Here is a 115343-nt window from a genome sequence, read left to right on the forward strand (position 1 = left end):
GGGGGGGGTGGGTCATCGCGTCAGTCCGCCGAGTATTCGCGTTCCCGGCCGAGGGAGGGTGGGATTTGCAGGACCTTGCGCGCTTTGCGGGAGATGTCGCAGTTGCCGGAGGCGACGGAGTGGAGGATGCCGTTGTAGACCAGATCCCACATCAGCGGGTTGCTTTGGACGTCTCGAAGCCCGAAGGAGTGGATTTCTCGGCCCTCGGCGTCCTGGAGGCGTAGCACCCGACGGAGTCCGTCGACGCTGAATCTGATCCGGACCAGTTCGTAGGTGTTGACCCACTTCGGGCCTTCCTGGACCCACACGGCCCCGGCCGCCATCCACTCCTGGCTGGCTCTCCAATACATGACCGCACCCATCACTGACAGGAGAACCCAGAAACCCCAGTCGCTGACCCAGTCGAATCCGCCCACCTTGACTGTGGCGAAGGCTGCAACAATCGCGGACAAGGCAAACGCCGCCTGCACTCTGTGCTTCTTTTCGGCCTGTGACCATTCGAGGGTGGGGCCGAGGCCCTCGGGTGGGGGTGGGGGCTCTATCGGCGCTCGGTCGGTCGGGGTCGCCTCGTGTGCGGAGCTTTCCCGGCGGGGCGCCGCGGGTGGGCGTGGTTCGCCGGTGTGTGGGTCGGGGATTTTTGGGAGGCGGGATCGACCGCGGGAGGTGTGGGTCATCGGGTATCAGTCCGCCAGGTATTCGATGAGTTCGCCGACGCCGTAGCTGACGAGTACGCCCGCTCCGACCGCGGCGATGGTGGCCGGTCCTCCGGCGGCGCTGGCGAGGAGCAGGCTCGTTGCGGCGGTTCCCGCCAAGAAGCCGCCGGCATCCTTCGCGACAATCTTTGCGACATCGCCACCGTCCTCAGCGTCCTGTACGTCGAAGTAAATCTGTGCGCTGGTCAACGCCACCCCTGCGATCGGAATCTTGGATCCGACGTTGGACACGCTCTCTGGGACGATTCCGGTGCCAAGGAATTTGACTAAGGGGTTTCCGGTCTGCCCCGCAATCAGTTTGGAGTTCTGAGCGGCGAATCTCGCGGCGTCGTCGGCGGCGGGCACAAGCGTGTTGACCATGTTCGTGTGAGCATGCCGCAACGGGTCGGTCGCGGCCTCGGCCGCCAGCGTTCGGAAGGTCTGAACCTGGGTGGCCCGGGTCTGCGCGATCGCACCCCACTTGTCAGCCTCTTGTGCCGCGGTGCCTACGTAGCCGATCGCGGCGCCGCCCGCCATCCAGGGGGTCGAACCCTTCAAGCGGCCTAGCCAGTCATCGCCGTCCGTGCTGCCACTGAAGGCCTTGCGGAGGTCTTCATGGGCGAGTCGCTCCTTCTCCCTGGCCTCGGTCACCAGCTCGAGGGCCTCGCCATAGGCGGCGACCTGAATCGCCTGCTGGGTAAGCTGGTCGATGGTCCACGCACCAGGAGGCAGCAGTTCGGGGTCGCCGATCCAGTCGGGGAAGCACACGTCAGGGCCGACCCGCAGGCCGGCTTCGAGGGCTCCGGCCGCGGCCTGAGTCATTCGTATCTTGACCGTGTTCATCTCGTCGGCGAACGCTCGGAGAGCCTTGGCCAGGTCCCCCGCCCGGTCGGCGACCTCGCCCGTCGACTTCCCGAGCCTGTCCACCGCGGCACGGAAATTATCTCCCGCCTTGTATTGCCAGTCTTCTTCGGACTGATCCCTGGCATCGAAGAAGCCTTGCGCACCGTCCTCGGCGCCTTCGGCGAGTTGGTCGAGGGCGACGGCGCATTCGATGCAAGACTCGGGATCGGCGTCGACATAGACGTAGATGGGCATCAGCGCGTTCCCCCGACGGATATCTCTGGGATCTGTTCGCCGACACCGGATAACTGCCGGTCATTCGCTTGGTCGGTGGCGGCGTAGTTGGCATCGCAGACCTGCACGGTATCGGCGGCATTCGCCGATGCCTGTGCCACGTACGACATTGCCTGCGCCAACGCGATCAGCGCGTCACCGATCAGAGCGCTCGACGGTCCCGCGTTCGGCAAGTGCGGGGCCTTCGCGCCCAGCGCCTCCACCTCTCGAGCGTTTCGGGCGAGAATCTTCGCAGTGTCGTTCAGGTGTTCGACCTTCAGGCCGTCTGGACTCATCGGCCGTTCCCCCTTGTTCGGCCGGTTCCGTACGGCTCTTGCAGGAACGAGGTCGGAATATGGCTGTCGAGATCTTCCTCGTACGGGTCGTACGGCGCGGACTCCCGTCGTGAGCCGGCTGGCATCTCGGCGTCGAGCAGAACCACGTCACACCCGGTCGAACGTTGGATCTCGTCCAGACCCTCGGAATTGACGGCACCCCACGGCTGGCCGTCGCCGCAGCATTTGGTCAGCTGGATTCGGGAGGTGTAGGCGGGTAGCGCCAACCTGCCGTCAGGAAGGGTCCTCAACTCCAACTGCACTTGGCCGGACCCGGTCCGGGGCAGCGTCGGCACATACAGCAGGCCCTCGGCACGTCGCGACTGGTCAACCATCGTTCCCCCCAAGCTGTCACGTACTCGGCGAGTACCCTAACTGTGGTCATCGTTACAAGTGGCGCTGGGTAGGGATGAATGGTGGCAATGGCCGAGATTGATGTCACGTGCTACCAGAAGCCCGCGCGGGAGGCGCAGTCGCTTACCCTGGTTCACCGTGACCGCTGCAAACCGAGAGACCACAGCACCTAGCCGCTACGACCTCATCGTCGTCGGCTCCGGATTTTTCGGACTGACGATCGCCGAGCGTGCAGCAACACAGCTGGGTAAGCGTGTGCTGGTGCTCGACCGCCGCTATCACCTCGGCGGCAACGCGTACTCGGAGGCCGAGCCGGAGACCGGCATCGAGATCCACAAGTACGGGGCGCACCTGTTCCACACCTCGAACAAGCGGGTGTGGGACTACGTCACCCAGTTCACCGAATTCACCGACTACCAGCACCGGGTGTTCGCGCTGCACAAGGGGCAGGCGTACCAGTTCCCGATGGGGCTGGGTCTGGTGTCGCAGTTCTTCGGTCGCTACTTCACCCCGGATGAGGCCCGCAAGCTCATCGCGGAGCAGGCCAGTGAGATCGATGCCAAGGACGCCTCGAACCTCGAAGAGAAGGCGATCTCCCTCATCGGACGCCCGCTGTACGAGGCGTTTGTGCGTGACTACACCGCCAAGCAGTGGCAGACGGATCCGAAGGAACTGCCCGCGGGCAACATTGCGCGGCTACCCGTGCGGTACACGTTCGACAACCGCTATTTCAACGACACGTACGAGGGCCTTCCCGTCGAGGGTTACACGGCGTGGCTGGAGAACATGGCGAAGGATCCGAAGATCGAGGTCCGCCTCGACACGGACTGGTTCGACGTTCGCGACGACGTGCGAGCGGCCAACCCCGACGCACCGGTCGTCTACACCGGTCCCGTCGACCGTTACTTCGACTACTCGGAGGGCGAGCTGGGCTGGCGCACCCTCGACTTCGAGACGGAGGTCCTCGATACCGGCGACTTCCAGGGCACACCGGTGATGAACTATAACGACGCCGACGTCCCCTTCACCCGCATCCACGAGTTCCGTCACTTCCACCCGGAGCGGGACTACCCGTCGGACAAGACGGTCATCATGCGGGAGTTCTCGCGGTTCGCCGAGAGCAAGGACGAGCCGTACTACCCGATCAACACCCCCGACGACCGCCAGAAACTCGCCTCGTACCGCGACCGCGCCAAGGCGGAGACCGCTGCGAACAAGGTGCTCTTCGGTGGGCGCCTCGGCACCTATCAGTACCTGGACATGCACATGGCGATTGCCAGCGCACTGTCGATGTTCGACAATTCCCTCCGTCCGCACCTCGAAACCGGTGCGCCGCTCGTGGGGGAGAGCGAATGAGCCCCCGCCATGTGCTTGCCGCAGAGAAGACCACCGATGCCGCCGCACTACTCGGCAAGTCACTACTTCAGCGGGTGATCCTGCCGCGTCCCGGTGAACCACTGGACGTGCGCACTCTCTACCTGGAGGAAGCCAAGACCAACAGCCGCCGCGCGCACTCGGTGTCGCGGACGTCGCTGTCGGTGGGCGCCGAGTCGGAGGCCTCGTTCTGTACGTACTTCAATGCGTTCCCGGCCAGTTACTGGCGCCGTTGGAGCACGCTGAAATCGGTGGTTCTGCGGCTGGAATTGTCGGGCCACGGCCGTATCGACGTGTACCGCTCGAAGGCCGATTCCTCACGAATCCACGTGGAGGGCGGGGAGTTCGAAGACGGCGACTGGGTGAGCGAAGCGACGGGAAGAATCCCCGGGGGTCTCGAGTTCGAGATCGACCTCGCCCCGTTCGAGGACGGCGGCTGGATCTGGTTCGACATCACCTCGGACACCGAGGTGATGCTGGAGCGTGCAGGCTGGTTCGCGCCGGTCGAAGCGCCTGGCGAGGCCACCGTGGCGGTGGGCATCCCCACGTTCAACCGGCCCGCCGACTGCGTGAAGGCACTGACGGCGCTGGCGTCGGACGAGTTGGTGATGGACGTGGTCCAGGCTGTCATCGTTCCGGACCAGGGCACCCGCAAGGTCAAGGATGCGGACGGTTTCGCGGAGGCCGCCGCCGCCCTCGGCGACCGGTTGGTGATCCACGACCAAGCCAACCTCGGCGGGTCGGGGGGCTACAGCCGAATCATGTACGAGGCGCTGAAGACCACCGACTGCCAGCACATTCTGTTCATGGACGACGACATTGAGATCGAACCCGACTCGATCCTGCGCGCACTCGCCATGTCCCGGTTCGCCAAGACCCCCATGCTGGTGGGCGGCCAGATGCTCAACCTGCAGGAGCGCAGTCACCTGCACACGATGGGCGAAGTGGTCGACCGCAGCATTTTCATGTGGACCGCCGCTCCCAACGTCGAGTACGACCACGACTTCTCCCGACACCCGCTGAGCGACCGCGAGAACTCGAAGCTGCTGCACCGGCGCATCGACGTCGACTTCAACGGCTGGTGGATGTGCATGATCCCGCGGGAGGCCGCCGAGAAGCTCGGACAGCCGTTGCCGCTGTTCATCAAATGGGACGACGCCGAGTACGGCCTGCGGGCCCGCGCCGCCGGCTACCCGACGATCTCCATGCCCGGTGCCGCGATCTGGCACATGGCATGGAGCGACAAGGACGACGCCATTGACTGGCAGGCGTACTTCCACCTGCGGAACCGTCTCGTCGTCGCTGCCCTGCACATGCCGGGCACCGGGCGCGGGCTCGTCATCAATACGGTGAAGGCCACGATCAAGCACCTGCTGTGCCTCGAATACTCCACCGTGGCCATCCAGAACAAGGCCATCGCCGACTTCCTTCAGGGGCCGGAACACATCTTCGAACTGCTGCCCACGGCGCTCGGAGACGTCCACGCGATGCGCAAGGAGTTCCCCGACGCGGTCGTCGTGCCGTCGTCGACGAGCCTGCCGCTGCCGTCCGGCGCCGGCGTCGGTGCCGTCGGTGAGCCGCGCAACCCGCTCGCGAAGATCGTCCGGCTCGGCAAGGGGCTGCTCCACAACGTGAAGCCCGCCCACACCGAGCATCACGACCGCCCGCAGCTGAACGTGCCCACGCTGGACGCGCGCTGGTTCCTGCTGTCACAGGTGGACGGTGTCACCGTCACCACCGCCGACGGCCGGGGAGTCGTCTACCGTAAGCGCAACCCCAAGCAGGCGCTCGAACTGTTGAAGGAAGCCTTGCGGTTGCGCCGCGAACTGGCGCAGCGGTTCCCCGATCTCAAGCGCGAGTACCAGGACGCTGTTCCTGCCCTGACCAGTAAGGAGAGGTGGGAACGTGTCTTCGGTATCCAGTGAGGTCAAGATCCTGCAGACCGTGCAGGCCACGATCGCGAGCCGACCCGGAGTCGTAGCCACCGCACGTGGGATGTCCCACTTCGGTGAGCACGCCCTCGGCTGGGTGGCGATCGCCGGTGTCGGCGCCGCATTCGACAAGCCGCGGCGACGCCAGTGGGTGTCGGCAGCGGTCGGCGCAGTGGGCGCCCACGCGGCTTCGATCGTGATCAAGCGGATCGTCCGAAGGCCCCGGCCTGATGACCCGTCGATCCAGGTCAACGTGTCGACGCCCAGCAAATTGAGCTTCCCCTCCTCACACGCCACGTCGACGACGGCGGCTGCCGTGCTGCTCGGGCGACTCACCGGGCTACCCTTGCCAGCGTTGTTGGTACCGCCGATGCTGCTCTCCCGTCTCGTGCTGGGAGTGCACTACCCGACCGATGTGCTTGCCGGATCTGCCCTGGGGGCCGCCTCCGCGGTCGCGGTGCGCAAGGTCGAGCAGAAGTTTGGAGAGAAATGAGCGAGGAACCGGCCGTCGCTACTGGACCCCCGCAATCCCTGGCGGCGGGCATCGTCAAGGCTGTACGCCCGCGCCAGTGGGTCAAGAACGTCCTGGTCCTCGCAGCTCCGGTCGCAGCCGGAACGGCGACGGAATCCGGCGTCCTGCTCTCCGTGGCGCTCGCCTTCGTGGTGTTCTGCATGGCGGCATCGGGCATCTACCTCGTCAATGATGCGCTGGATGTCGAGGCAGACCGTGCGCACCCCACCAAGCGGTTCCGTCCCATCGCCGCCGGTGTGCTACCGATCAATCTGGCGTACGGGATGTCGGTCGTGCTGCTCGCCAGCTCAATCGCTTTGTCGTTCGCCGCCAACTGGCAGCTCGCGGTTGTGATGGCCGTCTACATCGGCATTCAGCTGGCGTACTGCTTCGGCCTCAAACACCAGGCTGTACTCGACATCTGCATCGTCTCGTCGGGGTTCCTTCTGCGCGCTATCGCTGGTGGTGTGGCCGCCGAAATCGAACTGTCGCAGTGGTTCCTGTTGGTCATGGCATTCGGCTCGCTGTTCATGGCGGCCGGCAAGCGGTACGCGGAACTGCAGCTTGCCGAACGCACCGGCGCGAAGATCCGTAAGTCGCTGGAGAACTACACCACGACCTACCTGCGTTTCGTCTGGACGCTCAGCGCCACTGCTGTGGTGCTCTGTTACGGACTCTGGGCGTTTCAGCAAGACGACGTCAAGGGCACCAACTGGTACGCCATCTCCATGGTGCCGTTCACCGTCGCGATCCTGCGCTACGCCGTAGATGTCGACGGCGGTGAGGCGGGAGAGCCCGAAGAGATCGCGCTCGGCGACCGCGTGCTGCAGTTTCTTGCGGTTGCCTGGATCGGAGTGGTGGGTGTCGCTGTCTACCTCGTCTGATTTGGTGGGCGACGCCGAGGAGCCGGACGCCGCCGCGGAGCGGGCAACCGCACGCCAGTGGACCATCTTGTCGAGGGTGGTCTTCCTCTCAGGTGTGGCCATCTCGGCTCTCCTGATGTTCTGGGGTGCGTGGGAACGGCGATGGATGGCTGACGATGGTCTCATCGTGCTGCGCACGGTGCGCAACCTGCTCGCGGGCAATGGTCCCGTCTTCAACGCGGGCGAGCGTGTCGAGACGAACACGAGCACCGCGTGGACGTACATCGTCTACGGGTTCAGCTGGCTCTCCCAGGTCCGCCTCGAGTATGTCGTTCTGACTGTCGCGCTGGTCCTGTCCACGTCGGCGATCGTGCTCGCCATGTTCGGAACCGCGCGACTGTACCGCCGTGGATCGTTCGCGTCGGGTGGCACGTTGTTGCTGATGCCCGCCGGTGTGCTCGTCTACATCGCGATTCCCCCGGCCCGCGATTTCGCGACCTCGGGGCTCGAAAGCTGCCTTGTCATCTTCTGGATCGCGCTGCTCTGGCTGTTACTGATCCGATGGAGCCAAGAGACGACCCCGTCCACCCCGTCAGTGCTGATCCTCGCATTCATCGCGGGGATGGGGCCCCTGGTGCGCCCCGAACTTGCAATTCTCGCGGGCCTGTCGCTGGCCATGATCTTTTTCGCGCCCGGTCTCACCCTGATGGTGCGTGTAGTTATGGTGGCCGTGGCGGGGATCGTCCCCGTGGGTTACCAGATCTGGCGCATGGGCTACTACGCCCTCCCGTACCCCAATACCGCGGTATCGAAGGACGCCGGGGGCGCCAAGTGGTCGCAGGGCTTCGCGTACCTGTGGAATTTCGTGGGCCCGTACCTGCTGTGGCTACCACTGCTGTTCCTCTTGGTCGGCGCGGTGATCGCCTACCGGGGCCGGGACAAGTTCCTCGGAAGTGGTGTTCGTCACACAGGCGGAGGTCGTGTTGACCGTCTGCGTGCATCACTGCGGACGCAGAATGCCGTGGTCGCCTTCATTCTCGTCAGCGGCCTGATCCTCGGTCTCTACTCGTTGCGGGTCGGCGGCGACTTCATGCACGGTCGTGTTCTGCTCCCCACACTGTTCTGCTTCATCGTCCCCGTCGCAGTTGTCCCAGTGAGAATTCCGCATCGGTCCTCTTGGGGACGTAGTCGGGAATCATCCATATTTTTCGCGACTGCATTCCTGTGGGTCGGCACCGTGGTGTGGGCCTTTTTTGCAGCGAATACCACGGGAATGCCGGAAGGCGCCGTCGTCGGGCGCTCGGGGATTGTCGACGAACGCGCGTTCTACGTTCTCAATACCGGCCACTCGCACCCGATTCGTGCGGAGGACTACCTCGACTACTCGCGTATGCGCGCCATGGTCCAGACCATCTCGGACACCCCCGATGGAGGCCTGCTCATCCCGGCCTCCGACTTCAACTATTGGTTCGTCGATCCTCCGCCCCTTCCGATTCCGGACGGTGGCGCCGGACACACGGTTTACTTCCTGAACCTCGGCATGACGAGCATGAACGTCGGCCTCGACGTACGGGTCCTCGACCAGATGGGGCTTGCCTATCCACTCGCCGCGCATACCGAACGCTTGGGCGACGGCCGAATCGGCCATGACAAAGACCTGTACCCCGACTGGGTCGTAGTGGATACGGGAATGATCGAAATGCACCCGTGGATGCCCGCATTCCTGGACGAGGATTGGGTCGCGGAAGCAAAGGTCGCGATCACCTGCCCGGAGACGCAGGATTTGCTGACGTCGTATCGGTCGGAACTGACGTGGGCGCGATTCAAGCAAAATTTCAAGGATGCACTGGATTTCGCGAGTTATCGAATCGACCGAGTTCCTGCATACGAAATTCAAAGGTGCAATCTAGAGCCTCCGTTCCCGGAATTCGGACAGTAAAGCGGGCGGTCATCGGCAGCGCCGTCGTGGTCGTGCCGGGTGCACCGATGTTTCGGTGCGGTACCAGGTAGATCTTGAGGCCGGAGCATCGCATCTCGTTTGTGTAACAATGGGGTCGACGGCGATGATCCGCGCCGATGATGAGTGAACGGCGACGGCGTCTGGGACCCTCAGGCGCTCGAGACCCCGAGGCGTTCGGGATTCCGAGGCGTTCGAGATCCTCTGCGAAGGGCTTTGCGAACGATTGTCAGGGACCTTCCGTGGCATACAGTTCGCCGAGCGCAGTGTGACTCGAGAAAACGTCCGCTGCCGACCCGGAGAAGTCCGGGGCCGGAGAGTCGCCTGTTCACCGACGGAATCCGCCGGAGCCGCCCGTGGCGGAGTCCGCAGATGAAGAGAGCGAGCAGTTTTCATGCGTTTTGCCCGACTTAGGTTGTTTCATCGCCTCAAACAGCGTGCGATGGCTGTGGGTGCCCTCGTGCTGGTACTACCACTGGGCGCAGGAATTGTCGGTGGGGCCGTGGCGGTAGCAGCACCGACCAACGCGGGGCCCGCCCGGACCGCACCTGCGGGCGGCTACGACGAACTGTGGGTTCCCTCGTCTATGGGCAACATCAAGGTCCAGGTCCAGTGGGCGGCCGGCGGCGGTAACGCCGCGCTGTACCTGCTAGACGGACTGCGTGCCCAAAACGACCGCAACGCGTGGAGTTTCGAGACCAACGCCCTGGATCAATTCCGTGACGACAACGTGACGCTGGTCATGCCGGTCGGCGGCGAGTCCAGCTTCTATACCGACTGGTATGCACCCTCGAACTTCAACGGACAGACTTTCACCTATAAGTGGGAGACGTTCCTGACGCAGGATCTGCCGGAGTTCCTAGCCAACTACGGTGTCTCACGCAGCAACAACGGCGTCCTAGGCCTGTCGATGGGTGGTAGTGCGGCCCTGACGCTCGCCGCGTACCACCGCGACCAGTTCAAGTTCGCCGGTTCGCTGTCGGGTTATCTGAACATTTCCGCTCCGGGGATGCGTGAGGCGATCCGCGTGGCGATGCTCGATGCCGGCGGATTCAATGTCGATTCGATGTGGGGGCCACCGTGGAACTCGGCATGGCTGCGCAACGACCCGTTCGTGTTCGCCCCGCGGCTGAAGGGCCTGTCGATGTACGTCTCGGCTTCCAGCGGTCTGCCCGGAAAGTTCGACCATCCCACTTCGGCGGTCGACGCCTTCAACACGACCAACGCCATGGGACTGGAAGCTCTTGCTCTGGCCAACACCCGTGCCTTCCAAGCACGTCTGGCTTCGCTCGGCATAGCGGCAACCTACGACTTTCCGGCCAGCGGTACACATTCGTGGCCGTACTGGGGTGACGAGCTTTGGAAGGCTCGTGGTCAGATTCTCGACACGCTGAACGCTCGGTGATTTGAGAACATACCCTGCGTGAATGCCGCCCCGCCGTATCGGCGGGGCGGCATTTGTGCGATCGGGCGGTGTCGGCGGAACCGTTGGTGCACGAATGGGCTCAGAATTCAGTTCAAACCAGAAGTGTGCAACGGCATGGTTTGTCAGTAGGGTAAGCCCGTCGAGACGCCACCCGCGCAGCCGCCGCTGTGCGGGTGGCGTCTCGACGTGAGATTCAACGGGAGTTATCCAATTGTTGCCGCACCCGCGGTACGAAGAGGTATCAAGCGGAGGGAAGAGGAGTTCATGCGAGATCGGGGTTCGAAGAGGACGAGCGGGTGGGTGAGGCGTACAGCCGCCGCAGTTGCTCTGGCGGTCGCAGTGCCACTGGGTGTGACGGTGGTGGGTGGCGGCGCAATAGCCTCGGCGGCCTTCGACCCCGCGGCCGAAGATTTCTGGGTCGACTCCAGCATGGGTCCGATCAAGAGCCGTATCTGGCGCGCCGCTGATGGCAACACCGAGCGCGTGGTGTACCTGCTCGACGGACTGCGTGCGCGGGACGATCTGAGCGGCTGGGAGATCGACACCGACGCGGGTGCGTTCCTCTCTTCGTGGAACATCAACGTCGTGCAGCCGGTGGGTGGCCAGTCGAGTTTCTACTCCGACTGGTTGAACACCTCGAACCTCAACGGCCAGAAGAACAAGTACATGTGGGAGACCTTCCTCACCGAACAACTCCCCACCGCGCTGCGGGACCGTCTCGGGTTCCAATCCACCCGCAACGGCGTCATCGGCCTGTCGATGGGTGGCAGTGCTGCCCTGACTCTCGCTGCGTACCATCCGGAGCAGTTCAACTATGCGGGCTCGCTGTCCGGTTACCTGAACATCTCTGCCCCCGGGATGCGTGAGGCGATCCGTGTCGCGATGCTCGATGCCGGTCGCTACAATGTCGATGCGATGTGGGGCCCGCCTTGGAGTAGGGCGTGGCTGCGTAACGATCCGTTCATCTTTGCCGATAAGCTTCGGGACAACGGCACGCGCCTGTGGGTATCGGCCGCGAATGGAATTCCCGCGAAGGGTGGTGCGGCACCGACCGGCTTCGTAGACGTCTTCAACACGAGCACCGGTGCAGCTCTCGAGGTTCTGTCGAGGGCGAACACGCGTGCGTTCCAGGTCAAGATGGCCGCAATCGGCGCGAAGAACGTCACCTACAGTTTCCCGTCCCGCGGAATCCACGCGTGGCGTTACTGGGGGCAGCAGATCCATGAGCTGGCCAGCGATCTGAGTAGCACAATCGGGTAGTGGTCCAAAGAGTCCCAGGAAATAACAATTGCAACTGTGGAAACATTGGTAACAGCGCGGCGTCCCCACAGGTCCGTTGATTGCGTGTAAGAAAGAACCTGATTGCGTGCAAGAAAGAACCGGAACGCGAGGCCGTGCCCCGTGTTGTGGTATCCACGCGCAGAGAAAGAGTGAAGTTATGCGAGTAGGCCTGTTCAGAGCAGAACGTCAGCGGACGGCAGTCGGAAGCCGTCGCGGGCGGGCGCTCGCATCGCTTGCTGCTGCGCTCGTCGTACCGGTGGCGGTCGGGTTGACCCAGACCGCCACCGTTTCGGCGGCGCCGGTTCCAGCGCACGCATCAACACCGGCCGCTGCGCAGGCGCCGGTGGACACCCCGAGCGCCGGCGCCACGGTCAGTCGCGTCGACTGGCTGTCCGAGCGCCGCGTCGCTCTGTGGGTCAACTCGCCGTCGATGGGTGTGCCGATCCAGGTCCAGCTACTGCTGGCACGCGATTGGTACGCGAAGCCGACCGAAAAGTTCCCGTCCGTATACATGCTCGACGGTCTGCGGGCGCAGGACAACGAGAGCGGCTGGACGCTCGAGACGGACGCCGTGCCGTTCTTTGCGGACAAGAACGTCAACGTCGTCCTCCCGGTAGGTGGCGAATCGAGCTTCTACTCCGACTGGCTGGCCCAGGACAACGGCCAGAACTACCAGTGGGAGACGTTTCTAACCAAGGAACTTCCGCCCATCCTCGAGGGCGACTGGCGCACGACGCAGACGCGCGGCGCTGTCGGGCTGTCCATGGGTGGAACGTCCGCGATGTTCCTCGCGGCGCGCAATCAGGGGTTCTTCAAGTTCGCTGCCTCGCTGTCGGGCATTCTGACCACCACCGCACTCGGGATGCCGCAGGCGGTGTCTTATGCGATGAGCGACGCGGGCGGCTTCGATGCGGATGCCATGTGGGGTCCGCCGACGAGCCCGGCGTGGGATGAACATGACCCCTACCTGCTCGCCGAGAAGCTCAAGGGCGTCAGCCTCTACGTCTCGAGCGGTAGCGGAACCACGGGTCCGTACGACCAGCCGTCCGGGATCCCGGGTGTCAGCACCAACTACGCGGGCATGGGACTCGAGATTCTGTCGCGACTCACGTCGCAGACGTTCGCGACCAAGCTCAACAAACTGGGTATCCCGGCACAGATCAACTACCGGCCGTCCGGCACCCACTCGTGGCCGTACTGGCAGTTCGAGCTTCATCAGTTGTGGCCTCAACTCGCGAGTGCCGTCGGCGTCGACGCCAACAAGCCGGCGTGCGGAACCTCGGGCGCTATCGGAGGGGCCGTAGGAGCGAACCAGTGGATCGGTGACTGTCTGACCCCGGAGTACGGCGTCGCGGACGGCACGGTTCAGGACTTCACGAACGGCCGGATCTTCGCCAAGTCCGACACAGGTGCGCAAGCGGTGGCTGGTGCCATCGGCGGCGCGTACCAGGTCAGCGGTGGTCCGGAGGGACCGCTCGGTTTCCCGACGACCCCCGATCTGGGAACACCGGACGGCCGCGGTCACTACAACCACTTCGTGAACGGCTCCATCTACTGGACGCCGCAGACCGGTGCGCATGCTGTCAGCGGTGCGATCCGCGACGAGTGGGCAGACCAGGGCTGGGAAGGTGGACCGCTCGGATATCCGGTGGCCGACCAAGTTGCCATACCCGGCAAGGATGGTGTGGTGCAGGGGTTCGAGATCGGGACCATGTACTCCAACCCTGCCAACGGCACCCACGGGGTGCAGGGAATGATCATGGCCAAGTATGCCGACCTCGGCTACGAAGGCGGCTGGCTCGGATTCCCGAAGACGAGCGAGGTCGGCGTCAAGGACGGCGGGAAATTCAACGAGTTCGAGGGCGGCAACATCTACTGGAGTCCGCTGTCGGGTGCCTGGGCCATCGAGAACGGGCCGATCTTCGACGCGTGGGAGAGCGTCGGCTACGAGGCCGGCCGTATCGGATTCCCGATCAGTGACAAGTTCGCCATCCCCGGCGGCGTACAGCAGAATTTCCAGTTCGGCTACATCACTGTGATCGACGGTCAGGCCGAGGTTCACTGAGGGTCCGGTCTCGTTAGATATCCCACACGCAGCGGGCGGGACCAGGCCAGACCGGCCAGGTCTCGCCCGCTGCGACTGTAACCTGTCTGAAGACAATGACTTGAAGAGCTGACTTCCAGAAGCTAAGGACGGACATAGATGGCGCAGCACTCACGTTTCGGCACTACCTTCGGGCGGAAGATCGCGGTCGCCGCACTTGCAATCGCAGCAGGCGGACTCTTGGTCGCTTGCGGTAGCGACGACGTCACCGCGACTTCCAGCCCGTCGGCCAGCGCGACTACGTCTGCTGCCGGCTCCGTCGACGAGAGTTCGACCTCGGAGGCTCCCGATGCCGGCGCGTCCGCGCCGGTGACCAGCCCAGGTGAAGCAGCCACGGCTCCGCCGGCGCAGCCTGAGGCGCTTCCGGAGGAATTTCCCGGCCCCGATCAGGTCGCGGTCAGCGGCGACGGGCAGAGGTTCCTCGATGCTCTGAAGAGCGAGGGCATCGAGCCTGCGATCGACGGCACCATGGCGATCAGCACGGCCGACTTCATCTGCCAGGCCGAGGCGGAAGGCAAGAGTGATTCCGACACGATGGTGTTCGTCACGGCGATGGTCGGCACCGAAGCGTCCGCCGCGGGTAGGGAACTGACCCAGGAGCAGGTCACGGCCGACGCACAGACCTACGTGGATGTCGCGCACGCGACCTACTGCAGGTAGACGTCGATGACGTCGACCAGGCGGGGAACACGGAAGAAGAGCGGCCCGCTACGCAAATTGCTGGTGCTGATCGTGGTCCTTGCGGTGATTCTCGTTGCGCTGATCGCGCTCTGGTATCTCCTCGCCGGTCGGGTGCCCAAGCCGATCCCGATCCCGCCCGGTCCGGAGCGTCCGAACGCTCAACCGGCAACCTGCCCCGATGTTCAGGTTGTGGCCATCCCCGGTACTTGGGAATCCAGTGACACGGACGATCCGTATAACCCTTCGGCCAATCCGGCATCGCTGATGCTCAATGTTTCGCGTCCGCTGCAGGAGCAGTTCGATTCCTCGCGAGCCGACGTCTACACGGTTCCGTACGTCGCGCAGTTTTCGAATCCGGTGGCCTTCCCGCCGGATGGGCAGCAGTCGTACAACAAGAGCCGCGCGGCGGGCACCGCCGCCACCAATGACATCTTGATCCGGCGTCACGACGAGTGCCCGCTCACCACGTTCCTTCTGACCGGGTTCTCTCAGGGTGCGGTGATTGCCGGTGACGTCGCGTCCAGTATCGGTAGCGGTGACGGCCCGATCCCCGCTGACCTCGTGCTCGGCGTCGGACTCATCGCAGACGGCCGCCGCGATCCGGGCGCCGCCACCGACGTCGGTACGCCGGTCACCGGAGTCGGGGCCGAACTGTCATTGGCCGGTCTGAAGATCCCCGGAATCACGATGACTGGTCCGCGTCCCGGCGGATTCGGCGATCTCGCAGATCGCGCAGTGGAAATCTGTGCACCTTCTGACGGCATCTGTGACGCTCCGCCCAAGGCGTTGAAGCCGAGCAACTGGATCGGCAGCGGTCTGCGACTGCTCGAGTACAACAACAACCCGGTACACGCGATGTACAACTCGTACGTAGTGGACGACACCGGCACGACGGCCACCCAATGGATCGCGGATTGGGCTGTCCAAAAGATTGAGGCTGCTCCTGTACCTGCGCACTATTGATTTCTGTGAGGGACGGGATCGGCGAGATTGGCGAATTTCTTACTGGTCGGTAGTGAGCGGTGCTCAGCAGATGTAGAGTGCTGCACTGTTGTCGTTCCACCGGACCCTAGCCCAGCGATTTACGTCCTGTACCGCGGACGTATCACCACAGGAGAAGCTATTCATGAGTTCCGATGCCAGGCCGTTGCGTAGGTTCCGATTCGCGGCCGGCGGAGAGGGCAACGCGGAGGAGGGCGGCGCGCGCAGGTTCGTCAAGCTCGCGCAGAAGGCCGAGGAACTCGGATTCGACAGCTTCATGATCCCCGACCACCTGGGCAACCAGGTGGGTCCGATCGCCGCGCTCGGCGCGCTCGCGATCGCTACCGACAAGATTCGTCTGGGCACCGCCGTGCTCGCCAACGGCTTCCGGCATCCGGCGGTCCTTGCGAAGGACGCGGCTACCATCGACGTTCTGTCTGGTGGCCGCCTCGAACTCGGTATCGGCGCCGGCTGGATGAAGGAAGAGTTCGACAAGGGCGGCATCGACTACGAGCGTCCCGCGGTGCGGATCGCGAAGCTCGAGGAGTCCCTGCAGATCCTCGACACCCTGCTGCGCGGTCAAGAATGCAACTTCGACGGCAAGTATTACCAGATCAAGGGGCTGAAAGGCAGCCCGCGGCCGCGTCAGGGCCCGAGGCCTCCCATAGCGGTCGGCGGTGGTGGGCCCAAGATGCTGGCACTGGCGGCGAAGTACGCGGACATCATCTCGGTGGCTACTCCCACCAGCAAGGAAGGCAGGCTCCTGCTGTCGGGGGTCACGCTCGAGAAGACCATGGAACGCGTCGACCGGATCCGTGAAGCAGCCGGTGATCGGTTCGACGATATCGAACTCAATTGGACGATCACTACCATCGTCATCACTGACGACCGTGAGCAGACCGCTGAGATGGCGCTCGCGGCGCTCGATCAGGGCTTCCCGCCCAACATTGAGGTCGACGCCAAGCTGTCCGTCGAGGACATCCTGAGCTCGCCCTATCTTGCCATCGGAAGCTTCGACGAGATCGCGGATCAGATTCGCATGGTCCGGGAGAAGACGACAATGTCCTATGTCGGTGTGTTCCCCACGCAGATGGATGCGTTTGCGCCGATCATCTCGCAGCTGAAGGGCGAATAGATGCGGCGTAAACAGCGGTGGCAATGCCGATCTGTAACATATCGATGGTTTGCGATCGATTAGTAGGTGTCCGAGGCGATGGCGTTTCACGTGATCCCATGAGTTGGACAAGATCCGATTAGGCGAACGAAGTCTGGGGCGCGGTCATGATGGCATGTCTGTGTGATCGCTTCGGAGGAGATGGAATGAACGCGTTGTTCGATGACTTTATCGACGAGAAGGGCCAGATCAGGCTCGACTCGGAGAGCACGCTGGTCGACTACGTCCAGCGTCATACCCGCGAGAACGCGGACGACCTGGCATACCGCTACATTGACTACTCGCGGGAGCGTGACGGCGAAGCACACGAGCTGACCTGGGAACAGTTCGGACACCGCTTGCGCGCAGTCGCGGCGCGTCTCCAGCAGGTGACGGAGCGGGGCGACCGCGTCGCCATTCTGGCGCCGCAGGGTCTCGACTACGTCATCTCCTTCTTCGCGGCCATCCACGCCGGAACCATCGCGGTGCCGCTCTTCGATCCCGACGAGCCCGGTCACAGCGACCGCCTCAACGCCGTCCTCGGCGACTGCAAGCCTGCTGCCATCCTCACGGCTACCTCCTCTGCCGCGGGTGTTCGCCAGTTCTTCCGGTCCCTTCCCGCTGCTGAGCGTCCCCGGGTCATCGCCGTGGACGCCATCCCCGACAGCGTCGGCGAGTCCTGGGTGCGCCCTGAGATCGGTCTTGACGACATCGCGTACCTGCAGTACACGTCCGGTTCGACTCGCGTGCCCGCCGGTGTCGAGGTCACGCACCGCGCCGTGGGCACCAACGCACTACAGATGGTCGATTCCATCGAACTCAACGAGAACTCGCGAGGCGTTACTTGGCTGCCTCTGTTCCACGACATGGGTTTGCTGACCATCATTCTGCCCGCATTGGGCGGCAAGTACATCACCATCATGAGTCCGCGAGCGTTCGTGCAGCGGCCGTACCGGTGGATCAAGGAACTCGCTGCCGTGTCCGACGGTGCGGGCACGTTCGCCGCCGCGCCGAACTTCGCGTTCGAACACGCGGCGGCCCGTGGTCTGCCCAAGAACGGTGAGACCCTCGATCTGAGCAACGTGATCGGCCTGATCAACGGCAGTGAACCGGTCACTACGTCGTCGATGCGCAAGTTCAACGAGGCGTTCGCGCCGTATGGTCTGCCGAAGACGGCGATCAAGCCGTCGTACGGTATGGCGGAGGCAACGTTGTTCGTGTCCTCCACCCGCCACTCGGACGAGGCGCGCGTCATCTACGTCGATCGCAACGCACTCAACTCCGGTCGCGTCGTCAAGGTCGATCAGGACGCCGAGAACGCCATCCCGCAGGTTTCCTGCGGCTACGTCTCGCGAAGTCAGTGGGCTGCCATCGTCGACCCGGAGTCGGGCATTGAGCAGGCTGACGAACGCGTAGGCGAGATCTGGCTGCACGGTGAGAACATCGGCGCCGGCTACTGGGGTCGCACCGCCGAGACCGCCGAGACGTTCCACAATAAGCTCGAGCACCGTCTCGCCGTCGGCAGCCATACCGAGGGCACGTCCGAGGACGTCAACTGGATGCGTACCGGCGACTTCGGCGTCTACATCGACGACGAACTGTTCATCACCGGTCGTGTTAAGGACCTCGTGATCGTCGACGGTCGCAACCACTACCCCCAGGATCTCGAGGCCTCGGCGCAGGAGGCCAGCGCTTCTCTGCGCCCCGGCTTCGTAGCCGCGTTCGCGGTGCCGGCCAACCAGTTGCCTGCCGTCGTATTCGCGAACAGTCATTCGGGCCTGAGTTTCGATCCGGATGACTCCTCCGAGCAACTCGTGATAGTGGCCGAGCGCGCACCGGGTTCGGGCAAGGCCGACCCCCAGCCCATCGCCGACACGGTGCGCGCAGCTCTGTCGAGCAGGCACGGTGTGACCGCGCGGGACATTCTGCTGGTGCCTGCAGGCTCGATCCCCCGTACATCGAGCGGCAAAATCGCACGCCGCGCATGCAAGGCGAGCTACATCGAGGGCACCCTGCGCGGTGGGTACACGCAGACCGCCTTCCCCGATAGCGTTTGACGAATAGGTCTACTTCCTGACGGGAGCTTGGTGAGTTGATGGCTGAAATAGATGATGATCGTGGCGGGGCGAGCGAAGCGACCGGGGATGTGACGACGGGGGATGTGACGGCGAGCGAAGCGACGGGGGATGTGACGACGGGGGATGTGACGGCGAGCGAAGCGACCGGGGATGTGACGACGGGGGATGTGACGGCGAGCGAAGCGACCGGCACTGCCAGTGACCTGACTGTCGCGCAGCTGCGTGAGTGGCTGCGCAACTGGATTGCCGATGCAACCGGCCAACCAGTTGGTCTGATCACCGACGACCGCCCGATGGAAGAGCTCGGTCTGTCGTCTCGGGACGCCGTCGCGCTCAGTGGCGAGATCGAGGAACTGGTGGGAGTCACGCTCACCGCGACCGTTGCCTATCAGCACCCCACCATCGCGTCGCTCGCCACCCGTATCATCGAGGGTGAACCGGAGCAGCCCGACGACTTGGCCGATGCCGCTTACTACGCCTCGGTTCCGACATCGGACGCGCACGACATCGCGATCGTCGGTATGGCCGCGCGCTTCCCGGGTGCAGGAACGACTCCTGCCGAGATGTGGCAGATGCTCGCAGAGGGCCGCGACGGCATCTCCGAGTTGCCTGAAGGCCGTTGGGAGGAGTTCACCTCCGACCCGCAGATCAAGGCTGCGGTCGAGAAGGCCAACACGCTGGGCGGCTACCTCGACGACGTGAAGACCTTCGACGCCGAGTTCTTCGCGATGTCCCCGCTCGAGGTCGTGAACGTCGACCCGCAGCAGCGTCTGGCGATGGAACTGACCTGGGAGGCGCTTGAGCACGCCCGCATCCCCGCGAGCAGTTTGAAGGGTGGGCAGGTCGGTGTGTTCATCGGCAGCTCCGCCAACGACTACCAACTCCTCGCGGTCAGCGACCCCGTCAACGCGCACCCCTACGCGCTGACTGGTACGTCGACCTCCATCGTCGCCAACCGGGTCTCCTACTTTTACGATTTTCGCGGCCCGTCCATCGCGCTCGATACTGCCTGTTCCTCGTCACTGGTCGCCGTGCATCAGGCGGTGCGCTCGCTGCGGTCCGGTGAATCGGCCGTCGCGCTCGCTGGTGGCGTCAACATGCTCGTCGCCCCGCCCGCCACGCTGGGATTCGACCAGTTGGGTGTGATGGCGCCGAACGGCCGGATCAAGGCATTCTCCGCCGATGCCGACGGCTTTGTTCGCGCCGAGGGCGGTGGTCTCCTCGTGCTCAAGCGCCTCGAGGACGCCGAGCGCGACGGCGACGAGGTTCTGGCCGTCATCGCGGGCAGCGCGGTCAACCAGGACGGGCGTTCCAACGGTCTTGCCGCCCCGAACCCCGATGCACAGGCCGACGTGCTGCGGCACGCGTACCGCGATGCGGGCATCAATCCTTCGGGGGTCGACTACATCGAGGCTCACGGCACCGGAACGATCCTCGGTGATCCCATCGAGGCCGATGCGCTCGGGCGCGTCGTCGGTCGTGGACGCGCTGACGACCAACCCGCGCTGCTCGGTTCCGCCAAGACCAACTTCGGGCACCTCGAGGCCGCCGCGGGGGCCGCAGGTCTGATCAAGGTCGTCCTGTCGATGCAGGAAGACATTCTGCCGCCTACGTTGAATTTCGCGGGCCCCAATCCATACATCGCCTTCGACAAGGCGCACCTGCAGGTGATCCCCGAGGGCGCGGCCTGGCCGCGATACACGGGTTCCGCCGTCGCCGGCGTGTCCGGGTTCGGCTTCGGCGGCACCAATGCTCACGTGGTGGTGCGCGAGTACACCGATCCGGCCGCAAAGGAGGCGGCAGGGGTTCCCGAGGTCCAGGAGACGGAGGAATCTGACGCGACGGAGTCGCAGAGCGTCGAGCAGACCGTGGTGCTCGCGGTATCGGGTGCGCTGCCATCGCGGCGTCGCCGTGCCGCCTCGGATCTCGCCGACTGGCTCGAGACCGAGGAGGGCAGCACCACTCCGCTCGCCGACGTCGCGCGAACTCTCGCGCGCCGCAACCACGGCCGCTCGCGTGCGGTGGTGCTCGCCGCCACTCGCGCCGAGGCCATCACCGGATTGCGTGCGGTCGCCGCCGGCAAGCCGGGTCACGGCGTGTTTTCTGCGGATTCGCCGTCATCCAGTGGTGCAGTCTGGGTCCTGTCGGGCTTTGGTTCGCAGCATCGCAAGATGGCCAAGCAGTTGTATCTGGAAAACTCGGTCTTCGCGGCCGCGATCGACGAGGTCGACGCGCTGATCGAGGATGAAGCCGGCTACTCCATGAAGGAGAAGTTCCTCGACGACGCGGTCGACTATGACGTAGAGACATCGCAGGTCGGGATCTTTGCCATCCAGGTCGGTCTGGCTGCGCTGCTACGTCACCACGGCGCCGAAGCCGACGCCGTCGTCGGACACTCCATGGGCGAGGCTGCTGCGGCCTACATTGCCGGAGGTCTGTCGCTCGAGGACTCGGTCCGCGTGATCTGCGCCCGTTCCCGGCTCATGGGCGAGGCCGAGGCCACGCTCGAGGGTGACGCCATCCGCCTCATGGCGCTCGTCGAGTACAGCGCGGCGGAGATCGAGACCGTCCTCACCGACTTCCCGCACCTCGAGGTCTGTGTGTACGCAGCCCCGACGCACACCGTGATCGGCGGCCCGGAGCCGGAGGTCAACGCCATCGTCGCGCGCGCCGAGGCTGAAGAGAAAATGGCGCGCGTACTCAAGACGAAGGGTGCGAGCCATACCGCTCAGGTCGACCCGCTGCTGGGTGAACTGGCCGCGGAACTGGCGGGAATCGAGCCGACCAAGCTGAAACTCGGTGTGTACTCCTCTGTTGACCAGGACACCTTCTACCGCGCCGGCCACGAGCCGATCCACCGCGAGGAGTACTGGACGAAGGGGTTGCGCTACAGCGTGTACTTCACCAACGCCGTCCGACTCGCCGTCGGCAGCGGGCACACCACGTTTGTGGAGTTGGCACCCAATCCCGTGGCGCTGATGTCGGTGGCGGCCACCGCGTTCGACGCGGGCCTGCACGACATTCAGCTCATCCAGACGCTCAAGCGCAAGGAGGACGAGCCACTCGGTGTCCTCTCCGCCTTCGCCCAGTTGTACGTGCACGGGCACGCCGTCAATCTGTCGTCGCTACTGCCTGAGGGTGGCTTCGCTGCTGTCCCGCGCACCGCGTGGATCCGCAAGCCGTACTGGTTGGAAACCCGGATCAACTCGAGCGGCGCCGCCCGCGTTCCGGGTGCGCATGTGTCGTTGCCGGACGGTCGGCACGTGTGGGAGGTTCAGGCAGGTGCCGTCACCGACCTGCCCGCGCTGGTAACTGCTGCCGCGTCCCAGGTTCTGTCGGACGTGACGCTCACAGCGTCGGTACTGCACGCACATGTTCCAGCAGAGGGAACGCTCACCACCACGCTCAACTCCCATCCCGGCGGAGCGTCGCTGCAGGTGCACGCCAGGACGGGCACGAGTTTCACTCTGTTGTTCGACGCCGCGGTCACCTCGGGTGAGGCTCTGCCCGAACCCGTTCTCGCGGCACCGGTTCAGTCCAGCTCTCCCGTCGAGGAGCTTCCTGAGGTTGTCGACGACATCGGCGAGAGGTGGGATCCGAACGGTTCGCAGAAGCTCGAGGATCGTCTCGCGCTGATCGTCGCGGAGTCGATGGGCTACGCACCGGAGGACCTACCCGCCGAGATCGCGCTGATCGAGCTGGGCCTCGACTCGCTCATGGCTGTCCGTATCAAGAACCGCGTCGAATACGAATTCGGCATCCCACAGTTGCAGGTGCAGGCCGTCCGAGACGCGAACCTCATGGAGGTCGGTAAGTACCTGCGCTACGCGGTGGAGAACCGAGAAGAGGTGCAGGCACTCGCCGAGACTCAGCGGGCGCAGAAGGAAGCTGAGGAAGCCGCTGAGGCCGCCGAGGCCGACCGTGAGACGGAGGCCGACCGTGACAGTGCCGCCGCCGTGGACAGCAAGGAGGCGTTCGCGGATGCGACCGGGACCGACGTACCGCCTCGTGATGCGGCTGAGCGTCTGACGTTCGCCACGTGGGCCGTCGTCACAGGCGAGTCCGCCAAGGGAATCTTCAACACTCTTCCGATTCTCAGCGATGACACGGCGGAAAAGCTCGCGGCGCGACTGTCCGAACGTGCGAACGGAGACATCACGTTCGACGACGTGCTCGACTCCACCACCATCGAGGAACTGGCCAATGTGGTGCGGGGGTTCCTCGAGGACTCCGGCAAGATCGACGGACTGGTCAGGGCTCTGCGGCCTCGCCACGAAGGCTCCACTGTGGTTCCCGTCTTCGTGTTCCACCCTGCCGGTGGCTCCACGGTGGCGTACGAACCGCTGCTGAGGCGTCTGCCGGCGGACACCCCGATGTATGGGTTTGAACGCACCGAAGGGTCGATCGAGGTCCGGGCTGCGGAATATCTGCCGATCATTCGCGGGATCCAGGGCGACGGACCGTACGTGCTGTACGGCTGGTCGCTCGGCGGAGTGCTCGCATATGCGGTGGCGAGATTGCTGCGCGAGTCCGGCGCCGATGTCCGGATCGTCGGTCTTATCGATACCGTGATGGCCGGTGAGAAGACCGAGGACACTCCGGACGAGATCCGCAAGCGCTGGCAGCGATACGCGGCCTTCGCGAAGAAGACGTACAACGTGGACTACCCGCTGCCATACGACAAACTGGCCGCCGCCGAGAGCGACGACGAGCAAATCAAGATACTGACGGACCTGCTCAAGCTGAGCGGCTCGAAGATCCCCGGCGGAATCATCGAGCACCAGCGCACGTCGTGGCTCGACAATCGGGCTATCCAAACCGCCGAGGTGCTGGAGTATGGCGGTGACGTCGTCCTCTACATGGCTGATCGCTACCACGACGACGCAACGACTCTCGAGCCCGCGTTCAAGACCCGCAAGCCCGACGGCGGCTGGGGCGAAGCAGTGAAGAATCTCGAGATCATCCACGTGGGTGGCGACCACATCCAGATCGTCGACGAGCCGTATATTGCGAAGGTCGGGGCGGACCTGACCAAGAAGCTGGCGGCGATCCAGGCTGCCGGAACTGGAGCGCATCAGTGACCACCACCGCAGAAAAGCTTGCCGAACTGCGCGAAAAGCTCGAGTTGGCGAAGGCGCCCGGGTCACCCAAGGCCATCGCGAAACGTGCGGAGAAGGGGCTGCCGTCCCCCCGCGACCGCATCGACATGCTGCTCGATCCCGGGAGCTTCGTCGAGATGGGTGCGCTCGCGAAGTTGCCGGGCGATCCGAACAATCCGTACGGCGACGGCGTCGTCACCGGACATGGCACCGTGGATGGTCGTCCGGTCGCGGTCTTCTCCCACGATCAGACGGTGTTCGGCGGCGCGGTAGGGGAGATGTTCGGCCGCAAGGTGGCCGCCATCATGGAGTTTGCCGCCAAGATCGGCTGTCCCTGCGTCGGTATCAACGAGTCAGCGGGCGCTCGCGTCCAGGACGCGGTGACCTCACTCGCCTGGTATGCGGAACTCGGCCGTCGGCAGGAGCCGCTGTCCGGCATGTGCCCGCAGATCTCGATGATTCTCGGCAAGTGCGCGGGCGGCGCGGTGTATGCGCCGATCAACACCGACATTCTGGTGGCGACCGAGGAGTCGTACATGTTCGTCACCGGACCCGATGTGGTCCGCAAGATCACGGGCGAGGACGTCAGCCTCGAAGAACTGGGCGGGGCACGGAGTCAGGCCCAGTACGGCAACCTCCATCACGTTGCACCAGACGAGAAGGCTGCGTTCGAGTGGGTCCGCACCTACCTGAGCTTCCTGCCGTCGAGTTGCAAAGAGTTGCCGCCGGTAGTCAACCCGGGCCTCGAACCGGAGATCACGGCGTCCGATCGTGATTTGGATACGTTCATCCCCGATGCGGACAACGCCGGCTACGACATGCACGACATCCTCCTACGGATATTCGACGACGGCGAATTCCACGAGATCTGCGGGCAGGTGGCGCTGAACGTCATCACCGGCTTCGCGCGAGTGGACGGGCGCACCGTCGGAGTACTCGCGAACCAGCCGCTGGTGTCGGCCGGTGCGTTGGATGCCGCGGCGTCCGACAAAGCCGCTCATTTCATCCGGATCTGTGACGCTTTCGAGATTCCCCTGGTGTTCGTCGTCGACACCCCCGGATTCCTCCCCGGCCTCGAGCAGGAGAAGATCGGAGTCATCAAGCGCGGTGGGCGGTTCATCTTCGCGTTCGTATTGGCAACGGTGCCGAAGGTGACCGTCGTGATCCGGAAGGCGTACGGCGGCGCCTACGCCGTCATGGGCTCGAAGCAGTTGGGCGCAGATATCAACTTCGCGTGGCCCACCGCCCGCATCGCAGTGATGGGTGCCGAGGGTGCCGTGGATCTGATCGGCCGCAGGCAGATCGAGGCAGCGGGCGAGAATGCACCCGCTGTGCGTCGGCAGTTGATCAACTTCTACAACGAGAACATCGCGACGCCGTACATTGCTGCCGAGCGTGGATACATCGACGCGGTGATCGAGCCGTCCACTACCCGGCTCGAGATCAGGAAGGCGCTGACGATGCTGCGCGACAGGAGGGTGGAGCGAAATCCGCGCAAGCACGACCTGTTGCCCCTCTAGAATCCACCTGCCGCGCCGCCCAATGACTCATCGGTGCAGTCTGATTGCACGAATGTGACATTGGGCGCGGGGGAGCTGGGGCGAGGAGCATCATGCCGACCGTCGGTTCTGTTCCGTAGACGCATACCGGTGGCCGCGGGCGTGAGGCCGCCAGGGAGTGCGCCGCGCGGAGGTCCGCGAGCACAGTCGCTGGATCGGTCTGGATCATCTTGGGTAGGTGGGTCACGACAATGATTCCCTCGCGCTGCATCCGAGCCCGCCGCACGATCGTGGCCTCGTGCAGTTCCGGCGAAAAGTGGTACTTCAGAGAGTCGATCTCCCAGGCGACAGCGACGTCGTCGAGCCAACCGTCGGGGCGCGCAATCCATAGACCGGCGGCAGACAGCACGTCGACGTTGTGAAGCATCGGGGGAAGTCCGCTCGTGGCATACAGCTTTTGAGCATGAACCTCGGCGACGGAGTGCGCGTCGTGGCTGAGTTCATGCAGGACTGCGCGGGGCAATCGGCTTCCGCGGTCGGAGCCCGCAGCGAGTTCACGTGCGAGTTCGTCCACTGTTGCGTCGCCGCGCTGGATTCCGCCTGCGAGGAGTGCCCGACAGCTGTCGGCCTTCAATGTGCGCCTGCCCGCATCGAGCAGGCAGCGTGCGTGTGGAGCGAGGCGCAGAAGCCCTCGGTGGATCGGTGTAGGCATTCGCCACGTCCGTTCGACTCTCACGTACGACGAGTCCCGGCGATGTCGGGTGGACGGAATGAGCAGCAGTACTTCATTTCTCGATGCTGATTGCGAGTAGCCAAGCGCGGCCAGTGCCGCGTGACCCGACAGCAGCGACTCGGGGCCGCCGTATTCGAGCGCAGCCAGATTGCGCTGCAGCGTCGTCGTTGGTCCGTTGTGCAGTAAGACCACTCCGGGGAGGATGCGCTGCCATGGGCCGCCGTCGTTGCAGCGCGAGGAGATGGTGCCCTTCGCGACACCCAACTGTTCCAGCGTGGCCGCCCGAATCACACTGCCGTGGCTGATCGCGGCTATCGCAGGGAGATCGTCGGCCCAGGTTCCTCGTCGCATTGTCAGAGCATGTACGGGGTGTATCGGGCCGTCCCCGGAAACAGCAGGTCGGACATCGGCCTGTGGATGAACGGCAAGTTGTGGACAACTCCGCGATTCACCGTTCGACTGTCGCCCGGTGTGACATTCGTTCAGTCTGACTGAACGAATGTCACATTGGGCGACGAAGCAGCTCGGCGACGCAGGAGCTATGGGGTGTCGTACACCCGCAGCGTGCCCGGTGACCAAATTCCGGACCTGGTCGCGGTTGCCGTATCGAGTGTGGCCGGAGTGGCGTCAGGGTAGTACCGGTCGAGCCGTTCGAGGGAGCCCCAGTCGCGATCCCAGTCATCCCGCAGGTAGGTGGGGACAGTGTCGCCGCCGGCGAGCATGTACGAGAATCCCAGCGGCCCACCGCCCTCCTCGGACTGCCACTGGTTGGTCATCAGGTTGGCCAGCACGTAGTCGGGGAGTATGCGGTAGTTCGGCATTTCCGCGACGCCGGTCCGGTGGTCGAACGGGCGCTGGCACGGGAACTGTAGTGCCACAGCCCAGTCCAGCAGTACTGGCTGCGAGTTGCCGACCATAGAGTTGAGGGTCTCGAGCTTGGGGACGCGGGGTGGGGTGAACGCGAGCCACTGGTCGCCGGCGAGGTTGGGATCGTTGGCGAGGATCCGCACCGCGTCGGCGTCGGAGGACAGTTCGTTGATCGGGATGCGGAGGTTGCGCCACGACGGTGCCGGCCCGATGTCTTTGGGGAGGTAGGTTCCCTGAGGCTCGACGGTACCGTCGGGTTGGCGTTTTCCGTATTCGAGGAGAAGTGACTGCCCGTAGGTGGTGGCGCCGGTCGAGTCGACCGACCATATGCGTCCGGCCGCAGATATGACGATCAGTGGGCTGTCGTTGCTGCGTTCGGGGAGTGCGTACCAGCTCGACGTCAGGCTGGCTGGTTCCTGGACGCCTCCCTGGAGGCTGCCCATGATGGGGGTAGTGCTGGGGTCGAGTCCGAACGGTAGTCCGACGCTGCTGCCGTTGACGCCGACTTGGCCTGTGCCGCCTCCCGGTCCGGTATCGAGGCTTGGGTCGACGCTCTGGCTGTTGGTGCTGCGCTCGCCAGGCACGGCCGCAACTGCGTCGGCAGTCAGATCGGACGCAACCCCATTGGGAGAGAAACCGACGGGATTCGCTCCGCCCAGTGGGTTGGCAGGGTCAGCCAGCGGTTGTGCGGGATCGGCTATGGGAGTGAGGTTTCCGACGTTGGTGTCGGTCTCAACGAGGACGTCATCGGCGAGTCCGCAGCTATGTCCGGTCAGGGCCTCGAAGTTGGACCGGGCCAGTGAGTACGCCGGGTACTGCGAAACTGCACCCTTGGCAAGCGAGAGCACTTCGAACAGCACCATCATGCCGGCGGCGACGGTGAGTGGGGCCACAGCGAATTTGTTGACGAATCTGCGCCTGCGAGTGTTTTCGCCACCGGGTGATGCGGCGAAACCTTCACGCAAGTGCTGCCACGCGGCCACGGCCAGGGCGATTCCGAACAGGATGAAGAGGAACGTGTAGGACTGGTATCCCTGGAAGGACACAGGCTTGTCGAACCACGGCACGCCGTAGGTCGAGACGTACCAGTACCCATTGACACCGGCGAAGCTCACCGCCAGCATGAACAGCACTCCGGCGAGAAAGACCGTGTGGTTGCGGCGAGACCGGAGAACGGACGCCGACACCGCGACTGCGGTGAGTGCGGCGAGCGAGCCCGCGATACCCGCGTACGCACCGAAGTGGTGAGTCGACTTGGTGGGGTTGAACATCATGAAGAAGATCGTCCCGACCACGACACCGATCAGCCGCCATGAGGGAGCCGTCGCGATACCGGGAATCCGCCCGCGACGCACCAGGATGAACAGGGTTGTGAACAGGCACAGGATCATCGCGAGGAACGCGAATCGACGGGGGAGGGAACCGTCGGCGGTCGGGAGCAACAGGAAGTAGTAGCGCAGGAAGTCCTCGAACCACTTGAGGTTCGGCCCGATCAGGGTGCGCACACGGGTGGCCTCCAGCACGGTGGCGATGGTCTGGGTGGAGAACACCACGACCAAAATAATGGTTCCGGCGGCGGCGATCGGTGCCAGCAACGGCAGCGTTCCTACCTGACGGTGACGCTTGACGACGATGCGGACGATCGGCCGCGCACCTGCGAGCAGGGCGGCCACGCACATCAGGCCTGTCGGGGCGGCGGCGAGGGTGAACGCGGCGATCACGACCGCGATGGCCGCCGGGAGCAGGCGTCCCGTCGCGATGGCGCGCTCTATCGAGCACCAGGTGAGCAGCGCGCCGAGCGCCACGATCGGCTCGGGCCGCAGACCGTTGTTGTAGGGCAGCCAGAAGGCAAGGAAGACGAATCCACCGGTCCACAGGGCGATGTTGTTTCGCCGGACGGCGCGACCCAGGCGAGGTGCTACCTCGCGACTGATCAGCAGCCAGCAGAGGATCCCGGCGATCAGTGCGGGTAGCCGCATGAACGGGCTCGCAGTCGAAATGTTGGTCATCGCGGCGAGGACGTCGTAATACCAACCGAACGGTGCTTCGGGGACGCCGAACCAGCGGTAGTAGTTGGCCATGTAGCCGGCGTGCTCGGAGACCCGGGCCATGGTGAGTATGTAGCCGTCGTCGGATGTATTGGCGCCGATAAGATGCCAGAGCACCAGTGTGCCGACGACAACGGTGTCGAGCCGGGTGAATTTCCACCAGTTCGACGGGAAGAAGCTGCGGTGCCCCCTTCCGTCCGTGCCGTCGAGGCGGCCGAGGGCGACGAGCGCGATCACCGTGGCAAGGATGGCCACGATGATCGAGATGGATTTGATGACCGTCGGACTCAACGAGAACCGGGAATCGACATTTGCAGTGAACGACAGACCGGCCGGTGCAGCTCCATCGGGGAGGTCGCTGAACACGCCCACGATCTGCGGCCGGAGGTCGCCAGTGAGGCGACCGGAAACCGGGTCGCCGCTCGGGGTCGTCAGACCGGCGAACTCCGCAGACGTCGCGTCGATGTTCGAGGTGATGCGGATTTCCGAGCATCCTACCGATTGCACCTGTTCGCGCGGTGCCGTCGCGACCACGACGTTGCGGTCGATCACGTCGACGGAGGTCTCAGTGGCCCGAACGAACATCGCGTTCATCGCAGCATTGTCTCCCTGAGCGGGAGCGGTCGCCAGAAGAAGTCCACCCTGCGGAGGCAGTTGAGCAACTGCGGAACACGGAATCGTCGCTGACAGATCGATCGGCACCTGCGACATCAGCGGGGCCTCGAGATCGCCGACGACTCCATTCTCAGGCCAGTTCACCGCCGCGGTCGTCTGCTGTACCGGCATGAACGGGGTTGCCACTGCCAGCACGAACCCGATGAGTCCGGTGACGATGGCGACCAGACGAGTGGTCCGATAATCGCTCCGGCGGTCCTGGTGAGCAGGCGGCAGGGAGCTCTCGGGTTCGGGGATGCGAGTTGTTGCTGTGTCGGGCACGGTTGTCGATAGTATGTCAGCGAACCTGTGGAGGCATATCTGTCGTTGCGAGAAGGTAGAGATCTCTTACTGGTAGCGCACCGGTCCGGGCGACCAAGTACCCCACCTGGTCACCTGTTCGGTGTCGACCCGTGCCATCGTCGCTGACTCGTCGAGTGGGGTGTACCGCTCGAGGGAGCCCCAATCGCGGTCCCAGTCGTTCGACAGATAGGTGGCGAGGGTGCTTGCCGACAGCAGTTGGTCGGTCCAGCCCAGCGGCCCGCCGCCGAACTCGTCTTGCCAGGCATTCGTGATTTCTGCGCCCACTCGGTCGGGCAGAATGCGCCAACGCGGGACCTCGGCGATGCCGTAGCGATGGTCGAAGGGTCGTTGGCAGGGGAACGCGAGCCCGACAGCCCAGTCCACAAGCACCGGGTCGGCGGAGCCGACGACCGTCTGCAGTGTCTGCATCTTCGGCACCCGAGGCGGTGTGACGGCCAGCCACTGGTTGGGGTCGGTGTCCGGGTCGTCCGCGATGAGTCGTACGGTGTTTGCCTCGGCCGGAATCTGATCGAGCGGAACCCGCAGGTTGCGCCACGACGGCGAGGGGCCGATGTCGATCGGGTCGATGGAGCCGAGCGAGGTGACGGATCGGTCGGGGCGGGAGACGCCGTACTCGACCTTCAAGATCTGTCCGGGGGTGACGACGCCGTCCACGTCGACCGAGTGAATACGTCCGGCGGCCGAGATGGTGAGGATCGGCGCGTCATCGCTGCGCTCGGGCAGTCCGTACCAGCCCGTGATGAGGGAGGCGGGATACTGTTCCCGGCCGGTCTGGTAGCTGCCCAGCACTGGGGTACGGGAGGGGTCGAGGCCGAACGGCAAGGCCACGGTGCTGCCGTTGACGCCGGCAGTGGCTTCGGTGCCACCACCGGTGCCCGAACTGGTGGCGGTCTGGTCGGTGCCGGTATCGACAGTGTTGGCGCCGCCGGCCGCAATCTCCTCGGCGTCGGCGGTGAGGTCGGTGGGTACGCCGTTGGCGGTGAAGCCCTCCGCGTCCGTGGCGCCGAACGCCCCCTCCCCGCTCGGGTCGGTTACCGGGGTAATCGGCTGGAGTAGCGCCGCGGTGGGGTCGGTTTCCAACAGGACCTCGTCGGCGAGGGCACACGTGCCCCCGCTCACCGACTCGATGTCGGCCTTGGCGATGGAGTAGGCGGGGTACTGCGCCGCTGCCCCTTTCAGTAGGGACAGCACCTCGAAAAGAACGATGGCACCCGCCGCAATCGTCAGCGGCGACGCCGCGAGGACCCGGGCGTGCTTGCCGTTGTGCTGTTTTTTCTGTTCCCTCTCGAACGGTTCGTTGACGTGGAACCAGGCTGCGAAGAGCACCGCCAGCACCGTCAGCCCCAAGAAGAGTGTGGAAAAACCCTTCCCGGCGATCATCGGCGGCTTGTCGAACCACGGGACGCCGTAACTCGAGACATACCACCAGCCGTTGGAACCGGTGAACGCCAGCGCGAGGATGAACAGGACGCCTGCGGCGAACAGGGTCCGGTTGCGTTTGGACCGGATGCTCGTGGCCCCAACGCCGACTGCGGCGAGAACGGCAACGGAGCCTGCCAATCCGGCGTACACACCGAAGTGGTGCGTCCACTTGGTAGGGGTGAACATCATCAGCAGTAGTGACGCGAAGACGATGCCGAGAATGCGGCGGGACGGCCCGATGGCGGTGCCCGGAACTTTCCCCTTGCGCAGGATCAACATGACGCAGACGACCGCGCACAGCAGCATCACGAATACGCCGAATCGGCGGGCTAGCGAACCGGCAGGGGAGATGCTCAGGAGCGAGTCCCAGCGCAGTCGCTCGTCGAACCACGCCACGTCGGGTCCGATCGCGGTACGGACACGGGTTGATTCGAGCACCGTCGCGAGTGTCTGATCCGCGAAGACAACCACCAGCACGACCGTTCCCGCGGCGAGGATCGGCATGATCTGGGAAGCGAATCCCACCCGACGGCCGCGCGCGATCATGATCTGCAGGATCGGGCGGCCACCCGCGAGCAGGGCAGCGATACAGATGAGACCCGACGGCCCCGCAGCGAGGGAGAACGCAGCGATGAGCACGGCGACGGCGGCGGGGAGCAGTCGTCGGGTAGCGATGGCGCGCTCGATTGAACACCAGGTGAGAAGGGCGCCGAGCGCGATGACAGGTTCAGGCCGCAGGCCGTTGTTATAGGGCAACCAGAGGGAAAGGAAGACCAAGCCACCGGTCCAGAGTGCCGTTCTGTTGCGGCGCACGCCGACGCCGAGTCGCGGAATGACCTCTCGACTGATCACCATCCAGCAGAGGAGCGCGGCGAGCAGCGTCGGCAACCGCATCCACATGCTCGCGGTGCTCACCTTCGCCAGGATCGCGAGAAGTTCGTACGACCAACCAAATGGCGCCTCGGGGACGCCGAACCAGCGGAAATAGTTGGCCATGTAGCCGGAAAACTCCGAGGCGCGCGCCATGCCGAGGAGGTAGCCGTCGTCGGAGGTGTTGGCGCCGATCACGTGCCACAACAGCAGCATGCCGATCACGACGACATCGACTACGGTGAACTTCCACCAACGGGCGGGCAGGAAGCGGCGGGCACGCCGCCCGTCGATGCTGTCGATGCGGTGCAGGGCGTAAAGCGAGGTCAGCGTCGCCAGGACACACACGATCATTGCCAGCAGTTTGAGCGTGGTCGGGCTGGACGAGAAGCGGGAGTCGAGGTCAATGTGGACGTTCAGATTGTCGCCGGCCGTGCCCTGTAGGTCGGTGAAGAGTCCGACCATCTGGGGGCGCCAGTCGCCGTCGACGCCGCCGGTGACCGGTTCCGCGGTACCGGTGATCTCAGCGGACGTGCGCTGGTAGTCGGACGTGACGGTGAGGGTCGCGCAGCCCTGGAGGTCGGCCAGACTCGCGGAGATCAAGGAGGTCCCGCGGATCAAGACATCGACCGTGCCGTCATCGCCAGCTTTGATGACGAGACCGTTCTTCTCGAAGTCGGGCGCCCGGTTCGGGAGCGTCGAGAGGACGGTGCCGCCGTCTGGTCCGAGTTGAGTGAAAGCCGAGCATGGGACGCTCACCTGCATGTCCAGCGGCGTATACGAGACGAGTGGGGCCTCGACACTGTTCAGGACGCCGTTTTGCGGCCAGTCGATCGAGGCCGCATCCTGCTTCACCGGCAGGAACGGGGTGGCCAGGGCGAGTAGGAACCCGAGCAGGCCGGTGACGATCGCGACGATCCGGGATGTGCGGATACTCCGAATGTCAGGCAGCGGCGACCGTGACGGTGAAGGTTCAAGCTTTTCTGCTGCATCGGACGGCACACGACGATGTTAGGCGAGAGGTCCGAGTTGCCCCTACGTCAGCGCCCGCACGTCCCATATCCATACGCCGTCGACGGCTTTTGCGGGCGATCCGATGAGTCGACCTACTGTCTCGCGTAGGACTTGATCATTATGGGTGTGTGGAAGCACCAGGACGTCGGCGTTCCAGAATTTCAGATCTGTGAACGCCCGGGCTTTGGTCGCATCGTCGATGTCCGGAACCTGTCCGGACCTTTGCGCGGACGCGAGTAGTAGCGCTGTGGGGCGATCGTCCGGCCCGTACTTGCCGCGCGCCTCGCTGCCGGCCGGGCCGACGAAGTATCCACCTGCGATGGGGAATGCCAGATCCTGCTCGGTCTGCCAGCGCAGCATTCGCGCGTTCTCCGGTGAGGGCAGCGGAACCGTCACTACCGAACCATCGGTGACGTACTCCTTCCACGTGCCGTCGGCGAAGAAGGCCGGCGCGGCGGCTCGGTGCACGACGGCGAGTGGGGTGGGAGCCAGCGGAAGCAGAGCCACCACAAGGCATCCGGCCCACACCGCAGTGGTGGTGCGCCGACCCCCGCTCGCGGAGGTCAGAGCCCGCTCCGTGCCCAGCGCGAGTAGCAGGGCGGCGGCCGGCAGGCATCCCATCGCGAAACGCGATTCGAGTACCGACTCGAGGAGCGGAAGGTGTGAGATCAGCGTCCACGGTAAAGGGATTCCGGTATCCCAGCCACCAATGGTGAGCGACGTGCCGAGCGACAGCACACCCATCGCGACGACCGTCACCGAGGCGGCCCGCGCCAATGGCAGGCGCCACAACCACAGGGCGGACAAACCGAGAAGGGTCAGCAATGGCCAACCGAAATATGCGTTTTCCTCGGTTGCGTTCATACTGAACTCGGCGGATCCAGGCTTCCCGGCCAGTGAGGATGTGGGAAAACTGGCAAACGCCGCGGCGTCGTTGCCGACCGAGCCGTGTTCGATTGCGCTGTAGCTGTCGGGCCCGAAGAACTGCCACCACAGTGGGAGTGCGGTGATGACCAGCGCAACGCCGCCCGCGATCGCGAAACCCCTGATGCCGCGCTTTACCGCCGCCGCGGCTGCGCGTGGACGTGACGCCGCGAATGCAATCCCGAAGACCGCGTATGCAAACGCGTAGATCAGCAGGGGTTCTTCGCCGAGGAAGATCTGATAGGCGATCAGCAGGCCCGCAGCGATGCCGTCTCGAGCCGGTCGCAACCCGCTGCCCAGTCGGACCACGGTCAGTGCGATGAACGGCAGCAGGAACAGCGCGACGAAATTGGGGTGACCGTTGGTGTGGGAGATCAGTGCGGGGCCGAAACCGCACAGGCCCCCACCGACCGCGGCTGCGAGCCGCGATGACACGACGTGTCGGGAAAATACCCAGTACCAGGCAGCCGCGGTGCCCGACAAGCCAAGTGTGAGTGCAAGAGTAAACGTTACGTTGGGACCGAACAGTAGTGTGACCGGCGCCAGCGGAATGCTGATGCCGAACATTGCCGTGTTGCTCATCAGGTTGACGCCGAGCGGGTAGTTCTGGAGGTCGCTAGACAGTGGGTTTTCGAGATGAATCAGGGACCGTGCGGCGACGGCGAAGAACCACTCCCACATCGTCTGATCCTGGCCGCTGCGGACCAGGTATCCCGTCCCGAGGTGTTTCCACTGGTGGCTCAGTACGAATCCCGCCAAGCCCACATAGAAGGCCACCGCCGCAACATCGCCCGGGTGCGGCGGGAATCGGGAGCGGAGGCGGCGAATGGCGGCGCTGGTTGCGCTCGCTTTCGGCGTAGTCGTCTCGACCTCGGTGAGAAACTCAGTCACGCAGCAGCGCCTCCGGGTCTCGGGTCGATTCCGGTGGACTGAGAATACCGGAGTTTGCCGAAAGGTTGCCGCGTCGGGCCCGGTGCGCACATGCGGGCTTGTGTCGGGTGCCGGTGTGGTGACCCCGCCGATGTTGGCGCGGGAGCAGATCACGTGTGGCAGTCGCGCGTTCTTTGTCGATATCGATCCTGCCCGCATTGAGATCGGGTTATTCTCTGTGCTAAGCGGTTGGACGATTTGTGAATATCTGATCAAATCCGGGTGTCGCACTCGGCTGCCTATGTGTACGCTCAGCATGGATTTCGTAACTCGACGCACATCCTGAATGAGGTCCGCATGACAAACATGAACAAATCTCGCCTTCGGTTCACACGGGCAATTGCAGTTGCAGGCATCACTGCGCTCGGTGTGGTCATGGGCAATGGCACGGCGCCAGCGGCCGTCGACAATGAAAACTCCGTCCAGGACGTGAATGGAAACCACATCAGGGTCGTGATGGGCGATACCAACATCCAGGGCGTTATGCCGCTTGACAGTTCGCCGCTCAGTGTCGAGTTCTTCCATGACGGATACGCGGGATTCGAAATCACCGGCCCCAATGCGAATGAGTTCGAGGCCAGCGAGCTCAGCTTCGGCTATCAGATCGGTTACCCTGTCGCCCTGGGCGGTGCCTTGGTGGTGCTCAGCACCCCCAGCCTTGATTGGGAGCTCGGGGCAAACAACGCCATCATTACGGAAGTCTTCCCGAACCAGGCTCTAATCCTGGAGTCGGGAACCAACGGCGCGCTCGGAGGCGCGATCATTCCGTCGCAGGAAATTGCCATTGAACTGGAGCCTGGTGGAATCACCACTGTCCCCGTCCTGGACAGGCAGCCCTTCGACGGACCGGCGGCATTGGTGCGGATGAACGGAATGCACGGTTCGGTCTCCGGCGCGGTCGGCCCGGTCACGATCCGTCCGTACGCGATGGTGACCACTGCTGGCGGAAACACCGCAATGACCTACGGCATGCCGCAGCAGCTCAACTAGCCGGCTGAGTCTCGTGCGGGTCATGATTCGTTCGGAGGTCATGATTCGTTCGGAGGTAAACTCCAGCGATCTCGTTGTGGCGGACACGCCCCGGAGTCGCTGAGAAGTTGACTCGCTGAGAAATATGCGTGAACACCTCGAGGGTGACTCGGTCACCCACGGGGTGTTCTTTCATGCCGCTCCACGTTCTCTTCTCTGCGTGTAGTTGCCCCCAGGTGGTGCCGACGCGGGTGAAGCGCGCCTGGGAGTGGCAACGACCTACGCTGCACGCTCGGCGGCTTGCCTGGATGAGGCTGCTGGACTGATATTTCGCGACCTGTGCCGACTGACACGGACAACGATGCCGCTCACGATCCACAGCGCGACCCCGAGCGAGGCAATCGCCATGACAGCCCAGTGCCCGACGTGCACACCGACGATCGCTCCTATCGTCAAAGCGAGCCCTGCCAGCACGACCACCCCGCCGCCGGCGGTGCCGAGAAGATAGTCTTCGGCACCGCCGGCGGAACGTTCAGGCTCCACTGCATCTGGCATGACCGCTCCTCGCGACGACCCGGCATTTTGTCCGAAGAACGGAAATGCCCGCCACTCGGAGTGAGTGCGGAGTTCCCTCGTGAAGTTCACGTTAAACGTGAATCCCCACTCAGCTTCTCGAGACGACCACGAACGGTCCGGTCTCCGACACCGTGAATCGTGGGTCGTCGAACAAGTCCTTGGAGAAGGTGACGGTGTAGCGGCGAACGTTGGGGTCGTTGGGGTAGACGTCCTCGGCAAGTCGCAGCGTGTACCCGTCTGGACCTTGGCGGAAGACGAACGTGTCGGGGGCGCGCCAAGGAGATGCGTCCAGCGCGGCCACCATTTGGTCAGAAGTCTCCAGTTCGCTCCAGTCCGCAATGACCTGCGCGCGTTTGGCAAAATTTGCCAAGGGATTCGAGTAGTGAGACGTCAGAGCCTGGAACCCTAGGTAGGGGTAATAGCTCAGAAAACTCGTGTCGGCGGTCAGAACCACCGTGTCATCGCGATCGCGGGGAATCTGCGCCGAAATGATTTCGTCCAGTTCGGCGTAGTACGCCGCCGCGCCGGGCGGACGTTGGTCTGCGCGATTGCCATCCCCGTCCGTGTCCGTGTAGGCGACGGCGATGTCCGAGCTGAGAAATTGCGGGATGTTCTGGACGAAAGACAGCCCGGCGAGCACGCCGATCACAAGGACGGCACCCTTGACACGTGGACTGTCGCTGGTCGCCAGCACGAGCCATCCGGCGAATTCGATGAATCCGAAAACGCCGGCCGTACCGAGCAGGACGATCAGGACGGGCTCGAGTCGGAACGAGAGCAGTGTGCTGCCGAGCACCGTGAAGGTCATTGACATCAGTGACCACAGGTAGATGGCGACCACACCGACCCCGAGCGCCTGCGCACGCCGCGACGAAGACGCACGGGCAACCAGCCAGAGGGTGCCGAGCAGGCACAGAGCGCCAGTGAGCGAGAACTCGATCATGGGCAGGGGAAGTTGCGCGCCGGCCTCGGGAAGATAGTGCAGCGCCGTTCCGGAGGTCGCCGGCGAACCCTGCACCACCTTCAGCAGATATGGCAGCCAGACGGTAAGAGCGAGCACCCCCGACACGGCGGCAATCACGATCAACCGCACCAGCGGATCGATCGCCGCCTTCCATGACTTCTGCGCCCGTATCCGCAGGGTGACAGCCAGTAGCGCGAGCAGTGTTATTGCGAAGGCAGCGACGCCGAGATACAGCGAGTAGAAAGTGGCGGCGAGACCGAGGAACAGTCCAGTGCCGATAACTGCGCCCCAGCCACCTCGACCGTCGATTCGGTGCAAGCCACCCCAAGCGAGGACGAGGGCGGGACCGATCAGCAGCGCAATGACGGCGCTATACGGTTCTGGGGAACCGTGGGCCAGAACGAGGGCCGCGCTCGCGAGCGATACTACGATGGCCAAGTCGTGGCGGATCAAGTTGCTCCACAGCACCAGCGCCACCACGGCGGCCACGGCGAGAGACCCGATGGCATACGGCTTGAACGCTTCCCAGCCGTCCATACCGAGCAGGTTTGCGACGCGCCCGCCCACCCAGAACCAGCCGGCCGGGTAGTACGGCGGCAGGTCCGCGTACGTCATGTCGCGCAGCGCGGCCGAGTCGGTCAGCCGTGTGAGGTACTCGGTGCGGAACTCCTGGTCGACGGAGATTCCGTGCAGGTACAGCTTGGTTGCGGCGAGCGGAAGGCCGAGCGTGACGGTCACGAACCCGGACAGGCTCGCCCACGACAGTAGCGTCGCGAACCGGCCTGCCCGGTGCAGGCGCACGAGCAACACGGACGAGGCGATACCCGCGAGGGTCACGACCTGGCCGACCGTGGTGACGGCTTGCAGCACGTTGGACGAGTTGAATGCCGGCCACTGCACACGCGCGAAGGCGAACAGTCCGACTGTGGCGACCACTGAGGCCACAATGGCCCCTAGCAACATCTCGACAGCTGTCGAGAGGGACTTTCGGGCGGGTGCTACGTCTGCTTCCGTCGTCTCTGCTTCAACCGTCACAAGGGCGAAGCTTAGATGGGCAGCTTCTTGAATATCGGACGTGGGATGTGCCGCAGGATCATCATCACGTACCGGAAGGCGCCGGGAGCCCAGACGAGATCCTTGCCCTTCTCCGCCGAAGTGACGGCGAGCTTGGCCACGTCTTCCTTGTTCACAGTGAGCGGGGCTTCCTTGACGCCCGCGGACTTCCAGTGCTCGATCGTGGTCCGAGTGCGGACTTGACCGGGACGGATGACGAGCACGCGCGGACCGAATTCGCGGAGGGCCTCACCGAGGCCGAGATAAAACCCGTCGAGTCCGGCCTTGGTCGAGCCGTACACGAAGTTGGAGCGGCGCACACGCTCGCCGGCGGCGGACGACATGGCGATGATCTGTCCGTAGCCCTGCGCCTTCATCTTCTCGCCCACCAGCACGCCGACGGAAACGGCGGCGGTGTAGTTGACCTGGGCGATCTGAACAGCCTTGCGCTGGTTCTGCCACAATTCCTCGGCGTCGCCGAGCAGGCCGAACGCGACGATGGCAACGTCGACGTCGCCCGCGGGAGCGGAGCCTGCGGAGTGACCCTTCGCCTTGGCCCAGGCTTCGTCGATCACCTTGGGGTGGGTTTCGGTGTCGATGGCGTCGAAGTCGATCACGTCGACGGCGTTGGCGCCGGCGGCCTGCAGTTGGGCCACGGCGGCGTCGCGACCGGGGTCGCCGGGCAGCGTCGCGAGAATCACCCGCATCGGCGCCTTCTTCAGGTATTCCTCGCAGATGGCGAGACCGATCTCAGACGTGCCACCGAGGAGCAGGAGGGTTTGGGGGTTGCCGACAGCGTTGATCACTTACAGTTCCAACCTTCTGGACATATCGGAGGCGAAGACATTGGTGGGGTCGTACTTGCGGCGAGTGGCGGTCCACTCGTCGATCCGCGGGTACATGGCGTGGAAGGTCTCGGCGGTGGTCCGCGAGTCCTTGGCCATATAAAGACGGCCGCCGAACTTCAGCACGCGCTTGTCGAGTTCGGTGACGAACTCGTTCAGGCCGGGCTTGATGCGGAAGTCGACGCAGATGTTCCAGCCAGGGATCGGGAAGCTCAGCGGGGCTTTGTTGCCCTCACCGAACAGCTTGAAGACATTGAGGAACGAGTGGTGCCCCGACGCCTGAATGTCGCGGATGATGGCCTTGAACTCCTCGACCGCGGTGGTCGGCACCACGAACTGGTACTGCAGGAATCCGTTGGATCCGTAGGCGCGGTTCCACTCACCGAACATGTCGAGCGGATGGTAGAACTGCGTCAAGTTTTGAACCTTGTCGCGGTAGGTGCCGGACTTCCGGAACCACAACTCGCCGATCATCGAGAAGTTGAACTTGTTCGCCAGTCCGTTCGGGAAGACGTCCGGAAAGGTCAGCAACTGCGGCGCGTCGAACGCGAGGGGGTTCTTCTGCAGCTTGGGCGGCAGTTGATCCAGTTTCGCCAGCGATCCACGGGAGATCGCGGCGCGACCCAGTTTCGGCGGTGCGGCGATGGCGTCGAACCAGGCGCTCGAGTACTCGTAGTTGGCCTCGCTGCCGTCGCTGTGCAGTGCGATGGTCTCGTCGAGCGTCTGGGTGACGTCGCCGTCGGCGATGAAGTACGCCGTCTCGGTGGGCGTCATCTTGATGGTGGCCTGGAGGATGATGCCCGTCAGGCCCATGCCGCCGATCGTCGCCCAGAACAGGGCGCCCTTGGCGTCGGCGCGACCGCCCTTCGGGGTCAGCGTGCGAACCCTGCCATCGGCGGTGAGCAGATCCAATGACACGACGTGGCTGCCGAAACTGCCGGCGCTGTGATGGTTCTTGCCGTGGATGTCGGAGGCAATCGCGCCGCCGATGGTGACCTGGCGGGTGCCTGGTAGTACCGGAACCCACAGGCCGAACGGCAGCGCCGCCTTCATCAGCCGGTCCAGATTGACGCCGGCGTCGGCCACCACTAGTTGTGTGTCGCGGTCGATACGGTGGATCCCGTTCAGCGCATTCATGTCGATGACCAGGCCACCGGCGTTCTGCGCCGGGTCGCCGTAGGAGCGGCCGAGGCCTCGGGCGATCACCCCCCGCTGCAAGTGTGTGGGCTTCGACTCGTTCTGCTCCGCGACCTGGGCGACCGCCTTCGCGATCACTTCGACGTCGGGAGTGGACAGGACCTGCGCCGTGGTGGGAGCGGTCCGTCCCCAGCCGGTGAGGGTGCGGGTCTGTGTGGGTAGCGCCGGGGTCGGCGTCTCTTCTGGTGTCGTGGACATCGAGGTAGAGGTTACCTGCCGGTCATTATGTCGGCAGGGGCTGTGACGCTCCGGTGCGGCGTCGACGGGTCTTCGATGGTTAGTCTCGTCGTCGTGTCAGAAACCCAGCCGAGCCGCGACCACGAGCCACACGTTCCGCTCCCCGTCGAGATCCCTGTCACCCAGAACATCGCGGACGACGCGCTGGACCTGAAGACGCAGGTCGTCAGGTTCATCCTGACCGGCGGGTTGTCGGCCGTCGTGGACCTCGGTCTGTACTTCCTGTTGTTTGAGGTGGCTGGACTCCCGCTGTCCGTCGCGAAGTCGATCAGTTTCATCGCGGGCACCACCACCGCGTACCTGATCAACCGCCGCTGGACATTCAAGGCCGAGGCGAGCCGAGCTCGCTTCATCGCTGTCGTACTTCTCTACGCGGTCACGTTCGCCGTGCAGGTGGGCCTCAACGGGGTGCTGTACGGGGTATTCCCCGACGAGTGGTGGCGTCTGCCGCTCGCGTTCGTGATCGCCCAGGGCACGGCCACCGTCATCAACTTCGTCGTGCAGCGCGCGGTGATCTTCAAGATCCGGTAGACGCGAATCGCCCTTTTCCGGTACCGGGCCTACTCTCCTCTCCATAGCGACTGTGCAAGAGAGGTGGAGCAGGTGACTCACCTTGGTGCGAATGCGGTCCGCGAAGGGCAGAATCAGACGATGCTGATAGTTCTCGATACCTCGGCGGTGGCGTGGAATCCGCGCTTCGAGGCTTTCGTGCGCACGGCAATCGGCCAGGGTGCACGCGTGGTGGTTCCGCGTCTCGTTCTGCTCGAGTTGATTCACCGCTGCGAGCAGGAGTCGGCCGCCATGATCGAGGCACTCACGGTCCGGTCGAGGATGTACGACAGGCTGGGGCTACGAGAAAACCTCACCCAGTTCGTGGATGCCGCCAGGGCGAAGGCTAAGGGTTACGCCGAGGAGGTGGCTGGTGAACTAGAGGGGCTGGGCATAGACATCGTGGAACCGGTGGATTCCTCGCACGTGGAGATCGCCCTTCGCGCCGTGCGGTGCCGTCGGCCATACCTGGACAGGAAGCGGCACGACGGCTATCCGGACACGGTGAACTGGCTCACGGTCCTGAATCTGGCCGACCGAAATCCGGCCGACGAGGTGGTGTGGGTCAGCGCGAACTCCCGGGCCTTCGGTAGCGGCGAGACTTCGATGTGGCACGACGAGATCTGGGCAGAATTACACGACCGAGGCCTCGAGCGCCGCGTGCGATGGGCGGTCGACCTCGCCGACGTGAGTCTGGCCGAAAAAAAGTTTGCGGAAGCGGAACACCCACGCCGTGATCAGCTCGTCGAACCGGCCAGCGGAACACCTGTCTTGCCCGCCGCGCCGGTCCCGGATCCGCTCGGCGCGCCGACGGAGCAGTCGGTGTCCGCGGACGAACAGGTTGCTGTCGTGTTGCCACCGTCGTCTCCCGTTCAGGTGGAGCGACCCCGCGTTCCGCCCCAGCGCATCCAGCCGCCAGACAACGCGAATCGCCGCAAACGCCGCGGCCTCGCCAGAATCATCGGCGGACGCAAGCGCACAGTGACCGTGGTGGAGGAACTCGACGACCTCGATCTCGGACAATAACAATTGGTCCATTCTTGATAACGACTTGGGACACGCCCCCTGATAGCCGACGCAGACGCCCCTTCGATACCTAGCGTGGAGGGGACGTACCGATCAACGACAATCGGTACAGGCGAGTAGGGAGCGGGCATGAAATCTGTGCCGAACCACCGCAAGCCGTCCGAGCAGCCGAGTGGCAAACCCAATATTCAGTATCGTTCGGGAGCCAGGCTCGCGGGGCCGAGCGTCGAATCCCAGATCCTCTACAGTGCATTCAGATGGTTTGTCAGGCCCGTCGCCAAGATTGCCCCGATCAATGATTCGGCGATCCGCGGCGCTGCGTTGCTGGATAAAGCGGCCGTGTTTCGTCCGGCTTCTGGCGTTAGCAGGCAGCGAGTGCGATTGCCCGGATTCGACGCCGAGATCGTGCGTGCGGCAAATGTTTCGCCTGATCTGAGTAACGGCGTCGTCCTCTACATCCACGGCGGCGGATTCGTATCTTGTGGACTGAATACTCATCGACCAGTGGTGGCCACCATCGCCAAGTTGACGGGGCTGCCGGTGATGCATGTGCGATACCGGCAACTTCCCGACACCAACATCAGTGGTTCGGTGGAAGACTGCCTGACGGCGTACAAGTGGCTGCTCGAAAACGGGGCCCGCGCGGACGGGACCGTGTTCGTCGGTGATTCCGCGGGCGGATTCCTGGTGTTCGCGACGGCATTGACGGCGAGTGCGGAGGGCGTCGATCTGCCCGCCGGCCTTGTGGGACTTTCACCTCTGCTCGATCTGGACTGCGCCGACAAGTTCGAGCACGCCAACGCCACCCGCGACGTGTTCGCCCAAGTGGATGCGATCGCCGCCATTGGAAGGCTCGGTGGTGAAGTGAACGGCGTACTGGACCACGCACTTTCCCCGGTGAACGGCAACCTCGAAGCGCTGCCGCCCTCATTGCTGTTCGCCGCGGAAGGCGAGGTGTTGCGATGGGATTCGGAGTTGATGGCTGACCGTCTGAGCGCCGCGGGTGTTCCGACGACCCTGCAGATCTGGGAGGGGCAGGTTCATGCCTTCCCGGTATTTTGGCCGGGACTGCCTGAAAGCCGTGTGGTGCTTCGCCGTATCGCGCGGTTCGTCGAGACGCACGTTCAACCGGGCCACGGGATCGTCCGGGGTAAAACCGCCTGACGTCCTATCGTGGCGGGCTTTCCTCGAGGGTGATCATCGTCGTGTGTTGCTGTCCACCTTCGTCGAACCAGCGCACCTCCACGGTATCTCCGGGATGTCGCGCAATCATGAGTTCGTCGAGATCGGCCGACGATCGGACGGGAATTCCAGCGAAATCGGTTATGACATCACCGATTTCGATTCCCACATCGTCCGCCGGGGTGTCGAGGCTGACCCACAGCACCTCAGCGCCCCGGTCTTGGTCCCTGACGCTGATACCGAGCAGCGGAGTGTCGCCGATGTGCACGGTGGCGGATGTCTTTCCGGCACGAATCTGATCGACGATCGTCATGGCGGTGACGATCGGTACCGCATACGACCTCGGCTGGGAGGGCGCAGGTTCCGACGGGTCCGAGTCGGCATTGCCAGCCGTGTTGACACCGATCACGGTGGCGGCGGCATCGACTAGCGGGCCACCGGAGTGGCCCGGGCGAACCGGGACGTCCACCTCGATCATTCCGTCCAGCCGATTCAGGGAACCATCGGTGGAACTGCGGGTGGTGATCGCCTGCTCGATGTCGGTCACGACACCGCGGGCCGTCACCGGCAGTCCGTCCCCTTCCGCGTTGCCCACCGCGGTCACGGGATCACCGATCCGGGCGGTCGAATCCTCGGCGAGCGTCACGGGTACGAGACCGCGCGCGCCCTGGAGTTGGAGTACGGCGATATCGCGAGAACTGTCGTAGCCGAGGACATCCACCACGTACCTCGCTCCGTTGCCGAGGCTCACGGCGGTGATGTCGAGTGCGCCGTCGATCACGTGATGGTTGGTAAGGACTATGCCGTCGGGTGTGAGCACGATTCCCGTTCCCGCGGTTTCGATGAGCCCTGAATCCGCGACGAGGGTGACGATCGCCGGTATCACCCTGGCCTCGACCTCCTCCGATGTGAGGACGAGGGGTATCTCGGCAGGCTGGGTGGCGGGCGGGTCCACCGTGACCAAAGGAGGTCCGGACTCGCGGATCTGCGGCGCGGTCAGCACAAGAGCGCCGGTCACCGCCGCGGCCACGGCGATGACGGATGCGACGCGAGACCCAGTCACGCCAGGTGCCTAGCGAGTGTCCCGGAACTGCGGTTCGCGCTTATCCTTCCGCGCGGCGGTGGCCTCCTCGAAGTTGTCGGTGAGCAGTCGCACCAGCAACTGTCCGAGTCCCTCCTGATTGATGTGCGATTCGAGGGAGGCTGCATCGAGTCCTGACCACAGCGTGCGCTTGGTCAATTCGAGCCCGGGTCTGGAGAACCGGGACATGCGCTCGGCAAGGTCGAGGCATTCGTCGAGGAGATCCTCGCCGGGGACGCAACGCGACACGAGCCCGATCCGCTCGGCTTCGTTTGCATGCACGTCCCGCCCGGACAGCATGATTTCGAACGCCCGGGACGAACCGATCGCGCGCGGCAACAGGTAGCTCAGGCCCAATTCGCTCGAGGTGAGGCCGTTGTTGATTCCTGCCGCCCGGAAGTAGGCGTCCTCCGAGGCGATCCGGATATCGGAGGCGAGTGCGAGGCACAACCCGCCTCCGATGGCAGCGCCGTTGACGGCACTGATCACCGGTTGATGCATTCGACGCAATCCAAGGACGACGTTGTCCAGCATCTCCATCGCTCGTAGCGCGACGGTCGGGGGAGTCAGGCCCTCGATGTGCGGGAGGGTGCCCGCGGACCGCTGATCGGCGCCGGAGCAGAAACCGCGGCCGGCGCCGGTCACGACCACCGCGCGCACCGAATTGTCGTTGCTGATCTCGTCCAGCGCTTCTCGGAACGGAATCATCACGTCGAACGCCATTGCATTCATGCGTTCGGGACGGTTGAGCGTCACCAGGGCGATGCCCGGCCGCGGATGGTCGACGAGGACGAAGTTCACGGATCTATACTAGAACGTGTTTCAATTCGAGGAGTCGATTTGCGGACGGGGAAGTCCAGGGGCGACGGTGCGCGCGAGGATGCCGAGTGTGGCGCGCAGTGCCGTCTCCGAGATGACCGGGAAGATTCCGGCCTCACGCCACACAGGGTCGATCGCCGACCAGTCATAGAAGGACGTCACCGCCGTCCCCTCGTCGATCGGCTCGAGTCTGTAGCCGTAGACGTGCCCGATCTGCGGGCGGATCCGGCCGAGGATCTTCCACGAGATCTCCCGATCGGGCACGAACGTCTCGATCGTCACGGTCACGTCGTAGAGACCGAGGTCGACGTCGTTCAGCGCGTCGCGGTCCATGTGCACGACGAAGGTGTCGCCCGCCGCCGTGACGGGGTCACCCTCGGCGGACATCAGCATTCCGGAACTGTCGATCGACACATGTCCTTCGGGGTCGCAGAGCACGCCGAAGATCTTCGCCGGGTCTGCGGCGATCGCCCGCCGGACCTCGATCCTCTCGCTTGTCGTTGTTGTCATGGCTGCATCCTGCCACCACTGCACGTCGCCGAGGTGGTGTGCTCCGGGACCTGAACCAGTCACGTGCTGCGCCACCATGGCAAGTAGTTCTCAGCGCGGATTGTGAGTCGCGCCGGATTCTTTTTCGACGGAGAGGTTTCCGAAGCAGTGCCAATCGCCGAGATCGGCTACATCACACGCTTTTCCAGCTCGGCCGAACTTGCCCGCTACTCCGGCTGCGGTCCGACACTCGTCTACTCATCCGACAAGGAACGCCGCCGTCTTCACGGAGGAAACATCGCTGCCTCAACAGCGTGCTCTATACAGCAGCTATCGCGCAGAAGAGATGGCATCCCGCCGCGCAAAAACTACTGGCTCGGCACGAACCCGACGAGGGCGCCCGCAGCGCATCCTTCAGCGCCATCTCGTCGATGTCATTCACCGTGCAATGACCACGGGCCAGGTGTCCTGGCGGCACCACATCACACGACACCAACCCGCCGCTTGACAAAGAAGCGTCAACGGGTTGATCTGTGAGTTCCTGCCCAAGGGCATCGACATCGGGCGTGCCTCGGATTCTTCACCCCACGTGACGTGTCCACCATGCTCCTGATCGACTCCGTTGCTTCCACGGCTCGCACCGCCCAGTGCAGTTTCTCTGCGGTTCATCAACGGGTTCGTTGATGAAGAATATGGTCGGTATTTTCGGTCGCACCGGCCGGCGGGAGAATCGCGCCGGATTCGACTAATATGCCGAGGTCAGTGTGATCGATCACTACTACGCTTCATCACGAAGACCCGATTATTCAGTACCACTCTGGAACGTCGATAGGCCACAGCCAAATGTACCTACTGCGACGTCAGTGGAAAATATTGTCATCTTTCCACCAAAGTCTGTACAGGAACCATGTTGCCTGACGAATAACGACCCATCATCGGCCCGCGCCGCGACACTCCAGACGCCGTCCCCTTCAGAGTGTGTGTAAACACCATTCACTATATCTGTCTGAACCTTGTAGACTCCGTCCGAAAACGATTTAGCAGGTTTCGACCCCACCACTGATCCCCCATATTCCTCATTGACGACTTCTTGGTCGATAGTGCACTGGTCTAACTCGACACCACTTTTTCCTTCGCAACTAGACACGGTTCCTGGTGAAATCAGGGTTGAGACTGATGCCAGCGCCTCCGCCCCGGCGTTTACAGCCGACGTCGGTGTGTCGCGGGGTGCACAACGGATGCTGACAAACCCATGGGTGTCTGGCTCCAAAAAGTTACCTGCGTCGTCGTTCTGTGACAGGAATGTGAGAAAATTTCTCGGATTTTTGTACTCGTTCGCGGGGGAGCCGGCGCGAAGCTTCAATGGGATTGTTGTTCCGGGAGCATTGGCGGCTTTCACGGTCACCTGGAAGCTGGGGAACACAATCTGGGGGTCGGTACCGACATTCGTTTTACCAGCGGTGAAACCCCCGGCCGCGTTACCATTGGCATTGGGTCCATTAAACGACTGGACGCCGTTTACCGTCCTTCGCTCTGTCTTATTGTCGACGGCCATCCGCAGAAACTTCCCCTCCGGGTCCTCGTTTCCCTGGTCGTCGATTCGTATAATAGATGTTGGCTGACTGCTTCCTGTAGGGGTCGTATCCCCCTGCAGGTTTTTCCCCACTGCGGCCGAAACGAATTCCGTCCCCTCTGGGATAGCTATGTCGACCTTGATCCGCTGGGCATTGGTTATCGGATGTTCATCACTATGGGGGTCAAACTCGGTATGAATGTCGAGAGTTCTCAAGCCGATGGAATAGGTGAAAGTATCTCCGGGAAGCACCGTTTTGGGGTACCTAACGTCAACACTAACTTTATTGTTGGCACCAAAAATGTCATCGACTTGTCTGTTAACTGGGTCGGGGATAAAAAGGTTAGCTCCAAGTTTTCCATGTCCATTAGCGAATGCGTGACAACTGGTGTCGAAACTCACCACAGAATCAGCCATATTGGGATCGGTGGCGGCCGAAGCAGGCAATCCCGCAAACAACAGTGGAGCCCCGATCATAAGCACAGAAGCCGACAAACGGCCTATATTGAACATTGTCCGGGATCCCTTCGATTCGCCAATATTCCGGTGAAACTGAACGTGTTGGTTCTACTTTCGGTGTACGGACAGACATCCGTTGAAGGTGGTCCAGAAGGCGTTGAGGGTCTTCTCCCACAGGTCAGTCTCGCTGGGAACGGGCTGGGGGCTTTGACCGCTGTGTGGACCCGCGCATTGATCGAACCAATGGCATTGGTTGCTCGGGCCACAGCGAGAATGTGCATGTCCAACTAGCCGACCGCGCCCTGTCCAAGTCTGCAATATCTCATCGTTAATCGGATCAGTCACAGTGGTACCTCTGTTCCTCAGGAGTACTGAACCATCCCAGGATTCATTCATGCTTACTCGTGACCGGAGACACTGTCAACTGGTTTGGGGACAGCTTGAACAACGGTTGATCTGATCTTGGTTCGACACGCGGTGCAGCGCTTGGCGGGAAGGGTGCAGTGGTTGTCGAATGCGAGAGTTGTTGACTTCCAGGGCCGTCGACTGCACTTTCACGTCTCAGCACCAGGTCGGCCGCGAGTCGACTGCCCGGCCCGGGCGATGTTCGACTGCCCGGCCCGGGCGATGTTCGACTGCCCGGCCCGGGCGATGTTCGACTGCCCGGCCCGGGCGATGTTCGACTGCCCGGCCCGGCGGTGGAGGATGACGGCCACGTTCCTCGAGGGGTCATCACTTGCGACCTGGGGCCGGGACGGACGGTGAACCGGTCCTTGTCGAACATCGCATTCCACATATACCCATCCCGAAACTTATCTCCAGCCAGGAGGGCGCGCATGCGCAATGAACTGGAGGTATGTGTGTCGGACAGTGTGATTGACGAACTAGTCGGGTTGCGCGAATGCGATCCCGTTTCGGACCCAAATAAGTGCTTCGTTTCACTGAAATTGGATGGGTTCGTCATGGTCTCACCGTGTCATCGTTAATCCCAGTGTCACGATTGATGCCCGGCGCCAGCGAGGAGGGCTTGGGTGAGGGGTCGGCCGAGGTCGTAGGCGTCGGCGACGGGCATCACGGTGGCTCCTGGGTGCTGGTCGAGCCAGTCGGTCGCGGATTCGGGGTCGGCAAAGAAGTGGACCTGGTTGCAGAAGGCGGCACGGATGGACGCACAGGTGTTCGGGGTGACGATCGACACGACGGCGGTGGCCGGTTCCACGCTGGTGACCCGGTCCGGTTCCACAGTGAGGCGTACAGGGGTGCCGGTGGCGTGACACGGGGAATTCACGTGGGCGGTGGCGGCGAGGACGGTGGGGAAGATCAGGGTGTCCATCGCGCACCAGGTGTAGAGGGTGTGTCCGCCGGTCTCGTAGCGGTGCGGGGTCGGGTTCTGGGTGAGGCCGCTGCCGACGATGCTGCCGTGCTCGTCGTATTCGGTGTCGGGGCTGTCGGTGAGTGCCTCCCGAACCTTGTCCGCGGTGCGGCCGGTGGCCTGCGCGATCTGCTCGACGGTCACCGGCCGTCCCTGGGCGAGGACCTGTAGCAGGGGCTGCCACAGCCAGGGTCGGGAGCTGGCACCGCCGCCGTTGAACGCGGCGGTGAGACTGGCGGTGAGCTGCTGGGCCTGGGTATCCATGAATGGGGGTCCTTCCGGGTCGTTGGGGATGGGTCAGCCGGCGCAGCAGGACAGTGTGGTCACGTCGCGGGTGAAGGTTTGGGCGGCGAGTTTGAGGGCTTCGCTCATCGTCAGGTAGGGGTGCCAGGTGTGGGCGATCTGGTCGATGGTCATGCCGGCGGTGAGGGCGTATGTGGCGGCGGTGATGATCTCCCCGGCCCCCTCGGCGATCAGGTGGGCGCCGAGTAGTTGCCCGGTGTCGGCGTGGGCAACGAGTTTGACCAGGCCGCGGGTGTCACGGTTGGCCACGGCGCGGGGCACATAGGCCAGGGGCAGGACCCGGCAGTCACACGGCAGACCGGCTTCGGCGGCCTGGGCGTCGGTCATTCCCACCGATGCGATGGCGGGGCTGGTGAAGGTGACCTTGGGCAGGTGCCGGTTGTCGATGCTGCGTTCGGCGTTGTCGAAGGCGTTGTCGGCGATCAGGGTTCCGTGGGCGGCGGCGACGTAGACGTACTGGGGGTCTCCGGTGACGTCCCCGGCGGCCCAGATCCGCGGGTTGGTGGTGCGCAGGTACTCATCGACCACCACCTGCCCGTGCTCGCCGGTCTTGACGCCGACCGAAGCCAGGTCCAGGGCCTCGGTGACGGGGCGGCGCCCGGTGGCCACCAGTAGTTGGTCGGTGTGCACGTCACGCTCGCCGCCGTCGGCGCCGCGGACGGTGGCGCGCATGCGGTCACCGTCGCGGGCGACCGCGACGATCCGGGTGTGGGTGTGGACGGTGATGCCCTCGTCGGTGAAGATGTCCTCGATCGCGGCGCTGACCTCCGGCTCCTCATGGGAAGCGAGCCGGGAGCGGACCGCCATGGTGACCTCGGTGCCCAGGCGGGCGAACAGCTGGGCCTGCTCCAGTGCGACGTAGCCGCCGCCGATCACCAGCATGGTGGTGGGCTGGTGGTCCAGGTCCATCGCGGTGGTGGAGGTCAGATAGCCGGTCTCGTGCAGTCCCTCGATGGGCGGGGCCCACGGGCTGGAGCCGGTGGCGATCAGGTAGTGGGCGGCCTCGATGCGGTCGGTGCCGCCGTCGGCGAGGTCCACGTGTAGTGCCGGGGCGTCGTCGCCGGTGAAGCGGGCGGTGCCGGTGATGATGTCCCAGCCGTAGTCCGCGGCCAGGTCCACGTACTTGTCGGCCCGCATGGACTGCACCAGGGTGTCCTTGCCGCCGATCAGGGCGGGGAAGTCGACCGGGCCGGCCTCGGTGTGAATGCCCGGGAAACGGGGGCCGTCGGTGGCGCCGCGGCGGGCCTCGGCGGCGGCCAGCAAAGCCTTCGACGGCACGCAGCCGGTGTTCACACACGTACCGCCGACCGTGCCGCGCTCCACCATCACCACGGACTTTCCCTTGCGGCGGGCCGCGATCGCGGCGGCGAATGCACCGCCGCCGGAGCCGATGACCGCCAGGTCGTAGTCGGATCGTGTGTGGGCCATCACGCCGCCTCCTCGATAAATCGGGACCCGGACACTCCGGAACCCCACTCGATATTATTCGCCTTGCCGAATATCACCATGCCACGATACTATGCGGCTAAGCGAATATTTCAAATTGTGGAGGCCCACCCCGATGCTCCGAACCCCGATCCCCACGGCACCAGCCGCCGACACGGTCGCGTGCACACATTCAGACACCACGGCCCGGTTCTTCCGCGCCCTGTCCGACCCCACCCGGTTGAAACTGTTGGAGTTCATCCTGGGTGGTGAGCGCACCTCCGCCGAGTGTGTCGAGCACGCCGGGATCTCGCAGCCGCGGGTCTCTGTCCACCTGTCGTGCCTGTCCGACTGCGGTTATGTCATCGCCCGCCGCGAGGGCCGCAAGCTGCGGTACTCCGTCGGTGACCCCCGGGTCGCGGATCTGGTGATGCTGGCGCGGTCGCTGGCCGCGGACAATGCCTCCGCCCTGGGCTGCTGCCCCCGCATCCCCGCCGACGGCGCGTCATGAACGACAACGGAAACCGCCCGGGAATGGGCGTGGTGTCGGCCGCGGTGGGTGGCGGCCTGTTGCTGGTGCCGTGTTGCGCCGCCCCCACTCTGGTCGCCGCACAACCCTGTGCCGTGGCCCCGAAACTTCGAGAGGTAATTTCGTGAATCTCACCGCAGTCCTGATCACCGGCCTGATCGCCGGCGGCATCACCTTTGCCGCAGGACAGGGAGGCCTGCTGACCGGGCTGATCACCCGGCAACGAACCCAGAACGCCGACTCGCCCACATCCGACACCGGCGGGCAACTCCAGACCCGGACCCGGACGGTGCTCGGCACGCTCGGCGACGACCTGGCGCCGGTCGGCGGCTTCCTCGCCGGCAAGCTCCTCTCGTACACCATCCTGGGCGCCCTTCTCGGCGCGTTGGGTTCGGTCGTGCAGCTCTCCTCAGGCGGGCGCGCCTGGCTGCAGATCGGCGCAGGGTTACTGATCATCGTGTTCGGCCTTGCACAGATCGGCGTGCCAGGCTTCCGGCGCATCGTGATCAAGCCACCGGCATCGTGGCTGAAGATCGTCCGGGGCCGCGCCCGTTCGCAGGAGGCCATGGCGTCGGCGATGCTCGGATTCACGACCATACTCCTTCCCTGCGGGGTCACCCTTTCCGTCGCGGTGCTCGCCTTGACATCAGGGTCCGCGTTCGACGGCGCCGCGATCATGGCCGTGTTCGTCATTGGGACCAGCCCGCTGTTCGCGGTCCTCGGCTACGCGGCCTGCAAGGCCGCGAACGTATGGAGCGGCCGGGTGGCGCTGGCGATCGGCCTCGTGGTCATCGCACTGGGCCTGTTCACTCTCAACCGCGGCCTCGAACTCGCCGGATCGCAGTGGGCTGCGAGCCACATCGCCGAGACGGTCGGCTTCAAAGCCGTCGCAGCGGAATGAGATTCCCCCGCTTCCCCGGAGGCTTTGTTCCTCAGACCCCCAGTTGAGCGGCAGCACTGCTACTGCACCTGTGTATGGGAATCGCTGCTGACAACTACTCCCAGGCGCGCGGTGCGTAGCTCGCCAAGGGTCCGCGCGAGTTGTTCGCGGAGCGCTCCGCTCTCGTCGCTGAGCGTCCGGATGCGCTGATGTGCGAGCTCAAGTCGTGTAAGCAGCGATTTGTCGCTTGCGCGGGCTTCGCTAGAAGCTGCTCGGGTGTTCTCGTGCTCGCGGCCTCCCTTGTTTGCCATCACCTGCGCCCGCCGTGGGTGCGCATCGGCCGCGGCCGGGTCCGCCGGCACCTCGACGGCTTCTCAGAGATTCCTCATGCGCGTTTATGGGTGGTTGAAGACGTGGCTCCTACTGTCGTAGACGCGGCAGACGCCGCTTGTCGACCATGGTGGGAGTTACGAATATGAATAGCTCGAACAAGATCTTTCGACGGGTTACGGTCGTGGCGATGGGAGTATTCGCGGCGGGCGCGCTGACGGTCCCGTTGGCGCAGGCGGCCCCCTCGGACCACATGGACCGAGCAGACAAGCCGGCGTGTACGGCCGAGCAGATCGACGCGGCCCGCGCCGAAACCGCGTCGAAAATGGCTGCCCTCTTCGAGGCTCATCCAGAGCTCAAAGATCGGGCTGCACAGATGAAGGACCTGCCCAGGGACCAGCGGAAGGCGCAGGCCCAGGCGAACCTCAACGAGAACCCGGAATTGGCCGCCGCGGTGAAAGATGCCCGATCGGCCAAATCTGAACTCCGTCAGGAGTGCAGCGTCCGCGGCGCCCGGTAGGTGATGAAGGGCAAGATCGTCGGGTATGAGCACTGATCCGAAGGTCTTGATGGTTGACGACGACCCCGACGTCCGGCATTCGGTAGCCCGAGGCCTGCGGATGTCGGGGTTCGCCGTCACCACGGCCGTCGACGGGCGTGACGCGCTACGTCAAATGAGCGCCGACGCCCCGGACGCCCTTGTACTCGACATACAGATGCCCGGCCTCGACGGTGTGGCGGTCGTGACGGCGTTGCGGGCCATGGGCAATGAGGTGCCGATCTGCGTGCTCAGCGCCCTTGACACCGTGAATGACCGGGTGGCGGGGTTGGAGGCTGGAGCCGACGACTACCTGATCAAACCCTTCGACATCACCGAACTGGTGGCGCGCCTGCGTGCGCTGCTTCGCCGGACCGCCGCGTCCGAGCCGATCGGCGGCACTGCGCGCGTCATCGGGCCACTCCAGATCGACCCGGCGCGAAGGCTCGTCTTCATCGACGGCACCAGGGTCGATCTGACCAAGCGCGAGTTCGAACTGCTCGCCGCGTTGAGTGAAGACGCGGGTGTCGTCTTCTCCCGTGAACGGCTGATGGAGTTGGTCTGGGGATACGACTTCGTCGCGGACACCAACGTCGTCGACGTGTTCATCAGCTATCTGCGCAGGAAACTCGAGGCCGGCGGCGCGGACCGCCTGGTGCAGACGGTTCGCGGTGTCGGATTCGTGCTCAGGGAGGAGTCGCGATGACCACCCCCGTGCGATCGCTGTCCGTCCGCGCCCGGGTGGCCTGGGCGGCTGGCCTCGCGGCCGCACTGGTGGTCCTTCTTGTGGCGGCGCTGACTGCGATCAACATGGTGGGCAACGAGTATCAGCAACGAGATCGCCGCGTGGAAGCAGTAGCGGAAGCGCTGGGGGGCAACGGCAATCCGATTACGCGTGGGCGGGGCTACGTGGCGACGGTGAGGCTTGACGGCACCGTCCTGCAGTCGACACCGGTCAGGCTTCCCCCGGCCGCGGAGGGGCTGACGACCGAGGTCGTGGACGGAGTGACCTATCGGGTGCGAACTCGCGCACTGGGCAGGCCGGAAGGTGCGCTGCTGTCGGTGGGAATCCCCCAGCCTCCCATACAAGCCGTGGTGGGCCGGTTGGCTCCCCGACTCGCCGTCGCCGGTGTGCTGGCGGTGGTACTGGCGGCGCTGTTGGGATGGTTGTTCGCCGGCCGTGCGGTGCGCCCGTTGCGCCAGTTGATCACCCAGACGCGCACGCTCACCGCGGACGGCCTGCACATGCCGCCGCGGGTGCGCGGAGCAGCCGAGGCGGAAGAGCTCGCCGAAGCGATCACCGACATGTGGAGCCGGATGAACTCCGCACAGGAACGTACCTGGACAGCGCTGGATTCGGCGCGCGGATTCGCCGCATCCGCAGCTCACGAGCTTCGCACCCCGCTCACAGCCATGCGCACGGACCTCGATATCGTGCGCACACATCCTCTCTCGAAACCGCAGCTCGACGAGATCGTAGGAGATCTCATCCGCACCCAACGTCGGGTCGAGTCGACTGTGACCGCTCTCGGTCAACTCGCCGCCGGCGAACTGATGCGGCCAGAGGACCGCATCCGTTTCGATGTCACCGAATTGTTCGATCGGGTGGCGCAGGAATGTTCGCGAACGCACCCGGCCGTCCACATCACGGTCCGGGGCGATCTCCCGGTGACGATGACGGGATGGCCCGACGGGATCCGACTCGCGTCAGACAACCTGCTGCGCAACGCGATCACACACGGAGGCGCAACGGAGATCGAGTTATCCGCTGTTCCGGTCGAAACCCCAGGTCGCCGTCCCGCGCTCGCATTGCGGGTGGACGACAACGGTGTCGGTCTGCCCGTCGACGAGCGGCAACGAGTCCTGCATCGTTTCGAACGGGGGAGCGCCGCACGCGCAGCAGGGTCGGGCCTCGGGTTGGCGCTCGTCTCTCAGCAAGCGGCACTGCACGGCGGCGACGTCGTGCTGTCGGACAGTCGTCTCGGCGGGCTGTGCGTTACGCTGACTGTCGACGGGTCCTAGCCTGATCCGAGCCTGATCTCCGCGCCGCCAGCTCATTGGGTTGGTTTCGGCCTGAGCCGATGATCGCGGGGCATCGCACCCTCCTCAACGACTTCCCACGCGGACTGCAGTGCCTGGCGTCGATCGACTTCGATTCCAGCATCCTCGAGGTCGTGGTCGGCTACAAGCAGGTGGGCGTCGAGACTGCCGGCCAGGCATGGCCAGTTCGACCGGTGCCAGGCATGGACGAGGACATGCGACGGAAGAGAAGTCAATCGCGGTAGGGGTGCTCAGGCAGCGGATTGATGGTGTCACTGTCCCAAGTCACACGTTGGCCCTGACGAGCACCGACCACCTCGAGCGCGGGATTAGCGAGAATCGCCATGCTGGCGTCGGTGGATACTCCCACGTACGTCGACATCAAGTCGACTTCTGTTGCGACGCACCACGCGCGGTCCCGTGGCCACCAGATGTTGGGGCCCTCCCCTTGGAATTGGTTCAGCGCCGCGTGGACGGGGCCGTGGAACAGCAGCATCGATCGCTGGGGAAGGTGCAGGCGCGGGCCGTCAGGCAAAACTCCGTGAAAGGAGTTTCCCTCCCATACTCCGAACCAGCAATCGTCGGGGGTGCTGGTGAAGCCCTCCAATACGGCCGCCAGCGCCGACCGTTGCTTTGCAGGTAATCCGCCCATATCGGGCGCCTGGTCCCACAAGGGACTGTCGCCGGAGTCCTCAGCTCCCTTTGTGCCTGCTGCGAGAATTGATCCCCATTCCACCGTTTGGTGAATCACCGCATTGTTGCCGTCGGCGACCTCCTGCCAGGTCACCGCCGTCTCCACGATGCTCTTTTCTGTCTGCGTAACCCTGACAGCTGGGTGAAGAACCCGTGAGTACAACTCGAAATCGGGAGGTACAAGCGAACCCACCGTGTAGTCGAAGTTGCGCACGCTGTCGACGATCCATTGACCCGCTGAGATATCCGAGCAGATATCGTCGAGGCGCCAAACACGTTCATCCGGAACATGACAGGAAACGTGGCTACTCCAATGCGGTGGCCGAGCCCCCGATTCAAAACGGGGATTGATAGGTGTATTGCCCACAACCAGACGATGCCACAACCGATCTCACACCGAGACCGTTGAGCGGTCGATGAACGGACTGGCAGAGTCGATAAAGGCCTGTGGGGCAGGCATCAGACGCAGGCCGGCCCCTGGTCAGCCCCAATGCCTTCCGCGAATGCCGCCGTCGTCGCCGTTTGCGAGCAACACGATGGCGCCGATCGCGTACAGCACCAGGAACAGCAGCAGAAGTCCACCGAAGATCCACAGCGAGATCTGGCCCAGTCGGCGGACCCGGTCGGACGCATCCTGCGCCCCGGCGACGTCACCGCTGGCCCACAGTGGGTACACGTTGAACGCATGGGTGAAGGCCGAGAAGGCGAGCGGCCAGAAGAAGATGAGCGAGGTGACCGCCCAGCCCGCGTTGCTCGCGGGCCGCAGCGCAGCGGCGACCCGGTTGGTTGCGCCAGCCGGCGTAGCGGGTGATTCAGGGGGTTCGGTCGGCGTCGGATCATTGGTAGGAGAAGACATTGAGGCACTCCTGACGTGAGATTTCCGCAGTTCACGTTGTGTTTCTCTGTGAAGAGGAACTGGAATTCAAGAGTACGTCAGTTCCGGTGCGCTCGAGCGTCGATCGCCACCCGCGCACTGCCGCCGGACTTCCCACTGCCCGGTCTCGGCTCTCGACCGGCCGACTGCAAGATCGTACAAATCGCGATCTTGTTACCGGCCACCAACTCCAGGATTCGGGAGTGGCGGCAGTTCATCCGCGCGGCGCCTTGCGTCAGCTCGCGCCGTCTTCAGCTGCAGATAGAAAGGGTTACGTGAGTTGCCCTCCAGGTTGAGTGGAATGTCCAGGCTCGCGATCAGGCGTTCTTCCATCCCCAGGGTTCAGCGTGCTCGACCCACGATACGAGTGCGTTCTCAGACATCCACTGGGAGAGCAGCATCTCGCCTGTGACGAAGGTATACCGCGAACCTGAACCGACCCGACGGAGCTCGACGCCAATCTCCTCTGCCAGCAAGCAACCGAGCGTCAGCCTCAGAGTCGAACCGGCGGCGTTCCCCATGTAGTGCGTCTTGATCCTGCTCCGAAGATTCTGTTTGCTCGGAGGCTTCCCGTTGGTCGGTGGTCGTGAAGGGCTTATTCCGGTGTAGAGCAACGTCAGCCCCTCATTGACGATGCATCTGGACGTCTCGATCCCAGCGGGTAGCTTGCGGAACCACCAGCCATAGACACCTGGCAGGGTGGGGATCCGGCACGAGTCGCGCAGCACTTCTTCGCGCGTGTGTGGTGCGGCCGCCAGGTACTGCGCTGTCTCATCAAGCATGGTGCTCATTCGAGCATCTTGGCATGCAGGACCGACACCCTGGAATCGTATGGCTCTAGGTTCAGAGCCGTACTCAGGTCACCACGACCAGACCTCACTAACCGAATTTCGGTAACACGCCCGCGTCCAGGGCTTGCTTCAGAGACGGTGCGGCCAAGTCTTTCTCGGACAGCTGGAAGGTCAGCGGGGTGTCGTCCCGGCCCACCGTGGGCCAGTCGATTCCCAGGTCGGGATCGAGTGGGTGGACGTCGTGATCGAGTGCGGGGGTGTATTCGATCGAACACAGATACATCACGGTGGATGCGTCCTCGAGTGACAGGATCGCGTGGCCGAGGCCTGCAGGCAGGTAGACGGCGCGCCGCGCGACGTCGTCGATGAGCACGGAATCCCACTGCCCGAACGCGGGCGACCCGACTCGCAGGTCGACGATGACGTCGAGGAAGGCGCCCTTGACGCAGGTGACGTATTTCGCCTGCCCGGGCGGACTCTCGGTGAAGTGGATGCCGCGCAGCACACCGGCGGCCGACACGGAGCAGTTGGCCTGCGCGAGATCGAGACTGTGTCCCACGGCGGCCTCGAACTTGGAACCCTTGAACCATTCGAGGAACACGCCGCGGTCGTCGCCGAACTGCCGCGGGGTGATCTCCCAGGCGCCTGGGACTTTCAGTTCCCGATATTCCACGTCACCAGTCCTTGCCGCGCTCGAGGAGCTCGAGGAGGTAGTCGCCGTATCCCGACTTTCCGAGAGTTTCAGCGCGGGAGCATAATTCGTCGTCGGTGATGTATCCGCGCCGCCACGCGACCTCTTCGGGGACGCCAATCTTTAGCCCCTGTCGGTGTTCGAGAGTGCGCACGAAATTCGATGCCTCCAGCAACGAATCGACGGTGCCGGTGTCGAGCCAGGCGGTACCGCGGGGCAGCACCTCGACCTTCAGGCGCCCGGCCTGCAGGTAGGCCCGGTTGATGTCGGTGATCTCGTATTCACCACGGTCCGACGGCGTCAACGACCGCGCGATCGACACGACGTCGTTGTCGTAGAAGTAGAGGCCGGGAATCGAGAAGTGCGACTTCGGCGTGGCGGGCTTCTCCTCGATGGAAATCGCCCTGCCGGTGTCGTCGAATTCGACCACACCGTAGGAACTGGGATCGGACACCCGGTAGGCGAACACGGCGCCCCCGTCGATGTTCTCGAAGCGGTTGAGCCGGGAACCTAGCCCTGGACCGTAGAAGATGTTGTCGCCGAGCACGAGGGACACCGACTCGTTGCCGATGTGGTCGGCGCCGAGCGTAAATGCTTGCGCCAGACCGTTCGGCTCCTCCTGCACCACGTACGTGAGGTTCACGCCGAACTGGGAACCGTCTCCGAGCAGCAGGCGAAACTGCTCGGCGTCGTGTGGAGTGGTGATCACGAGGATGTCCCGGATGCCGGCCAGCATGAGGGTGGAGAGCGGGTAGTAGATCATCGGCTTGTCATAGACCGGGACCAGCTGCTTGCTCACTGCGAGAGTGATCGGGTGCAGCCGGGACCCTGTGCCGCCCGCCAGGATGATTCCGCGCATATGCGCAGTGTTCCAGTGTTCGTTGCGGATAGAAACTCGGACGCGCCACTAAGCTAGGTGCACATGAGGCTTCTCGTGACAGGTGGCGCCGGGTTCATCGGTGCGAACTTCGTGCACCAGACGGTCGCCGAACGCCCCGACGTCCAGGTGACCGTGCTCGACGCGCTGACGTACGCAGGCAATCGGAACTCGCTCGACCCGGTGGCGAACCGCATCGAGTTCGTGCACGGCGATGTGGCCGATGTCGCTTTGGTCGATCGTCTGGCCGCCGGTTCGGACGCGGTGGTCCATTTCGCCGCGGAGTCGCACAACGACAATTCGCTGGCAGATCCGACGGCATTCATGCACACGAATGTGATGGGTACGTTCTCGTTGCTCCAAGCGGTGCGCGCGCATGACCTCCGTTACCACCACATCTCCACCGACGAGGTGTACGGCGACCTCGAACTCGACGACCCCGAGCGGTTCACGGAGTCGACCGCCTACAACCCGTCCAGCCCCTACTCGGCGACCAAGGCGTCGAGCGATCTGCTGGTGCGGGCCTGGGCGCGGTCATTCGGTGTCCGCGCCACCCTGTCGAACTGTTCCAACAACTACGGCCCGTATCAGCACGTGGAGAAGTTCATTCCGCGTCAGATCACCAACCTGATCGACGGGGTGCGTCCGCGGTTATACGGCCGCGGACGGAACGTGCGCGACTGGATTCATGTGGACGATCACAACTCCGCGGTGTGGACGATCCTCGAGAAGGGGAGCCTCGGGCAGACGTATCTGATCGGCGCGGACGGTGAGGTCGACAACCGGACCGTCGTCGGAACGCTCCTCGAACTGTTCGGTCGCCCCGCCGACGATCTCGACTTCGTCACCGACCGGCCGGGCCATGACCTTCGTTACGCGATCGACTCGACGCGACTGCGCACGGAGTTGGGTTGGACGCCGCGGTACGGGGATTTCCGCAGCGGGCTCGAGTCAACTGTGCAGTGGTACCGCGACAACGAGTCCTGGTGGCGCGCGCAGAAGGAACCCGTGGAGAAGGGGTATGCGAGCAGGGAGTCCGTAATCGGCTGAGTGGGTGAACGGCGAGGCGTGATCGGCTGAGGCCGGGTCTGCCATCGCTACGACGGTGCTGGCACCCGCGAGTCTTCACGGACGAGTGCGTTGCGCAGGACCCGCGACCCGGAGAGGGCGGCGACGAGTCCGGCGAACACCTCGCACAGGGTGAAGATCAAGCGCGAGGCTAGGGCAAGCCCGAGTGCGACGCCGCTGTCCATGAACGGGGAGAGAGCCGCGACGATGACGGCCTCGCGCACCCCGATTCCGGACGGTGCGATGACCACCAGCACGCCGGCGACCATACCGAGCGCGAGGGCGCCGATGCACCGCATGAGGGTGCCTGCCTCGAATCCTGCAGAACTGGACGCCAGCAACCACAGGTGGATGCCGTAGAGCACCCAGCTGATGGCGCACCACCCAAGGGCCAGCGCGATCTTGGGCATGGCCAACTGCCTCTGCAGCGGCCCACGGCGCAGGATCCGCAACGCCAGGTTCACCAGGCGGGTGAGGACGGGCGGGTAGCAGCAGATGAGAGCAACCGGAACGAGCGCGATCACCGCGACCGCTGCGAAAGTGCTGATCTGGAACAGGGCAGGCAGAGCAAGCAGGCCCACGACTAGTGCCGACGTAATGCTCAGACCGACAGTGACGAGCACGGCGACGAATCCGTTGGCCCGCGATACCCCGGCCCGGCGCACGAGTTCGGTCTGCAGGACGAAGGCCCACACACTGCCGGGCAAGTACTTGCCGAGTTGACCGACCAGGTAGCAGCGGGCGGCGTCGAACGCGGGTATCGGGTGCTCGAGGGCGCCAAGCGCGTGCTGCCACGCCCGCACCGCGGCGCCCATTCCGAGGAAGACGAACACGGCGGAGACAGCGAGCGCCCACCAGTCCAGGTTCGTGATCGTGTTCCGGACCTCACTCCACTGCGACTTCACCGCGACGCCGACGGCCACCACGATCGCGAGGGTGACGAGACCGCGCACCGCATTCATCAGGAGGGTTCGGCCGTCGCGTGTTGGGGTGGCTCGAGGCTCGACGCTCACAATCGACCACCCCTCACGTCAGTGCGCTGCGACGTGCAGTGCGCCCTACGACGATAGCAATCAGGGAGTGCAGATCCGGCGAGTGGAACTCCTCTCCGACGGGAGAGTAGAGTCCGCTCGGTCGAATGTGAACACCAAGCCCCGCCTTATGTGCGGGCCGACGAAGTGCGGTGCACCGTCGCGAACACCGTCGGGTCGCACTGTCGGCCGCGATAATTCCTCGTCCGAGGCGCAGTGTCGCGCCGGACGAACACCTAGTGGCATCGGCGTCCCCGCGCCGTGCGAACGGAGTTTTGATGTCAGTACGACACCCCGACACACTTCCCGACGAAGGGTCGGTGCGTGCCGCGCTGAGATCTCCACGCAGGCTGAAGACCGAGGCACTTGCCGGTGTCGTGGTCGCGCTTGCGCTCATTCCGGAGGCGATCTCGTTCTCCATCATCGCCGGTGTAGATCCCCGGGTGGGGTTGTTCGCCTCCTTCACCATGGCCGTGACCATCGCCTTCGTGGGTGGACGTCCCGCGATGATCTCGGCCGCGACCGGGGCGATCGCCCTGGTGGTGGCGCCGCTGTCTCGGGAATACGGCCTGGACTATCTCATCGCCGCAGTGCTGCTGGCAGGGGTGCTGCAGATCGTCCTGAGCCTGGTCGGAGTGGCGAAACTGATGCGGTTCATCCCGCGCAGCGTCATGACCGGATTCGTCAACGCCCTCGCGATCCTGATCTTCACCGCTCAGTTGCCCCACCTGATCGACGTGCCCGCGCTGGTCTACCCGATGGTCGCTGTCGGACTGCTGATCATGGTGTTCCTGCCCAGATTCACCAAGGCAGTTCCCGCGCCCTTGGTGGCCATCGTGCTGTTGACAGTCGCTACGGTCGTGTTCGCGCTAAACGTCCCGAACGTCGGTGACGAGGGCGAACTCCCCTCAAGCCTGCCCTCCTGGCTCATCCCGGACGTGCCGATGAACTTGGACACGCTGTCGATCATCGCCCCCTATGCCCTGGCGATGGCGCTGGTCGGGCTGCTCGAATCGTTGATGACGGCGAAACTCGTCGACGACATCACCGACTCGCATTCGGACAAGACGCGGGAGGGCTGGGGTCAGGGGGTCGCGAACCTGGTCACTGGACTGTTCGGTGGCATGGGCGGGTGCGCGATGATCGGCCAGACCATGATCAACGTGAAGGTTTCCGGTGCCCGCACCCGGATCTCGACGTTCCTCGCGGGAGTATTTCTCCTGGTGTTGGTGGTCGGATTGGGCGACGTTGTCGCACTGATTCCGATGGCAGCCCTGGTCGCGGTCATGATCATGGTCTCGGTCGGCACCATGGACTGGCACAGCATCACACCGAAAACGCTGCGGCGGATGCCCCGGAGCGAGACGACGGTGATGCTCGCGACGGTCGCCGTGACCGTCGTCACCCACAACCTGGCCTACGGGGTCTTCGTCGGCGTCGTCACCGCGATGGTGCTCTTCGCCCGCCGGGTTGCTCACCTGACCGAGGTCGTCGACATCGCACACCCCGACGACGACACCCGGGTCTATGCGGTGCGCGGGGAACTCTTCTTCGCCTCGAGCAACGATCTGATCTACCAGTTCGACTATGTCGGGGATCCGCAGAACGTGGTGATCGACATGTCCGGCTCACACATCTGGGATGCCTCCACGGTGGCCACGCTCGACGCGATCACCACCAAGTATGCGTCCAAGGGAAAGAACGTCGAGATCGTCGGTCTCAACTCGGCCTCCGCAGACCGTCACGTACGACTGAGCAGCCGGATGGGCGCCGACCATTAGGCGTCGATCCGAGTCGTCGAGGCCAGTGCAGGGCTACGAGTGCGTCCGCAAGTCCCGGATACCCCGGATACCCCGGATACCCCGGGTCCTCGGCGGGGACTTTCTCGATGCTCTTACGGGCGGCCGCTTTGCGATTCTGCGCCAGATCGACCTGCGCGCGTTGGAGTAGCGCTCGGTGCCTCACCTCCGGTCCTCGACTGCGGAGGCGAAGCGCCTCCTTGAAATTCTCGCGTGCGACGTGTGCTAACCACGGCGGTGCACGGGAGTTGGTCGCCGATGTGCTGCCGGAGGCGTTCCTGGGGGTGACGTTCCTCTCCTGCCAGGAGGTTCAGGAGTTGTGGTCGAGCTGACGACAGTTCGGGAATCGCCATGACCTGCGAAACTAGTGACTCGTCGGGATACCGGCGGATTTGTCTCGGGATAGCGCAGCAGGGAGACCGACAACTGCGGAGCATGGGTATCGCGATTTTCCGTATGTGGTTGTTATTCAATCGGGTTCGACGCTGGCGGCTTGCTCGATCGTGGTGGTCACCGAGACAACGCTGTCCGTCTGCTGGCTGTGTTCACCCCGTCCGATCGGGGGACACCCGGCTGGTCCGATACGGGGTCTGTTCGGGGGATAGACGCGGCCGGAAAGTGCGGCAACACTTCATCGAGGTGGTGCACGTCGGGATGCCACCGGATTTCGTCTCGGGCTATACGGCAGAGGAATGAATAAGTAAGTGTCACCTTGCAGAGGTCGACGATGCGTGAACCACCTCGCCGCCTGATCCGATCTATTCTAGTCAACTCCGAGTCTGAGGTGAGTTTCGTGAATCGAAGCGAGTGGTCAAGAGCTGCGGTCGTGGCAATCCTGTCTGCAGGAGTCCTGCCGTTCGTGCATGCCACCGCACAAGCCGCTGACGATCCCGTCACCGGAGAAGGCGGTACCGTCCATTCGGAGACAAAATTCAAGGTCAGTTGTGGAGCATTTGCCAACGGGGGTACGGCTACTACGGGATTTAACGGACCGGTCGATGATCTCTTCACGAACACTGCAACTGGTGTCACGAATGAGATGGGCATTCGAGCCATCTTTCCGAAATCGGCGCCTGCTGGGCAAACATTTACCTATGCTCTTGACTTTGACCCCATAAAAATCACCACGGATAATTTCGAAAGCGGGAGCGGTGCCAAAAATAATGCCATATCCCGCGCTACGCGGATGAAGCTCGATGTCGATATCCCAAAGGGGACCGACTTCGTGTCCGCCGAACTGGAGAATGTTCCGGACGCAATTTCAGGTTCTTCATCAAAATTTCCAAACGAAATTATTCGCGTCAATGACAAGGGAGTCGAGTCGCAAACAGGGAATCACCTGCGAGTGGCACTCAATAACGCTACAGAGCAGAGAACGACAAACGGAACGGTCACCAATAATGGACCCAAGGCTTCAGGGCAGGATGTGGGGGGGATGGACCGTCGACAGGTTTAATAGCGAAAACGAACTGTTGATCAATTTTCCCACCATCAAAGTTACGGTAAAAGCCGATTCCCTGGGAGACGTGAGTCCAAGCATCAGAGTCGGCAAGAATGCGAACGAATACAACAATGCGAGTAACTTCTTTACTTTCTTGACACGCAATGCAGTCGACACTCAGATCTACCCGAATTCCGGATTTCATAGTATTCGCTGTTCGCCTCGCGACACGCCGGATTATCCCGTGAATGATGGTGCGCGGCCGTTGCCGTCGATCGAGTCCTCTATTTACGGTTTGGACGGTCGGGTGCTCGACATTCTCGACAACGGAACTGCCGCGGGCACTAATGTGCAAATGTGGGACTACACGGGTGCGGAGAACCAGCAGTGGATGCTGAAGGATAATGGGCAGATCGTCAACCCACACACAGGGAAATGCTTGGATGTGTTCCCCACGGCCACGAATTCCCCTTCATATATTAGTGGCGGCAGCAACGGCGAACGGGTCGCGATCAACGACTGTGCAACGACGGACCAGTTGCGGATAACAGATTATGCGGCCCAGCGCTGGAGCGTCGACGATGCGGTGATCGACGGCAGGTCGGCCGGTGGCGCCATCGTCAACAATGCTAAGGCCGGCAAATGCCTGGATGTCACCGACGGTGAATCCGCCAACGGCACACGGTTGCAAATCTGGGACTGCACCGGCGGGCCCAACCAGCAATTCAACTTCGCTCCCCAGGCATGAGCGATCCCGCCTCATGAGGTAGTGCCGGCGATTCGATCGGGGATCGGTGCCCGAGGTTCTGCGGTTGCAGGCCTCGGGCACCGGCGGGTCTGTCCCATAAATGGGCATGGTCTCGGGTGGACCGGGTGCCGGAGACCCACCCGTTCGCCACCTAGTAGTAATCGGCAATCTCACCGGAAACTTGTGACGAGCGGCTTGACCGCCAGATCCCTCCACCAGCCGAACGCCTCGGCGAGCGACTCCGGGAGGTCCGCGTGTGCACCCGGGCTTCCCGGGGCGTATAACGCCTCCACGGCCGCGATGTCGGCTTCGGCGATCCCGATCCGCGCCATGCCCATGCGGTTTGCGCCGCGCAGGGTGACCGGGTTGCCGAACACCGTGGCGAACGGCGGAATGTCCTTGGCAATCACCGATCCCATCCCCACCATTGCGCGGTCACCGATGACGCGACGCTGGTGAATCACCGTGTTTATCCCGAGATTGACGCCGTCGCCCATGGTCACGTGTCCGCCGAAAGTAGTTGACGGCGCGATGGTGCAGTCCTCGCCGATCTGTACATCGTGCGCCACCGAGATACGGTTCATCACGAAGCCGCCGCGCCCGATCCTCGTCGTCCGCTCGGCTCCCTGGTGTACCGCGCTCAATTCGCGGATCACCGTTCCCGCGCCGATAACCACCCCCTTGTGGGGGCTGGCCTCTTTCCACGTCCGGGGATGTACCTTCCCGATCCACTCGGGCGGCGCCCCGAGAGTGACATGGGCGCCGATCCAGCAGTCGTCACCGATGTCGAGTGGTCCGGTGAGGACGGCGTAGGGCCCGATGCTCACCCGGTTGCCGATAGTCACTTCGTCGCCGATCACGACGGTGGGGTGGATTTCGCAGCTATCACCGATGGTCATGAAAGAATCGGGGTTCCTTTCACTAGCCGTGAGGCGGTGGGAGCCTTCACGTTGTTGTACGTTTCATGTTGTTGCACTCTGTGGAGACGGCGTGAATTAAACATCAATCTAGCGGAGGCACAGTGATCGCGATCTCGAGTATTTCTTTTGGAGAGGACGTCGAGCGTGAGGTCCTCGACACTCTCCGATCCGGCGTGGTCGCGCAGGGGCCGAAGGTTGCCAGGTTCGAGGAAGGGTTCGCCGATCTCGTCGGTACTCGACATGCCGTCGCTGTGAACAATGGCACCACCGCGCTGATCGCGGCCCTGCGGGTGCAGGATCTCGAGCCGGGCGACGAAGTGCTCACCACCCCGTTCACGTTCGTAGCCACCCTCAACGCGATCCTCGAGTCCGGGGCGACGGCACGGTTCGCAGACATCACGGAGGCCGATTTCGCCCTCGACCCCGACATTGCGTCACAGTGCGTGAACGAGCGCACCAAGGTGCTTCTCCCGGTGCATCTGTACGGGCAGGCAGCCGACATGGGGACGCTGATGCCGCTCGCGGAGTCGCGGGGGCTGACGGTGATCGAGGATGCGGCCCAGGCGCACGGGGCCACGTTCGAGGGCCGGGGCGCAGGTAGCTTCGGGCTCGGGTGTTTCTCGTTCTACGCCACCAAGAATCTCACCACCGCTGAGGGCGGGATGATCACCACCGATGACGACGCCGTCGCGGATCGGCTGCGAGTACTGCGAAACCAGGGCATGCGGCGGCGCTACGAGTACGAGATGGTGGGCCAGAACTTTCGGATGACGGATCTTCAGGCCAGTCTCGGGCTGCCGCAACTGGGTTCCTACCGAGAACAGGTGGAGGCGCGCCGACGTAACGCCGAGGCATTGCGAACCGGCCTGAAGGACGTCGACGGTCTCCGTCTGCCTTCGGAAATCGCCGGTCGTGGGCACGTGTGGCATCAGTTCACCGTGACACTCGGCGACGATGCGCCGATCGACCGCGACACCCTCGCGCAGCGACTGCTCGAGCGTGAAGTCGGCAGCGGGGTGTACTACCCACGGACCGCCTACGACTACGACTGCTACCGCGAGCATCCCAGGGTGATCGTCGAGGACACCCCGGTCGCGACATCGGTGGCGCGCCGATGCCTCAGCCTGCCAGTCCACGCGGCGCTGTCCACCGGCGAGATAGATCAGATCGTCGCAGCCGTGCGCGAAGCGATGGGGGCATGATGACGACGAATCGACCAAGGATCGCGCTCGTGGGGTCCGGCAAGATGGGTTCATTGCACGCGCGCGTCCTCACGCAGTCTCCCCTGTGCGATCTGGCCCTGCTGGTCGAGCCTCACGAGGAACGGGGCCGGGAGGCGGCGGAACGGTTCGACACCACCTGGGCCGCGGATTTCGACGACCTCGCCGGGATCGACGCCGTCGTCGTCGCGGCGGCGACTCCCGCGCATTACGACGTGGCGGGCCGAATTCTGGATCTAGGCAAGCCACTGCTCGTCGAGAAGCCGCTCGCCGCAACGTACGAGGAGAGTACCGACCTCGTGAAGCGGTCCGCCGCCACCGGAGTGCCGCTGATGTGCGGTCTGCTTGAGCGGTTCAACCCGGCGGTCCGGACCGCACGCGAGTTTGCCAGCGATGTATGGCAGGTCAACGGTATTCGGCACTCGCCGTTCGTTTCCCGCATCCCTACGGGCGTCGCGACCGACCTCCTGATTCACGATGTCGACCTCGCGATCGGATTCGTCGGATCACAGCCCGTCGGAGCGAAGGGCGAATTCGGCTACTTCCACGACAGCTCGGTGCGCAACGAGGCGGAGGATTGCGCCGAGGCTGTGCTGCGTTTCGAATCCGGTGCGGTGGCGACCATTTCGGCCAGCCGGGTGAGTCAGCGGAAAATCCGGCAGTTGTCGCTGCTCGAGTCAGGCCGGCTGATCGAAATCGATCTCTTGCGCCGTGACATCACGATCTACAAGCACATCGATGACAACCTCCCCGCTGACCGGGACGGTTACCAGCAGCAGACGGTGATCGAGATCCCGACCATCCGCTACAGCGAGGAACCCCTCGCCGCCCAGCTCGCGCATTTCATCGGGCTGATCGGCGGCGAGGGTGATCCCGGTGTGGAACGCGATTCGATCCTGCCCGCGCATCGCGTGGTCCACGAGGTGACCGTGTCGGCTAACAGCTGAGCTTGGCCTCGACCGCCAGGCGCGTGTCTTCCTCGATGAGGTTGCCGTTGATTGCTGCGGCCGCGTTCAGGCCCGCGGCGGCAGCGGTGATCACCTGCGCCTTCCAATCGGTCACGTTGCCGGCCACCCACACCCCCGGAATCGCTGTGGCGCCGGTGGCGTCCGAGGCGATGGCGGTGCCGACGACGTGCCCGGCCATCTCCTGATCGGTGGCCTCGAGGCCGAGGCTCTCCAGGACCTCGGAGCGAGCCGCGAACGCCGCCGTGACCACCACGGCCGCTAGCGGGAACACCTGGCCGGTGTGCATGCGGACACCGGCCAGTCGGTCGCCGGTCACCTGGAGTCCCGCCACCGCGCCGTCGACGACTGCGATGCCGCGCGCGGCAAGTCGGTCGAACTCGTGGGAGGTGGGTTCGATCGCATCGCCCAGGAACAACGTCACGTCGTCGGTCCACTGTCGCCACATCAGCGCTTGGTGAATGGCTAACGGGCCGGTGGCCAGGACGCCGACCGGCTGGTCGCGGATCTCCCAACCGTGGCAGTAGGGGCAGTGGAGAACGTCGCGTCCCCAGCGCTCGGCCAGCCCGGGAATATCGGGGAGTTCGTCGACGAGGCCGGTGGTCACCAGGAGTCTGCGCGCGAGCACCGCCTTTCCGTCGGCGAGGACCACCCGGAACGTCCCGTCCCCCAAAGGTTCGGCCGACGTGACTGTCCCGGTCATGACCTCACCGCCGTAAGCGGACACCTCATCGCGCCCGCTCATCAGCAGTTCACCGGGAGGTGTGCCCTCGCGGCCAAGATAGTTGTGGATGTGCTCGGCGGGCGCGTTGCGTGGGTCGCCCGCGTCGATCACCAGCACCGTCCGGCGCGCCCGCGACAGCGCCAACGCCCCGCTGAGTCCGGCCGCGCCGCCGCCGATGACCACTACCTCGTAACTGTCTTCCACCGCGTTCTCCTTTGTTCGTGGGTTCTGCGGTCGATTGTTTACCACCACTGAAAAATCTAGCAAAAATGTTTGCCGTTGTGGCAAAATTGTGGACATGACCGAAGACCTACCCGGCCTCGACGGAGTTCTCGACGCGGTGGGACCGCGACTGAAAGCGCTGCGCCGACAGCGGGACACGACCCTGGCCCAACTCTCCGACGCGACCGGGATCTCGGTCAGCACCCTTTCGCGCCTCGAATCCGGTCAGCGCAAACCCACCCTCGAGTTGATGCTTCTGCTGGCCCGTGCCCACCAACTCCCACTGGACGAACTCGTCGACGCGCCCGCCACCGGCGACCCGCGTGTCCACCTGCGACCCATCGAGCGCCACGGCTCGATCATTCTCCCGCTGACCCGTAGACCCGGTGGGATCCAGGCGTTCAAGCACGTGTTCCCACCGGGAAACCCGGCTGGAGAACCGCGTTTACAGGTCCATGAGGGCTACGAATGGCTTTATGTGCTGTCCGGTCGACTGCGACTGCTGCTCGGGGAACACGACGTGATCCTGACTCCGGGCGAGGTCGCCGAGTTCGACACCCACGTCCCGCACTGGTTCGGCAACCACGGGCCGCAACCGACGGAAATCCTCAGCCTCTTCGGACCGCAGGGCGAGCGCGCGCACGTTCGCGCGCGACCCGCGGGCGATCCTCCTACCTTCTGAGTGTGGTGGCCGCGCCGAGCTTGCGTCTACGCAGCATCGGATCGAGGACGGTCAGGATCAGCACCACGACCGCTCCGGCCCCGAACACCGTGACGGACAGGCGTTCCCGCGGCGGGTGGAACGTCACGATCAGCTCGTGATCACCCGGGGGTACGGCCACCTCGAGCAGACCGTGCCATCCCGCGTCGGCGTTCACCGTCTCGCCGTCGACGGTGGCGGAGTACCCGGGCCAGGCCAGTCGCGCGAATGACACGGTGCCTCCGCTTCCACCGATCCGTACGGTTTCGCGGGTGGCGCCAGCTTCCGATGCCAGCACCTCGACGCCGTCGGACGCATACGAGACCCTCCCGGGCAGCGGCAGCGGCAGTGGTATGTCGCGCTGCAATACCGTCCGGGAGTCGCTGAGTTCGGTGATGTGCCAGCCGGATGGCGGCGGCGAGGCCTGGACTTCCGGGAGGAGGGAATTCTGCACTACGAGCGTGGAGACGCGCAGGTAGTCGATCAGCGGAATGGCAATGTTCGCGTTCACCGACTGCCAGAGCGCGGCGTAGGCATCCGGGCACACCGCCCCGCGGTAGTCCATGCAGAGCGCGTTCTGGAACTCCGTGAACCCGATGCCGGTGTAGGCGTTGATACTGCCGGGAACGGACGACGCCATGATCTCGTTGCCGAACAGGATCCGTCCGGCGGTGATGTCCGCGGGGGAGGTGCTTTCGAGTTCGGCAATTTGGAGAACGGTGCCCTGGTATCGGTCGGTCTGCTCGGACAGCCTCGTGGTGCTGGACGGGTCGCTCCGACTGTCCGGGACGATGTCGTAAGTGAGCGAGTAGACCTGCGCCGCGGTCACCACCACCGTCCCGAGGACGAAGGCCGTGACGAGACCGCTCGTGCGCCGGGCTCGCCAGGCGGCGTACGCGACCACGCACAGCGCCGCGATGAGCAGCGCGAACAGGGCGTGCCTGCCGGTCAGGGCGGGCGACGAGGAGAATGCCAGATAGAACCCCAGCGCGATCAGTGCCGTGGATGCGGCGGCCCGCCTGCGGATCACGGTGCTCGCGATGCCCAGCGACAGGGCCAGCGACAGACCGATCACGACGCACAGGTACAGGTACTCGACCAGCCGGATCGGCCACCGGAACATTCCGACGTTCGACGGCCCGAACGTGAAGAGGAAGTAGACGAACGCGATCACGGCGAGGCTGATCAGGGGCCGCCCGTGTGCGCGCCGGAACTCGGCGGACGCGAACAGTGCACGGATGCGCTCCCATTGCAGCCACGGCAGGAGAGGCAGCACGAACCAGGCGAGGTACAGCGAGGGGATCACCTCGACCGGGCCGTCGAATGTCGTGATCACCGGCAGGTAGGACGGGCTGCTCATCGCGGCGGCACCGCCGATCTGCGGTTGCAGGAACGTGTCGTTGAAGATGCCGGTGCTGCCGGTGCGGCTCGTGACGTCCACGCTGAGAAACAGCGGCAGGTACGTGACCAGTGCCGCTGTGCCAGCGCACGCGCCGGTGATCGCCAGCACCAGCAACCGGAAGAATTTGCGTTCGATAAGCAGTCCGATCCCGATTCCGGAGAGGACGATCACGGCGCCGAGCGCGGCGTATGGGTTGCCCATGCTGATGGTCAGCGCACCGATCACGAATGTGAACAGTGGGTTCGTGCGTCCGCGGGACAGTCGCAGCGCGGACCACCAGAACAGCGTCACCCACGCCACGGCCATCATCCCGGAAGGCCAACCGCCGGCTTCGTAGAACAGGGTGAATCCGCTGAAGGGGATGGTCAGACCGGCCAGGATCGCCGGTGCGCGGCGGGCGCCGTATTCGCGGCACAGCAGATACGTGGCAAGGGCGAACAGCGCGAGGAATTCCGCCATGATCACAAATGCCGCGACCGAGAGGTCCTCGAACTTCGCGGTGAGCATGTAGTTGGCCAGGTTCACGGGGTTGTAGAGGCCGTAGGCGGCCTCGCCTGCGTAGTTCCCACCGATCCAGGCGTCGGGATTGACGGTGAGCCAGTGTCCGGCGAGGAGTTCGGTGCCGATCCGGTGCCATGACGGCACGAACGACTCCAGCATGTCGCCGCCGTAGTAGAAGCGGTTGTAGATGAGGCGGGGAACAATGGCGATCAGGGTCGCTGACACTGCGACACCGGCCGCGACAAGCCATTCGGGAACGCGTCGCATCGTCCTAGTAAACGACATGGGCGCAGACGTTGGCACGCCCGGACCCCGAGAGGCTAAGCTCCGCCGGTGAGTCTCTTCGGTCCTTGCCGCTATCGGATAGGCGCATGGGTGCATCCTGACCTGTCGGTCGTAATTCCAGCACACAATTCGGCCGCAGTCATCGAAAAGACCGTTCGGCGGCTGGCTGACCACTTGTCGGGGCACGATGCCGAGATCATCGTCGTAGAGAACGGGTCAAGCGACGACACCTTCGCTATCTGCACGCGCCTCGCCGAGGACTGGAGCGCCGGACCTGTCTCGTTCAAGGTATTGCAGAGTTCGAAAGGCATGGGCAACGCGCTGCGGGCCGGAGCGGGGGCGAGTCGCGGCGCGCACGTGCTCCTCACCGCCGACGATCTGCCGTTCGGGTTCGATGACCTCGACGGCGCTGAAAAGCTCGCAGCCGAACACGAGGGCCGCCTGCCCGTGGTCGTTATCGGATCCAAGGCGCACCCGGACTCGCACGTCCGGCGCGGTGCCCTGCGCGGAACTCTGACCTGGGGTTTCGCGGCGCTGCGCCGGGTGATTCTCGGTATGAGAACTGGCGACCCCCAGGGCACCGTCCTCATGGACGGCGAACTTATTCGCGGACTGGTTCCAGACCTCGCCGAACCCGGATTCTTGTTCACCACCGAACTCGTCCACCTCGTCGAGCGACTCGGCATTGTTCCGGTCGAGGTTCCGGTCCGTCTGAGCGAAGACCATGACAGCCACGAAACACGCATATCCAGGGCCGATGTGCTTGCGATGGGGATGGGACTATTCCGGTTGCGGACGCGTCACGGGGACCGCAATCGCGTCGTGTGGTCGGGGAGCGCACCGCGTAGTTGATATTCTTCGAACCGAGAAAGAGCATCGCGGCTTGGTCGTGGTGTGGTCGACCCACCTTTCGCGGGGAACAAGTAGGAGCGCTATGAACGAGTCCACGTCGGTAGCACCTGTCGACGGGAGTACGGCCGCGGTGCGGAGTGCTCTTACCGAGCATCGTGCGCCCGACCGGCTCGTGGTGGCGCGAGGTCTCTTCACGGGACCGACCACCCGTGTCAAGGACGACCTGTACGCGAGGATCATCAAGGGTCGCGCACACCGCGAGCGAAATATCGTGCACCTCGAGAAGGGTGCGAAGGTCGACACCGACACCTATTTCGGCCGGTTCCCGGCCAGCTACTTCCAGCGGTGGACCACCGTCACCGAGGTCACGGTCGGGTTCCGGCACGAGGCCGCCGGGCGAGGCGCGGTGGCGCTGCGCGGCTCCGACTCGGGCGGCCACTCCCGCGTCCTCGCGACCGCGGAGATCGACGGGTCCGGAACGGCCCGGCTCTCCGCGAAACTCGACACATACCTCGATGGCGGCTGCATGTGGGTCGAGTTCACAGCTGTCGACGGCGCTCTTGCCGTGAGCGAACTGGAGTGGACGGTCGCGGCGCCGTCGGTGATCCGGCCGGCCGCGATCGCGATCTGCACTTTTAATCGTGCGGACGACTGCGCGGACACGGTCGCCGCCATCGCGAACGACTCCACCATGGTGTCGAGCATCGACGCCGTGTACGTGGTGGACCAGGGCACTGACCACGTGTCGGACCGTGCGAGGTTCACCGAGGTCGCCGAGGCCCTCGGCGACAAACTCGTATACCTGCGACAGCCGAACCTTGGCGGGGCCGGCGGATTCACCCGCGGCATGTACGAGGTATCGGCCATCAACGAGCACGCCAATCTGATCCTGATGGACGACGACATCCTGTGCGAGCCGGAGTCCATTCTGCGGATGAACGCGTTCGCGAACGTGACCACGGAACCGACGCTGGTGGGCGCGCAGATGCTGTACCTGATGAACCCGGACCACCTGCACGTCAGTGCCGAGGAAGCGGACCTGTCCAGGCTCAAGGCAGGCCGATGGGCGGCCGGATCGCGGCACGACGTCAACCTGCTCAAAAAGAAGCAGCACAAGCGCGTCGACGCGGGCTACAACGCGTGGTGGTCGTGTCTGATCCCAGCCGAAGTAGTCGCCGAGATCGGTCTCCCACTGCCGATGTTCTTCCAGTGGGACGACATCGAGTACGGCATCCGCGCCCGGGCCGCCGGATTCGTCACCGTCACGCTGCCCGGCGCCGGCGTGTGGCACGCCGACTTCCACTGGAAGGACCGCGACGACTGGGCCAAGTACTTCAGCACCCGCAACTCGCTCATCGCCGCCGCACTGCACAGCGAGTTCGATGCAAAGTCCTTGAGCAGGTTGATGACGCGGGAGATCACCCGGTACCTCGTGTCAATGCAATACGGATTGGCGTACACCATGATTCGCGGCATCGAGGACTTCCTCGAGGGGCCGCGGATACTCGAGGACGGCGGTCAGGCCGTGCTGGCCTCGATTCGTGAGGAGCGCAAGCAGTTCCCGGAAACGGTCAAGCATCTGGCGACGAACATTCCCGGCATCCGTAACGCCGACCTCGTCACCCGGTATGCCGGTTTCGAGCCGGACAAGAGCAGGCTCGACATCGTGCTGGCCAAGCGTGTCGCATACCAGTGGCTCGGCCGTACCCAGCGCGGAGTGGCCAGTATCCCAGTGGCAGAAGCGCACTGGTGGCACGTGTCGCTGTTCGACACCGCCGTCATCACCGACGCCTCCCAGTCCGGCGTCCGGGTGCGCCGCCGCGACAAGGACGCTGCCCGTGAGCTCACGGCCCGAACCGCAAAGCTCATGAAGCGGTTCCGTGAGGATGCGTCGGCGACGCAACGCGAGTACCGGGATGCGTTGCCGCGTCTCACCAGTCGTGAGAACTGGGCCCGCCTATATGGGCAGTAGCGGTGTCCGGACTGCCCGCCTGCGCAAAGCGGGACGTTCGGTGTCGCTAGAGCGGTGAAATCGGCGCGGAGATCCGCACGACCACCTGCTCATGATTTGCGGTGTAACTCAGGTACTCGAAGCGGATGCCCGTGCGATCGACAAATTCCTGCCAGGCCCGGTACTCGTGCTCCTGCCACCCGGGGAAGTTGAAGAACTGGTCGAACACGATCACCGTGCCCGCGACGAGCCGATACCCCAGGCGGTCCAGTACCGACTCGGTGGACGAGTACAGGTCGGCGTCGAGGTGCACGAACGATACGGGTCCGGGGTGTTCCTCGAGGAAGCCCGACAACGTGTCCTCGAAGAGTCCCTGCACTAGCTGCGCACCGCGCACCTGCGGCAACTTCTCCTGTGCGAACTCCCCGGCAGGGAATCCGGTGCGCCAGGTCTGCGGAAGTCCGGAGAACACGTCGAAGCCGAACACCTCTTGCTCTGCGTCCTTCAACTGCTCGACGATGATCTCGAGGGTGGTGCCCGACGCGACCCCGAACTCGAGGGCGAGCCCCTCGATCTCGACTCGGGACAGGCCGTAGCGCAGCGTGTCGTGCGGACTCCAGAACACGGGTGCCTTCGGCATGTGTTCGAGCACGAACGCCGCCGACTGGTTCGTGGCCCGCATATCCAGCGCCTGGGTGATATCACGGCGGGTCTGCCGCTCCAGTTCGCTGAGCCGTTGCTGAACGTCGGAGATCTCGACGCGGGCGTTCGACAGTTCGGACAGCACCCGCGCGAGTTCCTGGTTGGTCGCGCTGAGTTCGGCCAGTGTCTGGTCGTGGTGGTTCTCGGTCAAGTGGCGGGAGCGGCGGTCCGATTCGGTCAAAACCTCGGACACAGCGCGTTGAAGTTCGAGACGGTTCCTTCTCCGCATGTGAGCGAACATATATCTATGTTGCCAGCCCGCATCCCGGTTCAAGGGTCGAACCGGGATGCGAGTTGGACGCGGCGTCAGCGGCGCTTGTTGCGGACCATCTGTCGTTGCAATTGAGTGATGGCCTTCATCTCACGCCCACGATCGGCTCGAAGTCGAACGTCGGTGCGTGCCGCGATCCGCCTGTTCTCGCGAATCAGCTTGCGGTAGCTGATAATTCTCCGCTCAGGGAGTTCACCGCACTCCACCGCCTCGAGTACCGCGCAGCCGGGTTCGGTCTCGTGTGAGCAGTCTTTGAACCGGCAATGCGTCGACAACTCGTCGATTTCCGGAAACGCTTTGTCGATTCCGTCGGCTGCATCCCACATGCCGACCCCGCGCAACCCGGGCGTGTCGATCAACGTTCCGCCGTGTGGGAGCGGCACCAGCTCCCGGTGGGCAGTCGTGTGACGACCCTTGTTGTCGCCGTCGCGGACGCGTCCGGTGGCCAGGAGGTCGGCGCCGAGCAACGCGTTGGCGAGCGTCGACTTGCCCGCCCCCGACGCGCCGATCAGCGCGATGGTCCCGGTGAGCACCGCTGTGAGTACGTCGAGGCCGTCGCCGGTATCGCCGCTCACTGCGATCACGGTGACGGCGGGGGCCACCGCGGCCACTTCCGAAATTACGATTGAAACATCTTGTGCAATATCAGATTTGGTGAGGGCAACAACCGGCTGGGCGCCGCTCTCCCATGCGAGCGCCAGGAGGCGTTCGATGCGTCCGAGATCTAGGACGGTGTCGAGCGCCGCGGTGATGACTACCGTGTCGACATTGGTCGCGAGGAGTTGCCCCTCGGACCGGCCGGATGCGGAAGATCGGACGATAGCGCTGCGCCGGGGGAGAAGATCGGCGACGGCGATCTCGTCGCCCCGAGCGACAAGTGTCACCCAGTCGCCGGTGCAGAGAACGTGATCTGCGGTGTGCGCCGAGGCGATGCCGCGCGATACCGCCACATCGCACTGTCCGCGATTTACGCGGATCACCCGCCCGGGTTCGCGGTGATCGGTCAGGTAGTTGTCAAAGGTGTGGGAAAGCGTGTCGTTCCAGCCGTAGGAAATGAGTTGACCAGTGTCGAACATGATGGATGTGATCCTCGGGTCGATGAGCGCCGACCGGACCACAGCACGGGTTCGGTCAGGCGACGGGGAAGGGGGAGTGGACGCACGCGGCGTCAACCGACGAGACAGTCATCGGATACTCACTCCTTCGCGACACTTCGAGATCTTTGATCGGATCGAAACGATGCTGCCACACAGCGGCATCGAGCACAAACGAATTACGGGCGCTCGAACCGTTCCAGGCGGCCCAGTTTCCGCAGTCGCATCCACTCCCGCAAGCCTTGCGGATCACGTCTCGTGACGAGGAAATACCACCCGAACCGCACCCACTCCTGCGGAAGCAATTTCCGCATACCAGGCTGCGACAGTAGATAGCCGCGGTTGCGGTAGGTGAAGAACCGCTTGGTCTCGTTGTCCGGGTATTGGGTGTGCATCCGGCCGCCGAGGATCGGCTTGAATTCCTCCGCGCCGTTCGGGTGCACGTACGCCGTCTGCAGGCAGGTGCCGAACGGCAGCCCGGAGCGCACCAGTCTGCGATGGACCTCTACCTCGTCCCCCCTGACGAACAGGCGAAGATCGGGCACGCCGACCGCGTCGATGGCGGACGCGCGAAACAGGGCGCCGTTGAACAGTGACGCGATACCCGGCAGCAGGTCGGCCGAGTCGTCACCTTCGATGAACAGTTCGGAGCGTAGCCGTCGCCACTGAAGGCCGCGACGCAGCGGGAACGCGAGGCGGTCGGGGTCGTCGATATCGCAGACCACGGGTGACACCTCCGCCAAGCCGTGCCGTTGCGCGCAGTCGAGGAGCGTCTCGAGAACCTTCGGTCCTTCGGGGCGTCCGTCGTCGTCGGCGAGCCATACCCAGTCGGCACCGAGTGAGAGTGCGTAGAGGATTCCGAGCGCGAAGCCGCCGGCCCCACCGAGGTTGTGCTGCGAGCCGACGTAGCTGGCGGGGATCCCGGAGGTCTCGACCAGTGTGCGCACTTCGTCCTCGGCGGCGTTGTCTACGACGACCAGATGGTCCAGCGGCCGGGTCTGTGCGCTCAGCACCTTCAACGATTCCGACAGCAACTCGCGGCGCTTGTGGGTGACGACGACGCCCACGATCCGCTCGGCAGCAATGCTCACGTGGACTCCGACTCGGTTTCCGTGGCGGTGTGTTCAGCCGAGGAGTCCGAAGCGGCGGAGGACGCATTCAGATCGGACTTCTCCCGCTCCATCTCGTGGATGACGTGCCGGACGTGGTTTGCGGCGTCCTCACCCTCGTACGCTCGGACGACGTCTTCGATGCCGCCTCGTTGCCGGACCTGACCGTGGTCGATCCACATGGCGGAGTCGCAGAGTTGGGCTAGGAACTCGTTGGAGTGGCTGGCGAACACCAAGATGCCCGAGCGTTCGACGAGTGCCTGCAGACGGATCCGCGCCTTCTTCATGAATTCCGCGTCGACGGCGCCGATGCCCTCGTCGAGCAGCAGGATCTCAGGGTCGATGCTGGTCACGACTCCCATGGCGACGCGCACACGCATACCGGTGGAGTACGTGCGCAGTGGCATCGACAGATATTCTCCCAATTCGGTGAACTCGGCGATTTCGTCCATCTTCGCGAGCATCTGCTTCCGCGTCTGCCCGAGGAACAGTCCGCGGATGATGATGTTCTCGTAGCCGGAGATCTCTGGGTCCATGCCGACGCCGAGGTCGAAGACCGGCGCCACCCGTCCGCGGATGTGGGCGCTGCCGCGGGTGGGTTCGTAGATGCCGGACAGTAGTCGTAGCAGCGTCGACTTTCCGGCGCCGTTGTGACCGACCAGGCCGATCCGGTCACCTTCCTTCAGCGAAAGGTTGATGTCGCGCAGGGCCTCGACCACCACGACATCCGAGGTGTTGCGCCTGATGGATCCGCCGGCCTTGCCGAGAAACGCCTTCTTCAGTGACCGGGACTTGGCATCGAAGATCGGGAAGTCGACACAGGCGTCCCGCGTCTCGATGCTCACGTGCTTCGTCATGGACCCTCGCCTCGCTTGAGCGTTGTCTTCGAGCGTTGTCATGGCCAACCCCCTCTATACCCAGTAGGGCACACGGGCCCGATACTTGCGAAGCGCGAGGATGGCGGCGGTCCATCCAGCGGCGGTGATGGCAAAGACGATGTACCAGTGATACGCCTGCTGGGGCTGTCCGATCATGGGCGCGCGCACGATGTCGAGATAGTGGAACAGCGGATTGATCTCGGCAAGCTTGACCCGCTTGGCGGCTTCTGGGCCCCGGTCCGACAGGCTCTGCGTGGTCCACATGATCGGCGTCAGCACGAACAGCAGAAGCGTGAGGCTGCCGAGGATCGGCGAGATATCGCGGTAACGGGTGGCGAAGATCCCGAACATGATCGACACCCAAGCGGCATTGAGGACGATCAGTGCGATCGCCGGGATCGCGGTCAGTGACATCCAGGTCAGGTGCCGCCACACCCCGAACGCGAACAGCATGATCACGTAGATCAGGAGGTTGTGGGCGAACAGCAGTAGCTGCCGCCACACCAGTCGGTAGACGTGGACGCTCAACGCCGAGGGCAACTGCTTGATCAGCCCCTCGTTTGCAATGAACACATCCGATCCCTCGAGGATGCTCGCGGCGATCAGGTTCCACACGATCAGACCCACCGTGACGTACGGCAGGAACTCGTTCAGCGGGATGTTCAACAGGGCGGAGTAGAGGATGCCCATCGCCGCAGCCTGCACACCGGTCGCGATCGTGATCCAGAACGGGCCGATCACCGACCGCCGGTAACGCTGCTTGATGTCCTGCCAGCCGAGGCTCAGCCACAGCTCACGTTGAGTGAAGCCGTCTCTGAGATCCTTGAACGCACGACGGAAGGTCTGCGAATCGGACGCCGGGTGCGGATCGCCCGAGGCCCCGGTTTCGATAGCGGATGCTGACACGGCCACCGAGCCTACCGGGAGGACAGTTCCGCCTGTACTACAAGTACTGGCCAGTACCGCCCGACTGAGATCCGTGGTCGGGATTCTGTGCAGGGTGGGGGTTGCCGATACTCATGCCCGGAGGCAGTGCACCCTGTCGTATCTGCTCGAGCTGTGAACGCGCCGCCATCTGCTGAGCGAACAGGGCCGTCTGGATCCCGTGGAACAACCCCTCCAGCCATCCGACCAACTGCGCCTGCGCGATGCGGATCTCGGCGTCGGTAGGAACGGTGTCGTCAGTGAAGGGCAGCGTGAGCCGTTCGAGTTCGTCGCGCAATTCGGGGGCCAGGCCCTGCTCGAGCTCATGGATCGACGACTTGTGGATCGCCTTCAGCCGGTTGCGGCTCGCGTCGTCGAGAGGTGCCGCGCGCACCTCTTCGAGGAGTTGCTTGATCATTGTCCCGATACGCATGACCTTGGCCGGTTGTTCCACCATGCCGGCCAGTGATTCGAGTTGGTTTTCCTTCTCACTGTCGCCTGAATCGGGGTCTGCGGCCCCGTCCGGGTGCTCGGCGGCAGGGGTCGTCACAGGCTGACCGTCGGGGCCTATCACGACGTCTTCATTCTCCGAGTTCGTCATGCGTCCATCTTGTCTGGTCCTGGTCAGGGATGTGCGGGTGCACCCACTTTCCGGCGTTCCATCGCTCGTTGCGCTGCACAACAAGCGATGGCTGGCGTCGGTAGTATTGACTGAGGTCTTAGAGTGTCGTGCATGGCTTACGACGTTGCCCGTGTACGGGGACTGATCCCGTCACTCGGCGATGGTTGGATTCACCTCGATCCGCAGAGCGGCATGCAGATTCCGGACGCGGTGTCACGCACAGTCTCGACAGCCTTCAGGGCGTCCGCCTCTTCTTCGACCGGGCAGCATGTCTCCAGCCGACGCAGTGCGGCGGTACTCGATGCTGCTCGGGCAGCCGTCGCAGACCTGGTCGGGGGCGATCCCGAGGGGGTCGTACTCGGCCCCGACCGATCCGTTCTGCTGGCCTGGCTGGCGGAATCGTTGAGCACGCGACTGGGCCTTGGAACCGGGTTGGTCCTGTCCCGGCTCGACGAGGAAGCCAATGTTGCGCCCTGGCTGCGTGTCGCCAGCCGGTATGGCGCCCAGGTGCGGTGGGCGGAGGTCGAGATCGAGACGTGTGAACTTCCCAGTTGGCAGTTCCAGGACCTCATCACCAGCACCACCCGCCTCGTCGCGCTCACCGCGGCATCACCGATCGTCGGCTCGGCGCCCAATGTCCGCGTCGCAGCGGACAGGATTCACGAAGTGGGCGGACTGATGATCGTCGACGCGATCGGCGCAGCACCCTACGCCCACGTCGACATCAACGAACTCGGCGCCGACGTCGTCGCCGTCGGTGCCACGTCCTGGGGCGGACCGCAGGTCGGCGCCCTCGTTTTCCGCGACCCCGCGATGCTCGATCGCATCCCTGCGGTGTCCCTCAATCCGTACGCGCGGGGTGTCGAACGGCTCGAGGTCGGGGCGCATCAGTTCGCGCTGCTCGCCGGACTCACGACATCGATCGATTTCCTTGCCAACCTCGACGAGTCGGCCACAGGTTCGCGGAGTCAGAAACTCGAAGCGTCCATCAGTTCGCTGCAGAACTACCATGACAGCCTGTTCGACCACCTCATGTCCTCGCTCAATCGTCTTCCTCATGTCATGGTCATCGGGCGTTCGCCCAGCCGCGTTCCCGCGCTCAGTTTCACCGTCGCCGGGATTTCGGCAGACAAGGTGGCGTCGCACCTCGCCGACAAGCGCATCGCGACGGTCAGCGGCGTCCACGGCGGTTCGCGCCTGCTCGACGCACTTGGTGTCAACGACGAGGGCGGTGCCGTCACCATTGGACTCGCGCCCTACACCACCCGCTACGAAATCGACCAACTCGTGAGCGAGCTCGCTGCGCTCAGCTGACCTTGCCCAGTTCTGCCCGCCCACCCCTACCCGCCCGCTGCTACCTGGACGCCCGCAACAGGCCACCGCGCCCAATGTCACATGCGTTTAGTTGGTGTAGCCGAATGTGACATCGGGCGACGGCTGGGAGGTCAGTTCCGCGGAATCGTGAGGATCACTTTGCCGACGGTGTCCGCCGAGTCCAGCAACTCGTGCGCGTGGGGTGCATCGGTGATCGGTAGCTCGGCCGACACGACCGGGTGAACGGCTCCCTCGGCGATGAGTGGCCACAGACGTGCGGTGACGTCGGCAACGATGTTCGCCTTGCCCCTGCGTCCGGTCTCCGGGCGTCCGCGCAGTCCGGCCGCTGTCAGGTGGGCGCGTTTGGCCATCAGCGCGCCCAGGTCCAGCTCGCCCGTACGGCCGCCCTGCATGCCGATGACGACGAGCCGCCCGTCCGAGGCGAGCGTGTCGACATTGCGGCCCAGGTAGGAACCGCCCATGTTGTCGAGGATCACGTCAGCACCGTGCCCGTCTGTCGCCGTACGGATCTCTTCGACGAAATCGGTTTCGCGGTAGTTCACGAGAATGTCCGCACCGAGTTCCCGGCAGCGTGCCAGCTTCGCCTCGGAGCCCGCCGTGACAGCGACGCGGGCTCCGAGTGCGACTGCCACTTGGATGGCGTGAGTGCCGATTCCGCTGCCTCCGCCGTGGACCAGCAGTACCTCGCCGCGGGACAGACCGGCGCCCATGACGATGTTCGACCACACCGTGCACGCGACCTCCGGCAGCGAGGCCGCGACCAGTAGATCCACGCCTTCGGGCAGTGGCATCAACTGTGACGCGGGAACGGCCACACGTTCCGCGTAACCCCCGCCTGCGAGGAGTGCGCACACCTGGTCACCGACCGACCACGCAGTGACGCCCTCACCGAGTTCGGCGACGGTCCCAGAGCACTCGAGTCCGAGAATGTCGCTGGTACCCGGCGGCGGCGGGTAGAACCCCTGACGCTGCATCAGGTCAGCACGGTTGACCGCCGTCGCGGCCACGTCGAGGAGAACATGTCCGGGCGGAAGAATTGGGTCGGGCTGCTGCGCCCACTTCATGACTTCAGGGCTGCCCGGCTGATCGATCGTGATGGCATACATGGATACGACGCTAGCGAAATGCGTCGGCGCCTGGCGGCTGTGAGCAATCACGGTTGCCGTGTCGGGTGATTGGGATCTGTACGCCTACTGGAAAGCGCTATCGCGCTAGTAGAATGTGAACTCGTGACAGCAGAGGCTTCCGACGCAGAACTGGCGACCCCCTGGCTGTCCCGTGCCGAGATGCGAGCATGGCGTAGCTACTTGGAGGCCAACCAGCGGCTGATGGATGTTCTCAATCGGGATCTGCAGGAGAAACACGACCTCTCACTTGCGGATTACCGGATTCTGGTGCTGCTGTCCGAGTCGGCCGACGGTTCGCTGCGGATGAGCGATCTCGCCGACGGAGTGCTGTCCTCGCGTAGCCGCCTCACCCACCAAATCCGGCGGATGGAAGGGCATGGCATGGTCACCCGCGGCACCTGTCTCGAGGATGGCCGTGGTGTTCTCGCGGTAATCACCGACGAAGGTCGCGCCCGACTGGCGGCGGCGGCGCCGACTCACGTGGCCGGGGTGCGCCGCAATCTCGTCGATCTGCTGACCGGCCCCCAACTCGAACTTCTCGCCGACGTGTTCGAACGGGTCAGCAGGACAATCGGCGAACCCTGACCGGTTTCCTGTGGGCGAACCCTTACCGATAAGATCGCCCACGGAAGCGTGGCAGAGCGGCCGAATGCACTCGCCTTGAAAGCGAGCGTGGCGTTAAACCCACCGGGGGTTCAAATCCCTCCGCTTCCGCCGGAGCCCCTCACCTGTTGTTGCAGGTGGGGGGCTTTTTAGTGCCCTCGGGAAGGGTGTTCATTCTGCGTTTGGCCACATACTCGTCCGACAACAGCACGGGCACCCTTTCATGCGCTCAGAGGGCAACCAGGGGGCAAAGCACACACATCGCGAATCACCTAGGTTTCTGCGCATCGGGAATTGGCGTGCTCAGGGACCGAATGCACCAGACCCAGACCCATCTGCGACTCGCGAACACCCTGGCCCGTCTACTGGTTGTGTTCCACCGGGTCCGATCAGGGGACACCCGACACCCCCAGACGGCTGGTCCGATCAGGGGACACCCCCGGCCAGTATTCGGAGCAGACTAGCTAGGAACCAGCAGTACCTGCCGGGAGGAAATTCGAGCGTGCTCTTTCGATACCAACCGGTGCTCACACGCACGCGGACTTGCGTGCGGGAACAACCGTAAAGAGGAATACTTTGAACAAGTCAGTACGTACCGCCGCCACCGCTGTCCTGGCCGCCCCGCTCCTCGCTGCCGCGTTCGCGGCCCCGGCCACCGCGGCAGCCGACAACGTCACCCCCCGCTCGCCGGTAGTGGAAAACGGGGGAACCGAGACCCCGAGCACGGGCAGCCTCGGCGACCTGGGCGCCCTGATCGGCGACCTGGGCAACCTGCTCGGCGGCCTGGGCGACCAGGGCAACGATCAGGGCAACGATCAGGGCAACCTGCTCGGCGCCCTGCTCGGCGGCCTGGGCAACGATCAGGGCAACCTGGGCGGCGGCCTGGGCAACGATCAGGGCAACGATCAGGGCAACCTGGGCGGCGGCCTGGGCAACGATCAGGGCAACCTGGGCAACGATCAGGGCAACCTGCTCGGCGACCTGGGCTGACCCAACCCCCGGCTTCCCTGCCCAGTACACGGTCAGAATGTCCCGTTTGGTTTTGTCCCGAAGAATTGCCCTACCGGACTCCTGCGGATATGCCGGAATCAGACTTGAGCGACGCCGCAAACAGGACGAGCCCCCGAACGCATGACGTGCAGGACAGGCATGCTCAGTGGGTGTTCTGATTACCGATCCTCGAACAGGACACCAGAACGACCGATCCGAGACCATGAGCGTCTGAGAAACACCAGGTCGCCAGTCCCGATCCGGTGCCGATCATTGCTGTCCTGCGTAGGTCGTCTAAACAGGACTAGAGAGTGACAGGACGTCACTCTCAAATCGGAGATCAACGCAGACCAGCTCTTACCGGACAGGGGATTTCCTGGAGTCCCAGAAGATGCGGAGATGATCTCCGTAACTGGGGGGGGGTGGACCCTCGACGGCGCTGCCCGCTTCGCCGTGGATGAGGTCCAGTACGAGTCCTCGCGACACTCTCGCGAGGGTTGATCATTTCGCCGGCCTCGACAAGATGATCTGCCAAGGGCGTACACAGCATGGGCACCCTTGGCTGGACGCAACCAGGGGACGGGGGCCTCCGGATCACCAGAAAGACCCCGTCTCCTCATTCCCTACGGCATCGACTGAGGGATTTCCCCCCGCTATCCGTGGCCACGTGCAGGAGGGGTGCCCAGCGTGCCCGTCGACGGCTCAGAATCGGTGTCAGAGGGGATAGCTGTACCCAATTTGCCTACGGTTGCGTGCCCGGAATCTGGCTCCGGTCATCGCTCCGAGTTGTCAGTGGCATTGCCGAAAAGTCAGCCGTCAGCACGAAAGATGGGAGCAGTGTTGACGGGCTCCCGTCCCGCAGTAGCTTCGTGGCCACACTTTGGCCACACTTGGCCTCAAGACTCGGTGATTCTGTGTGAGCGTCCGTGACGGTATATGCAGGTCAAAGCATTTTGGAGGCTCTGACCAGGAGGCTCAGGGGGGTCAAATCCCTCCGCTTCCGCAGTGGGAAACGCCCCTGATCTGGCGCAAATAGCCAGCTCAGGGGCATTCCCCGCGTCTAGCTGATAGCGGGCTTGGGGTTCGCGCACACTTTGCACACACGACGTGTACCCGAGCATCCGCCGTAGTGCCTTTCTTTGACGCAAGCCGACAGGGAAAGGCTCGCCGCGGTGTGCATATTCGGGCGGCGGTGCGCCGCTCGGCTCGGCCTACAACCGTGCAGTTGAGGCGCGGTACTCGAAACAGCCGCAGCGCGTGGCTGCATAGCGCCGAAACTCCAGTGTGATCGTCGCGCGGGACAAGCGGTCGATTGCGACGCTACGGCCAGGCACAATCAAATTGAAGGTCGTTGATTCCATCCGTATGAAAAGATGGAGAGTGCGCCGCACATTGGCGCCACAACTCGATAGGCGCACTCACTTCACCACGAAGGGAATCCCAATGCCGAAGGTAAATCTCGTCGCAACCCTCGAGGCGAATCCCGGATCCGAGGAGAATGTACGTACGACGCTCTCGACCGTCGAGGCAGCCAGCCAGCAGGAAGAGGGTTGTCGGCGATACGATGTGTGTGAATCACTATCGGCACCAGGGATATTCGTGGTGGTGGAGGAGTGGGCAGACGCCGGAGCGTTGTCAAGTCACATGGCGTCCCCACATTTCAAGACGGCCATGGCAACCCTCGACGGGCATGTGGTCCGTGCGTCCTAGCTATTGCGGCTCATGAGGTTGGTGGCGGCGACTGAGTCCCCGATAGCTGAGGGTGCGGGTTTCCGGCACACGATAGAGGCTTTGCTCTCGAGCATGGTCCAGGGGACGTTGCATCGGAGTCGGTAAGATCGCCCCGCAACGAATCGGCCAATTATGCAATACGCTCGGCCGGGATACTCCCGGCCGAGCGTTTCACATGTTGTAACGACCATCTGCAACACGGCAATGTTGCGGTTCGTCGGTCAGTTGCCTGAGCTGCCCAGCGAATCGAATAGGCTGCCGAGGTCGAGGCTGCCAAGGGAGCCGCTTGCCTTCTCGACGGTTACCTCGATCGGCTCGATCGCGACCGGCTCACCGTCGCCGACAGCGCAATCTGCTGTGACAAGGTAATCGCCCGGTTCGAGGCCCTCGACCGTGTAGGTTTTGGTTTCGCCCATGCCCGTCCACTCGTACGTTTCTCCATCGAAATCCCCCGACCACACGGCGTTGTCGAAATCCGTGATGTCATCGTCGGCCTTGAAGAAAAGGGGGCCGCAGGAGGTTTCGTGAGTGTTGGGATTTTCCACCTCGATGCTCACCGTATCGCCCTCGACCTCTACTTCCACCACAGGCGGCAAGACCTCGCTATCGATGCCGTTCGACCCGCTTCCGGTGTCCAGGCTTCCGGCGGCCAGGCTGCCGATGGCCAAGCTTCCGATGGCCAGGCTACCGATACCAAGGCTGCCGGAGCTGCCGGAGCTGCCGGTTTCTGCAGTGGCGATGCCGGGTGCGGCGAACGCGGTAACCGCGGCGAGGGCGATGCTTCCGCTCGCGATGCGCTTGACGATGGTGTTGGTCTTGCTCACTAACTCCCCCTAAATTCCTGTGTTGTGGAGCTTGCCAGTCGGGCATGCTACCCGGTGCTAGCGTTTCCGCGCGGCTTTCGCGGACTCTCGGGATTCGGTGCAGCTCAAAGCCCATCGGCATGTGGGTGTGGGCATTGGGCAGAGTGCTCGGTGGTGGGTTCCAATAGTTCCCGTCGAGCCGCGGCGCTCTACATCATCTAGCGACCATCTATGCGTGGCAGCGTTGTGACATCCAGCGAACCGAATGAGGTAGCGGAAAAGATAGGCGGCCGGCAGGGCAACCGAGAAATCGAAGGGGCCGAGCGAGCCGGTCTCCTCGCCCACCCTTACCCTCGTCGGATAGGCTGCGGCAGTCCCACCATCGGGGGTCGCGCATTGGGCTGTGACAACGTAATAGCCCGCATCTAGACCGTCGGTCTTGTAATCCTTGGTCTCGCCCTCGCGTGCCCAGTCGTAACCCACAAGGTTCTTCGGCCATACGGCAGCTTCGGGATCCGTGGTATCAGCGTCGTCAGGGAAGCCGGCCGCACCGCAGAAGGTTCCGACCGTGTTGGGATTCTTCAGCGAGATGCCCACCTTGCCGAGCCGGTCCGTCGCTCTCACCTCCGGCGCCAAGACATCGGTTTCTGCAGCGGCGATGCCGGGCGCGGCAAACACGGTGACTCCGGCGAGGATGATGCTTCCGATTGCGATGCGCTTGACGATGGTGATGGTCTTACTCACTAACTCCCCCCCAAAATTCCCGTGTTGTTGAGCTCGCCAGTTGAGCATGTTGACCGGTTCCGTTGGGTCCGCAAGGTTTTCGAGTCGACCCCTCGGATATCGGCTGGCTTCGGCAGGGACGATCTCCGCTGCCTCACTACCCGGCACGATCACCGATTTGCATCGACGAGGTCGCCCCGCAACGGGCCAAGTACGCGAAACGCCCGGCCGGGATAGTCCGGCCGGGCGTTCACGTGATCCAGCAACCATCTACAACCAACGATCTACAACACTGTCGGTGTTGCGGTTGACCGTTCAGCTGTCGGAACTGCCCTACGAACCGAATACGTTGTCGAGCGAGCCGGTCTCGCCACCAACTTTCACCTTGATCGGCGTGATCCAGGTACCTCCACTACCGGGGGTTCCGCACAACGCTGAGACAAGGTAGTTGCCGTCTGCGAGGCCGCTGAACGTGTAGTACTTGATTTGGCTTTCGCCAGTCCAGATGTTGGTTTCCGGGTTGAAACCATCTGGCCACAAGGCCTTGTCGAAGTTCCTGGTGTCGACTTCGTCGGCCTTGAAGAGCATCGCACCGCAGTTGGTGTCTTTTGCGTCTCTATCATTGTTGGGATTCTCAACACTGACGCTTATCGTCTGATCCTCGACGGTCGGCCTCACCTTGGGCGCGGAAACACCGGATTCGCTGTCGCTCGACCCGCTGCTCGATCCCAGGCCGCCCAGGAACTTTGTGCTGCCGGCCCCCAGGCTTCCTGACCCCTTGCTGCCGGTGTCTGCAGCGGCGATGCCGGGTGCAGCGAACGCGGTGATCGCAGCGAGGGCGATGCTTCCGCCCGCGATGCGCCTGACGATGGTGTTGGTCTTGCTCATTAACTCCCCTTAGAGTTCCTCTGTTGTCGAGCTTGCCAAGCTGGCAAGCTACCGGTCTCTCTGGGGCTGATCGGTTTTGGGGTCACCTTTGTTACTTGGCCTGCTTCGGCGGGAGTCCCCCGACGTCGGTGAGCGCGCGTTCCACCCACGGTCCCGAAAGATCCGGGCTCTCCCGCCAGTGCTCGGGGAGTGCGAGGTATTCGCGCATGGGTCGTTCCACCGGACCGAATGGGCTCACGCCGTCCAAGGAAGACAGCTCGTTCTTCGCGTTGTCATCGAGGAGCCGTACCCCGACGCTCGATCCGAAGAGGCCCGCAAACATGTTCCCGTTCACAAAGGCTCCAAGGTTGCCGAACATCGGTTTCACCTCGATGCCGGGCCTGTCGGGGATCAGTGAGCGGAAGAACTGTTTGTCTTCCTCAGTAGGTTTGGGCATCTGCATAGAGTGAAGCTCCTCCCTCGATTACGGCGCGGACTACTGTCCCGGTGACGGCTCGGGAGTCATGATGCTGAATACTGCGCCTTGCGGGTCTGCTACGCCGGCCATCCGTCCGACAGTAGGGATGGTCACCGCCTCTTCCACGATCTTCCCGCCGAGTTCGACGACCTTCGTGGCGCTCGCATCGACGTCCTCGACCGCGAAGTACACGCGCCAATGGTTCGGGGTGCCGTCCACCTGTGGACGGGTGCATCCGCCGACTTGCTCATCGCCCGCGTGCAACACGGTGTACGTGTTGCCCGGACCCATCGGCATCTGTGTGGTCGAGAGTCCGACGACGCTGCCGTAGAAGGCGACAGCCTTGTCGACGTCGTTGGTGTTGAGTTCGCTCCAGATACAAGCGCCGGGATCCCCGACGAGAGTGGCGCCGATGTGCTTGTTCGCCTGCCACAGTCCGACGGGCGCGCCGGTCGGGTCGGCGACGAATGCCATGCGGCCGGCTTCCATGACGTCGAACGGTGGCATCAGAACCTGACCACCGGCGCCGGCAACCTTGCCGACGGTTTCGTCGACATCATCGACAGCGATGTAGGTGTTCCACATCGCCGGCGCGCCGGCCCGCGCGACGTCCGGAGATTGGGGCGCTATGGCAGCAACCTGCTCGCCGCGGACGGTGGCCATCGAATAGATGGGACCTTCAGGCATCGGTTGGTCGTCGTAGTCCCACCCGAGTAGTTCCGAGTAGAAAATCTTCGCCGCGGCCTGGTCGCTGACCTGCACGTCGAACCAGTTCGGTGTTCCCTGGGCATATTCCGACTTGGTAGGCATGACAATTCCTTTCGGTGTGAGGGTTCAGGCCGTCGAGAGAGAACGGCCGGTGTACGCGATCAGACGCTCGAGGGAGTCGGTGGTGTGCTCCGCGGGAAGCGCTTCCGCAAAGCCCGTTCCGGTGCGGTCTCCCGACGGGATTATGGTGTGAGCCAATCCGAGAACGTATTCGGCGAGGGCGGGGTCTACCACTACGTTCCGATCGACTGTTGCAGCTAAATCCCAAGCATGAACTAGGAATTCGAGCGAAAGAATGCCCACGACCATGGTTGCGGGCATCGGGTTCGCGCCGAGCGTCACCGTGCCGTCCAAGCCGCGAGCACGCCATGCCTCCAGTGCGGGCTGAGCCGCGTCGGCGATTCGGATCTCGAGCGGTTTCGTGGGGTCGTCGTCGACTTTCGCGCCGACGGCGCCCCCGAGGTTCATGATGGAACGGACGAGATGATCGGCCAATTGCGAGACGGTGAACTCGGCGCACGGAGTCTGCCTCGACATGTCACCGTCCGTGAAGTCGCGCAACACTCGTTGCACGACAGCCAATGCCGCTTCGGCACTTGATAGTTCGTCCAGTGGATCGGGCACGGCTGCCCACTCGTCCGGGCCGGCGTCGCCCGTTTCCGCGGTGGCGACGAGACGGTCCAGATAATGGTTCCAGCCCTCTGCGTGGCGGGCAGCCTGGACGTCGTCGAGGCCGTCGTGGACCAGTCGCACCTCGGTCCCGCCGTTGATGGGCGTCAGTGTCACCGCGACGGTGGACGATCCGGGCGGGAGTTCGTCGTCGCCTTCCCACCCCCACGTGAAGACCACGCGCCGGCCGGGTTCGATTTCGCGGACGGTGCCCGCGGCCGAATGACCGGGAACGATGGTCCATCGGTACTCGCCGCCCGCATGTAAGTCGACGCGGGCCGCGATGGCCTGCCATCGACGTAGTCGTTCCGGTTTGGTGACGAGGTCGAACGTGGCGTCCGGGTCCAGCGGGACGATCACGGTCTTGTCGAAAGGCATCAGCTGTCTCCTTTGGATGGTGCTTACTCGGTGGCGTCTTTCTCGGTGGCGTCTTTCTCAGTGGCATCCTCGACGAGGCGGCGGAGTTCGTCTATCCAGAACGAGTCGAAAAGGGCGCGAAGTTGCGCGAGCCCTCGGGGGTCGAGTCGGTAGTACCTGAAGCGTCCGTCCTTGCGTGAAGTCACCAGCCCTGCCTCGGTGAGCACTCGGAGATGTTGCGATATCGCAGACCGGCTCGCCGGGAAGTGGTCGGCAAGGTTGTTGACGGTCTGTTCCCCAGATGTCAGCAGTTGCATGAGACGTCTCCGAGTGGGTTCAGCTGCGACTGCCAACTGATCGAGCACCTCCAATACGTTAGTGACAGCTAACGCATATCGCAAGAGGTGCCGGGAACTTGACGCGCACACTTATCGCAAATCCTCTAGTCTCGGCGTGACCGCGAGTGTTTCGCACTACGTAAATCGGGGCGGGGGTCACACCGTCCTGGGAAGATGAGGTTTCTGGATGCGTCGCCAAGCATTCGCTGCTTTCGGGTTGGCAGTGTCCCTGACTCTTCTGGGGTCGGGGACAACTGCTGTCGCCGAACCTTCGCCCGCTCCGCTCGCACCACAGGGAAGCGGGGCGGCGAGCATCGACGAGATCGTGAAGCTCACCGACACGCGTAGCGCTGTCTTTGTCAATTCACCGTCCATGGGCCGCGTGATTCAGGTACAGGTCCTGCATCCGGCCGGTGACGGGTCGCGACCCTCGCTGTACCTGCTCGACGGTGTCAGTGCCGGTGAGGAGTCGAACTTCCAGGAGAGCACCTGGACGCAGCAGACCGATGCCGTCCAGTTCTTCGCCGATAAGAACGTCAACGTCGTGCTGCCGGTGGGTGGCACCGCCAGCTACTACACCGACTGGCTACTGCCGGACCCCGCACTCGGTGTCAACCAGTGGGAGACGTTCCTGGCCAACGAACTTCCGCCGATCATTGATGCGAACTTCAACGGAAACGGAGTCAACGCCGCCGCGGGTGTGTCGATGGGCGGGATGGGCGCGGCCAATCTCGTCACCCGGCACCCGGATCTCTACACCGGCCTGGCCTCCTACAGTGGATGCCTCGACAACACGCACCCCAGCGCGCGCGAGTCGGTTCGTGGCACCGTGGTGTTCAAGGGGGGGAACCCGACCAACATGTGGGGCCCCGGCGCCGATCCGGCCTGGTCCTCACATGATCCCTGGGCGAATGCCGAAGCCCTGCGCGGAAAGCAGATCTATATCTCGACAGGCAACGGACTCCCCGGGCCGTATGACAACGGGACCGACCTGTTGTCGACGATCGCGATCGGTGGTCCTCTCGAGTTGGCGGCGCACCTCTGCACGCTCACGTTCCAGGATCGACTGGCTCAACTCGACATCCCGGCGACGTTCAACTACCGCCCCAACGGCACACATTCGTGGCCGTACTGGCAAGACGAACTACGCACTTCGTGGCCGGTCTTGCAGCAGGCGCTCGCAGCCTGACCCGTCTCTATCGGCCGACCATGAGGTTCGCCGTCGAGCGGGCATCGTCGCTCCCCGCGAACGCGAGGAAGGCGTCGTTCTCGTGGGGATCGCCGATCGTGATGCGCACCCCGTCGTCCCCGTAGGGTCGCAACAGCACGCCGGCTTCGGCGCTCGCCGCTGCGAACGGTCGCGACCGGGTACCCAACGGGAGATAGACGAAGTTGGCTGCCGATTCGGCAACCTTGTAGCCGGTCGACAGCAGGGCGTCGCGCACCCGGTTCCGTTCCGCGATGACGCCGTCGGTGCGGGCCAGGAGTTCGTCGGACGCTGCCAGCGAGGCGATCGCTGCGGCCTGCGCGACGGCGTTCACGGCGAACGCGATGTGCACCTTGCCCAGTGCGGAGATCACGGCAGGGTCGGCGACGGCGTAACCCACGCGGATACCGGCCAGGCCGTAAGCCTTGGAGAAGGTTCGGAGAACCACCAAGTTGGGACGGTCGCGGAACAGCGCGATGCCGTCGGCGTCGGACCGGTTGTACTCGAAGTAGGCCTCGTCGAGCGCCACGAGAATGTGCGTGGGAACGGCATCGAGGAACCGCTCGAGTTCGGTCTTGGTCAGAGCGGTGCCGGTGGGATTGTTGGGGTTGCAGACGAAGATCAGTCGGGTGCGGTCCGTGATCGCCGCCAGCATGGCGTCGAGGTCGTGACCGTGGTCGGCGGTGAGCGGAACTCGTACCGGCGTCGCGCCCGCCACCTGAGCGACGACGGGGTAGGCCTCGAACGACCGCCATGCGAAGACGACCTCGTCTCCGTCGATACAGGTGGCCTGAACCAATTCCTGGCACAGGCTCACCGAACCGCACCCCGCGGCGATGTTCGCTGTGGCGACACCGAGGTGATCGGCCAGTGACGCGATCAGGGCGATATGACCGTTGTCCGGATATCGGTTGGCGTTGTCGACGGCGTCGGCGATCGCCTTCCGCACACTCGGCAACGGACCCAGTGTGGTCTCGTTGCTGGCCAGCTTGATCGCACCCGGAGAGTTCTTGCCGGGCACGTAGGCCGGGATCGTGTCGAGATCTGCCCTTGTTCGCGGAGTTTCCATTCGCGGAGTCACCAGGCGATTATGCGCTTCCCGATCCCGTGCGCCACCGTCCCCTTCGTGCCAAGGTGGTGGAATGCCGGGATTCTTCAAGGACACTGCCGCTCTCCGGATGGTCGGCGACGCGCCCGCAGGCCCGCGAGCGGACGTTCCGCTCACCGCGATCGAGCCGGACGGTCCTACTCGGGGCGGGATCGTGGTCCTCCACGAGTCGCGCATTTTCAGTGAACCTCTCCTCGATCTGATGCGGTCTCTCGCGCTCGAGGGGTGGGTGGTGGTCGCACCGCACTTGTTCTACCGGGAACCGGCGCACGGCGCGGCCGAAGTCTTCGGCGAATCGTTGTTCGCGGATTTCGACGCCACCTTCGACTGGCTGGTCTCACGCGGCGTGTATGCCGATTGTGTGGGTGTGCTCGGCTTCGACGACGCGGGCACCGCGGCAATGCTCGTTGCCACGACGCGTCGAGTCGGCGCCGTCGTGAGCGTGGCCGCCCGCGGGATCGTCGAACCGCTGTCGGCGGAGGCTCCCGCGTTGGTTCAGGCGGCACCCGATCTGAAGGCCCCGTGGCTGGGTCTGTACGGGGAGGACGACCCGTCCACTCCCCACGCGGATGTCGAGTTGTTGCGTGAGGCCAGCGCCAGGTCCGACGTCGCGGCGCTCATCGTGAGCTACGCCGGACTCGCGCATCGCGCGGACGAGCCGCCCCAGGTGCCCGATGGGCAGGAAGACGACCCGATTGCGGAGGCCATCATCGACGCCCAGCGGCGGATCTTCGACTGGTTCGACAGTCACCTGCGGTAGCGTCCCGGCTCTTCGCTGACCAGCAGTTTTGTCTTGCGCTGGAAAGGTGTGTAATCTTTCGCTCCGGCGGTCCGAAGGGATCGGAACCACCCCAGGGAGGCGTGCCAGAGCGGCCGAATGGGACTCACTGCTAATGAGTTGTCCCTTTTACGAGGGACCGGAGGTTCAAATCCTCTCGCCTCCGCCAGACCGGTGATAGTCGGCCGGTAACCGAAAACTGAATATCTATGCGCCCGTAGCTCAACGGATAGAGCACTTGACTACGGATCAAGAGGTTAGGGGTTCGAATCCCTTCGGGCGCACAGAGAAAACCCCAGGTAGAGAAGCTTTCTACCTGGGGTTTCTTCTATTTCTGATGGTCTCAGATGGTTCTGGATAGTCCCAGGTAATCGTGAATGACGGACAGTTATGAGGCAGTACAGAGACAGCAGGATTTCGGCGCGGAGGCCCGATCTGCTTGGACTGGGGTGTACGGTGAAGCCCGTCAACTAAAAAAAGAGACCCCGGCACCTGCTAGACACAGGCCCGGGGCGTGGTCCGACTTAACTGAGGAGTCGAACGTGCATCAGCATACGTGTATCTACACGCGCCCACAGCTCATGGGGCAGCGTTTCGAGGACGCTCTAAAATACCTCGCCACCATTACCCCCAGCTCTGATCCGATCGCCGCCGTCCACGGCTTGATCCATCAGCAGCTCGAAGCGAACCTCTTCTTCGATGCCCACGAGTGGGAGACCCTCGGCACCACGGTGGTGACCCGATGAGCATCCGCATGATGACATGGGTCCTCGACGAGGCCCCGGTGAAGGACTCCACTCAGACGCTCGTGCTGCTGTGTCTGGCCGACTGGGCCGACGACAGCGGCCTGTGCTGGCCGTCGATCGACTCGGTCGCACGCCGCGCACGGTGCAGTGAATCGACAGCACGTCGCTCGGTACGCAAGCTCGAGGATGCCGGACTCCTCGTCCGCGAAGGCTTCTCACGCGGACGCGCCACGAACCGCTACCGGATCATCACCAACCCCGGCAAATCGACCGGGTTGGGGTCGGATACGGACAGTTATCCACAGGTCACCAACCCCGTCAAAATGACACCCTGTCAAATTGACCGGGTTGAGTCGCCAACCCTGGCACCGGTGACCGCCAACCCTGGCGTGGGTGACACCCCAACCCTGGCACCGGTGACACCCGAACCATCATTGAACCCCCAAGAACCGCCAGCAGCTGCGAGCGGCGGCGGCGAACTCGATGAAACAACCACCCGGATCGACGAACTCGAATCCGTGATCCGGGCAGTGGGACTCGCTGCCCGCTTCGATCGGCTCTCGGCCCATGACCGGACAGCGATCCGCCACCTGATCGACCTCCACGGCGCCCAGGCCCTCGCAGCACACGCCAAGGCCCAGCACCGGCCGATGGACCCGGCGAAGTTCGCGAACGCCTGGATCGAGTCGTGGAAGGCGCTTCCCGCTCCCGGATTCCTGACCGTGCAGCTCAAACCCGCCTGCGAGTGCGACAACGGCTGGCTCGACGCCGACACCGCCTGCCCGACCTGCCGACCGAACCTCCTGCCCCGCGCACGGATGGAGGGCAACCGGTGACCCGCCTCCGTTTCGATGCTGTCGTGATGGTCGGCCTGACCTACGCGCTCGCCGCTTTGGCGTTCGTGCTCTCCTACAGCAAGTTGACCGAGCTTGCGGGCCGTGGCGGCTACAGCCCAGTCATGGCGTTACTTTGGCCGCTGATCGTTGACGGTCTCGCGGTCGCGGCAACGGTTGGTGTGATGCGGATGCGCTCACGTGGGTATGCCTGGTGTCTCCTCCTGGCCGGCACCGGGGTGTCGGTCATTGCGGCTGTTGCGACTGCCTTGCTTCCGGGTGAGCAGCCGCCTCCTGGGGCGTTGCCGCCTCTCGCTTCCGCCGCGGTGTCGGTGGTGCCGCCGCTGTTTCTGCTCGCCATCCCTCACCTCGCGGTGAAGCTGCAACGCGAACTCGCAGCCGAGGGTGCGCACCTCGCACCGACTGCGAACTCGCAGCCCACACCGGAGCCTGCGCGCAGTGCCACTGCGAAGAGCGCACCCGCGAAGGAGCCTGCGAAGAGCACAGCCGAAACCGTGATGTCGCAGCCGAGCAACGCACCCGCGAAGAGCACGCCCGACGTCGCACCTAGCAGTGCGCCGGCCGACCGCGCAGTGCGAACCGCTTCCGACCTGCACGCTTCGCACGTCGCACCCGCGAAGGGCGACTGGAACTCGCAGCCGCACGTCGAGGCCGAGGACGTCGCACGCACCTCGCAGCTGCACCTCGTCCCCCGCGAAGCTGCGCAGCCCGAGGTGCTCAGTGTGAAGCCGCCGACCGCCGCGAAGTACACCCCTGAGCAGATCGCAGAGGCCCTCGCACTCGTCGCAGCCGGGGTTTCGCAGCGCGAAGCCGGGCGCCAGATCGGAGCCTCCGGGAACGCAGTGCGCGGCTGGGTTGCGAAGGCGCAGGCGGGCTGACACGCCCGACGAATCGCCCCCACCTGAGAAGGTGGGGGCGTCTCAACGTCTGAATGGAAGTCCGGCCGAACGAGGTGAAGGCCCCGCCGGTGTGGCGGGGCCTTCGTGGTCTCGGGTCAGCTGTCGAAGATCGATTCCAGCAGCTGGCTGACGATTACGTTTACGCTGCCGAAGGTTCGATCTTCGAAGGTGATCTCGAATGGCTCGGCCGTGCCCACGAATGTCCCCCAACGCTCGCCGCCATCGGAAGCGTCACAAGACCAATCGATGGTGTGTTCCCCGCGCACCTTGGCGGTAACCCTCACACTATCCGCGCTGCCGGGTTCGACATCCATGATGACGTCGCGAAACATAAAGCTCCCCAAATTGCCGGATATAGGCCGGGATGTGTACGTAGTGCACTCGATCTTCGACTCGCTGTTGTTGGTGATGGTCACGATCATGTCCTTGCCCTCGGTTGTCGCCGAGAGGGTGACGTCCTCGGGTGCAGCCTGGGCAGGTGCCGCGAACACGGTAGCCAGGAGCGGGGCGGCGACCACTGCGGTTATCGCGGCGCGAACGGATGTCTTCAAGGATTCCTCTTTCGTCGGTGATGTTGCGTTGTGCGGGAGCTGATGCTGCCATCACATACCGACCGGGTGGGTGGCTGACACGCCCCTAGAGACGACGAAACGCCCCCACCTTCCCGAGGTGGGGCGTTGTCATGCCAAGAAGCGGGGTGTGTGGTTTGATTCGCGGATGAATCGGACAATCGCCACAATCGCCCTGTCGTCCACCGCCGTGCTACTGCTCGGCGCGTGCGGCGATTCAGGCGCATCGACGTCGGCCGCATCCTGCTCGGACCCCATCGCTATCGAGAACGCCGACTTCGCGGCGACAGCCTCTTCCGTCCCTTTGCCAGACGATGCGATCCTCGTCGGCGGGCGGTACACCGCGATCAGCGGCGAGCCGGGCATGTTCGGCGCGGCGATCGACATATGCGACCCCGCCGTCACGACGGCAGACGATCTTCGCCCTATCGCGACGGCATACGCGAAAGCGCTCAAGGCCTCACCCCTTTCCGGCCAGATCTCGAAGGTGTGGGTCGAGAGCTATCAGGTCGATGGCGACGAGGTGATCAATGATGTGAAGGTCAAGGATTCTGACTTCCAGATGCATCTCTGGAACGGGAAGCCGTCCGAGGAATTCGAGTTGACTCGGTGGGAGGTCATCTCCGGCTAGCTCCAACGCTGACACGCCCCTGCCTCATCCCGACGTGGGGGCGTCTTCGTCGCGGTCACGGAGCATCGCCAATTCCCAGCGCACGAAGTCGATGGCCTCCAGAGGTTTCGGGTCGTCCGGGTCTCCGCCTTCATCGCGGATCGCGGCCGCTTCTTCGGGGTCCATATCTGGTGTGACGCAGCGGCCCGGCGTTCGGTTCCCACGGAACGGCGAATCGCCCCCCACTCGACGGTGGGGGGCGTTGTCGTGTCGCACCCGGACGCGACGACGCCCCCGGGGTGCACGCCCCGGAAGGCATCCGTAACGTCCGGTCCGTCTGGTATGAATCGGGAGTGACTGAGCAAACTCCAATGCCCGCAGGGTGGCGCATCGACCCTGAGAATCCGACCATACAGCGCTACTGGAATGGGTCCAGGTGGACCGAAGCCACGCGAGATCCTGTAATTCACGTAGAGGTTAGGCCGTCGCAGATCATGCCTGCGATAATCGGATCGATCCTAATCTCGTCAGTGATCATCTTCATCGCGTTGAGCATGATCAATGCGGCAGGAGGATTCTGACCCATGAAGCAATTCGCCGCCTTGGCCAAGGCTTAACCCCAGCAGCCCGCCAACCTGCAGAGACGCCGAAACGCCCCCACTCTCGCGAAGGGAGTGGGGGCGTTTCAGTCTGTTATGCGGGGGCGATCGTGATGTAGCTGGACTCGATGATCCTTGGCACGCCGGAGAGGTCGGCGTGCATCTCCCAGCTCACCGTGTCGCCCGCGTTGAGCGCGACGGTGGCAGTGAGCGTCAAGCCTAGGGGGAGCGTAAACGGGGCTGTACCGGTCGCCACGGCGATGTCGTTCACACATAACCACGCCTGCATCCCGATGATCGTCGCACGTTCGACGTATCCGGTGATCGTCGCCTCTCCGGCGCCGGCGACCACCAGCTTGTTGTCGAAGATCACGCTCCCGGCATAGCCGTCTTTGACCGCCCAGCCGGTGACTCGCGATCGGCCAACGGTTGGTTCGTAGACGCCGGACTTCTGCATACCCGCAGACGCAACTTCGGAGAGTTCCATGTCCGCCGTCGCCGACCCGGCCCCGGAAAACTCGGCATCGAGGGCGGGTGCCGTCTGCACCGAGAATTGACCGGCGCCGGTGAAGGTGGCCGGCAGGGTCTGTATTTCCACCATGTCGGCAGAGAGGGTGCCCGCGCTGGAGTACCCGGCTGCCATGTACTGCACCGGAACGATCTGCGCCACGACGTCACCGTTGCCGGAGAAGTTCGCCGCGACGGGGAAGGCGCCGCCCTCGACGCCCATGACTGCGTTCGTCGTGCCCTCGCTGCCGAAGCCGGCGTCGAGGTGGGCGGTCGCGGACAGCGCCACACTCGTCGTGCCTCCGCCGGTGAACGCCGCCTCGAGCGCGGGCACGAGCATGCTGGTCGCAGCGCCCTCGCTACTGAAGTCTGCTGTCAGAACGACGGCGAGTTCCATGGACGCCTCGCCGTTGCCGGTGAACGCCGCTGCCAATTCCTTGACGCCGCCGAATGCGTACATGCCCGCAGACGCCATGCCCTCACCCATGAACTCGGGCGCGGTGATGCCGATCGCCAGGACCGATATCGACAGCCGCCCGGTGCCGGTGAAGTGGGCGACGCCCTCGATGATCGGGATTGGCGGCGGCGGGAAGTCGACCACCACGGAGTCCACGGATGGAAAGTCGATCACCGCGGTATCGGCGTGCGGGAACTCGGCGACGCCCACATCTGGTGCGGGGAATACCTCCACGCCGCGTGTGCGCACCAGAGCCTCCTACGTTTGGGTGTACGTCGGGGTGACGCGCAGCTTCCCGGGCGCGCCGAGGGTCGTCGCGACGACGGCCACGGTGTCGATGAATGTGCCGCCGTTCTCGGCGGTCCACAGGCCCGCGGCGGTGTACGTGCCTGCCTCGGCGTCGATCTCGACCTCCGAGCCGGTGATGGTGCCACCCGATGCGGTACCCCAGGTGGTTTGCTTTCGGCTGTAGGCGCCGCCACTGGCTTCGTTCGCGCCGTTGGTGCCGGGTGCGCCGGTGTGGGCGCTGATCCAGCCGCCGAGTGCGCCGTAGGTTTCGGCGAGGGCGTTCTTGGTTGCAGCTACTGCAATGGACATGTCAGGCTCCTGTCGCAAAAGGGGAGGGCCCGCACCGGGTTCGATGCGGGGTGCGTGGAATTCGCCGACTGATCAGACTCCGCGACGACGCGCGAGGCCCTCGTACCAGTTGAAGTTGGTGTGGTCGACTCCGCCGCCGTCGGGGTACCGGACCCGAATGGTGTACTTCGTGCCGCTCGGAATCAGGTCGGCGTCCTGGGCTTCGACCTTCCAGGACACGGTGTCGCCGATGATCACACCGTCCCAGTGGGTTCCGTTGGGCCACTCGACCCAGATCTCGGTGCCCGCGTTGAGGGTGCCGGACTTGTTGGTGCGTTCGAAGATCCAGTCCTGCCCGTATGAGAGGAATATGTCGTCGATCTTCGGTTGCCATCCCAGGCTCATCGCTCCTCCTTCAACTCGGCGCGCTCTCGTCCCTGGATCTTCCATAGCACCAGGATGCGATACAGGATCGTGAGCACGAGGTATAGGACCACGGCGTCCCGAATGTCGGTGCAGAATCGGTAGTTGCCCAGCCACCACACGGATACGATTTGCGTGCCCAGCAGTGCCAGCCCCAGGGATGTGGACATCAGCGCCTTGCCTGCCTGTGTGATCCGCCAGTTCGAGCGTGTGGCGTACAGGAGTGTGAAAGTCCAGGAAAGGACGGCCAGTGCCGTGACGAGGATTCCGTACTGGGCCACTGGGTCGTAGATCCCGATGACCAGCAGCCCCAGTAGGACGGTGAGGATCATTCCGGCTCTCATGCCTGTCTCCCTCTTCGTGCGAGGATCGCCGCCTCGGCGGACTCACCGAAGCCGTTCACCGCAAGCATTTTTCGATGCTTGCGCCCCAACTCGGCGATCTCCACGTCGCGATCCCGGGCGCGTTCGAGTGCGCGGCGCGCCTCATCGAGTCCCTGGTTGTCGCGTTTCCACTTCCGCCAGCGCATCAGTCATCGCCCCTCTCGGCGAGACGCTTGATCTCTTCGCCGATATGGAGCGCCGTCTTGGACTGTTCGAGGAGTTCGGAAATTTGCTCGGACTGTTTGGTGGCCGTGTCTCGCCAGTCGTCACGTTCCTTGTCCGCCCTCGTCATGACCGACTTGTGCAGCCACCGTGGGACGAGGGCGCCGGCGAGGATCAGTACGACGACGAGCCCGAGGAGGATCGTGGGACTGGACAGGTGCTCGGGCTGGAAACCCGGGGGCACCGCCCCCTACTCCCCGACCCGGTGGGGTGTGCCGAGGTTCGTCACCGCGGCCCGCGCCCGATCGAGGACGGCCTGCACCTGCGGGGAGGCGCCGGCGCGCTGCACCCGGTCGGCGACGTCGACGACCGCCTCGGCGACCCTCGCGGCGGGGGTGACCTTCGCTCGTGCGGCCTCGGCGGCGGTGATACCGAGGATGCCGGTGGCGGCCGCGGTGATCAGGTCGGCGATCTGCGCGTCGATGACCCCGCGTGCCAGCAGGACACCGACAAGGACGACGAGGATTGGATAGACGTAGAGCCGGACCGGCTCGGATTCACGGAGTGTGGTGAGGATGCTCATGATTTTTCTTCCTTGTCAGTGGAGGTCCGGGACGAGGGTGTCCGGTCCGTCTGTGGGCTGAAGTCCGACGGTGCCGTCCGGGTACCAGACGATGCGGCCGTGCTCGAAGTCCTGGATACGGCCGATGCCGTCCTCGGCGGGGTATTCGTTAGAGGTCGGCCAGCCGAAGGTTCCGTTCTCGAAACCGGCGCGGTTCCAGCGTTCCCGGATCTGCCCCCAGATCGCATGCCCGGGCTGACCGTGGCGGCGATAGAGTGCGCCGCGTTCGAAGCCCTGCACCTCACCCCACGGCTGTCCGTCCGGGGTGGTAAGAACGGTGTGGTCTGCTACTGGGCGTCCGAGCGGCCCGTCCTCGCCGCCGAGTTCGCGGTATGCCTCGAGTAGGTTCGCGGAGACCGTGATCACCTCGGGCGCTGGGGCGGGCACCGGGGCAGTCTCCCCGAGAACGTGCTTGGTGATCGCCGCACGGTAGATATCCCAGGGGAAGTTCGGCCCGCAGTCGGTGTGGTTGCCGATACCGAGACCCTTGGTGACGCCCATGTGGTCGGTCCCGCCGGAGTACCCCAGCCCGAGCTCGTCCCAGCCGATCGTGCGGGCGTCGAAGCCGTACTTCTTCGCGTCCTGCACAAACAGCTTGGCCGCGTAGTCGATCGCCTTGCCGTAGCTCTCGATCCAGACCTGCCGCGACTGACTCGCACGGCTGCCCGCGAAGCACAAGTTGATCGAGTAACCGTTCGCGTCGAGCACCGACCACGACGCCCGATCCGTGTCGACGACGTCGATGCAGGTGTGATCGTCGATCGAGTAGTGGTACGACACACCAGACGAGGCCCGCTGTAGGTAGCCCGCGAGGCTCTGCGCGGTGCCGCCCCCTTCCTGGGTGTGTAGCACGAAAAGCCGTACACGAGAACCGTGTCGGCTGCTGTGGTTCGGGGAGATGCCGAGCTGGTTGATTTCCTGCACGCGAGAAGCTCCTAACGCGGGGGCGGTCCAGCGACCGCGGAGAATAAGACGTACGGGGGAGGAACTAATTTGGGGCGTTGTCGCTGTCGTCCACTTCGGACGGTGCCTGATCGGTCACCTGGGTGTCCCATTTGTTGATGGAAAACATGGAGTACAGGGTTCCGCCCATGTATCGACGCCACCGTGACGAACGACCGATGGCGAACACCCGATAATCCGGGTCCGGGACCACAAACGAATGCGGCCCGCCGATGGTGCCCTTCTGGTTGGTGCCGAAACCGGGGGCGGTGGACCCCAACTCCAGCACGAATCGTTTGGTCTCATACTCGGATCCGTCTGGGCATTCCACCCGAATGTCCAGTTCGCAATCGTTGCTCCCCGTGAAAGGGGTGCCGTCCACCAGGGTGAATACGTCCACCCGCCAACACCCTTCGGACAACATTTTGAATCCGGAACCGGACCCCGTTGTGACCTGTTCCACGCCTTTCATCGGGCCGATCGTCAAGGAAAATGGCAACGGGACCGATGAATTCACAAGCCACTGGTTTTTCCCCATAACGGCGTTGCCATAGGCCACAACCCCTTCCAGCAGGTCTGTGCGCCCACCCAACCCGTTCACGTCGGTCCACAGGCTGACTATCTCCGTATTCGCATCACTCCACTTTTGCTTGTCCAGATCCTGCGCGTTCTGGAAGCCGCTCAGCGGATTACGTAGTTTCGCGCGAACGTCTTCCTTGGTCATCGCCTGCCATGCCGCGAATCCTTCGGGGGCCAGTGCATCGTCGGGGGATTCCTCGCTGGGTGTGGTCACGACACACCGCCTGCGCCGCGTCGTGCGAGTGCTGCCTTGATGCGGAGCTGGTCGCGGATTGCCGCACAACGGTTCCCGGGGATCGATGACTGTGCCGACTTGGCGGGCACCCCGATTTCGTGGCAGATGTCGAGGACCTCACTGCTGGTGTGGCCGAGCTTCTTCGCGAGGAAGTGCACACGTATCTTCTCGGGCCACTTCGGGGGTTCCGTCACGCTCGCCGGTGCCGGTTCCTGGGGTGGTGTGGACTCGGCATCGAGTTCGAGTGCCTGGCGCCGCACCTCGTCCTGCATCACCTTCGACAGGGAAGTGAGGTCGATCCCGGCCGCCTCGTTCGGGTCCGGCGGATGATCCTTCCACTCTCCGGCCGCGAACATCGGGGACAGGTCACCGGCCGCCGGAGGGTGATACCACGTCGATCGCACCTCGAGATTCGGTGGTCCGCCGTAGTCGTACAGGCGTTTCGACAGAAGCTTGAGGTATTTGACCGGATACGGCATCGGCGCACCGTTGATGCCGGGGATGGCCATCAAAGCTGGGAGCCACGCCTCCTCGGGGATGGTGATGTCGCAGTTCTCAGCGGTGGGGAATTCCCCCTCGCGTAATGCCATGCGGGTTCTCCTTTGCGGGATCAGAACACACCCAGGGTGTGGATGGCGGAGAGCACGCCCTCGAGCTTTTCCATGGCGCGCTGGGCGGGTTCTTTCAGTGCGGAGTTGTCGCCGATCACCGGCATCCACTCGGCCGGGTTGTCGCGGTCCCAGGCGAGTGTCAGTGATCGCACCCGATCAACGTGCACGCCTCCGGTCCAGTCACCGGGCGCCTGGGCGCTGATGCGGTCGTCGAGGAAGAAGTGGCCGCGGCCCTGGTCGCCGACGGACCACGGACTGCCGTCGGCGATCGAGAGTTCGTGCGCGACCCGGGGGCGTGTGGCCCAGAAACCGGCCCGCAACGCCATCAACGAGCTGAGCGTATACGCCTGATTCGCGCCGTCGTGGAAGGATTCGAAGTATCGGATCCACCCCGATTCTTGGGCCCGCTTCGTGCTCTTCACGGACATCCAGGCGCCGACGGTGTCCATGAACATCGGCGAGATGAGGGCGTCCGCGACCCCGCCGAGCGGGGGCACGCCGGGGACCATGGCCGACAGGTCACCAATCATGTTGATCGTGGCGCGGATCCCCTCATTCACGCCGGGCATCGAGCTGCCACCACAGCCCACCTGGATGCCCTTGCCTTGAATGCGGGTGAATCTCGAGGTCTGCACCCCGGTCTCTTCGCCCTCGAGGAAGGAGACGTAGGGGGCGAGCTTGTCGGTGCTCTTCTTCCCAGGCACCGAGTAGTCCGCCGGCATCACGGTGTCGTCGATCGGCGACTCGACGGTGTCGATGTACTCGTCACCGTCGTCGGGGCCGCCGTCGGTGAAGTTCGCGACCGTCCGGGCCAGGCCGTCCCACAGGTTGCCGCCGTTCGCGGTGCCCGTGTAGTAGCCGGACTTGTCGACGATGTCGATGACCAGGCAGCCGTTGCGCAAATTCGCGCCCTCCCACGGAGGTTCGTCTCCGTCGAGGTAGCGTCGGCACACCACCGACAGTTCCGCATCCTCGAGGATGGGCTTGGCGACGTCGTGCCAGTTCTGCCACCGGGAGGCGACCAAACACCACAGGATCCCGTCCTCGAGATCGGACATGAAACTGTGCGGGGTGACCGCGACAGACCAGTTTGACATGTCCAGACCGGAGGTCCACGACGCCGGGTCGAGGGGATCGTCGGGAAGTGACCACAGGTAGGTTTGCTCCCGCATGACCTGCAGGAACAGGGTCAGAAGGAGAGCCCACCGGGCGCCGCCGGCCAGCATGAAGATGCGCGGAAACTGCAGAAAATCGGGAAGAAACGGGTTGGACCAGATCGTGTACCACTTGAGGAACTCGTAGTCGTGGAGGAACCGCACCACCAGCACCACGGTGCCGTCGTCGCGCTTTTCGACCGTGACGTCCTCCATCAGCCCGGACCAGCGGGCCCCGTCTTTGTCGACGGTGACCAGGACGTTGCGTTTCTCACCGCGCGTCATGCGGCCCTGCTCGTCCCAGATCCACCGTGCGGTGTAGTGGTCGAACGGGATCTCGAGCAAACCCGAACCGGCGTCGTTGCTGACCCACTCGAATCGGCCCAGGTATTCGGCGGCGACCTCGCCCTGCCAGTTCCCCTCGCCGTCCCACAGGCGAGTCAGCGGTGGCTCGAGGCGGCGCAGGGCTTCGCGCTTCTCCTGCTCGCGCGTCGCCTGCCAGATGGCCTCGCAACGTTCGAGGAGGGTGTCACCCTCGAGGACAGGTGCAGTCATGCGTTTTACTCCAATCCCCATGGCCGCGACCACAGTCGCGGTTGACGAAGCACGACGCCGGCACCCGGCGCTGCGTTGGTGACATAGACGGGCACCTCGGTGGGCGGGGTGTACGGCGGCACCTTGTAGAGCAGCCGTTTGCCGTTGGTGCGGCCGACGATGTTGGTGTCGGTGAACGCACGGATCGGCAGCTTCATCCGGTCCACTTCGACGGTGGCGCCGCCGCCGTCCGCCTCCACGAGCGTGGGCACGGTGTAGATGCGTTCCGAATCGTCGCGGCCGGTGGTGAAGTCCACCCCCGGAACCCGTGCGTACTCCGGGCCGGTCCAGGAGTAATCGGGCAAACCGAAGACCGCGCCCGCGGGTCCGTTGACCACCCAGGTGTGCGTCATCGGCTGATCGGTGGGATTCGAGATCCACACCGTGCCGCCGCCCGATGTGCCCGATTTCAGCTCCCAATGCGACGGGAACTGCTCGTTGCCGAGAAAGTCGTCCTCGAACCACATCGGCTCGAGGGCGACCGTGGACATCGGGGTGAGCCCGTTACCCTCGGCGATCGGGTCGAACTCCGGCTGGAACCCGATGGATTCCCCGAGGATCAGCCGCAGACTCCGCGGCCCCGACAGCTCCGTGGCGATCCGCATCTGCGCCAGCTCTGCGGCCGGATTCCACGGGTCGCGTTTGTAGCTGAACGCCTTACGGATCGCCGAGTCCCGAACCTCCCACGGGCTGGTCTTCTCCCCGATGACGTGCAACCCGAATTGCACAGTGCGCACCGGGTGTTTGGTGCCCTGCAGGGTTCCGCCGATCTGGAAGGCACCCTCCTTGATGATGACCCTCGTCGGCGCGTCGTAGAAGCCCTGCATGTCGGTGCCGAGCAGGACACCCTCCTCGCCCTGCCCGTCACCGGAGATGCAGAAATAGCTGCCGTCGGCCCCGAAAATTTCGACCTTCGCGCCGTTGCTGTCCGCCACTGTCAGAACCTCGATCCCGCACCAAGTGCATTCAGGTTGTGGATCTGCCGGATCCGCCGCTCGTTCTCTTCGACGTCACGGGTGGTGATGTTGTAGGTGGAGTTTGGGCGTGAGGCGAGCTTGCGAACCTCATCAGCGAGCCGGTCGAAGGCGGCGTCAGAGACCCCACCGGATCCTGAACCATCGCAGCCGGCCATCACCTGCCGGTAGTCCGCCGCCTGAGATGCCGCCAGCACCTCGTCAGCCCCCAGGCCCCCCATTGCCAGCTCCGCGCCCGAGAACGCTGACCTACTCGGCTGCGCCTTCTGCTGCTGCTCCTGCATGTACTGGGCTACACCGATACCGCCGGTGATGGCGGCCCCGACCGCACCTAGCCCCGAGTCCAGGCCGATGCCACCGAGGGTGTCATCGAGGTAGCCGGTGACGAACGACTTCGCCACATTGCCCACCAGGTCCACCGGATCGGCCGCGGTGAACCCCGAGGACGAAGCTTTTTCATTCGGATCCTCGTTCAGGTCGCTGCCAGCGATTCGTAGCGCATCGTCGGCCTCGTCTCGGTCGAGCTGGGTCGCTTCCGAATCCGCGTACACCTCGTTGCGCCGGTCGTTCGCCCGCGCCGCCGCACGTTCGAGCGCACGCCGGTCCAGCTCCTCGTCGGTGAAGGTGGTGGTCAAACCCGGTGCCTGCGGTGCCGGACCCACCCGGCCACCCTCGGCGTACCCGGGGAGCTTCGGGAACGTGCCCGCGTTGATCGCCGCCAGCTCCCCGTCGTACTCCTCCGAGGAGCGGTGGTTGATGATCCACTCCCCGGCATCGACCCGGGTGATGGGCATCCCACTGGCGGCGACACCCAGGATGCCGTCGGTGACAGCGGTGCCCGGCCCGGTGGTCGGCAACCTGCCACCCGCGGCGTTGCCGGATGGTACATGCGCCCTGCCCCGCGGTTTGTCAGGATCGGAGTCGTTGTTGGATCCGTTGTCACCGGAGCCGGATCCGTTGTCACCGGAGCCGGATCCGTTGTCCTGCAGTATCGGTGCGATCGGCCCCTGCTGCCCGGAGGCGTTGAAGGCGTCCTGCGCCGCAGCGGTACGCACCACGTCGATCGTGATGGTCGATTTCCGGTTCCGGGCCGCCTTGTCGAGTTCCGTGTTGAACACGGCGGCGTCGGTCAGGGCCTGCGCGATGATCAGTTGCACCTCGTTGCTGGCGTCCGCGTCGGTGATCTCCTGCAGCCGTTGGAGGCTGACCTCCGTGCCTTCCTCCAGGTCGTCGATCAACAGGCGCGCCTCGGTGCTGACGGTGGTGGTGTCGATGCCCTTGAGTGCGTCGAGGGACTCCTGATTGGTCACCTGAAACTTGGTGTTGTCCGCAGTGATCTCCGGGGTGGCACCCTGCATGTCCAGTTCGACAATCCGGTTCAGGACGTTGTCGAGGCCCGCCATCGCCATCGCGTTGTTGGCGACGACCTCCACGTTGGCGTTGGGCAGGTCCTCGACCGCGAAGCCGAGGGAGGTCAGGGTGTCCCTGGCCTGTTGGTCGACGGCATCGACCTCGATCCTCTTTGTGCCGGGTGTCTTGTCGAAGGCGTCCTTGACTGTCAGCAGATCCTTGGCGGCCTCGTCGCCGCCCTTGATGTCGACGTGCAGCTGGATGGTCTCGCGGTCCAGGCCCAGTCCGGTGGCCCACGACCGGACGGTGTCCTGGTTGACCCCGTACTGGTTAGCCTTGGCCTTGTAGGCTTCCTCGTTCCTGCGGAATATCTCATCGATGTCACCCCCGGCCAGGGCGACGTCGACCGCGGCTTGACGCAGACCGAGGATCTCATCCTGCGCGGTGCGGGCGTTCTCCTGATCGAGGTTCAGCCTGCCGTCCTCGTGGGTGATCGCAGTCGGCCCCTCGGACCCGTACCCCAGGTTCCGGTCGACCAGGTCCTCCGGGTTCTCCGGGTCGGGAGGTTCGGGAGGTTCGGTCAGCTCGTCGATTTTCGCCTCGTAGTTCGAGACCGCCTCGGCGAGCGGCACCTGCCGCCCGGCCAGGGTGTCGAGCACCGTCAGCAGGGCACGGGACTTCGACTCCGCGTCGGATGAGGAGTCGGCGAGGGCATCGATGGACTCTGCGATTTCGTACACGCCGGGGGTCAGCGTCTTTGCCGACTCCTGGACCTTCAGGAACTTTTTGCGCTGCTCGATAGCCCAGTCCGCCGCATCGTCGCCGCCCTCGGGTGCCTCCCTGAGGGTGTCGAGGAACTTGCGGAACGCGACATCCGAGCCGGCAATGGCGCTGGCCAGCACCTCGGAATCGACCTTGAGGTACTCGAACGCCTCCGAGGTGCGTTCAGCCTCAGCGCCCATGTCAACTGCGTTTTGGACGTCCTTCTCGTTCCACCAGAAGGTGAACTGCTGATCCAACCACGAGGGGGCGTTCTCCGCGGTCGACTCCAGGCCGCGCAGGGCCTCGTCGATGGCGGCAATCTCGGCAGTCATCACCGTGTCGTTGATGTCACCCTCGGATTCCTGGAACGCCTTGCCGACCTCGCGTTGCGCGGCGGCGAATTTGAGAGCCGATTCGCGGGCGGCGTCCTCGGCGTCGGCGACGGCGCTGGTGGCACCGACGATGCCGTACACGGCAACCGCCGCGGCGACGATCCCGAGGATCCACGGGCCACCCAGGGCGTTCATGACACCACCGGCCGCGGTCTTCATCCCGGACAACCCGGCGGCGGCAGCGCCACCGGCGACGGCCCCCATGTTTGCGGCGTAACTGGTGGCGTTCCGCAAGGGGGCGACGAGCGCACCGGAACTGGAGGCGAGGCGCCGCTGGCTGGAGGCGAAGGCGTTCATCGGCCCTGCGGCGGTGCGGTACGCCCCGGCCATCCGGCCGATGGCCGGGGATCGTGTCTCGAGCACGGCCATCGAGGCACCGAGCCGACCGATGGACTGCCCGGACGCGGCGGCCAGGGCCGTCTGGGTGGCCATCTGCTGGCTGAAGCGTGCGAAGGCGCCGCCGGTGGTGGCGATCGATGTGTTGAGCGCGGTACTGACCCCGGTGATCTTCAGTGCGATCAGGGCGGCGGTGGCCGCTTGCACGGGTCCGGGCAGTTCCTGGAAGACGTCGACGGCGTCACCCATGAAGCCGATCACCGGTTGGGCCGCCGACCCGACGGCGGTGAGCCCGCCGATGATGTTGTCGGAGGCACCGGAGATCGCCGAAGCTGTGGCACCGGCGAATGTTTCGAGGGGGCCGTCGATCAGCTGGTAGATCGACAGGGCCAGGGTTTCCGCCGAGTTGGAGACGGACTCCATCGCACCGGGCAGGCCCTGCGACTTCGCGGCGGCCACCTCGGCTGCGGTGCCCTGCTTGCCGATCGAGGCCTCCATGGCGTCGAATCCGGCGGCGCCTTGGGCTGCGGCGACACCGGCCATGCGTGCGGCGTCGGAGCCGAACAGGTTGGCGCTGGCCGTGTTGTACACCTCGGGGGTCAGGTTCTGCGACGCCGTCTGCAGCTGCCCGAACAACGATTCCAGGCCGACGAAGTTGCCCTCGGTGTCGTACATCGTGAGCCCGAGCGTGTCGATGGCGTTCTGGGCGGACTTGCTCTCTTTGGTCGTCGCGAGCAGGGCCGTCTTGAGTAGGGTGCCCGCGTCGGAGCCGGTGATACCGGCGTTCGCGAACAGCGCCAGGGAGGAGGTGGTTTCTTCCAGACTCAGACCGAACTGGTTCGCGACGGTGCCCGCCTGCGCCAGACCGTTGGCGATGTCCGGGATGGCGGCCGAGGAGGAGTTGGCGGCGTTCGCCAGGACGTCCGAGGCCCGCGCCGCATCCTCGGCGCCGAGACCGAAGGACTGCAGTGCCGATGCCTGAACCATCGCGGCATCGGCGGCTCCCATGCCGGCGGCCGTGGCCAGCTGCAGGGTGCCCTTCGCGGCGGACATCGCCTCTTCGACGGAGAACCCGGCCTTGACCAGGGTGGTCATCGCATCGGCGGCGGTATTCGCTGAGACCCCGGGCAGTTCCAGGTCGTTGCCGAGTTCCTTGGCGTATTCGCCGACCTTCGCCAGTTCCTCGGCGCTCGCCTGGCTGACGGCCTGCAGGTTGTTGAGGGAGTTGGTGAAGTCGTTGCCGATGTCGATGACGGCCTTCGCGCCGGCGGCGGCACCGAATGCGAGGCCGAAGGCGGAGCCGAGCTTCGCGGCCTTGCCTACGACACCCCGGAGTCCACCCTCCATCGTCGACGAGAAGCGGCGAGTATCGGGGCGGACCTCGATGTCTATCCGGCCACCGGCCATCAGGGCCTCCAAAGGTGTTGTGTGCCGCGCAGGGCGGCGAAAATGTGTGGCCGGAAGCCGGGGGGTCGCCCCGGCCTCCGGCAGGCAGCGGTCAGCTGCGGCCGAGGAGCTCGAACACCTTCAGTGCGGGACTCAGCCCGTCCAGCGGCGCCGGCGGCGTCGCGTGTTCGGCGACGTCGGCGAGATACTTCTCGACCATCCGGGAGTGCACCAGCGGTGAACGGAGCGCGACCGGGGCGAGTAGAGGGCGGGGTGGGGGTTTGATCCCGGATGCCTTCCGGCGTGTGCGTTCGGCCTTGATCTGCGGGTCGTCCGGATCTGCGGTCCACTGCCGGTACTCCGAGTTCAGCCAGTAGTCGTCACGGTCGACGAGCATGGCCAGGTTCTCCGAGTCCCGTGTGGCGCGGGCGTCCTCGTCGAGGACACCCTCGATCAGCTGGGCCACGTCACGCCACGGGAGTTCCCGCAGCGCGGCGCGCAGGTCCAGCTGATAGTCCCGGCGGAAACCGGTTAGGACTGCGCCCCAGCCATCCCGCCGTAGGAGGCAGGCAAGGGCGCGACAATTTCCCCCTCGGCGAGGCCACTCGTCTCGAAGACTTTGTTGAGCATCGCCGAGCAGTGGGTGACCGTGAGCTCGGTGAAGGCCCGCAACAGCTCCGGAGCCACATCGCCGACGATGATCTCGAGAGCTGAGTCGAACCGGGTTGCGGCGACGTGCGCCATGAAGCGGACCGCCTCCTCGCCGGTGAACGTGCGCCGGATGTCGATGTCGATCCCCCGGAAGGTCGCCTGGATCGACTCGAGGTTCTCGGTGTCGAGTGCCGAGAGCAGGTCGAACCGGTCGGACTCGACCTCGGGGGACGGATCCCCCGCAGGCGCAGCCGGGGCGGGCTGCGCCGTGCGGGGGGCGGATTTACGTGGGGCGGCCTTCTTCGCCGCCGTCTTACGGGTGCCTGGCATGATGTGCTCTCCTACTCGTCGTTACGCTACGGGGTTCCAGCTGGTCAGGGTGATGACCGGTTCGAGGGCGAGGAGTTCGAACTCGAAGCCGTCGAGGGTTTCACCGCCGAACATGCGCGGCGGCGGGGTCGCCAACGTGACGCGGGGGCAGTAGAACCCAGCCGTCTTGTCGTCGTCGCGGACCAGGCAGATCAGGGCGAACTCTTCGTCGTCGCCGGGCTCCCAGGCGTATACGTCGGTGGCGCCGATCTGGGTGATGGAGCCGCCCTGCAGGGCGGTGAGCACGGTGGCCTGCGAGTAGTCGACGGCGCGCAGCTTGAAGCGGTCCTCCTGCGGACCCTTGACCACCTTGTACGGGGCGGTGCGGCGGTTCCACACCGGCAGGGTTTTGAGGTCCCGTTTGGGGGTCACTTCGAATCCGGCTTCGATGCCGCCGTACGCATCCCAGGTGAGGGCGTCGGTCATCACCACGTTCGCGAACGGGTCCTCGGGCTGGGCGGCTCCGGCGGGTGCCCGGTAGACGTCGCCGTCGAGCCAGACGTAGGCCTTGCTGGGATCTGCGTAGGTACTCACGTTGTTACCTCCTGGAGTCGCTCACATGGGGGTGAGCGGTGGAAGCCTCACCCCCGACGTGCCAGGCAGGCATCGGGGGTGAGGCGAATGGGGGCCGCGGAAGTGCGGCAGTTCAGTGCGACTCGCGCATCTTCAACTCGACCGTGACGAATGCCCGGTAGAGCGGGTTGTCGACGCCGCGTTTGACGTCGACGTCGTTGATGGGCCCGGTCTTCCACCCGCCTGTCCAGGTGGCGCCACGGAACGAGACGTTCCGGGCCCGGCCGAGTAGCTGTCCGGCCGTCGCGGCGATGTTCCACGCCACTTCGTCGGGATCGGTGTCGCCGCCGAGGATCTCCCACTTGGGCACCCACACGTTCAGTGCGAGCAGCGGCCGGCGAAGCATCGGATCCACCCCGACGTTGCCGATGGAGCGGATCGTCATCGCCGGGCCGGTGATCGGGTCCGGCAGTTCGCGGGTGGTTACCGACTCGGCGGGGATCAGTGCGGTGAACTCCGGCGTGGAGAGCAGGAATTCGCGGACGGCACCGGGGGCGAAGGGAATTGCGCCCATCACCTACACCCCCTTACTTCGGTTTCCAGCCCGAGTACCTGCCCCGGGACCGGGCCGCATCCGTCAGCGCGGCATGGGCGGGGGTGTCGGAGGTGCCGTATTCCTTGTGGAGGGCCAGCTCGTCGTTGTCGACGAGATACACCCGATCCCCGTCCACCTCGACGTCGATGCCGTCCCGGTAGTCACCGGTGAGTACGGGGGCGTGTGCGCGTGCCTCGTCAGCCGCTTCGCGGGCGATGTCGGCACGGTCGTCGGTGGAGATGCGGCGGGCCTCCCGGGCCGCCTGTGCGTCGAAGATGGTGATCCGGACGACCATCGTTCAGTCCTTCCGGTCAGCCCTCGGGGCCTCCGCCTTGGCGAATGCCTTCGGTGCTGCGGTGGGGCCGTCGACCGCCTTGAGGGGCTCACCCTTGGGTGTGGGTGTACTCGTCGCCGGTTGCTTCACACTCTTCAGATGCTCCTGGTGCACCTTGGAGTCGCGGGCGGCCCAGTGTTTCTTGCCGTCCCGGACGAACTCCACGATGCTGGTGTGCTCTGTCTTGGCCATTGCTGCTACTCCTGGTAGTCGGATGAGGTCCGCACGATGGCGGCAATGTAGGCGGGCCTGCGCGATCCGCGTGCCGGCCGCCGCGCGCGCGGCGTGCCGACCACCTGGAACACCCGGCCGTCCGGACCGCGGAACGCGTCACGTCGCTGCGGGAACGGGTCGATACCCGGATCGAGCAGAAGCACATACGAACTCGCTTCGTGGCCGTCCTCGAACTCGCTGTTCCCGGCTTTGACCGATGAGGACGACAACTGCTCTTGCTGAAGAAGTCCGGTCCACGGGATTTCCGACCTCGGCACGGGGATGCGGTTCCCCGTTGCTGGATCCCGAACCGGTTCGTTGTCCCGCAGGAGGGTCCACTCCTCGGGCAACCGGGGCATCAGCCGACCCGGATCGTGAAGGCGTTGCCCGAGGTGTTACCCGCTTCCGGATCGAGATCGCCGAGTTCACTGTCGGTGAAGTAGACCAGCCGAGGATCGATGTCGGTGTAGGACGTCGTGATCTCCGGGTACTGGGTGGACCGCACCCGCAGCCCGACCCGGGTGGCGTCCAGTGCGCGAACCACTGCGGTCGTCACTGTGCCCTTGACCAGTTCGGGATCAAGATCCCCGGAAGTCATCCGATTGTCGATGTCGAGGTGACGACGGGACCGCAGAATGGCGGAGGCGAACACTATGAACGAATTCGCCTGAGACAGTTCAGGCTCGACCAAAGTTTCCCCCAGTCGAGCCTGAACATCGTCCACCTCGATCAGCGGCTCCGAGCTAGAGGGCGCTATCACCGCTACCCTCGATTACCGCGAGGAGGTCGGCCTTCTTCTTCGCATCCCCGAGGTCGATGCCGTGCTCCTCGGCGTAGGCCAGGAGGTCGTCGACCTTCCAGTCCTCCGATGGTGAGCCCTCGGGGAACGTGGCGGGGGTGTCGTCGGTGATCGCCGCGGGGTTGGTGATCTTCCCGGCCGCCCACGAGGGAAGAGTGTCGCCTGGTTGGAACTCGTGCACCGAGCCCTGGTCATCGTGAACGTAGACCGTGGCCGCGGCCGTTGCCATCAGGCGAGGACCTTCGCATGGAACGAC

113 protein-coding genes, 3 tRNA genes and 2 pseudogenes (1 of these 118 running past the window's edge) are annotated in these 115343 nt (G+C 64.3%); 50 read left to right on the forward strand and 68 right to left on the reverse strand.

From position 1 onward, the window contains the following. Positions 1-20: 20 nt before the first annotated feature. The 4 genes from RM2_RS11160 to RM2_RS11175 are packed head-to-tail and all read right to left on the reverse strand — an operon-like array spanning position 21 to position 2478. On the reverse strand, positions 21-674 hold the full coding sequence (locus RM2_RS11160) for a hypothetical protein (protein ID WP_245813847.1): 654 nt from the start codon (positions 672-674) through the stop codon (positions 21-23). Between the two features lie 6 nt (positions 675-680). Continuing rightward, positions 681-1790, reverse strand: coding sequence for a hypothetical protein (locus RM2_RS11165; protein WP_072689110.1), 1110 nt, complete (start codon positions 1788-1790; stop codon positions 681-683). Continuing rightward, positions 1790-2104 carry a hypothetical protein gene (locus RM2_RS11170; RefSeq protein WP_072689112.1) on the reverse strand — a complete coding sequence of 105 codons (315 nt, stop codon included), beginning with the start codon at positions 2102-2104 and terminating at the stop codon, positions 1790-1792. The genes RM2_RS11165 and RM2_RS11170 overlap by 1 nt, the downstream gene beginning before the upstream one ends. Beyond that, on the reverse strand, positions 2101-2478 hold the full coding sequence (locus RM2_RS11175) for an SAV_915 family protein (RefSeq protein WP_072689113.1): 378 nt from the start codon (positions 2476-2478) through the stop codon (positions 2101-2103). Before RM2_RS11175 ends, RM2_RS11170 begins: the two co-directional genes overlap by 4 nt. Positions 2479-2635: 157 nt before the next feature. Here RM2_RS11175 and glf point away from each other — a divergent pair, with 157 nt between their 5' ends. The 14 genes from glf (at position 2636) to RM2_RS11245 (ending at position 25456) form a co-directional block, all read left to right on the forward strand. Beyond that, positions 2636-3853: a UDP-galactopyranose mutase gene (glf, locus tag RM2_RS11180; RefSeq protein ID WP_072689114.1), complete on the forward strand. Its 1218-nt coding sequence runs from the start codon at positions 2636-2638 to the stop codon at positions 3851-3853. Further along, positions 3850-5796 (forward strand): glycosyltransferase, encoded by a 1947-nt coding sequence (locus RM2_RS11185; RefSeq protein WP_072689115.1) that lies wholly within the window; start codon positions 3850-3852, stop codon positions 5794-5796. The genes glf and RM2_RS11185 overlap by 4 nt, the downstream gene beginning before the upstream one ends. Further along, positions 5777-6295 carry a phosphatase PAP2 family protein gene (locus RM2_RS11190; RefSeq protein ID WP_072689116.1) on the forward strand — a complete coding sequence of 173 codons (519 nt, stop codon included), beginning with the start codon at positions 5777-5779 and terminating at the stop codon, positions 6293-6295. The genes RM2_RS11185 and RM2_RS11190 overlap by 20 nt, the downstream gene beginning before the upstream one ends. Next, positions 6292-7197: a decaprenyl-phosphate phosphoribosyltransferase gene (locus RM2_RS11195; RefSeq protein WP_072689117.1), complete on the forward strand. Its 906-nt coding sequence runs from the start codon at positions 6292-6294 to the stop codon at positions 7195-7197. The genes RM2_RS11190 and RM2_RS11195 overlap by 4 nt, the downstream gene beginning before the upstream one ends. A gap of 1 nt (position 7198) precedes the next feature. After that, on the forward strand, positions 7199-9115 hold the full coding sequence (locus RM2_RS11200) for an arabinofuranosyltransferase AftB family protein (RefSeq protein ID WP_072689118.1): 1917 nt from the start codon (positions 7199-7201) through the stop codon (positions 9113-9115). Between the two features lie 412 nt (positions 9116-9527). Continuing rightward, positions 9528-10538 carry an alpha/beta hydrolase gene (locus RM2_RS11205; RefSeq protein ID WP_072689119.1) on the forward strand — a complete coding sequence of 337 codons (1011 nt, stop codon included), beginning with the start codon at positions 9528-9530 and terminating at the stop codon, positions 10536-10538. A gap of 285 nt (positions 10539-10823) precedes the next feature. Beyond that, a complete protein-coding gene (locus tag RM2_RS11210) occupies positions 10824-11819 on the forward strand; it encodes an alpha/beta hydrolase (protein WP_084721741.1) in 996 nt (331 codons plus the stop codon). A gap of 178 nt (positions 11820-11997) precedes the next feature. After that, entirely contained in the window at positions 11998-13905 is a 1908-nt protein-coding gene (locus RM2_RS11215) for an alpha/beta hydrolase-fold protein (RefSeq protein WP_072689120.1), read from the forward strand. A gap of 138 nt (positions 13906-14043) precedes the next feature. Further along, positions 14044-14604, forward strand: a complete 561-nt coding sequence (locus tag RM2_RS11220) for a DUF732 domain-containing protein (protein ID WP_072689121.1) — start codon at positions 14044-14046, stop codon at positions 14602-14604. A gap of 6 nt (positions 14605-14610) precedes the next feature. Next, the gene (locus tag RM2_RS11225) at positions 14611-15588 is read left to right on the forward strand and encodes a cutinase family protein (protein ID WP_072689122.1); all 978 of its coding nucleotides are present in this window, start codon (positions 14611-14613) and stop codon (positions 15586-15588) included. 163 nt (positions 15589-15751) lie between these two features. Then, positions 15752-16741: an LLM class F420-dependent oxidoreductase gene (locus RM2_RS11230; protein WP_072689123.1), complete on the forward strand. Its 990-nt coding sequence runs from the start codon at positions 15752-15754 to the stop codon at positions 16739-16741. Between the two features lie 185 nt (positions 16742-16926). Next, positions 16927-18816: a long-chain-fatty-acid--AMP ligase FadD32 gene (fadD32, locus tag RM2_RS11235; protein WP_072689125.1), complete on the forward strand. Its 1890-nt coding sequence runs from the start codon at positions 16927-16929 to the stop codon at positions 18814-18816. Positions 18817-19040: 224 nt separating this feature from the next. After that, positions 19041-23918 carry a polyketide synthase Pks13 gene (gene pks13 / locus RM2_RS11240; RefSeq protein ID WP_072689397.1) on the forward strand — a complete coding sequence of 1626 codons (4878 nt, stop codon included), beginning with the start codon at positions 19041-19043 and terminating at the stop codon, positions 23916-23918. After that, positions 23915-25456, forward strand: a complete 1542-nt coding sequence (locus RM2_RS11245) for an acyl-CoA carboxylase subunit beta (RefSeq protein WP_072689127.1) — start codon at positions 23915-23917, stop codon at positions 25454-25456. Before pks13 ends, RM2_RS11245 begins: the two co-directional genes overlap by 4 nt. 103 nt (positions 25457-25559) lie before the next feature. Here RM2_RS11245 and RM2_RS11250 read toward each other — a convergent pair. From RM2_RS11250 to RM2_RS11265, 4 genes and pseudogenes are all read right to left on the reverse strand, one after another. Beyond that, a pseudogene (locus RM2_RS11250) lies at positions 25560-26519 on the reverse strand (hypothetical protein); the annotation flags it as partial. Positions 26520-26707: 188 nt separating this feature from the next. Then, positions 26708-30019: an arabinosyltransferase domain-containing protein gene (locus RM2_RS11255; RefSeq protein WP_072689129.1), complete on the reverse strand. Its 3312-nt coding sequence runs from the start codon at positions 30017-30019 to the stop codon at positions 26708-26710. A gap of 66 nt (positions 30020-30085) precedes the next feature. Then, the gene (locus RM2_RS11260; RefSeq protein ID WP_084721742.1) at positions 30086-33355 is read right to left on the reverse strand and encodes an arabinosyltransferase domain-containing protein; all 3270 of its coding nucleotides are present in this window, start codon (positions 33353-33355) and stop codon (positions 30086-30088) included. A 33-nt stretch (positions 33356-33388) separates the two neighbouring features. After that, positions 33389-35182, reverse strand: coding sequence for a glycosyltransferase family protein (locus RM2_RS11265; RefSeq protein WP_072689131.1), 1794 nt, complete (start codon positions 35180-35182; stop codon positions 33389-33391). Positions 35183-35518: 336 nt separating this feature from the next. Here RM2_RS11265 and RM2_RS11270 point away from each other — a divergent pair, with 336 nt between their 5' ends. Then, a complete protein-coding gene (locus RM2_RS11270) occupies positions 35519-36211 on the forward strand; it encodes an MspA family porin (RefSeq protein WP_072689403.1) in 693 nt (230 codons plus the stop codon). A gap of 258 nt (positions 36212-36469) precedes the next feature. On the opposite strand, the gene RM2_RS11275 is transcribed toward RM2_RS11270, so the two are convergent. The 4 genes from RM2_RS11275 to dprE1 form a co-directional block, all read right to left on the reverse strand. Then, the gene (locus RM2_RS11275) at positions 36470-36745 is read right to left on the reverse strand and encodes a hypothetical protein (RefSeq protein ID WP_072689406.1); all 276 of its coding nucleotides are present in this window, start codon (positions 36743-36745) and stop codon (positions 36470-36472) included. A 109-nt stretch (positions 36746-36854) separates the two neighbouring features. Beyond that, entirely contained in the window at positions 36855-38693 is a 1839-nt protein-coding gene (locus tag RM2_RS11280; RefSeq protein WP_072689409.1) for a galactan 5-O-arabinofuranosyltransferase, read from the reverse strand. Positions 38694-38776: 83 nt separating this feature from the next. Continuing rightward, positions 38777-39589 carry a decaprenylphospho-beta-D-erythro-pentofuranosid-2-ulose 2-reductase gene (dprE2, locus tag RM2_RS11285; protein WP_072689132.1) on the reverse strand — a complete coding sequence of 271 codons (813 nt, stop codon included), beginning with the start codon at positions 39587-39589 and terminating at the stop codon, positions 38777-38779. Then, positions 39590-41023: a decaprenylphosphoryl-beta-D-ribose oxidase gene (dprE1, locus tag RM2_RS11290; RefSeq protein ID WP_072689134.1), complete on the reverse strand. Its 1434-nt coding sequence runs from the start codon at positions 41021-41023 to the stop codon at positions 39590-39592. A 75-nt stretch (positions 41024-41098) separates the two neighbouring features. Here dprE1 and RM2_RS11295 point away from each other — a divergent pair, with 75 nt between their 5' ends. The 3 genes from RM2_RS11295 (at position 41099) to RM2_RS11305 (ending at position 43801) form a co-directional block, all read left to right on the forward strand. After that, entirely contained in the window at positions 41099-41593 is a 495-nt protein-coding gene (locus RM2_RS11295) for a GtrA family protein (RefSeq protein WP_084721756.1), read from the forward strand. Between the two features lie 72 nt (positions 41594-41665). Next, positions 41666-42637: a PIN domain-containing protein gene (locus tag RM2_RS11300; RefSeq protein ID WP_307718087.1), complete on the forward strand. Its 972-nt coding sequence runs from the start codon at positions 41666-41668 to the stop codon at positions 42635-42637. Positions 42638-42766: 129 nt separating this feature from the next. Continuing rightward, positions 42767-43801, forward strand: coding sequence for an alpha/beta hydrolase (locus RM2_RS11305; RefSeq protein ID WP_072689136.1), 1035 nt, complete (start codon positions 42767-42769; stop codon positions 43799-43801). A 4-nt stretch (positions 43802-43805) separates the two neighbouring features. Here the strand turns inward: RM2_RS11305 and RM2_RS11310 are convergent, their stop codons facing one another. From RM2_RS11310 to RM2_RS11320, 3 genes are read right to left on the reverse strand one after another with little or no spacing between them, the layout of a single operon-like run. After that, positions 43806-44882, reverse strand: a complete 1077-nt coding sequence (locus RM2_RS11310) for a S1C family serine protease (RefSeq protein ID WP_072689138.1) — start codon at positions 44880-44882, stop codon at positions 43806-43808. A gap of 9 nt (positions 44883-44891) precedes the next feature. Continuing rightward, positions 44892-45701 (reverse strand): enoyl-CoA hydratase, encoded by an 810-nt coding sequence (locus RM2_RS11315; protein WP_072689140.1) that lies wholly within the window; start codon positions 45699-45701, stop codon positions 44892-44894. A 21-nt stretch (positions 45702-45722) separates the two neighbouring features. Next, a complete protein-coding gene (locus tag RM2_RS11320) occupies positions 45723-46229 on the reverse strand; it encodes an SRPBCC family protein (RefSeq protein WP_072689417.1) in 507 nt (168 codons plus the stop codon). A 293-nt stretch (positions 46230-46522) separates the two neighbouring features. Between RM2_RS11320 and RM2_RS24900 the strand changes: the two genes are divergently transcribed. Continuing rightward, positions 46523-46660, forward strand: coding sequence for a hypothetical protein (locus RM2_RS24900; RefSeq protein ID WP_218017221.1), 138 nt, complete (start codon positions 46523-46525; stop codon positions 46658-46660). A gap of 350 nt (positions 46661-47010) precedes the next feature. On the opposite strand, the gene RM2_RS23890 is transcribed toward RM2_RS24900, so the two are convergent. From RM2_RS23890 to merA, 4 genes are all read right to left on the reverse strand, one after another. Further along, on the reverse strand, positions 47011-48198 hold the full coding sequence (locus RM2_RS23890; RefSeq protein ID WP_139277735.1) for a hypothetical protein: 1188 nt from the start codon (positions 48196-48198) through the stop codon (positions 47011-47013). Between the two features lie 596 nt (positions 48199-48794). After that, entirely contained in the window at positions 48795-48956 is a 162-nt protein-coding gene (locus RM2_RS24480; RefSeq protein ID WP_169846713.1) for a hypothetical protein, read from the reverse strand. Positions 48957-49234: 278 nt separating this feature from the next. Further along, positions 49235-49873: an organomercurial lyase MerB gene (gene merB, locus RM2_RS11325; RefSeq protein ID WP_072689141.1), complete on the reverse strand. Its 639-nt coding sequence runs from the start codon at positions 49871-49873 to the stop codon at positions 49235-49237. 33 nt (positions 49874-49906) lie between these two features. Further along, complete coding sequence (merA, locus tag RM2_RS11330) at positions 49907-51340, reverse strand: mercury(II) reductase (RefSeq protein WP_072689143.1); 1434 nt, start codon at positions 51338-51340, stop codon at positions 49907-49909. Between the two features lie 133 nt (positions 51341-51473). Between merA and RM2_RS11335 the strand changes: the two genes are divergently transcribed. From RM2_RS11335 to RM2_RS11340, 3 genes are read left to right on the forward strand one after another with little or no spacing between them, the layout of a single operon-like run. Next, complete coding sequence (locus RM2_RS11335; protein WP_072689145.1) at positions 51474-51848, forward strand: ArsR/SmtB family transcription factor; 375 nt, start codon at positions 51474-51476, stop codon at positions 51846-51848. Continuing rightward, the gene (locus RM2_RS24485; RefSeq protein ID WP_169846714.1) at positions 51845-51994 is read left to right on the forward strand and encodes a hypothetical protein; all 150 of its coding nucleotides are present in this window, start codon (positions 51845-51847) and stop codon (positions 51992-51994) included. The genes RM2_RS11335 and RM2_RS24485 overlap by 4 nt, the downstream gene beginning before the upstream one ends. Continuing rightward, positions 51991-52767, forward strand: a complete 777-nt coding sequence (locus tag RM2_RS11340; protein WP_072689147.1) for a sulfite exporter TauE/SafE family protein — start codon at positions 51991-51993, stop codon at positions 52765-52767. The genes RM2_RS24485 and RM2_RS11340 overlap by 4 nt, the downstream gene beginning before the upstream one ends. Before the next feature lie 59 nt (positions 52768-52826). Here the strand turns inward: RM2_RS11340 and RM2_RS11345 are convergent, their stop codons facing one another. Next, positions 52827-53108 (reverse strand): hypothetical protein, encoded by a 282-nt coding sequence (locus RM2_RS11345; protein WP_072689149.1) that lies wholly within the window; start codon positions 53106-53108, stop codon positions 52827-52829. Between the two features lie 113 nt (positions 53109-53221). On the opposite strand from RM2_RS11345, the gene RM2_RS11350 reads away from it, so the two are divergent. From RM2_RS11350 to RM2_RS11365, 4 genes are read left to right on the forward strand one after another with little or no spacing between them, the layout of a single operon-like run. Then, a complete protein-coding gene (locus tag RM2_RS11350) occupies positions 53222-53596 on the forward strand; it encodes a hemophore-related protein (RefSeq protein WP_072689151.1) in 375 nt (124 codons plus the stop codon). A 25-nt stretch (positions 53597-53621) separates the two neighbouring features. Continuing rightward, positions 53622-54320: a response regulator transcription factor gene (locus tag RM2_RS11355; RefSeq protein ID WP_072689153.1), complete on the forward strand. Its 699-nt coding sequence runs from the start codon at positions 53622-53624 to the stop codon at positions 54318-54320. Next, entirely contained in the window at positions 54317-55636 is a 1320-nt protein-coding gene (locus RM2_RS11360) for a sensor histidine kinase (protein WP_072689155.1), read from the forward strand. The genes RM2_RS11355 and RM2_RS11360 overlap by 4 nt, the downstream gene beginning before the upstream one ends. A 59-nt stretch (positions 55637-55695) precedes the next feature. Further along, on the forward strand, positions 55696-55899 hold the full coding sequence (locus RM2_RS11365) for a hypothetical protein (RefSeq protein ID WP_072689158.1): 204 nt from the start codon (positions 55696-55698) through the stop codon (positions 55897-55899). On the opposite strand, the gene RM2_RS11370 is transcribed toward RM2_RS11365, so the two are convergent. The 5 genes from RM2_RS11370 to rfbA form a co-directional block, all read right to left on the reverse strand. Continuing rightward, a complete protein-coding gene (locus RM2_RS11370) occupies positions 55887-56441 on the reverse strand; it encodes a hypothetical protein (protein ID WP_139277737.1) in 555 nt (184 codons plus the stop codon). The genes RM2_RS11365 and RM2_RS11370 overlap by 13 nt on opposite strands. 387 nt (positions 56442-56828) lie before the next feature. Beyond that, on the reverse strand, positions 56829-57203 hold the full coding sequence (locus tag RM2_RS11375; RefSeq protein ID WP_072689161.1) for a CD225/dispanin family protein: 375 nt from the start codon (positions 57201-57203) through the stop codon (positions 56829-56831). A 335-nt stretch (positions 57204-57538) separates the two neighbouring features. Beyond that, the gene (locus RM2_RS11380; RefSeq protein WP_245813849.1) at positions 57539-58012 is read right to left on the reverse strand and encodes a GIY-YIG nuclease family protein; all 474 of its coding nucleotides are present in this window, start codon (positions 58010-58012) and stop codon (positions 57539-57541) included. Positions 58013-58100: 88 nt separating this feature from the next. After that, positions 58101-58685, reverse strand: coding sequence for a dTDP-4-dehydrorhamnose 3,5-epimerase family protein (locus RM2_RS11385; protein WP_072689163.1), 585 nt, complete (start codon positions 58683-58685; stop codon positions 58101-58103). 1 nt (position 58686) lies between these two features. Further along, complete coding sequence (gene rfbA, locus RM2_RS11390; protein ID WP_072689166.1) at positions 58687-59562, reverse strand: glucose-1-phosphate thymidylyltransferase RfbA; 876 nt, start codon at positions 59560-59562, stop codon at positions 58687-58689. Positions 59563-59625: 63 nt separating this feature from the next. Between rfbA and rfbB the strand changes: the two genes are divergently transcribed. Next, positions 59626-60630: a dTDP-glucose 4,6-dehydratase gene (gene rfbB / locus RM2_RS11395; protein ID WP_072689169.1), complete on the forward strand. Its 1005-nt coding sequence runs from the start codon at positions 59626-59628 to the stop codon at positions 60628-60630. A gap of 47 nt (positions 60631-60677) precedes the next feature. On the opposite strand, the gene RM2_RS11400 is transcribed toward rfbB, so the two are convergent. Then, the gene (locus RM2_RS11400) at positions 60678-61610 is read right to left on the reverse strand and encodes a lysylphosphatidylglycerol synthase transmembrane domain-containing protein (protein ID WP_072689171.1); all 933 of its coding nucleotides are present in this window, start codon (positions 61608-61610) and stop codon (positions 60678-60680) included. A gap of 347 nt (positions 61611-61957) precedes the next feature. On the opposite strand from RM2_RS11400, the gene RM2_RS11405 reads away from it, so the two are divergent. From RM2_RS11405 to RM2_RS11410, 4 genes are all read left to right on the forward strand, one after another. Further along, the gene (locus RM2_RS11405) at positions 61958-63460 is read left to right on the forward strand and encodes a SulP family inorganic anion transporter (RefSeq protein ID WP_072689423.1); all 1503 of its coding nucleotides are present in this window, start codon (positions 61958-61960) and stop codon (positions 63458-63460) included. 218 nt (positions 63461-63678) lie between these two features. Continuing rightward, the gene (locus RM2_RS25620; protein ID WP_281250410.1) at positions 63679-63810 is read left to right on the forward strand and encodes a hypothetical protein; all 132 of its coding nucleotides are present in this window, start codon (positions 63679-63681) and stop codon (positions 63808-63810) included. A 461-nt stretch (positions 63811-64271) separates the two neighbouring features. Continuing rightward, positions 64272-64934: a hypothetical protein gene (locus RM2_RS24490; RefSeq protein ID WP_169846715.1), complete on the forward strand. Its 663-nt coding sequence runs from the start codon at positions 64272-64274 to the stop codon at positions 64932-64934. Positions 64935-64950: 16 nt separating this feature from the next. Further along, positions 64951-65667, forward strand: coding sequence for an RICIN domain-containing protein (locus RM2_RS11410; protein ID WP_169846716.1), 717 nt, complete (start codon positions 64951-64953; stop codon positions 65665-65667). A 170-nt stretch (positions 65668-65837) separates the two neighbouring features. On the opposite strand, the gene RM2_RS11415 is transcribed toward RM2_RS11410, so the two are convergent. Further along, on the reverse strand, positions 65838-66566 hold the full coding sequence (locus RM2_RS11415; RefSeq protein ID WP_072689175.1) for a DapH/DapD/GlmU-related protein: 729 nt from the start codon (positions 66564-66566) through the stop codon (positions 65838-65840). 122 nt (positions 66567-66688) lie between these two features. On the opposite strand from RM2_RS11415, the gene RM2_RS11420 reads away from it, so the two are divergent. Continuing rightward, entirely contained in the window at positions 66689-67789 is a 1101-nt protein-coding gene (locus tag RM2_RS11420; RefSeq protein WP_072689177.1) for a DegT/DnrJ/EryC1/StrS family aminotransferase, read from the forward strand. Then, on the forward strand, positions 67789-68754 hold the full coding sequence (locus RM2_RS11425; protein ID WP_072689179.1) for a Gfo/Idh/MocA family protein: 966 nt from the start codon (positions 67789-67791) through the stop codon (positions 68752-68754). Before RM2_RS11420 ends, RM2_RS11425 begins: the two co-directional genes overlap by 1 nt. Here the strand turns inward: RM2_RS11425 and RM2_RS11430 are convergent. After that, positions 68744-69700: an NAD(P)/FAD-dependent oxidoreductase gene (locus tag RM2_RS11430; RefSeq protein ID WP_072689182.1), complete on the reverse strand. Its 957-nt coding sequence runs from the start codon at positions 69698-69700 to the stop codon at positions 68744-68746. The genes RM2_RS11425 and RM2_RS11430 overlap by 11 nt on opposite strands. A 94-nt stretch (positions 69701-69794) precedes the next feature. On the opposite strand from RM2_RS11430, the gene RM2_RS11435 reads away from it, so the two are divergent. Beyond that, positions 69795-70400 (forward strand): helix-turn-helix domain-containing protein, encoded by a 606-nt coding sequence (locus RM2_RS11435; protein WP_174553850.1) that lies wholly within the window; start codon positions 69795-69797, stop codon positions 70398-70400. Here the strand turns inward: RM2_RS11435 and RM2_RS11440 are convergent. Beyond that, positions 70390-72588, reverse strand: a complete 2199-nt coding sequence (locus tag RM2_RS11440) for a glycosyltransferase family protein (protein ID WP_072689185.1) — start codon at positions 72586-72588, stop codon at positions 70390-70392. The two genes, RM2_RS11435 and RM2_RS11440, sit on opposite strands and share 11 nt — an antisense overlap. A 66-nt stretch (positions 72589-72654) precedes the next feature. On the opposite strand from RM2_RS11440, the gene RM2_RS11445 reads away from it, so the two are divergent. Both RM2_RS11445 and RM2_RS11450 read left to right on the forward strand, forming a co-directional pair. Further along, entirely contained in the window at positions 72655-73458 is an 804-nt protein-coding gene (locus RM2_RS11445) for a glycosyltransferase (RefSeq protein ID WP_072689187.1), read from the forward strand. A gap of 82 nt (positions 73459-73540) precedes the next feature. After that, positions 73541-75430 (forward strand): glycosyltransferase, encoded by a 1890-nt coding sequence (locus RM2_RS11450; protein ID WP_072689188.1) that lies wholly within the window; start codon positions 73541-73543, stop codon positions 75428-75430. Positions 75431-75476: 46 nt separating this feature from the next. On the opposite strand, the gene RM2_RS11455 is transcribed toward RM2_RS11450, so the two are convergent. The 6 genes from RM2_RS11455 to RM2_RS11480 form a co-directional block, all read right to left on the reverse strand. After that, positions 75477-76352, reverse strand: a complete 876-nt coding sequence (locus RM2_RS11455; RefSeq protein ID WP_072689190.1) for a TylF/MycF/NovP-related O-methyltransferase — start codon at positions 76350-76352, stop codon at positions 75477-75479. A gap of 65 nt (positions 76353-76417) precedes the next feature. Then, positions 76418-77458 (reverse strand): ribosome small subunit-dependent GTPase A, encoded by a 1041-nt coding sequence (gene rsgA / locus RM2_RS11460; protein ID WP_169846718.1) that lies wholly within the window; start codon positions 77456-77458, stop codon positions 76418-76420. 197 nt (positions 77459-77655) lie between these two features. Continuing rightward, a complete protein-coding gene (glfT1, locus tag RM2_RS11465) occupies positions 77656-78567 on the reverse strand; it encodes a galactofuranosyltransferase GlfT1 (RefSeq protein WP_072689193.1) in 912 nt (303 codons plus the stop codon). Then, positions 78564-79442: a galactan export ABC transporter ATP-binding subunit Wzt/RfbE gene (wzt, locus tag RM2_RS11470; protein WP_072689194.1), complete on the reverse strand. Its 879-nt coding sequence runs from the start codon at positions 79440-79442 to the stop codon at positions 78564-78566. The genes glfT1 and wzt overlap by 4 nt, the downstream gene beginning before the upstream one ends. A 54-nt stretch (positions 79443-79496) precedes the next feature. Beyond that, entirely contained in the window at positions 79497-80369 is an 873-nt protein-coding gene (wzm, locus tag RM2_RS11475; RefSeq protein ID WP_072689429.1) for a galactan export ABC transporter permease subunit Wzm/RfbD, read from the reverse strand. 37 nt (positions 80370-80406) lie between these two features. Continuing rightward, the gene (locus RM2_RS11480; protein WP_072689195.1) at positions 80407-80988 is read right to left on the reverse strand and encodes a bacterial proteasome activator family protein; all 582 of its coding nucleotides are present in this window, start codon (positions 80986-80988) and stop codon (positions 80407-80409) included. Positions 80989-81120: 132 nt separating this feature from the next. On the opposite strand from RM2_RS11480, the gene RM2_RS11485 reads away from it, so the two are divergent. Further along, the gene (locus tag RM2_RS11485; protein WP_072689197.1) at positions 81121-82323 is read left to right on the forward strand and encodes a cysteine desulfurase-like protein; all 1203 of its coding nucleotides are present in this window, start codon (positions 81121-81123) and stop codon (positions 82321-82323) included. A 131-nt stretch (positions 82324-82454) separates the two neighbouring features. Here RM2_RS11485 and RM2_RS11490 read toward each other — a convergent pair whose 3' ends face one another. Then, positions 82455-83450 carry an NAD(P)H-quinone oxidoreductase gene (locus RM2_RS11490; RefSeq protein ID WP_072689198.1) on the reverse strand — a complete coding sequence of 332 codons (996 nt, stop codon included), beginning with the start codon at positions 83448-83450 and terminating at the stop codon, positions 82455-82457. Positions 83451-83573: 123 nt separating this feature from the next. Between RM2_RS11490 and RM2_RS11495 the strand changes: the two genes are divergently transcribed. From RM2_RS11495 to RM2_RS23450, 4 genes are all read left to right on the forward strand, one after another. After that, positions 83574-84056 carry a MarR family winged helix-turn-helix transcriptional regulator gene (locus tag RM2_RS11495; protein WP_072689200.1) on the forward strand — a complete coding sequence of 161 codons (483 nt, stop codon included), beginning with the start codon at positions 83574-83576 and terminating at the stop codon, positions 84054-84056. Between the two features lie 42 nt (positions 84057-84098). Continuing rightward, positions 84099-84185 (forward strand) — tRNA-Ser (locus tag RM2_RS11500). Positions 84186-84650: 465 nt separating this feature from the next. Further along, entirely contained in the window at positions 84651-85064 is a 414-nt protein-coding gene (locus RM2_RS11505) for a hypothetical protein (protein WP_072689201.1), read from the forward strand. 1443 nt (positions 85065-86507) lie between these two features. Continuing rightward, entirely contained in the window at positions 86508-86774 is a 267-nt protein-coding gene (locus RM2_RS23450; RefSeq protein ID WP_072689202.1) for a putative quinol monooxygenase, read from the forward strand. 242 nt (positions 86775-87016) lie between these two features. On the opposite strand, the gene RM2_RS11515 is transcribed toward RM2_RS23450, so the two are convergent. The 6 genes and pseudogenes from RM2_RS11515 to RM2_RS11540 all read right to left on the reverse strand — a co-directional run bounded on the left by RM2_RS11515 (position 87017) and on the right by RM2_RS11540 (position 91825). Beyond that, on the reverse strand, positions 87017-87619 hold the full coding sequence (locus RM2_RS11515) for a hypothetical protein (protein ID WP_072689205.1): 603 nt from the start codon (positions 87617-87619) through the stop codon (positions 87017-87019). Between the two features lie 57 nt (positions 87620-87676). Next, positions 87677-88390 carry a hypothetical protein gene (locus RM2_RS11520; protein WP_139277739.1) on the reverse strand — a complete coding sequence of 238 codons (714 nt, stop codon included), beginning with the start codon at positions 88388-88390 and terminating at the stop codon, positions 87677-87679. A 264-nt stretch (positions 88391-88654) separates the two neighbouring features. Continuing rightward, entirely contained in the window at positions 88655-89209 is a 555-nt protein-coding gene (locus RM2_RS11525; protein ID WP_072689209.1) for a hypothetical protein, read from the reverse strand. A gap of 91 nt (positions 89210-89300) precedes the next feature. Further along, positions 89301-89645, reverse strand: a complete 345-nt coding sequence (locus RM2_RS11530; RefSeq protein WP_245813855.1) for a TfoX/Sxy family protein — start codon at positions 89643-89645, stop codon at positions 89301-89303. A 39-nt stretch (positions 89646-89684) separates the two neighbouring features. Continuing rightward, positions 89685-90476 (reverse strand): VOC family protein, encoded by a 792-nt coding sequence (locus RM2_RS11535; RefSeq protein WP_072689213.1) that lies wholly within the window; start codon positions 90474-90476, stop codon positions 89685-89687. 24 nt (positions 90477-90500) lie between these two features. Continuing rightward, a pseudogene (locus tag RM2_RS11540) lies at positions 90501-91825 on the reverse strand (TIGR03086 family metal-binding protein). Between the two features lie 160 nt (positions 91826-91985). Here RM2_RS11540 and RM2_RS11550 point away from each other — a divergent pair. Then, complete coding sequence (locus RM2_RS11550; RefSeq protein WP_072689221.1) at positions 91986-92987, forward strand: alpha/beta hydrolase; 1002 nt, start codon at positions 91986-91988, stop codon at positions 92985-92987. A 7-nt stretch (positions 92988-92994) separates the two neighbouring features. Here the strand turns inward: RM2_RS11550 and hisC are convergent, their stop codons facing one another. Beyond that, the gene (gene hisC, locus RM2_RS11555; protein WP_072689223.1) at positions 92995-94074 is read right to left on the reverse strand and encodes a histidinol-phosphate transaminase; all 1080 of its coding nucleotides are present in this window, start codon (positions 94072-94074) and stop codon (positions 92995-92997) included. Positions 94075-94147: 73 nt separating this feature from the next. Between hisC and RM2_RS11560 the strand changes: the two genes are divergently transcribed. From RM2_RS11560 to RM2_RS11585, 6 genes are all read left to right on the forward strand, one after another. Next, a complete protein-coding gene (locus RM2_RS11560; protein WP_072689224.1) occupies positions 94148-94873 on the forward strand; it encodes a dienelactone hydrolase family protein in 726 nt (241 codons plus the stop codon). Between the two features lie 95 nt (positions 94874-94968). Further along, a tRNA-Ser gene (locus RM2_RS11565) sits at positions 94969-95060 on the forward strand. 42 nt (positions 95061-95102) lie between these two features. Further along, a tRNA-Arg gene (locus RM2_RS11570) sits at positions 95103-95175 on the forward strand. A 258-nt stretch (positions 95176-95433) separates the two neighbouring features. Beyond that, positions 95434-95637 carry a hypothetical protein gene (locus RM2_RS23895; protein ID WP_139277740.1) on the forward strand — a complete coding sequence of 68 codons (204 nt, stop codon included), beginning with the start codon at positions 95434-95436 and terminating at the stop codon, positions 95635-95637. Further along, complete coding sequence (locus RM2_RS11580; protein ID WP_072689227.1) at positions 95634-96473, forward strand: helix-turn-helix domain-containing protein; 840 nt, start codon at positions 95634-95636, stop codon at positions 96471-96473. Before RM2_RS23895 ends, RM2_RS11580 begins: the two co-directional genes overlap by 4 nt. Next, on the forward strand, positions 96470-97369 hold the full coding sequence (locus RM2_RS11585; RefSeq protein WP_072689228.1) for a DUF2637 domain-containing protein: 900 nt from the start codon (positions 96470-96472) through the stop codon (positions 97367-97369). Before RM2_RS11580 ends, RM2_RS11585 begins: the two co-directional genes overlap by 4 nt. 116 nt (positions 97370-97485) lie before the next feature. Here the strand turns inward: RM2_RS11585 and RM2_RS11590 are convergent, their stop codons facing one another. Beyond that, positions 97486-97941: a hypothetical protein gene (locus RM2_RS11590; RefSeq protein WP_139277741.1), complete on the reverse strand. Its 456-nt coding sequence runs from the start codon at positions 97939-97941 to the stop codon at positions 97486-97488. A 166-nt stretch (positions 97942-98107) separates the two neighbouring features. Between RM2_RS11590 and RM2_RS11595 the strand changes: the two genes are divergently transcribed. Next, complete coding sequence (locus tag RM2_RS11595) at positions 98108-98590, forward strand: hypothetical protein (protein ID WP_072689231.1); 483 nt, start codon at positions 98108-98110, stop codon at positions 98588-98590. Between the two features lie 24 nt (positions 98591-98614). Here RM2_RS11595 and RM2_RS24495 read toward each other — a convergent pair whose 3' ends face one another. Next, entirely contained in the window at positions 98615-98755 is a 141-nt protein-coding gene (locus tag RM2_RS24495) for a hypothetical protein (protein ID WP_169846719.1), read from the reverse strand. Between the two features lie 185 nt (positions 98756-98940). Here RM2_RS24495 and RM2_RS25895 point away from each other — a divergent pair, with 185 nt between their 5' ends. Continuing rightward, positions 98941-99150 (forward strand): DUF2510 domain-containing protein, encoded by a 210-nt coding sequence (locus RM2_RS25895; RefSeq protein WP_072689233.1) that lies wholly within the window; start codon positions 98941-98943, stop codon positions 99148-99150. Between the two features lie 112 nt (positions 99151-99262). Here RM2_RS25895 and RM2_RS11605 read toward each other — a convergent pair whose 3' ends face one another. The 23 genes from RM2_RS11605 to RM2_RS11715 all read right to left on the reverse strand — a co-directional run. Then, on the reverse strand, positions 99263-100381 hold the full coding sequence (locus RM2_RS11605) for a hypothetical protein (protein ID WP_139277743.1): 1119 nt from the start codon (positions 100379-100381) through the stop codon (positions 99263-99265). A 9-nt stretch (positions 100382-100390) separates the two neighbouring features. Further along, positions 100391-100729, reverse strand: coding sequence for a phage tail fiber protein (locus tag RM2_RS11610; protein ID WP_072689236.1), 339 nt, complete (start codon positions 100727-100729; stop codon positions 100391-100393). A gap of 72 nt (positions 100730-100801) precedes the next feature. After that, on the reverse strand, positions 100802-101113 hold the full coding sequence (locus tag RM2_RS11615) for an LtfC-like domain-containing protein (RefSeq protein ID WP_072689238.1): 312 nt from the start codon (positions 101111-101113) through the stop codon (positions 100802-100804). Further along, on the reverse strand, positions 101110-101475 hold the full coding sequence (locus RM2_RS11620; RefSeq protein ID WP_072689241.1) for a putative phage holin: 366 nt from the start codon (positions 101473-101475) through the stop codon (positions 101110-101112). Before RM2_RS11620 ends, RM2_RS11615 begins: the two co-directional genes overlap by 4 nt. After that, on the reverse strand, positions 101472-101660 hold the full coding sequence (locus RM2_RS11625) for a DUF7620 family protein (protein ID WP_072689243.1): 189 nt from the start codon (positions 101658-101660) through the stop codon (positions 101472-101474). The genes RM2_RS11620 and RM2_RS11625 overlap by 4 nt, the downstream gene beginning before the upstream one ends. Further along, positions 101660-101920 carry a hypothetical protein gene (locus RM2_RS11630; RefSeq protein ID WP_072689245.1) on the reverse strand — a complete coding sequence of 87 codons (261 nt, stop codon included), beginning with the start codon at positions 101918-101920 and terminating at the stop codon, positions 101660-101662. The genes RM2_RS11625 and RM2_RS11630 overlap by 1 nt, the downstream gene beginning before the upstream one ends. Before the next feature lie 6 nt (positions 101921-101926). Beyond that, positions 101927-102259 carry a hypothetical protein gene (locus tag RM2_RS24500; RefSeq protein ID WP_072689248.1) on the reverse strand — a complete coding sequence of 111 codons (333 nt, stop codon included), beginning with the start codon at positions 102257-102259 and terminating at the stop codon, positions 101927-101929. Positions 102260-102274: 15 nt separating this feature from the next. Continuing rightward, positions 102275-103222, reverse strand: a complete 948-nt coding sequence (locus RM2_RS11640) for an N-acetylmuramoyl-L-alanine amidase (protein ID WP_072689251.1) — start codon at positions 103220-103222, stop codon at positions 102275-102277. 64 nt (positions 103223-103286) lie between these two features. Next, the gene (locus tag RM2_RS11645; RefSeq protein ID WP_072689253.1) at positions 103287-104033 is read right to left on the reverse strand and encodes a hypothetical protein; all 747 of its coding nucleotides are present in this window, start codon (positions 104031-104033) and stop codon (positions 103287-103289) included. Continuing rightward, the gene (locus tag RM2_RS11650) at positions 104030-104644 is read right to left on the reverse strand and encodes a translation initiation factor IF-2 N-terminal domain-containing protein (protein ID WP_072689256.1); all 615 of its coding nucleotides are present in this window, start codon (positions 104642-104644) and stop codon (positions 104030-104032) included. Before RM2_RS11650 ends, RM2_RS11645 begins: the two co-directional genes overlap by 4 nt. Positions 104645-104664: 20 nt before the next feature. Further along, on the reverse strand, positions 104665-106374 hold the full coding sequence (locus RM2_RS11655; protein ID WP_084721749.1) for a Gp37-like protein: 1710 nt from the start codon (positions 106372-106374) through the stop codon (positions 104665-104667). Between the two features lie 5 nt (positions 106375-106379). Beyond that, positions 106380-107348, reverse strand: coding sequence for a hypothetical protein (locus tag RM2_RS11660; RefSeq protein ID WP_072689259.1), 969 nt, complete (start codon positions 107346-107348; stop codon positions 106380-106382). 2 nt (positions 107349-107350) lie between these two features. Next, on the reverse strand, positions 107351-111634 hold the full coding sequence (locus RM2_RS11665) for a phage tail tape measure protein (protein WP_072689263.1): 4284 nt from the start codon (positions 111632-111634) through the stop codon (positions 107351-107353). Between the two features lie 91 nt (positions 111635-111725). Continuing rightward, positions 111726-112079 (reverse strand): hypothetical protein, encoded by a 354-nt coding sequence (locus RM2_RS11670; protein ID WP_072689266.1) that lies wholly within the window; start codon positions 112077-112079, stop codon positions 111726-111728. Positions 112080-112144: 65 nt separating this feature from the next. Beyond that, entirely contained in the window at positions 112145-112594 is a 450-nt protein-coding gene (locus tag RM2_RS11675; protein WP_072689268.1) for a hypothetical protein, read from the reverse strand. 21 nt (positions 112595-112615) lie between these two features. Beyond that, positions 112616-113167, reverse strand: coding sequence for a hypothetical protein (locus RM2_RS11680; protein ID WP_072689270.1), 552 nt, complete (start codon positions 113165-113167; stop codon positions 112616-112618). 112 nt (positions 113168-113279) lie between these two features. Beyond that, the gene (locus tag RM2_RS11685; protein WP_072689272.1) at positions 113280-113720 is read right to left on the reverse strand and encodes a hypothetical protein; all 441 of its coding nucleotides are present in this window, start codon (positions 113718-113720) and stop codon (positions 113280-113282) included. Between the two features lie 13 nt (positions 113721-113733). Continuing rightward, positions 113734-114036 carry an HK97 gp10 family phage protein gene (locus tag RM2_RS11690; protein ID WP_072689274.1) on the reverse strand — a complete coding sequence of 101 codons (303 nt, stop codon included), beginning with the start codon at positions 114034-114036 and terminating at the stop codon, positions 113734-113736. Between the two features lie 3 nt (positions 114037-114039). Then, positions 114040-114267, reverse strand: a complete 228-nt coding sequence (locus RM2_RS11695) for a hypothetical protein (protein WP_072689277.1) — start codon at positions 114265-114267, stop codon at positions 114040-114042. Between the two features lie 5 nt (positions 114268-114272). Next, positions 114273-114566, reverse strand: a complete 294-nt coding sequence (locus tag RM2_RS11700; RefSeq protein WP_245813858.1) for a hypothetical protein — start codon at positions 114564-114566, stop codon at positions 114273-114275. Positions 114567-114646: 80 nt separating this feature from the next. Next, positions 114647-115048 carry a hypothetical protein gene (locus RM2_RS11705; protein ID WP_245813860.1) on the reverse strand — a complete coding sequence of 134 codons (402 nt, stop codon included), beginning with the start codon at positions 115046-115048 and terminating at the stop codon, positions 114647-114649. Then, on the reverse strand, positions 115032-115316 hold the full coding sequence (locus tag RM2_RS11710) for a hypothetical protein (RefSeq protein WP_072689281.1): 285 nt from the start codon (positions 115314-115316) through the stop codon (positions 115032-115034). The genes RM2_RS11705 and RM2_RS11710 overlap by 17 nt, the downstream gene beginning before the upstream one ends. Further along, positions 115316-115343: the final stretch of a major capsid protein gene (locus RM2_RS11715; protein WP_072689282.1), read on the reverse strand. The gene runs 1019 nt beyond the window's last position; only the last 28 of its 1047 coding nucleotides appear in the window; its start codon lies beyond the right edge, outside the window; it ends in the stop codon at positions 115316-115318. Before RM2_RS11715 ends, RM2_RS11710 begins: the two co-directional genes overlap by 1 nt.

The sequence above is a fragment of the Rhodococcus marinonascens NBRC 14363 genome (assembly GCF_001894885.1).
Taxonomy (GTDB): domain Bacteria; phylum Actinomycetota; class Actinomycetes; order Mycobacteriales; family Mycobacteriaceae; genus Rhodococcus_F; species Rhodococcus_F marinonascens.

Coding starts and splice junctions, on each gene's coding strand:
- RM2_RS11380 (WP_245813849.1), bottom strand. CDS start 58,012: ATGAGCACCATGCTTGATGAGACAGCGCAGTACCTGGCGGCCGCACCA.
- RM2_RS11355 (WP_072689153.1), top strand. CDS start 53,622: ATGAGCACTGATCCGAAGGTCTTGATGGTTGACGACGACCCCGACGTC.
- RM2_RS11610 (WP_072689236.1), bottom strand. CDS start 100,729: ATGTCCATTGCAGTAGCTGCAACCAAGAACGCCCTCGCCGAAACCTAC.
- RM2_RS25895 (WP_072689233.1), top strand. CDS start 98,941: ATGCCCGCAGGGTGGCGCATCGACCCTGAGAATCCGACCATACAGCGC.
- RM2_RS11230 (WP_072689123.1), top strand. CDS start 15,752: ATGAGTTCCGATGCCAGGCCGTTGCGTAGGTTCCGATTCGCGGCCGGC.
- RM2_RS11480 (WP_072689195.1), bottom strand. CDS start 80,988: ATGACGAACTCGGAGAATGAAGACGTCGTGATAGGCCCCGACGGTCAG.
- RM2_RS11535 (WP_072689213.1), bottom strand. CDS start 90,476: ATGCCTACCAAGTCGGAATATGCCCAGGGAACACCGAACTGGTTCGAC.
- RM2_RS11520 (WP_139277739.1), bottom strand. CDS start 88,390: ATGCTCAACTGGCGAGCTCAACAACACGGGAATTTTGGGGGGGAGTTA.
- RM2_RS11665 (WP_072689263.1), bottom strand. CDS start 111,634: ATGGCCGGTGGCCGGATAGACATCGAGGTCCGCCCCGATACTCGCCGC.
- RM2_RS11685 (WP_072689272.1), bottom strand. CDS start 113,720: ATGGGCGCAATTCCCTTCGCCCCCGGTGCCGTCCGCGAATTCCTGCTC.
- rfbB (WP_072689169.1), top strand. CDS start 59,626: ATGAGGCTTCTCGTGACAGGTGGCGCCGGGTTCATCGGTGCGAACTTC.
- RM2_RS11350 (WP_072689151.1), top strand. CDS start 53,222: ATGAATAGCTCGAACAAGATCTTTCGACGGGTTACGGTCGTGGCGATG.
- RM2_RS11405 (WP_072689423.1), top strand. CDS start 61,958: ATGTCAGTACGACACCCCGACACACTTCCCGACGAAGGGTCGGTGCGT.
- RM2_RS11400 (WP_072689171.1), bottom strand. CDS start 61,610: ATGAATGCGGTGCGCGGTCTCGTCACCCTCGCGATCGTGGTGGCCGTC.
- RM2_RS11675 (WP_072689268.1), bottom strand. CDS start 112,594: ATGCCAGGCACCCGTAAGACGGCGGCGAAGAAGGCCGCCCCACGTAAA.
- merB (WP_072689141.1), bottom strand. CDS start 49,873: ATGGATACCCAGGCCCAGCAGCTCACCGCCAGTCTCACCGCCGCGTTC.
- RM2_RS11655 (WP_084721749.1), bottom strand. CDS start 106,374: ATGACTGCACCTGTCCTCGAGGGTGACACCCTCCTCGAACGTTGCGAG.
- RM2_RS11210 (WP_084721741.1), top strand. CDS start 10,824: ATGCGAGATCGGGGTTCGAAGAGGACGAGCGGGTGGGTGAGGCGTACA.
- fadD32 (WP_072689125.1), top strand. CDS start 16,927: ATGAACGCGTTGTTCGATGACTTTATCGACGAGAAGGGCCAGATCAGG.
- wzt (WP_072689194.1), bottom strand. CDS start 79,442: ATGACGAAGCACGTGAGCATCGAGACGCGGGACGCCTGTGTCGACTTC.
- RM2_RS11305 (WP_072689136.1), top strand. CDS start 42,767: ATGAAATCTGTGCCGAACCACCGCAAGCCGTCCGAGCAGCCGAGTGGC.
- RM2_RS11525 (WP_072689209.1), bottom strand. CDS start 89,209: ATGAGCAAGACCAACACCATCGTCAGGCGCATCGCGGGCGGAAGCATC.
- rsgA (WP_169846718.1), bottom strand. CDS start 77,458: ATGTTCGACACTGGTCAACTCATTTCCTACGGCTGGAACGACACGCTT.
- RM2_RS11205 (WP_072689119.1), top strand. CDS start 9,528: ATGCGTTTTGCCCGACTTAGGTTGTTTCATCGCCTCAAACAGCGTGCG.
- RM2_RS11620 (WP_072689241.1), bottom strand. CDS start 101,475: ATGAGAGCCGGAATGATCCTCACCGTCCTACTGGGGCTGCTGGTCATC.
- RM2_RS11625 (WP_072689243.1), bottom strand. CDS start 101,660: ATGCGCTGGCGGAAGTGGAAACGCGACAACCAGGGACTCGATGAGGCG.
- RM2_RS11225 (WP_072689122.1), top strand. CDS start 14,611: ATGACGTCGACCAGGCGGGGAACACGGAAGAAGAGCGGCCCGCTACGC.
- RM2_RS24500 (WP_072689248.1), bottom strand. CDS start 102,259: ATGAGCATCCTCACCACACTCCGTGAATCCGAGCCGGTCCGGCTCTAC.
- RM2_RS11280 (WP_072689409.1), bottom strand. CDS start 38,693: ATGTTGCTAGGGGCCATTGTGGCCTCAGTGGTCGCCACAGTCGGACTG.
- RM2_RS24495 (WP_169846719.1), bottom strand. CDS start 98,755: ATGGACCCCGAAGAAGCGGCCGCGATCCGCGATGAAGGCGGAGACCCG.
- RM2_RS24485 (WP_169846714.1), top strand. CDS start 51,845: ATGAACGACAACGGAAACCGCCCGGGAATGGGCGTGGTGTCGGCCGCG.
- RM2_RS11160 (WP_245813847.1), bottom strand. CDS start 674: ATGACCCACACCTCCCGCGGTCGATCCCGCCTCCCAAAAATCCCCGAC.
- RM2_RS11335 (WP_072689145.1), top strand. CDS start 51,474: ATGCTCCGAACCCCGATCCCCACGGCACCAGCCGCCGACACGGTCGCG.
- rfbA (WP_072689166.1), bottom strand. CDS start 59,562: ATGCGCGGAATCATCCTGGCGGGCGGCACAGGGTCCCGGCTGCACCCG.
- RM2_RS11270 (WP_072689403.1), top strand. CDS start 35,519: ATGACAAACATGAACAAATCTCGCCTTCGGTTCACACGGGCAATTGCA.
- RM2_RS11165 (WP_072689110.1), bottom strand. CDS start 1,790: ATGCCCATCTACGTCTATGTCGACGCCGATCCCGAGTCTTGCATCGAA.
- RM2_RS11580 (WP_072689227.1), top strand. CDS start 95,634: ATGAGCATCCGCATGATGACATGGGTCCTCGACGAGGCCCCGGTGAAG.
- RM2_RS11415 (WP_072689175.1), bottom strand. CDS start 66,566: ATGACCATCGGTGATAGCTGCGAAATCCACCCCACCGTCGTGATCGGC.
- hisC (WP_072689223.1), bottom strand. CDS start 94,074: ATGGAAACTCCGCGAACAAGGGCAGATCTCGACACGATCCCGGCCTAC.
- RM2_RS11175 (WP_072689113.1), bottom strand. CDS start 2,478: ATGGTTGACCAGTCGCGACGTGCCGAGGGCCTGCTGTATGTGCCGACG.
- RM2_RS11595 (WP_072689231.1), top strand. CDS start 98,108: ATGAATCGGACAATCGCCACAATCGCCCTGTCGTCCACCGCCGTGCTA.
- RM2_RS11550 (WP_072689221.1), top strand. CDS start 91,986: ATGCGTCGCCAAGCATTCGCTGCTTTCGGGTTGGCAGTGTCCCTGACT.
- RM2_RS11320 (WP_072689417.1), bottom strand. CDS start 46,229: ATGACAACAACGACAAGCGAGAGGATCGAGGTCCGGCGGGCGATCGCC.
- RM2_RS11530 (WP_245813855.1), bottom strand. CDS start 89,645: ATGCCCAAACCTACTGAGGAAGACAAACAGTTCTTCCGCTCACTGATC.
- RM2_RS23890 (WP_139277735.1), bottom strand. CDS start 48,198: ATGGCTGATTCTGTGGTGAGTTTCGACACCAGTTGTCACGCATTCGCT.
- dprE1 (WP_072689134.1), bottom strand. CDS start 41,023: ATGTCCACGACACCAGAAGAGACGCCGACCCCGGCGCTACCCACACAG.
- RM2_RS11215 (WP_072689120.1), top strand. CDS start 11,998: ATGCGAGTAGGCCTGTTCAGAGCAGAACGTCAGCGGACGGCAGTCGGA.
- RM2_RS11710 (WP_072689281.1), bottom strand. CDS start 115,316: ATGGCAACGGCCGCGGCCACGGTCTACGTTCACGATGACCAGGGCTCG.
- RM2_RS11650 (WP_072689256.1), bottom strand. CDS start 104,644: ATGGCATTACGCGAGGGGGAATTCCCCACCGCTGAGAACTGCGACATC.
- RM2_RS11275 (WP_072689406.1), bottom strand. CDS start 36,745: ATGCCAGATGCAGTGGAGCCTGAACGTTCCGCCGGCGGTGCCGAAGAC.
- RM2_RS11690 (WP_072689274.1), bottom strand. CDS start 114,036: ATGGTCGTCCGGATCACCATCTTCGACGCACAGGCGGCCCGGGAGGCC.
- RM2_RS11365 (WP_072689158.1), top strand. CDS start 55,696: ATGATCGCGGGGCATCGCACCCTCCTCAACGACTTCCCACGCGGACTG.
- RM2_RS11450 (WP_072689188.1), top strand. CDS start 73,541: ATGAACGAGTCCACGTCGGTAGCACCTGTCGACGGGAGTACGGCCGCG.
- RM2_RS11440 (WP_072689185.1), bottom strand. CDS start 72,588: ATGCGACGCGTTCCCGAATGGCTTGTCGCGGCCGGTGTCGCAGTGTCA.
- RM2_RS23450 (WP_072689202.1), top strand. CDS start 86,508: ATGCCGAAGGTAAATCTCGTCGCAACCCTCGAGGCGAATCCCGGATCC.
- merA (WP_072689143.1), bottom strand. CDS start 51,340: ATGGCCCACACACGATCCGACTACGACCTGGCGGTCATCGGCTCCGGC.
- RM2_RS11220 (WP_072689121.1), top strand. CDS start 14,044: ATGGCGCAGCACTCACGTTTCGGCACTACCTTCGGGCGGAAGATCGCG.
- RM2_RS11375 (WP_072689161.1), bottom strand. CDS start 57,203: ATGTCTTCTCCTACCAATGATCCGACGCCGACCGAACCCCCTGAATCA.
- RM2_RS11485 (WP_072689197.1), top strand. CDS start 81,121: ATGGCTTACGACGTTGCCCGTGTACGGGGACTGATCCCGTCACTCGGC.
- RM2_RS11615 (WP_072689238.1), bottom strand. CDS start 101,113: ATGAGCCTGGGATGGCAACCGAAGATCGACGACATATTCCTCTCATAC.
- RM2_RS11455 (WP_072689190.1), bottom strand. CDS start 76,352: ATGTTCGCTCACATGCGGAGAAGGAACCGTCTCGAACTTCAACGCGCT.
- RM2_RS11560 (WP_072689224.1), top strand. CDS start 94,148: ATGCCGGGATTCTTCAAGGACACTGCCGCTCTCCGGATGGTCGGCGAC.
- RM2_RS11195 (WP_072689117.1), top strand. CDS start 6,292: ATGAGCGAGGAACCGGCCGTCGCTACTGGACCCCCGCAATCCCTGGCG.
- RM2_RS11295 (WP_084721756.1), top strand. CDS start 41,099: ATGGTTAGTCTCGTCGTCGTGTCAGAAACCCAGCCGAGCCGCGACCAC.
- RM2_RS11185 (WP_072689115.1), top strand. CDS start 3,850: ATGAGCCCCCGCCATGTGCTTGCCGCAGAGAAGACCACCGATGCCGCC.
- RM2_RS11170 (WP_072689112.1), bottom strand. CDS start 2,104: ATGAGTCCAGACGGCCTGAAGGTCGAACACCTGAACGACACTGCGAAG.
- RM2_RS11435 (WP_174553850.1), top strand. CDS start 69,795: ATGACCGAAGACCTACCCGGCCTCGACGGAGTTCTCGACGCGGTGGGA.
- RM2_RS11360 (WP_072689155.1), top strand. CDS start 54,317: ATGACCACCCCCGTGCGATCGCTGTCCGTCCGCGCCCGGGTGGCCTGG.
- RM2_RS11695 (WP_072689277.1), bottom strand. CDS start 114,267: ATGGCCAAGACAGAGCACACCAGCATCGTGGAGTTCGTCCGGGACGGC.
- RM2_RS11425 (WP_072689179.1), top strand. CDS start 67,789: ATGACGACGAATCGACCAAGGATCGCGCTCGTGGGGTCCGGCAAGATG.
- RM2_RS11490 (WP_072689198.1), bottom strand. CDS start 83,450: ATGTATGCCATCACGATCGATCAGCCGGGCAGCCCTGAAGTCATGAAG.